Source organism: Hominilimicola fabiformis, from assembly GCF_020687385.1.
Taxonomy (GTDB): Bacteria; Bacillota; Clostridia; order UBA1381; family UBA1381; genus Hominilimicola; species Hominilimicola fabiformis.
This window is the reverse complement of record NZ_JAJEQM010000005.1, coordinates 1-115,343: the sequence shown is the minus strand read 5'-3', so window position 1 is coordinate 115,343 and position 115,343 is coordinate 1. Positions and strand designations below refer to the sequence as shown.

At 36.2% G+C, this 115,343-nt stretch carries 116 protein-coding genes, 1 tRNA gene and 1 pseudogene (1 of these 118 running past the window's edge); 6 read left to right on the top strand and 112 right to left on the bottom strand.

Annotated features, from left to right (window positions below):
• The 22 genes from uvrC to LKE05_RS04865 form a co-directional block, all read right to left on the bottom strand.
• Window positions 1-1,853, bottom strand: the 5' portion of a protein-coding gene (uvrC, locus tag LKE05_RS04970; RefSeq protein WP_117967866.1) for an excinuclease ABC subunit UvrC. It extends 16 nt beyond the left edge of the window; only the first 1,853 of its 1,869 coding nucleotides appear in the window; it begins with the start codon at window positions 1,851-1,853; the stop codon falls past the left edge of the window.
• A gap of 72 nt (window positions 1,854-1,925) precedes the next feature.
• Window positions 1,926-2,189 (bottom strand): HPr family phosphocarrier protein, encoded by a 264-nt coding sequence (locus LKE05_RS04965; RefSeq protein ID WP_022230813.1) that lies wholly within the window; start codon window positions 2,187-2,189, stop codon window positions 1,926-1,928.
• Window positions 2,190-2,365: 176 nt separating this feature from the next.
• Window positions 2,366-3,493 carry a recombinase RecA gene (gene recA / locus LKE05_RS04960; RefSeq protein WP_117967864.1) on the bottom strand — a complete coding sequence of 376 codons (1,128 nt, stop codon included), beginning with the start codon at window positions 3,491-3,493 and terminating at the stop codon, window positions 2,366-2,368.
• Between the two features lie 104 nt (window positions 3,494-3,597).
• Window positions 3,598-4,098, bottom strand: a complete 501-nt coding sequence (locus LKE05_RS04955; protein ID WP_147514833.1) for a CinA family protein — start codon at window positions 4,096-4,098, stop codon at window positions 3,598-3,600.
• Between the two features lie 19 nt (window positions 4,099-4,117).
• Window positions 4,118-5,296: a tRNA uracil 4-sulfurtransferase ThiI gene (gene thiI, locus LKE05_RS04950; protein ID WP_308456137.1), complete on the bottom strand. Its 1,179-nt coding sequence runs from the start codon at window positions 5,294-5,296 to the stop codon at window positions 4,118-4,120.
• Window positions 5,297-6,424 (bottom strand): cysteine desulfurase family protein, encoded by a 1,128-nt coding sequence (locus tag LKE05_RS04945; protein ID WP_308456136.1) that lies wholly within the window; start codon window positions 6,422-6,424, stop codon window positions 5,297-5,299.
• On the bottom strand, window positions 6,421-7,029 hold the full coding sequence (locus LKE05_RS04940) for a thiamine diphosphokinase (RefSeq protein WP_117967858.1): 609 nt from the start codon (window positions 7,027-7,029) through the stop codon (window positions 6,421-6,423). Before LKE05_RS04940 ends, LKE05_RS04945 begins: the two co-directional genes overlap by 4 nt.
• A complete protein-coding gene (rpe, locus tag LKE05_RS04935) occupies window positions 7,029-7,670 on the bottom strand; it encodes a ribulose-phosphate 3-epimerase (RefSeq protein WP_147514830.1) in 642 nt (213 codons plus the stop codon). The genes LKE05_RS04940 and rpe overlap by 1 nt, the downstream gene beginning before the upstream one ends.
• Entirely contained in the window at window positions 7,655-8,518 is an 864-nt protein-coding gene (rsgA, locus tag LKE05_RS04930; RefSeq protein WP_147514829.1) for a ribosome small subunit-dependent GTPase A, read from the bottom strand. The genes rpe and rsgA overlap by 16 nt, the downstream gene beginning before the upstream one ends.
• Before the next feature lie 8 nt (window positions 8,519-8,526).
• Window positions 8,527-10,695 carry a Stk1 family PASTA domain-containing Ser/Thr kinase gene (pknB, locus tag LKE05_RS04925; protein WP_308456135.1) on the bottom strand — a complete coding sequence of 723 codons (2,169 nt, stop codon included), beginning with the start codon at window positions 10,693-10,695 and terminating at the stop codon, window positions 8,527-8,529.
• On the bottom strand, window positions 10,685-11,428 hold the full coding sequence (locus tag LKE05_RS04920) for a Stp1/IreP family PP2C-type Ser/Thr phosphatase (RefSeq protein ID WP_022230804.1): 744 nt from the start codon (window positions 11,426-11,428) through the stop codon (window positions 10,685-10,687). The genes pknB and LKE05_RS04920 overlap by 11 nt, the downstream gene beginning before the upstream one ends.
• Window positions 11,429-11,472: 44 nt before the next feature.
• Window positions 11,473-12,492, bottom strand: a complete 1,020-nt coding sequence (rlmN, locus tag LKE05_RS04915; RefSeq protein ID WP_308456134.1) for a dual-specificity RNA methyltransferase RlmN — start codon at window positions 12,490-12,492, stop codon at window positions 11,473-11,475.
• On the bottom strand, window positions 12,493-13,752 hold the full coding sequence (gene rsmB / locus LKE05_RS04910) for a 16S rRNA (cytosine(967)-C(5))-methyltransferase RsmB (protein ID WP_308456133.1): 1,260 nt from the start codon (window positions 13,750-13,752) through the stop codon (window positions 12,493-12,495).
• A complete protein-coding gene (locus LKE05_RS04905) occupies window positions 13,752-14,441 on the bottom strand; it encodes a zinc metallopeptidase (protein ID WP_308456132.1) in 690 nt (229 codons plus the stop codon). Before LKE05_RS04905 ends, rsmB begins: the two co-directional genes overlap by 1 nt.
• Window positions 14,442-14,443: 2 nt before the next feature.
• The gene (fmt, locus tag LKE05_RS04900; protein ID WP_308456131.1) at window positions 14,444-15,385 is read right to left on the bottom strand and encodes a methionyl-tRNA formyltransferase; all 942 of its coding nucleotides are present in this window, start codon (window positions 15,383-15,385) and stop codon (window positions 14,444-14,446) included.
• 13 nt (window positions 15,386-15,398) lie between these two features.
• Window positions 15,399-15,848, bottom strand: coding sequence for a peptide deformylase (gene def / locus LKE05_RS04895; RefSeq protein ID WP_022230799.1), 450 nt, complete (start codon window positions 15,846-15,848; stop codon window positions 15,399-15,401).
• 14 nt (window positions 15,849-15,862) lie between these two features.
• Window positions 15,863-18,298: a primosomal protein N' gene (priA, locus tag LKE05_RS04890; RefSeq protein ID WP_308456130.1), complete on the bottom strand. Its 2,436-nt coding sequence runs from the start codon at window positions 18,296-18,298 to the stop codon at window positions 15,863-15,865.
• 2 nt (window positions 18,299-18,300) lie between these two features.
• Entirely contained in the window at window positions 18,301-18,624 is a 324-nt protein-coding gene (rpoZ, locus tag LKE05_RS04885) for a DNA-directed RNA polymerase subunit omega (RefSeq protein WP_308456129.1), read from the bottom strand.
• Between the two features lie 19 nt (window positions 18,625-18,643).
• Window positions 18,644-19,246: a guanylate kinase gene (gene gmk, locus LKE05_RS04880; RefSeq protein WP_308456128.1), complete on the bottom strand. Its 603-nt coding sequence runs from the start codon at window positions 19,244-19,246 to the stop codon at window positions 18,644-18,646.
• On the bottom strand, window positions 19,239-19,505 hold the full coding sequence (locus LKE05_RS04875) for a DUF370 domain-containing protein (protein ID WP_022230795.1): 267 nt from the start codon (window positions 19,503-19,505) through the stop codon (window positions 19,239-19,241). Before LKE05_RS04875 ends, gmk begins: the two co-directional genes overlap by 8 nt.
• Before the next feature lie 11 nt (window positions 19,506-19,516).
• Window positions 19,517-20,395 (bottom strand): YicC/YloC family endoribonuclease, encoded by an 879-nt coding sequence (locus LKE05_RS04870; RefSeq protein WP_117967594.1) that lies wholly within the window; start codon window positions 20,393-20,395, stop codon window positions 19,517-19,519.
• 202 nt (window positions 20,396-20,597) lie between these two features.
• Window positions 20,598-21,983 carry a copper amine oxidase N-terminal domain-containing protein gene (locus tag LKE05_RS04865; RefSeq protein WP_308456127.1) on the bottom strand — a complete coding sequence of 462 codons (1,386 nt, stop codon included), beginning with the start codon at window positions 21,981-21,983 and terminating at the stop codon, window positions 20,598-20,600.
• Window positions 21,984-22,121: 138 nt separating this feature from the next.
• Here LKE05_RS04865 and LKE05_RS04860 point away from each other — a divergent pair, with 138 nt between their 5' ends.
• Entirely contained in the window at window positions 22,122-23,867 is a 1,746-nt protein-coding gene (locus LKE05_RS04860) for an Rqc2 family fibronectin-binding protein (RefSeq protein ID WP_308456126.1), read from the top strand.
• A 63-nt stretch (window positions 23,868-23,930) separates the two neighbouring features.
• Here the strand turns inward: LKE05_RS04860 and recQ are convergent, their stop codons facing one another.
• The 5 genes from recQ to LKE05_RS04835 form a co-directional block, all read right to left on the bottom strand.
• Window positions 23,931-25,754, bottom strand: a complete 1,824-nt coding sequence (gene recQ / locus LKE05_RS04855; RefSeq protein ID WP_308456125.1) for a DNA helicase RecQ — start codon at window positions 25,752-25,754, stop codon at window positions 23,931-23,933.
• Window positions 25,755-25,891: 137 nt separating this feature from the next.
• A complete protein-coding gene (locus LKE05_RS04850; protein WP_308456124.1) occupies window positions 25,892-27,124 on the bottom strand; it encodes an ammonium transporter in 1,233 nt (410 codons plus the stop codon).
• A 13-nt stretch (window positions 27,125-27,137) separates the two neighbouring features.
• Window positions 27,138-27,488 (bottom strand): P-II family nitrogen regulator, encoded by a 351-nt coding sequence (locus tag LKE05_RS04845; RefSeq protein ID WP_022230789.1) that lies wholly within the window; start codon window positions 27,486-27,488, stop codon window positions 27,138-27,140.
• Between the two features lie 324 nt (window positions 27,489-27,812).
• Window positions 27,813-29,096 carry an ammonium transporter gene (locus LKE05_RS04840; RefSeq protein WP_308456123.1) on the bottom strand — a complete coding sequence of 428 codons (1,284 nt, stop codon included), beginning with the start codon at window positions 29,094-29,096 and terminating at the stop codon, window positions 27,813-27,815.
• A 32-nt stretch (window positions 29,097-29,128) separates the two neighbouring features.
• Window positions 29,129-29,479, bottom strand: coding sequence for a P-II family nitrogen regulator (locus LKE05_RS04835; protein ID WP_022230787.1), 351 nt, complete (start codon window positions 29,477-29,479; stop codon window positions 29,129-29,131).
• 562 nt (window positions 29,480-30,041) lie between these two features.
• Here LKE05_RS04835 and carA point away from each other — a divergent pair.
• Both carA and carB read left to right on the top strand, forming a co-directional pair.
• Entirely contained in the window at window positions 30,042-31,094 is a 1,053-nt protein-coding gene (gene carA, locus LKE05_RS04830) for a glutamine-hydrolyzing carbamoyl-phosphate synthase small subunit (RefSeq protein ID WP_022230786.1), read from the top strand.
• 1 nt (window position 31,095) lies between these two features.
• Entirely contained in the window at window positions 31,096-34,308 is a 3,213-nt protein-coding gene (gene carB, locus LKE05_RS04825) for a carbamoyl-phosphate synthase large subunit (RefSeq protein WP_308456122.1), read from the top strand.
• 50 nt (window positions 34,309-34,358) lie between these two features.
• Here carB and LKE05_RS04820 read toward each other — a convergent pair whose 3' ends face one another.
• The 30 genes from LKE05_RS04820 to LKE05_RS04675 all read right to left on the bottom strand — a co-directional run bounded on the left by LKE05_RS04820 (window position 34,359) and on the right by LKE05_RS04675 (window position 66,606).
• The gene (locus LKE05_RS04820; protein ID WP_022230784.1) at window positions 34,359-35,474 is read right to left on the bottom strand and encodes a DHHW family protein; all 1,116 of its coding nucleotides are present in this window, start codon (window positions 35,472-35,474) and stop codon (window positions 34,359-34,361) included.
• An 11-nt stretch (window positions 35,475-35,485) separates the two neighbouring features.
• Window positions 35,486-36,880, bottom strand: a complete 1,395-nt coding sequence (locus LKE05_RS04815; RefSeq protein ID WP_308456121.1) for an MBOAT family O-acyltransferase — start codon at window positions 36,878-36,880, stop codon at window positions 35,486-35,488.
• 18 nt (window positions 36,881-36,898) lie between these two features.
• Window positions 36,899-37,345, bottom strand: coding sequence for a DUF4358 domain-containing protein (locus LKE05_RS04810; RefSeq protein ID WP_147364917.1), 447 nt, complete (start codon window positions 37,343-37,345; stop codon window positions 36,899-36,901).
• A gap of 22 nt (window positions 37,346-37,367) precedes the next feature.
• Complete coding sequence (locus LKE05_RS04805) at window positions 37,368-38,189, bottom strand: GDSL-type esterase/lipase family protein (protein WP_308456120.1); 822 nt, start codon at window positions 38,187-38,189, stop codon at window positions 37,368-37,370.
• 89 nt (window positions 38,190-38,278) lie between these two features.
• Entirely contained in the window at window positions 38,279-39,289 is a 1,011-nt protein-coding gene (locus tag LKE05_RS04800) for a glycosyltransferase family 2 protein (protein WP_308456119.1), read from the bottom strand.
• 2 nt (window positions 39,290-39,291) lie between these two features.
• Complete coding sequence (locus LKE05_RS04795) at window positions 39,292-40,476, bottom strand: CDP-glycerol glycerophosphotransferase family protein (protein WP_308456118.1); 1,185 nt, start codon at window positions 40,474-40,476, stop codon at window positions 39,292-39,294.
• A 25-nt stretch (window positions 40,477-40,501) separates the two neighbouring features.
• On the bottom strand, window positions 40,502-40,885 hold the full coding sequence (gene panD, locus LKE05_RS04790; RefSeq protein ID WP_022230778.1) for an aspartate 1-decarboxylase: 384 nt from the start codon (window positions 40,883-40,885) through the stop codon (window positions 40,502-40,504).
• A gap of 14 nt (window positions 40,886-40,899) precedes the next feature.
• On the bottom strand, window positions 40,900-41,739 hold the full coding sequence (panC, locus tag LKE05_RS04785) for a pantoate--beta-alanine ligase (RefSeq protein WP_022230777.1): 840 nt from the start codon (window positions 41,737-41,739) through the stop codon (window positions 40,900-40,902).
• Between the two features lies 1 nt (window position 41,740).
• Complete coding sequence (panB, locus tag LKE05_RS04780) at window positions 41,741-42,577, bottom strand: 3-methyl-2-oxobutanoate hydroxymethyltransferase (RefSeq protein ID WP_308456117.1); 837 nt, start codon at window positions 42,575-42,577, stop codon at window positions 41,741-41,743.
• A complete protein-coding gene (locus LKE05_RS04775; RefSeq protein ID WP_308456116.1) occupies window positions 42,574-43,383 on the bottom strand; it encodes a Rossmann-like and DUF2520 domain-containing protein in 810 nt (269 codons plus the stop codon). The genes panB and LKE05_RS04775 overlap by 4 nt, the downstream gene beginning before the upstream one ends.
• A gap of 143 nt (window positions 43,384-43,526) precedes the next feature.
• A tRNA-Leu gene (locus LKE05_RS04770) sits at window positions 43,527-43,615 on the bottom strand.
• Between the two features lie 119 nt (window positions 43,616-43,734).
• Window positions 43,735-44,730: a foldase protein PrsA gene (locus LKE05_RS04765; RefSeq protein ID WP_308456115.1), complete on the bottom strand. Its 996-nt coding sequence runs from the start codon at window positions 44,728-44,730 to the stop codon at window positions 43,735-43,737.
• Window positions 44,731-44,957: 227 nt separating this feature from the next.
• Window positions 44,958-45,962 (bottom strand): hypothetical protein, encoded by a 1,005-nt coding sequence (locus tag LKE05_RS04760; protein ID WP_117968889.1) that lies wholly within the window; start codon window positions 45,960-45,962, stop codon window positions 44,958-44,960.
• A gap of 4 nt (window positions 45,963-45,966) precedes the next feature.
• On the bottom strand, window positions 45,967-46,434 hold the full coding sequence (locus LKE05_RS04755; protein ID WP_117968888.1) for a zinc ribbon domain-containing protein: 468 nt from the start codon (window positions 46,432-46,434) through the stop codon (window positions 45,967-45,969).
• Window positions 46,435-46,682: 248 nt separating this feature from the next.
• The gene (adhE, locus tag LKE05_RS04750; protein WP_147513693.1) at window positions 46,683-49,268 is read right to left on the bottom strand and encodes a bifunctional acetaldehyde-CoA/alcohol dehydrogenase; all 2,586 of its coding nucleotides are present in this window, start codon (window positions 49,266-49,268) and stop codon (window positions 46,683-46,685) included.
• Window positions 49,269-49,603: 335 nt separating this feature from the next.
• Window positions 49,604-50,260: a potassium channel family protein gene (locus LKE05_RS04745; RefSeq protein ID WP_022230767.1), complete on the bottom strand. Its 657-nt coding sequence runs from the start codon at window positions 50,258-50,260 to the stop codon at window positions 49,604-49,606.
• 21 nt (window positions 50,261-50,281) lie between these two features.
• The gene (locus LKE05_RS04740) at window positions 50,282-51,634 is read right to left on the bottom strand and encodes a TrkH family potassium uptake protein (RefSeq protein ID WP_308456114.1); all 1,353 of its coding nucleotides are present in this window, start codon (window positions 51,632-51,634) and stop codon (window positions 50,282-50,284) included.
• Between the two features lie 76 nt (window positions 51,635-51,710).
• A complete protein-coding gene (locus LKE05_RS04735; protein ID WP_308456113.1) occupies window positions 51,711-53,153 on the bottom strand; it encodes a TrkH family potassium uptake protein in 1,443 nt (480 codons plus the stop codon).
• A 20-nt stretch (window positions 53,154-53,173) separates the two neighbouring features.
• The gene (gene trkA / locus LKE05_RS04730; RefSeq protein ID WP_308456112.1) at window positions 53,174-54,526 is read right to left on the bottom strand and encodes a Trk system potassium transporter TrkA; all 1,353 of its coding nucleotides are present in this window, start codon (window positions 54,524-54,526) and stop codon (window positions 53,174-53,176) included.
• A complete protein-coding gene (locus LKE05_RS04725) occupies window positions 54,523-55,512 on the bottom strand; it encodes an NAD(P)H-dependent glycerol-3-phosphate dehydrogenase (RefSeq protein ID WP_147513688.1) in 990 nt (329 codons plus the stop codon). Before LKE05_RS04725 ends, trkA begins: the two co-directional genes overlap by 4 nt.
• Window positions 55,509-56,156: a glycerol-3-phosphate 1-O-acyltransferase PlsY gene (gene plsY, locus LKE05_RS04720; RefSeq protein ID WP_308456111.1), complete on the bottom strand. Its 648-nt coding sequence runs from the start codon at window positions 56,154-56,156 to the stop codon at window positions 55,509-55,511. Before plsY ends, LKE05_RS04725 begins: the two co-directional genes overlap by 4 nt.
• A 12-nt stretch (window positions 56,157-56,168) precedes the next feature.
• Window positions 56,169-57,494, bottom strand: coding sequence for a ribosome biogenesis GTPase Der (gene der / locus LKE05_RS04715; RefSeq protein ID WP_022230761.1), 1,326 nt, complete (start codon window positions 57,492-57,494; stop codon window positions 56,169-56,171).
• 11 nt (window positions 57,495-57,505) lie between these two features.
• Entirely contained in the window at window positions 57,506-58,825 is a 1,320-nt protein-coding gene (locus LKE05_RS04710) for a DUF512 domain-containing protein (protein WP_308456110.1), read from the bottom strand.
• Window positions 58,826-58,952: 127 nt separating this feature from the next.
• Window positions 58,953-59,810 carry a DMT family transporter gene (locus LKE05_RS04705; protein ID WP_308456109.1) on the bottom strand — a complete coding sequence of 286 codons (858 nt, stop codon included), beginning with the start codon at window positions 59,808-59,810 and terminating at the stop codon, window positions 58,953-58,955.
• 25 nt (window positions 59,811-59,835) lie between these two features.
• On the bottom strand, window positions 59,836-61,746 hold the full coding sequence (locus LKE05_RS04700; RefSeq protein WP_308456108.1) for an NAD(+) synthase: 1,911 nt from the start codon (window positions 61,744-61,746) through the stop codon (window positions 59,836-59,838).
• 3 nt (window positions 61,747-61,749) lie between these two features.
• Window positions 61,750-63,027, bottom strand: coding sequence for a replication-associated recombination protein A (locus LKE05_RS04695; protein ID WP_308456107.1), 1,278 nt, complete (start codon window positions 63,025-63,027; stop codon window positions 61,750-61,752).
• A complete protein-coding gene (locus LKE05_RS04690; RefSeq protein WP_022230756.1) occupies window positions 63,008-63,832 on the bottom strand; it encodes a tetratricopeptide repeat protein in 825 nt (274 codons plus the stop codon). The genes LKE05_RS04695 and LKE05_RS04690 overlap by 20 nt, the downstream gene beginning before the upstream one ends.
• 86 nt (window positions 63,833-63,918) lie before the next feature.
• The gene (gene asnS / locus LKE05_RS04685; RefSeq protein WP_147513680.1) at window positions 63,919-65,322 is read right to left on the bottom strand and encodes an asparagine--tRNA ligase; all 1,404 of its coding nucleotides are present in this window, start codon (window positions 65,320-65,322) and stop codon (window positions 63,919-63,921) included.
• A 93-nt stretch (window positions 65,323-65,415) separates the two neighbouring features.
• Window positions 65,416-66,423 carry an aspartate--ammonia ligase gene (asnA, locus tag LKE05_RS04680; protein ID WP_147513679.1) on the bottom strand — a complete coding sequence of 336 codons (1,008 nt, stop codon included), beginning with the start codon at window positions 66,421-66,423 and terminating at the stop codon, window positions 65,416-65,418.
• A gap of 3 nt (window positions 66,424-66,426) precedes the next feature.
• Window positions 66,427-66,606, bottom strand: coding sequence for a DUF896 domain-containing protein (locus tag LKE05_RS04675; protein ID WP_022230753.1), 180 nt, complete (start codon window positions 66,604-66,606; stop codon window positions 66,427-66,429).
• 453 nt (window positions 66,607-67,059) lie between these two features.
• Here LKE05_RS04675 and LKE05_RS04670 point away from each other — a divergent pair, with 453 nt between their 5' ends.
• A complete protein-coding gene (locus tag LKE05_RS04670; protein WP_308456106.1) occupies window positions 67,060-69,189 on the top strand; it encodes a heavy metal translocating P-type ATPase in 2,130 nt (709 codons plus the stop codon).
• 227 nt (window positions 69,190-69,416) lie between these two features.
• Window positions 69,417-70,199 carry a sporulation transcription factor Spo0A gene (gene spo0A / locus LKE05_RS04665; protein WP_022230750.1) on the top strand — a complete coding sequence of 261 codons (783 nt, stop codon included), beginning with the start codon at window positions 69,417-69,419 and terminating at the stop codon, window positions 70,197-70,199.
• Between the two features lie 52 nt (window positions 70,200-70,251).
• Here spo0A and LKE05_RS04660 read toward each other — a convergent pair whose 3' ends face one another.
• The 7 genes from LKE05_RS04660 to LKE05_RS14070 all read right to left on the bottom strand — a co-directional run bounded on the left by LKE05_RS04660 (window position 70,252) and on the right by LKE05_RS14070 (window position 78,981).
• Entirely contained in the window at window positions 70,252-72,762 is a 2,511-nt protein-coding gene (locus LKE05_RS04660) for an S-layer homology domain-containing protein (protein ID WP_308456105.1), read from the bottom strand.
• Window positions 72,763-73,153: 391 nt separating this feature from the next.
• Window positions 73,154-73,786, bottom strand: a complete 633-nt coding sequence (gene yihA, locus LKE05_RS04655) for a ribosome biogenesis GTP-binding protein YihA/YsxC (RefSeq protein WP_308456104.1) — start codon at window positions 73,784-73,786, stop codon at window positions 73,154-73,156.
• A gap of 24 nt (window positions 73,787-73,810) precedes the next feature.
• Complete coding sequence (lon, locus tag LKE05_RS04650; protein ID WP_308456103.1) at window positions 73,811-76,123, bottom strand: endopeptidase La; 2,313 nt, start codon at window positions 76,121-76,123, stop codon at window positions 73,811-73,813.
• Between the two features lie 150 nt (window positions 76,124-76,273).
• Window positions 76,274-77,458 (bottom strand): tyrosine-type recombinase/integrase, encoded by a 1,185-nt coding sequence (locus LKE05_RS04645; RefSeq protein WP_308456102.1) that lies wholly within the window; start codon window positions 77,456-77,458, stop codon window positions 76,274-76,276.
• Between the two features lie 114 nt (window positions 77,459-77,572).
• Window positions 77,573-77,764: a helix-turn-helix domain-containing protein gene (locus LKE05_RS04640; protein ID WP_308456101.1), complete on the bottom strand. Its 192-nt coding sequence runs from the start codon at window positions 77,762-77,764 to the stop codon at window positions 77,573-77,575.
• Between the two features lie 69 nt (window positions 77,765-77,833).
• Complete coding sequence (locus LKE05_RS04635) at window positions 77,834-78,433, bottom strand: dCTP deaminase/dUTPase family protein (RefSeq protein WP_349164530.1); 600 nt, start codon at window positions 78,431-78,433, stop codon at window positions 77,834-77,836.
• A 26-nt stretch (window positions 78,434-78,459) separates the two neighbouring features.
• Window positions 78,460-78,981, bottom strand: coding sequence for a C40 family peptidase (locus tag LKE05_RS14070; RefSeq protein ID WP_349164528.1), 522 nt, complete (start codon window positions 78,979-78,981; stop codon window positions 78,460-78,462).
• Between the two features lie 246 nt (window positions 78,982-79,227).
• Here LKE05_RS14070 and LKE05_RS04625 point away from each other — a divergent pair, with 246 nt between their 5' ends.
• Entirely contained in the window at window positions 79,228-79,446 is a 219-nt protein-coding gene (locus tag LKE05_RS04625; RefSeq protein WP_117968664.1) for a hypothetical protein, read from the top strand.
• A gap of 29 nt (window positions 79,447-79,475) precedes the next feature.
• On the opposite strand, the gene LKE05_RS04620 is transcribed toward LKE05_RS04625, so the two are convergent.
• The 48 genes and pseudogenes from LKE05_RS04620 to LKE05_RS04380 form a co-directional block, all read right to left on the bottom strand.
• Entirely contained in the window at window positions 79,476-79,628 is a 153-nt protein-coding gene (locus LKE05_RS04620) for a hypothetical protein (protein ID WP_308456100.1), read from the bottom strand.
• Window position 79,629: 1 nt separating this feature from the next.
• Window positions 79,630-80,193 (bottom strand): 4Fe-4S cluster-binding domain-containing protein, encoded by a 564-nt coding sequence (locus LKE05_RS04615; RefSeq protein WP_308456099.1) that lies wholly within the window; start codon window positions 80,191-80,193, stop codon window positions 79,630-79,632.
• Entirely contained in the window at window positions 80,190-81,248 is a 1,059-nt protein-coding gene (gene nrdD / locus LKE05_RS04610) for an anaerobic ribonucleoside-triphosphate reductase (protein ID WP_349164578.1), read from the bottom strand. The genes LKE05_RS04615 and nrdD (LKE05_RS04610) overlap by 4 nt, the downstream gene beginning before the upstream one ends.
• A gap of 165 nt (window positions 81,249-81,413) precedes the next feature.
• Window positions 81,414-83,465 (bottom strand): annotated as a pseudogene (gene nrdD / locus LKE05_RS04605) (anaerobic ribonucleoside-triphosphate reductase); the annotation flags it as partial.
• Entirely contained in the window at window positions 83,465-84,028 is a 564-nt protein-coding gene (locus tag LKE05_RS04600; RefSeq protein WP_308456098.1) for an AAA family ATPase, read from the bottom strand. The pseudogene nrdD (LKE05_RS04605) and the gene LKE05_RS04600, both read right to left, overlap by 1 nt.
• A gap of 17 nt (window positions 84,029-84,045) precedes the next feature.
• Window positions 84,046-84,303: an HPr family phosphocarrier protein gene (locus tag LKE05_RS04595; protein WP_308456097.1), complete on the bottom strand. Its 258-nt coding sequence runs from the start codon at window positions 84,301-84,303 to the stop codon at window positions 84,046-84,048.
• Window positions 84,300-84,476: a hypothetical protein gene (locus LKE05_RS04590; protein ID WP_308456096.1), complete on the bottom strand. Its 177-nt coding sequence runs from the start codon at window positions 84,474-84,476 to the stop codon at window positions 84,300-84,302. Before LKE05_RS04590 ends, LKE05_RS04595 begins: the two co-directional genes overlap by 4 nt.
• Window positions 84,477-84,495: 19 nt before the next feature.
• On the bottom strand, window positions 84,496-85,122 hold the full coding sequence (locus LKE05_RS14065) for a 3D domain-containing protein (protein WP_373367870.1): 627 nt from the start codon (window positions 85,120-85,122) through the stop codon (window positions 84,496-84,498).
• A gap of 16 nt (window positions 85,123-85,138) precedes the next feature.
• Window positions 85,139-85,342 (bottom strand): hypothetical protein, encoded by a 204-nt coding sequence (locus LKE05_RS04575; protein ID WP_308456095.1) that lies wholly within the window; start codon window positions 85,340-85,342, stop codon window positions 85,139-85,141.
• Window positions 85,339-85,707 carry a hypothetical protein gene (locus tag LKE05_RS04570; RefSeq protein ID WP_308456094.1) on the bottom strand — a complete coding sequence of 123 codons (369 nt, stop codon included), beginning with the start codon at window positions 85,705-85,707 and terminating at the stop codon, window positions 85,339-85,341. Before LKE05_RS04570 ends, LKE05_RS04575 begins: the two co-directional genes overlap by 4 nt.
• 1 nt (window position 85,708) lies before the next feature.
• Window positions 85,709-87,682 carry an NAD-dependent DNA ligase LigA gene (gene ligA, locus LKE05_RS04565; RefSeq protein WP_308456093.1) on the bottom strand — a complete coding sequence of 658 codons (1,974 nt, stop codon included), beginning with the start codon at window positions 87,680-87,682 and terminating at the stop codon, window positions 85,709-85,711.
• 129 nt (window positions 87,683-87,811) lie between these two features.
• On the bottom strand, window positions 87,812-88,468 hold the full coding sequence (locus tag LKE05_RS04560) for a hypothetical protein (protein WP_308456092.1): 657 nt from the start codon (window positions 88,466-88,468) through the stop codon (window positions 87,812-87,814).
• Between the two features lie 18 nt (window positions 88,469-88,486).
• Window positions 88,487-88,663, bottom strand: coding sequence for a hypothetical protein (locus tag LKE05_RS04555; protein WP_308456091.1), 177 nt, complete (start codon window positions 88,661-88,663; stop codon window positions 88,487-88,489).
• Between the two features lie 30 nt (window positions 88,664-88,693).
• Window positions 88,694-88,954 (bottom strand): hypothetical protein, encoded by a 261-nt coding sequence (locus tag LKE05_RS04550; protein WP_308456090.1) that lies wholly within the window; start codon window positions 88,952-88,954, stop codon window positions 88,694-88,696.
• A gap of 34 nt (window positions 88,955-88,988) precedes the next feature.
• On the bottom strand, window positions 88,989-89,510 hold the full coding sequence (locus tag LKE05_RS04545) for a hypothetical protein (RefSeq protein ID WP_308456089.1): 522 nt from the start codon (window positions 89,508-89,510) through the stop codon (window positions 88,989-88,991).
• 20 nt (window positions 89,511-89,530) lie between these two features.
• A complete protein-coding gene (locus LKE05_RS04540; RefSeq protein ID WP_308456088.1) occupies window positions 89,531-89,857 on the bottom strand; it encodes a S24 family peptidase in 327 nt (108 codons plus the stop codon).
• Between the two features lie 42 nt (window positions 89,858-89,899).
• A complete protein-coding gene (locus LKE05_RS04535; RefSeq protein WP_308456087.1) occupies window positions 89,900-90,649 on the bottom strand; it encodes a DNA-methyltransferase in 750 nt (249 codons plus the stop codon).
• Between the two features lie 46 nt (window positions 90,650-90,695).
• Window positions 90,696-90,956 carry a hypothetical protein gene (locus LKE05_RS04530; protein WP_308456086.1) on the bottom strand — a complete coding sequence of 87 codons (261 nt, stop codon included), beginning with the start codon at window positions 90,954-90,956 and terminating at the stop codon, window positions 90,696-90,698.
• 21 nt (window positions 90,957-90,977) lie between these two features.
• A complete protein-coding gene (locus tag LKE05_RS04525; protein WP_308456085.1) occupies window positions 90,978-91,292 on the bottom strand; it encodes a DUF3848 domain-containing protein in 315 nt (104 codons plus the stop codon).
• Between the two features lie 27 nt (window positions 91,293-91,319).
• A complete protein-coding gene (locus LKE05_RS04520; RefSeq protein WP_308456084.1) occupies window positions 91,320-92,192 on the bottom strand; it encodes a DNA adenine methylase in 873 nt (290 codons plus the stop codon).
• Window positions 92,193-92,350: 158 nt separating this feature from the next.
• Window positions 92,351-92,620, bottom strand: a complete 270-nt coding sequence (locus LKE05_RS04515) for a hypothetical protein (protein WP_308456083.1) — start codon at window positions 92,618-92,620, stop codon at window positions 92,351-92,353.
• 188 nt (window positions 92,621-92,808) lie between these two features.
• On the bottom strand, window positions 92,809-92,994 hold the full coding sequence (locus tag LKE05_RS04510) for a hypothetical protein (protein ID WP_308456082.1): 186 nt from the start codon (window positions 92,992-92,994) through the stop codon (window positions 92,809-92,811).
• A 46-nt stretch (window positions 92,995-93,040) separates the two neighbouring features.
• Window positions 93,041-93,607, bottom strand: a complete 567-nt coding sequence (locus LKE05_RS04505; protein WP_308456081.1) for an ATP-dependent Clp protease proteolytic subunit — start codon at window positions 93,605-93,607, stop codon at window positions 93,041-93,043.
• Between the two features lie 57 nt (window positions 93,608-93,664).
• Window positions 93,665-94,816: an RNA-guided endonuclease InsQ/TnpB family protein gene (locus LKE05_RS04500; RefSeq protein WP_308456176.1), complete on the bottom strand. Its 1,152-nt coding sequence runs from the start codon at window positions 94,814-94,816 to the stop codon at window positions 93,665-93,667.
• A 99-nt stretch (window positions 94,817-94,915) separates the two neighbouring features.
• On the bottom strand, window positions 94,916-95,176 hold the full coding sequence (locus LKE05_RS04495) for a hypothetical protein (protein WP_308456080.1): 261 nt from the start codon (window positions 95,174-95,176) through the stop codon (window positions 94,916-94,918).
• Window positions 95,177-95,221: 45 nt separating this feature from the next.
• Window positions 95,222-95,458, bottom strand: coding sequence for a hypothetical protein (locus LKE05_RS04490; protein WP_308456079.1), 237 nt, complete (start codon window positions 95,456-95,458; stop codon window positions 95,222-95,224).
• Window positions 95,459-95,460: 2 nt separating this feature from the next.
• Window positions 95,461-95,772, bottom strand: coding sequence for a hypothetical protein (locus LKE05_RS04485; protein ID WP_308456078.1), 312 nt, complete (start codon window positions 95,770-95,772; stop codon window positions 95,461-95,463).
• A gap of 8 nt (window positions 95,773-95,780) precedes the next feature.
• The gene (locus LKE05_RS04480) at window positions 95,781-96,164 is read right to left on the bottom strand and encodes a hypothetical protein (RefSeq protein ID WP_308456077.1); all 384 of its coding nucleotides are present in this window, start codon (window positions 96,162-96,164) and stop codon (window positions 95,781-95,783) included.
• 432 nt (window positions 96,165-96,596) lie between these two features.
• Entirely contained in the window at window positions 96,597-96,911 is a 315-nt protein-coding gene (locus LKE05_RS04475) for a hypothetical protein (protein WP_308456076.1), read from the bottom strand.
• 4 nt (window positions 96,912-96,915) lie between these two features.
• On the bottom strand, window positions 96,916-97,302 hold the full coding sequence (locus LKE05_RS04470; protein WP_308456075.1) for a hypothetical protein: 387 nt from the start codon (window positions 97,300-97,302) through the stop codon (window positions 96,916-96,918).
• Complete coding sequence (locus LKE05_RS04465; protein ID WP_308456074.1) at window positions 97,257-97,616, bottom strand: hypothetical protein; 360 nt, start codon at window positions 97,614-97,616, stop codon at window positions 97,257-97,259. The genes LKE05_RS04470 and LKE05_RS04465 overlap by 46 nt, the downstream gene beginning before the upstream one ends.
• A gap of 19 nt (window positions 97,617-97,635) precedes the next feature.
• Window positions 97,636-98,037, bottom strand: coding sequence for a hypothetical protein (locus tag LKE05_RS04460; protein WP_308456073.1), 402 nt, complete (start codon window positions 98,035-98,037; stop codon window positions 97,636-97,638).
• Between the two features lie 17 nt (window positions 98,038-98,054).
• Window positions 98,055-98,402 (bottom strand): hypothetical protein, encoded by a 348-nt coding sequence (locus LKE05_RS04455; protein WP_308456072.1) that lies wholly within the window; start codon window positions 98,400-98,402, stop codon window positions 98,055-98,057.
• Between the two features lie 16 nt (window positions 98,403-98,418).
• Window positions 98,419-98,619 carry a hypothetical protein gene (locus tag LKE05_RS04450; RefSeq protein ID WP_308456071.1) on the bottom strand — a complete coding sequence of 67 codons (201 nt, stop codon included), beginning with the start codon at window positions 98,617-98,619 and terminating at the stop codon, window positions 98,419-98,421.
• Between the two features lie 221 nt (window positions 98,620-98,840).
• Complete coding sequence (locus tag LKE05_RS04445; protein WP_308456070.1) at window positions 98,841-99,581, bottom strand: HD domain-containing protein; 741 nt, start codon at window positions 99,579-99,581, stop codon at window positions 98,841-98,843.
• Window positions 99,574-101,919: an AAA family ATPase gene (locus tag LKE05_RS04440; protein WP_308456069.1), complete on the bottom strand. Its 2,346-nt coding sequence runs from the start codon at window positions 101,917-101,919 to the stop codon at window positions 99,574-99,576. The genes LKE05_RS04445 and LKE05_RS04440 overlap by 8 nt, the downstream gene beginning before the upstream one ends.
• A complete protein-coding gene (locus tag LKE05_RS04435) occupies window positions 101,916-105,239 on the bottom strand; it encodes a PHP domain-containing protein (RefSeq protein WP_308456068.1) in 3,324 nt (1,107 codons plus the stop codon). Before LKE05_RS04435 ends, LKE05_RS04440 begins: the two co-directional genes overlap by 4 nt.
• 6 nt (window positions 105,240-105,245) lie before the next feature.
• Entirely contained in the window at window positions 105,246-106,436 is a 1,191-nt protein-coding gene (locus LKE05_RS04430) for a PD-(D/E)XK nuclease family protein (RefSeq protein WP_308456067.1), read from the bottom strand.
• The gene (locus LKE05_RS04425) at window positions 106,436-107,527 is read right to left on the bottom strand and encodes a hypothetical protein (protein ID WP_308456066.1); all 1,092 of its coding nucleotides are present in this window, start codon (window positions 107,525-107,527) and stop codon (window positions 106,436-106,438) included. The genes LKE05_RS04430 and LKE05_RS04425 overlap by 1 nt, the downstream gene beginning before the upstream one ends.
• A gap of 15 nt (window positions 107,528-107,542) precedes the next feature.
• On the bottom strand, window positions 107,543-109,075 hold the full coding sequence (locus tag LKE05_RS04420; protein WP_308456065.1) for a DnaB-like helicase C-terminal domain-containing protein: 1,533 nt from the start codon (window positions 109,073-109,075) through the stop codon (window positions 107,543-107,545).
• Window positions 109,062-109,523, bottom strand: a complete 462-nt coding sequence (locus LKE05_RS04415) for a YorH family phage-derived protein (protein ID WP_308456064.1) — start codon at window positions 109,521-109,523, stop codon at window positions 109,062-109,064. Before LKE05_RS04415 ends, LKE05_RS04420 begins: the two co-directional genes overlap by 14 nt.
• A 63-nt stretch (window positions 109,524-109,586) precedes the next feature.
• On the bottom strand, window positions 109,587-110,726 hold the full coding sequence (locus LKE05_RS04410) for an AAA family ATPase (protein ID WP_308456063.1): 1,140 nt from the start codon (window positions 110,724-110,726) through the stop codon (window positions 109,587-109,589).
• Between the two features lie 83 nt (window positions 110,727-110,809).
• Entirely contained in the window at window positions 110,810-111,991 is a 1,182-nt protein-coding gene (locus LKE05_RS04405; RefSeq protein ID WP_308456062.1) for a YorF family protein, read from the bottom strand.
• 383 nt (window positions 111,992-112,374) lie between these two features.
• On the bottom strand, window positions 112,375-112,545 hold the full coding sequence (locus tag LKE05_RS04400; RefSeq protein WP_308456061.1) for a hypothetical protein: 171 nt from the start codon (window positions 112,543-112,545) through the stop codon (window positions 112,375-112,377).
• Window positions 112,546-112,624: 79 nt separating this feature from the next.
• Window positions 112,625-113,191 carry a metallophosphoesterase family protein gene (locus LKE05_RS04395; protein WP_308456060.1) on the bottom strand — a complete coding sequence of 189 codons (567 nt, stop codon included), beginning with the start codon at window positions 113,189-113,191 and terminating at the stop codon, window positions 112,625-112,627.
• 2 nt (window positions 113,192-113,193) lie between these two features.
• Window positions 113,194-113,601 (bottom strand): hypothetical protein, encoded by a 408-nt coding sequence (locus tag LKE05_RS04390; RefSeq protein WP_308456059.1) that lies wholly within the window; start codon window positions 113,599-113,601, stop codon window positions 113,194-113,196.
• A gap of 12 nt (window positions 113,602-113,613) precedes the next feature.
• Entirely contained in the window at window positions 113,614-114,498 is an 885-nt protein-coding gene (locus tag LKE05_RS04385; RefSeq protein ID WP_308456058.1) for an AAA family ATPase, read from the bottom strand.
• Window positions 114,491-115,087, bottom strand: a complete 597-nt coding sequence (locus LKE05_RS04380; RefSeq protein WP_308456057.1) for a hypothetical protein — start codon at window positions 115,085-115,087, stop codon at window positions 114,491-114,493. Before LKE05_RS04380 ends, LKE05_RS04385 begins: the two co-directional genes overlap by 8 nt.
• Between the last annotated feature and the right edge of the window lie 256 nt (window positions 115,088-115,343).

The following is a 115,343-nucleotide window of genomic DNA, read 5'->3' as shown; positions in this document are numbered from 1 at the left end:
CTCCGAAAATAATCATATACGCTTTGTGCCGATTTACTGTCCATTTCTTTGACGTTTAACAATTCGTCCAAAGTCGCCTCTTTTATTTTATCAATAGTTTTGAAAGTAGTCAATAGGGCTTTTCGCCTTTTTTCACCAATTCCGTTTATTTTATCAAGTTCGGAATTGATTTTACCTCTCAATTTTCTGTGATATGATATTGCGGTATCGTGAACTTCGTCTTGAATGTGAGTTATAAGTTTAAATACGGGACTTGTTGCACTGAGTTCGATTTCACCGTTTTTTGAAACAAGTCCTCTTGTTCTGTGCTTGTCATTCTTCACCATACCGAATGTTTCAATATCGACTTCAATCATATCCAGAAGTTCTGTTATCACGTTTAAATGCCCTTTACCGCCGTCAAGCAGTATAAGGTCAGGCAAAGGCAAAAACTTTGCGTTTCGTTTCAAAAGCGTACCCTTTTCAACCTGTTCTTCCTCCTCAAGCGCGTGCCTGAAACGTCTGTATATGACCTCACGCATAGCCGCATAATCGTCCGCACCCTCAAACGATTTTATCTTGAATATTCTGTATTTACGTTTCGCAGGCTTACCGTTTTCAAATACAACCATTGCACCGACATTATCCGTACCCTGAATATTTGAAATATCGTATGCCTCAATTCTGTAAGGACGTTTTTCAAGTCTTAGCTGTTCCTGCATCATATCAAGAACAGTATTCTTTTCACGTTCTTTCATCACCTTAATTTTATAATTACCAAGTGCAATATCGGCATTTTTACGCACCATTTCAACCAAATGAAGTTTTTCGCCGCGTTTTGGCATTGCAATAGTAACTTTGCGTTTTCTTATACCGCTGAGCCACTTCATTATCGCTTCACTGTCGTCAACTTCGTATTCGGTCAAGATTTCTTCGGGTATAAATTCACTGTTTTGATAAAACTGCTTTACAAAATCGGTAAGTATTTCTTCATTTGTACTGTGCTGTGTGTTGTCAATTTTATAGCTTTCTCTGCCGATAACTTTACCGTTTCTGATAAAGAATACCTCACAAAATGCAACGCTTTCTTCCCTTGCAAGTGCAATGACGTCTTTATCGTTCTGTTTATCGGTATTTATAATCTTCTGATGTTCTTCTATATCCTTTACGGCTTGAATTTTATCCCTTAAATCAGCCGCTTTCTCGTACTCCATATTCTGTGAAGCCTTCATCATTTGCTCTGTCAGTTCTGCTATAAGCTCCTTGTGGTTGCCGTCAAGGAAACGGCAAATATTAAAAAACACCTGTCTGTATTCCTCTTTTGAAACCTTTCCCGTACACGGTGCAAAGCAGTTATTGATGTGATAATTAAGACACGGTCTGCCTTTTCTTATATCGTCCGGAAATTTTCTGTGACAGGTCGGCGGTTTAAAAAGTTTCTGCACAAGCTCAAGAGTATTTTTTATTGTTATTCCCGACACATACGGTCCGTAATATTTCGCACCGTCCTTTAAAAGTCTGCGGACTTTCAAAACCTTTGGATACGGTTCGTTTATCGTGACTTTTATATACGGATAATGCTTGTCGTCCTTTAAAAGTATATTATACTTCGGTCTGTGCTTTTTTATAAGATTACATTCAAGCGCAAGCGCCTCTGTTTCGGAGTCTGTGACAATATATTCAAAATATGCCACGTTCGACACCATTGCAAGAACTTTAGGTGTGTGGTTTGAATTTTTCTGAAAATACTGTCTGACACGGTTTTTAAGTATCTTCGCCTTACCGACATATATTATTTTATCGTCCTTGTCGTGCATTATATACACACCCGGATCTTCGGGTAAATTCTTTAACTCCTGTTCCAAATCAAACATATTGCCACCTCCTTACACCAAAAATAACTCTACATAATAATGCAGAGTTATTTTCTTAAATATTATTTAAAATTATTCAGAGAAATTAGATTCAATCAATTCAACCAAAGTCTTAACTGCCTCTTCTTCATCACTACCGTCAGCAATGATTGATATTGATGTACCCTTAACGATACCCAATGAAAGAACTCCCAAAAGACTCTTTGCGTTTACACGTCTTTCGTCTTTCTCAACCCATATGCTTGACTTAAATTCATTTGCTCTTTGAATGAAAAATGTTGCAGGTCTTGCATGCAAGCCTACCGAATTTTGAACTGCCACTTCACTTGAAACCATGAATTGTGCCCCCTGTCTTAAATTTTAATCACATATTTTACCGATATAAATATTATAATTAGCATACTAAAAAATTTGTCCCACGTCAATCCTTTTTATCGTTTTGTAACAATTTTTAGTTATTATTTACTTATCTTTTTATTATTCGGATAATATTTTTGTGAAATAATACACGCTTATTCTTCAGTTGTTTCGGTTGTTTCCGTTTCCGTCGGCTGTTCGCCGTCAGTATTATCACTGTTGTCAGCCTCACTCGGCAAGTATCCGCTGTTATTTTTCAACAATTCTCTAACCTGTCTGTCGATTTCAGCAGTAAATTCTTTGTTCTCAACCATATATTTTCTTACATTGTCACGGCCTTGACCGATTTTTTCACCGTTATAGCTGAACCAAGCACCCGACTTCTTGATAATATTGTTTTCAACTGCAAAGTCAAGAATATTACCTTCTTTTGAAATACCCTCGCCGTACAAAATATCAAATTCGGCAGTTTTAAACGGCGGTGCAACCTTGTTTTTAACAACTTTAACCTTTGTCTTGTTACCGATAAGTTCCGTACCGTTCTTTATAACCTCGCCGCGTCTTACGTCCAATCTTACAGATGAGAAGAACTTTAGTGCACGACCACCCGGAGTTGTTTCGGGATTACCGTACATAACACCAACTTTTTCTCTTAGCTGATTGATAAAGATTACGACCGTACCCGATTTTGAGATAACGGCAGTAAGTTTTCTTAGAGCCTGTGACATAAGTCTTGCCAACAAGCCGACATGGCTGTCACCCATTTCACCGTCAATTTCCGCTTTCGGAACAAGTGCGGCAACAGAGTCGACAACGATTACGTCAAGCGCACCGCTTCGTACAAGTGCCTCGGCAATATCCAAAGCCTGTTCACCCGTATCCGGTTGTGCAACGATTAAATTGTCTATATCAACGCCCAATTTTTTTGCATATACAGGGTCTAAAGCGTGTTCCGCGTCAATAAATGCAGCCTCACCGCCCATTTTCTGTGCCTCTGCCACAACGTGAAGTGCAACGGTTGTCTTACCTGAAGATTCAGGGCCGTATATTTCTATAACTCTGCCTCTCGGAAGTCCGCCTACTCCAAGCGCCATATCAAGCGTCAATGAGCCTGTCGGAATAACTTCAACGTCAACCGAATTTGCGTCGCCGAGTTTCATAATACTTCCTGTACCGTATTCCTTTTCTATAACACTGAATACAGATTCAAGAGCCTTTTTCTTTTCCTCTGCGTCAGTCATTTTTACAACTTTAGGTTTACTCTTATCCTTTTCTTTTGCCATTTATTTTCTCCTTTAAAGTATCACTTATATTTTATACGTCAATTATATTACATAAACACTCTTTTTTCAAGCAGTTTTTAACTCAATGCCGTGCAAAGTACAATTTATTGTACTTTAGTGATATTTTCAATACGGTTTGCGATATTTTCAAACGTAATTTTGCAAGTACCCTCACGAATTTCTTCACGTGTACCGTTTAAATGAAGTTCTTTCACTTCCGTTTCACCCATAACGCATATGCCGACATATACAAGTCCTACCGGCTTTTCTTTCGTTCCGCCTGTCGGGCCTGCTATGCCTGTTATGCCGACAGTAACATCCGCACCTGTGTTTTTTCTGAGTCCATCTGCCATTTCAAAAGCGGTTTCATAACTCACTGCACCGTGTTTTTCCAGCGTTTCGCCCTTGACACCGAGATATTTCATCTTCGCCGAATTTGCGTAAGTCACAAAGCTTTCATTCAAAACCTCCGACGCACCCGAAACATTTGTTATAAGTGCCGCAAAAAGTCCTCCTGTACAGCTTTCAGCCGCCGAAACAGTCATTTTTCTTTCCGCAAGCATTTTTACAACTTTTTCGTTTAAACCGTTTACTTCCGCTTTCATATCAATCACCCAAGCCTTATTATTTAGGATATACTTCTATCTTTTCAACGCCTGCCAAAGCAGCCTCGATAAGTGTTTCAACGTCAAGTCTGCTTTCAGACTTTTCAATATTTACACGTTTCGGATTTGTTGTAGGGTGCTTTGGTGTAAACACTGTACAGCAGTCCTCATACGGTAAAATTGATGTTTCAAATGTACCGATTTCGTGTGCTCTGTCAACTATTTCAATCTTATCCATACCGATAAGCGGCTGCAATACCGGCATATCAACAGCCGAATTTGTAACGTCAAGTGCTGCAAGAGTTTGGCTTGCAACCTGTCCGACGCTCTCGCCTGTTACAAGTGCCAATGATTTATGCTTACGCGCCAATCTTTCCGCAATACGCATCATAAATCTACGCATAACAAGTGTCAAATGTTCTTCAGGGCACTTTTCTGCAATCTGCAACTGTATTTCCGTAAACGGCACGATATACAAATTGATTTTTGATGTATATTGTGCGATTATGCTTGCAAGCTCAATAACCTTTTCTTTTGCTCTCTCACTTGTGTATGGGAATGAGAAAAAGTTTACCGCATCAATTTCAACACCGCGTTTTGAAATCATATGACCTGCAACCGGGCTGTCAATACCGCCCGACAAAAGCAAGGTTGCCTTTGAGCCTGTGCCTATCGGCATACCGCCCTGTCCCTGCACTTTATTTTCATCTGCATAAACGTATGCACCGAAATCTCTGACTTCGACTTTAACCGTAACTTCGGGATTATGAACGTCAACGACTATATTCGGATATTCGTCGTCAAGATAACCGCCGACTTCCATACAAATTTGAGGTGAGTTAAGCGGGAACTGCTTATCCGAACGCTTTGCCTCAACCTTAAATTTAACGCCATCCTTAAAGTCTTTCTTCAAATATTCCTTAGCTTTTGCCTTTATATCCTCAATATCCTTTTCACAAACAACCGCTCTTGTAATTGAAACAATACCGAATATTTTCGACAATCTTTCCACTACAATATCCATTTTATCCTCATCGAAAACTTCGACATAAATTGTAGCCTGTGCAAGTCTTGCCTTTACCTCCGCCACATTTTTCAGTGAATTTCTGATGTTGTTCATCAATATATTTTCAAACTTCGGACGATTACCGCCCTTTAATATAATTTCTCCGTATTTTGCAAGAATAATCTCTTTCATTTACATAAATCTCCTTATTGTCGCAACCTCTTTTGCAATAATTTCTGCCGCTTTTATAACGTCCTCTTCTTCTGTCAATCTGTCAAAACTGATTCTCACCGCACCGTTAATTTCTTTTTTATCAAGACCCATAGCCGTAAGTACATGGCTCGGCTGCGGTTTGTGGCTTGAACAAGCCGAACCTGTTGAAACGTATATTTTATGTGCCTCAAGCGAATGAAGAAGTATTTCAGCCTTTATGCCGATAAACGATACGTTTAAAACACTGCCGGAATTATATTCGTCAGAGCCGTTTATTTTAATATTCGGTATTTCTTGAAGTTTTTCTTTCATTATATTTCTCAAATGTATAAGTTTTGATTGGTCGGTGTCACATTCAGCAGCCGCCGCGCCGAATGCAAGTATACTGCCTACATTTTCCGTACCCGGTCTTATTTCACCCTGTTGTTCACCGCCGAACAATATCGGACGTATCATTCTTGTATCTGCTACATACAATGCACCCGTACCTTTAAAGCCGTGAATTTTATGGCTGCTTATCGTAACAAGGTCCGCACCCATTTTTTTCGGTTTCACATCTATTTTACCAAACGACTGCACACAGTCAGTATGAAGATGTGCATAAGGTGCTTTTTCAAGCATAATTTCTCTTATTTCTTCAATCGGCTGAATAACGCCTGTTTCATTATTGACGTGCATAACGCTTATAAGTATCGTTTCATCATCAAGAACGTTTCTAAGCATATCAAGGTCTACTCTGCCTTCACTGTCAACGTCAAGATACTCAACATTAAATCCGTCAATTTCAAGTTTTCTAAATGCCTCAAGTACAGACGGATGTTCGATTTTGCTCGTAACAATTTTTGTACCGATTTTGTGACGTGCCGCCGCAACGCCGAAAACAGCCAAATTATTCGCCTCGGTACCGCCCGATGTAAACAAAATATTTTTACTTTCAACACCAAGCATATCGGCAATATTTTTTTTGCTTTCGTTTATGAGTTTTTCCGCCTCAATACCCAAACCGTGAAGCGACGACGGATTACCGAAACATTCCGCTGCCTTAATCATTGCATCAACTGCCGCTTTTGACGGTTTTGTTGTTGCCGCATTATCAAGATATATCATACTCTTTCCACCTTTATTACCAATGCCATTCCGCTTTTTATTGTAATATTGCATTTATCCGCAAGCATAATATTGCTTATGCCGCGGCTGCTGCCGAAATACAAAGTTTCGTCATTCAACGGATATTCAAGTCCGTCTGTCGTTATTCCGACCGCATTATCCTTTATCGGAATTATAGACAGAGTTTGTCCTGTTTTTCCGTTTAACGACAATTTATCTTTTAACAAATAAATTTCATTATTATCGTCTATAAGCACACCGTTTTTACACTTTTCAAGCAATAAAATATCCGCTATACTGTGGTCAAAACGGTCGCCTGTCATGGCGATAAGGACTATGTCTTCATATCCATTATCCACCGCGTAAGCTACCGCAAGTTCACCGTCTGTAAAATCCTTGCGTTTTGGATATTCAATTCTGTCCTTAACTTTTTCAAAATTCTTTGCCGAATCAAAATCACCTATAAGCACATCAGGCACTATCCCCATTTTTTCCGCATGGTTATAGCCACCGTCGGCACATATTATAAAATCATTGTCATTGATTTTGCTTTTTATATATTGATAGTCTTTTATATCACCGTTACCGATTATTACCGCACGCATTATCTCATAAGACTCCTTACAGAGCCCTCAATATCGTCATTAAACACAGCCGTTCCCGCAACAATTATATTTGCGCCTGCATTAATCGCATTGTCAATATTGTTTGCATTAATTCCGCCGTCAACTTCAATATCAAAGTCACTACCCATTTTTTCACGAATATACGCAATCTTTTCATTAACGCTTTCAATATATTTCTGACCGCCGTAACCCGGCTCAACGCTCATAACAAGCACCATATCGACTTTATCAAAGTACTTTTCAATCGCCGATACAGGTGTTTTCGGATTAATCGAAATCGCCGCTTTTTTACCTCTATTCTGTATCATTTCAATACATTCTTTCGGCTTATCGGTTGCCTCGATATGAAAAGTAACACCGTCCGCACCGGCATTGATAAATTCATCAATATATCTTTCCGGCTTATCTATCATAAGATGTACATCAAAAAACATATCTGTATACTTGCGTAATGACTTTATAACAGGCATTGCAAAAGTCATATTCGGAACAAAATGTCCGTCCATAACATCAATATGCAACCACTGTGCTCCCGCGTTCTCTGCCCTTTTTACCTGCTCGGCAAGTATACCGAAATCTGCCGACAATATAGACGGTGATAATATCATTTCTTTTTCCATTCCTTTACTGATTTTAGTTTATTGTATATTTGAGTATAGCTGTCGTATCGTGACTGAGCCATTTCTCCGTTTTCAAGCTTTTCTTTTATATAGCAATCAGGCTCGTTTATATGTGAGCATCCTCTGAAACGGCATTTATTTTGAGAGTCCGCCATTTCGGGAAAATACTGCCACAAATCGTCAGCCTTTATATTTTCAATTTCAAGTGAACTGAAACCGGGTGTATCAAGTACAAAACCTCCGCTTTCAAGTTCAAACAATTCAACGTGACGCGTCGTATGTTTTCCGCGGCTTATTTTTTCGGAAATACTTCCCGTTTCAAGCTCTCCGTTTGTGATAATACTCAAAAGACTCGACTTACCAACTCCCGAAAGTCCCGCAAATGCAGTCGTCTTATCCTTCAAATAACCCATAAGCAAATCCGTGCCGTCTTGTCTTTCGGCACTTACAGAAAATATTTTATATTTGGCTTTTGAATATATTTCTTCTATATCCTCACGTTTTTTTATATCTGTTTTATTAATGCAAATAACAGGAGTTATATTATTAATTTCCGCATTTATAAGCATTTTGTCTATCAAAAACAAATTCGGCTCCGGTGACGCCGCCGCAACGACAAGCATCATTGTATCAACATTTGCAACCGGCGGTCTTATAAGCGACGATTTTCTCGGCATTATTTCAATAATACTGCCTTTTTCGCCGTCCGTTTCAATATTCACCTTATCGCCAATCATAGGTGTTATCTTTTCCTTGCGAAAAATTCCCCTTGCTTTACATTCGTATATGCTATCAGAGGCCTTTACATAGTAAAAGCCTCCAATACCTTTCATTATAGTTCCAACCATAATTACCTCTAATTAAAGTTTATTGTTCTGTCACTTACCTTACTTCCGTCTATATAAGCCTGAACTTCCGCAGTTCCCGAGCCTGTAATTTCAACCGATACAGTGCCTTCGTCCTTTGAGTGAACTGCATTATGAACTGTTTTTCCGTTTGCTACAATTTCAACATCAACCGAATCATCTGCAGTGTCCGGAATTTTTACAGTGAAAGTTCTTGTTGATGTTTGGTTTGATGAACCCGAATCACTGTTTGAACTGTCAGATGTGTTTGAACTTGAATTGTCGTTGCTTGATGTGTTTGAATTGCTTGAACTGTTTTGGTTTGTGCTTGCATTGTTTTGTTCATTTTTTGTCTGTGATGAATTATTTTGTTCCGCTTGTTGATTTGATTGATCTGCCTGAGCTTCTTCACCCTTTGAAAGTACAATGCTTACATATGAGCCTTTATTCGCAGTCTTGCCAAGTTCAGGACTTTGCGAAATAACAGTTCCCTCTTGTGCCGAAGACGCTTTTCTTGAAACGTTACCGAGATTTAATCCGTTTGCTTTAAGTGTTGCCTCTGCCTGTTCTCTGCCCAAACCGATTATGCTCGGAACTGATACTCTTTCAGCTGCAGGAGTAGCTTGCGCACTGCTTTCTCCCTTACCTTTGCTGACGTGGATATTTATAATATCGTCTTTGTTAAGCTTTGTTCCGCCCAAAGGTGTCTGACGAATTACATATCCCGACGGTACATCATCAGATTCTTCCTCAACAACCGTATAGTTAAGCTCAAGTTCAAGAATTTCCGAAATAGCCTCATCAAACTGTTTTCCCGTAACATCAGGCGCTACAATATCACCGCCCGATGAACCTATTGAAACTATAAGTTTTACATCAGAATTTTTTGCCACAATCTTTTTGGCTGTAGGATCTTGCGAAATTACGCAGTTTTCCGCAACCGTATCCGAAAGCGAATATTCGATTTCATCAGCCAAATGAAGTCCTGCCTTTTCAATTTCCGCAGTTGCCGCTTCAACAGTCATATTTTTAAGATCAGGCACAATCGCCTCTTTACGCATATTTATAAAGAAAAATGTTCCGAGTACTATAAGCAAAATAACCGCTGCCGTTGAAATTGCAAGAACAACAGCAATCCTGTCCTCTTTCTTCTGCTTTTTATTCTTTTTCTTTACTGCTTTTTTACGTTTTGTACGACCTCTTGCAGGAAGTTCCTCTTCATAAGGTTCTTCCTCCTCTACCGTTTCCGGCACATCAAGATTATCGTCAAAATCACTTTCGTCGTCATACGCATAATCTTCCTGCGGTGTGACTTCTTCATATACATCATCGCGGCTCGGAAGCGGCTCATCTGCAAGTACAGCATGAAGATCGTCAACAAATTCCTGTACATTTTGGTATCTGTTACTTTGTTCTTTTGAAATTGCTTTCATTGTAACATATGCCAAATCAGTCGGTATATCAAGATTTACGCATTTAACGTTTACAGGTTCTTTTTCAAGGTGCATAAGTGCTACGCTCACAGGAGTATCACCGTCAAAAGGAACTTTTCCGGTAAGCATTTCGTAAAGCACAATACCAAGTGAATATATATCACTTCTTGCGTCCGTAAATCCGCCTCTTGCCTGTTCAGGCGAAATATAATGCACCGAACCCAAAGCACTTCCGCCGACAACGGTAGTTTCTCCCGCAACAGCTCTGGCAATACCGAAGTCCGTTACTTTCAAAGTTTTGTCCTTTGTCATAAGAATATTTTGAGGTTTAATATCGCGATGTATTATATTAATAGAATGTGCCTCGCTTATACCTTGTCCGATCTGAATAGCAAAGTCGCAGGCCTCCTGCCAAGGAAGTGCACCCTTTTGCTTTATGTATTCTTTAAGTGTAATGCCGTCAACGTATTCCATAACCATATAATTAAGCCCGTTTTCTTCGCCGACATCGTAAACAGACACAATGTTATTGTGTACCAAGCTCGCCGATGACTGAGCCTCTTTTATAAAGTTTGAAACAACCTGTTCTTCACCCTCAAGCGAATCACGAAGTATTTTTATCGCAACATATCGGTTTAAAAGCGTATCTTTCGCCTTATAAACTGTAGCCATACCGCCGGTACCGATTTTTTCAAGCATATCATATCTATTTCCAAGTGTTATTCCAACTAAATTATCACTGTTCATTATCACATTTCTCCCTTTCCAAAGCCACAATGGTAATATTATCTCCGCCGCCTCGTTCATTTGCAAGTGCTACAAGTTCTTCCGCACTTTTCTGAAGGTTGCTTTTATTTTTAATATATGTTCTGATTTCATCGTCCTCTACGAAATTTGTAAGGCCGTCAGAGCATAGCACAAGAGTTTCACCGTTATAAGGTTTAATCGAAATATCTACTTTTACGGTGTCCTCTGCACCCATAGCACGCGTTATGTAGTTCTTTTTAGGGTGATTTTTTGCCATTTCGGGACTTATTTCACCTCTTGATACAAGTTCCTGTACATAGGAATGGTCTTTTGTTATCTGTTTGATTTCGTCACCTATCATATAGGCTCGTGAATCTCCGACGTGTGCCGTAATAATTTTGTTTTGATAAATCATTGCAAGCGTCGCAGTTGTTCCCATTCCCATTACTTTATAATGATTCTTTGCATAATTATATATGATACTGTTCGCCGATATAAACGCCTGACGTATAACTTCTCCTGCCTCTACATAGTCGAGTTCGGTATCAAGATTTTTTTCTAAGTGGTTTTCTATAATATCGACAACCATCATACTTGCGACTTCACCGGCTTGATGACCGCCCATTCCGTCCGCAACAACTGCGTAAGGGAACGTGTCGCTTTCATTTACGTAATAATTGTCCTCATTAATTTTTCTGTGCATTCCTATATCGGTAACCGCACCAAACTGCATTTTGAAAATCACCTCATTTCACTAAAGAATTATAGTTTTTGATATTATATCACTTTTTTTCTCAGTTGTCCACAGGAAGCTGATATATCTGAGCCGAGTTCACGTCTTACTGTCGCATTTATACCAAGATGTGTCAATTTTTCTTGGAACGCTCTTATATCGTCATTACTTCCTTTTTCAAAATTTCTTTCTTCAACTTTATTTACAGGTATAAGATTTATATGCCCATGCAGGTCACGGACAAGATTTGCCAGTTCCTCTGCATTTGCCATACTGTCATTTACACCGTGAATAAGAGAATATTCAAAACTGATACGTCTGTTTGTCGTCTTTACATATTCTCTGCAAGCCGTCAATAATTCTTCAATATCGTATTTATGATTTACAGGCATTATACTGTCACGAATTTCATTGTTAGGCGCGTGCAGAGATATTGTCAGCGTTATAGGAAGTTTTTCCTTTGCCAACGCGTATATCCCCGGCACAACACCGCAGGTTGACAGTGAAATGTGTCTGTATCCTATGTTAAGTCCTTTTTCATGGTTTACATTGTGCAAAAACTTTATGACGTTATCGAAATTGTCAAGCGGCTCGCCTATACCCATCATAACAATATTGCTTATACGCTCGCCGACGTCTTTTTGTGCAAAAATAACTTGATTAAGTATTTCACCCGGCGTTAAACTTCTGTAAAGTCCGCCTATCGTTGACGCACAAAAACGACAACCCATTCTGCAGCCGACTTGACTTGATATACAAATCGTAAGTCCGTGATGATAACGCATAACAACGCTTTCTATACAATTTCCGTCCGGAAGTTCAAAGAGATATTTTACAGTACCGTCTATTTTCGATACATATTTTTCTCTGATTTTAAGCGTTGAAACATACGTTTCTTTTTCGAGTTTTTCCCTTGTTGCCTTTGACAGGTTCGTCATTTCATCATAGTTTTCCACGCCTTTATGAAGCCATGAAAAAATCTGCTCGGCTCTGAATTTCTTCTCGCCGACGGATGTAAGATATTCAATTAATTCATCATATTCAAAATCTTTTAAATCAATCATTTACTTAATCCTTTTCATCTTACAGATATAAAATCCGTCTGTGTTATCTATATGCGGATAAAATGTCTTTTCAAATACTTTTTCAAAATTTTCGTTATCCGCCGTAAAGCTGTCTGTAACAGCCTCATTTTCTTCTTTTTCAATCGTACACGTTGAATAAACAATCTCACCGTTTATTTTAAGATATTTTGACGCATTGTCAAGTATCTGTCTTTGAATTTTCGGTAAATCGTTATCCTCTGCCCTGTTCCACTTTATTTCGGGCTTTCGTCCGATTATTCCCAAACCCGAACACGGAACATCACAAAGTATTTTATCTGCCGTATTTATCATACTTTCGTCTATTTTACAGCCGTCCGAAAGTTTAGGTTCGATTATCGTTATTCCGAGCCTTTCGGCATTCTTTTTTATAAGCTCTATTTTATGTTCGTGTACGTCAAAGGCATATATTTTGCCTTTGTTGTTCATCAATTCCGCAATATGCGTTGTCTTTCCGCCCGGTGCGGCACACATATCAATCACTGTGTCACCCTCACACGGTGCAAGCACTTTTGCGGTCTGCATCGCGGCTGAATCCTGTATTGTGTAATATCCGTCATTATATAAACTGTCCGCCGAAATGTCAAATCCGTCCGACACTATATAACCGTCATAAACTTCGGCATTTATTCCGTTGTCGTTAAACTTCTTGCAAAGTTCATCTGCCGTTATCTTTAGTCTGTTCGGTCGAATATTAAGTCTTTTTTCCATGCCGAAACTTTCAATCAATTTTTCGGTAAAATCATATCCGAATTCATCAATCCACTTTTCACAAAGCCACATCGGGAACGAATATTTGACAGATAAATATTCTGTTTTATCGGACGGATATTCGATTTCTGTTTTCGACACATTTCTCAAAAGTCCGTTTACAAATCCTGCCGATGCACCGTGACCGTATCTTCTTGCCAGCTTTACACTTTCATTCACTGCGGCACTTGTCGGCACTTTATCCATAAACATTATCTGATATATTCCCATTCTCAAAATTATAAGAATGTACTTCGATATTTTTTTCAATTTTATCTTTGAAAACTTTCCTATAACATAATCAAGAGTCAATTTTCTGTCTGTGACGCCGTAAACAAGATTGGAAATAAACGCCTTATCCTGTTTTGGCATATCCGTTTTCAAAGCTTTTTTCAATGCCATATTTGAATATGCTCCGTTAAATTCAACGTCGTATATTACTTTCATTGCAATTTCTCTTGCGTTACTCATTAATCTCTCCTACGATTTGCCAATAAAACAAGTCTTAAAAATTGAAGTGCCGTTGACGCAACCGCCGCAACATATGTCATAGCCGCCGCCGTAAGTGTTTTTCTTGCACCTGTAAGCTCATCACCCTCAAGTAAGTACATACTTTCAAGAGTTTTCATTGCACGTCTTGACGCATTGATTTCAGTCGGCAATGTTACAAGCTGAAATACAAGCACCGCACCGAAAAGTATCGCACCGACCATTGCCAGTCTGCCAAGTCCAAGTATAAGTCCGATTATGAAAATCGGCATTGAAAGCATGTTGCAGACATTTACTATCGGCACAATTCCGTTACGAATTTTTATCGGAACGTATCCTACTTGATGCTGAACCGCGTGACCGCATTCATGTGCCGCAACACCTATTGCGGCTACCGATGTAGAATTATATGTTGAATCCGACAGTCTTATGACGTTTTCATTCGGGCTGTAGTGGTCTGTAAGGTCGCCCGAAACGTGTTCAATTCTTATATTCTGAAGTCCGTTTGCATCAAGAATTTGTCTTGCCGCACTTGCCGCGGTAATTCCTCTTGAACTTCTTACATCATTGTATTTACTGAAAGTCGATTTAACACCCATTGACGCAAACAATGTAAGTAAAAATGCAATTATTACAAGTACATACGTTGGGTCAAAATAATAGCTGAACATAATTACTCCTTTCCGAGTACAACTCCTAATTCAATTTCATGTCCTCTTGCATAATCTTCAACATTCATTTTTTTACTGTTTGGGAACTGTGCCGTTACAATGTACAATGTTCCCTCACCGCAAGAAATTTTAAGTCCTTTTCCCTTTTCAAGTGCAAGTATCTCTCCCGCCTCTTTATCCGAATTTTCATCACAAACTCTTGCGGAAACAATTTTTAAAATTCCGTCTTTATATTTTGTGCAAGCAAGCGGCCACGAATTCATACCACATATCAGTTTTGAAATTTCACGAGCCGATTTGCTCCAATCTATAACTCCCGTTTCTCTTGAAATCATAGGCGCATATGTATGCTCCTTATCATTTTGCGGAGTAGGTGTTATACTGCCTTTTTCAAGTCCGTCTATTGTTTTTAAAAGCAAGTCGCCGCCTATTACGGCTAAACGGTCAAATAATTCTTCTGCCGTTTCATATTCGCCGATTTTGGTTTCCGCTTTTAAAAGCATATCACCCGTGTCAAGTCCGCTGTCCATTTTCATCGTTGTAACGCCGGTAACCTTTTCGCCGTTTATAATCGCCCACTGAATAGGTCCCGCACCTCTGTACTTCGGCAAAAGTGACGCGTGTACATTAATACAGCCGTATTTCGGATAATCTATTATATAATCAGGCAAAATTTTGCCGTATGCAACAACGACAATAAGCTCCGGTTTCAGTTTGTCAAGAACAGGCTGAAGTTCACCGTTTCTCAGTTTTTCGGGCTGATATATATTTTCTATACCTGCCTCAAGTGCCGCCGCCTTAACATCAGTCGGTACAAGTTTATGTCCTCTGCCTTTCGGTCTGTCCGGCTGAGATACAACACCCACAACATCAAGACCTGCGTCTGTCATAGCTTTAAGGCTCGCCGCCGCAAAATCGGGTGTACCCATAAATAAAATTCTCATTCAACCATCTCCGTTAGTCAATAAATCTAATTACTCTGTCCAAGAACAATTTACCGTCAAGGTGTTCAATTTCGTGACAAAAAGCTCTTGCCAAGAGTTCCTTACCTGTGATTTTAAACCACTTGCCGTCCCTGTCCTGTGCTTTTACGGTTACGACATTCGGTCTTGTAACCTCGCCGAACACTCCGGGTACGCTAAGACAGCCTTCGCTGCCGGTCTGTTCTCCGCTTTCTTCTACTATTTCAGGGTTTATAAGTTCAATTTTACCGTCACCGACATCTATGACAACCGCACGTTTCAGTATTCCCACTTGCGGAGCTGCAAGTCCGACACCGTCACGGCTTTGCATTGTTTCATACATATCGTCAAGAAGTATATGAAGTTTTTCGTCAAACTTCACTACAGCTTTGCATTTCTTATAAAGGATTTCATCGCCTTTTTCCCTTATTTCTCTGATTGCCATTATGTTTCCCCTCTCTAATTTATCATACCGGGTGATTTGTCTATTATTATCGCCACATCCGAAAATTCCTTGTTTTTTCTGCATGTCATTTCAGCTTGTGAAAGTATCTCACCCAAGTTATCGTCATCTTCGCATTTAAAAATAATCTGCCATCTGTATTTGTTTTTTATTTTTGAAATATATGACGGCACAGGCCCTAAAATCTGTATTTTCTGTGATATATTCTGTGTTTTTTCGGCAGTGTTTAAAAAATATTTTGCCGTTTTCGCAACAATATTTTCAACATTGCCTTGAAAATGCACACTCACTATTTTACAAAACGGCGGATACCACATAAGCTTTCGTTTTGCAATTTCCTTATCGTAAAAAGTTCTGTAATTGTGACTTTTTACAAGGCTCACCGCCTCATGTTCGGGCGTATACGTCTGAATAACGGCTCTGCCCTCTTTACTTCCTCTGCCGGCACGTCCCGAAACTTGTTCAAGCATTGCAAAAGTTCTCTCACAGCTTCGGTAATCGTTAATATTGAGCATTGTATCTGCCGTTATAACTCCGACAAGCGTTACATTTTCAAAATCAAGTCCTTTTGCCACCATTTGCGTACCGATAAGAATATCGATTTTATCTTTTTCAAACTTCTGCAAAATCTTCTCGTGCGACTGCTTTTTACCCGTTGTATCCATATCCATTCTGACAGTTGTCGCATTTGGGAACAGACGGTTTAATTCGTCCTCCACCTTTTGCGTACCGCCGCCGAAATAACGTATATAATTACTTCCGCATTTCGGACAAAGCTTATAATTCGGTCGTTCATATCCGCAGTAGTGGCACTTTAATTTATCCTCAAATTTATGATATGTAAGCGATATGTTGCAATTCGGACAATGCGGTACATATCCGCAACTGCGACACGAAACAAATGTAGAAAATCCACGCCTGTTAAGAAACAAAATTGTCTGTTCACCGCGTTTTAAATTTTCTTCGATTTCGTTATACAATTTACCCGAAAGCATACTTTTATTGCCCTTTTCCAACTCGCTGCGCATATCAATAACCGATATTTCGGGCATTTTATTTTTATTGTATCTTGTATTCATTTCAAGCAACTTATATTCGCCTGTCTGTGCTTTGTAATAGCTTTCAACAGACGGCGTTGCCGACGCCAAGACAACCGCCGCACCAAACTGACTTGCTCTGAATATTGCCGTTTCGCGTGCATGGTATCTCGGTGACATATCCGACTTATAAGTATCGGAATGTTCCTCATCCATTATTATAACGCCGATATTTTTAAGCGGTGTAAAAATCGCACTTCTTGCACCGATTACAATATCAGCCTCACCGTCACGAATTTTCTTCCATTGGTCATATCTTTCACCGGCGGACAAACCGCTGTGAAAAATAGCAACTCTGCCGCCGAATCGCGACATAAATCTTGAAACCATCTGCGGTGTAAGCGATATTTCGGGTACAAGCATAATCGCACTTTTACCCATATTTATCACATTTTCAATCGTCTGCATAAAAACTTCGGTTTTACCGCTGCCTGTCACACCGTGCAGAAGATATATTCCTCCGTCACCCGATTTTACGGAATTTGTGATTTCATCTATCGCGTATTCCTGTTCCGGTGTCGGAACCATCTTTTCTGTTTTCTCAAAAACTCTGTTCCAATACGGATCACGTTCAACCGTCATATCAAACACATTGACAAGATTTTTCTTTTCAAGCGCTTTTACGGTACTGTGTGAGCCGTTTGTGAATTTCTGCAAATCGGCAAGAGAAACATACTCGTTTTCGCTTAGCACTTCAAGCATTTTTGCTTGAACAGGTGCTTTTCTGCGTAAATTTTCGGCACTTTCAAGTGCTGTTTCTCTGTCACATATAAGCTTTACACATTTAATTTTTTTATCCTTAATATCAACCGATTGTCTGTATTCCTTTTTTAAAGTACCCTCTTTAATCATTGCACGGACTTGATTTTGTATATCAACTCCGCACATTTCTTTAAGTTCTTTAAATTCCATACTCCCGCCGTTATCGGTAAGTATTTCCGTAATACGTCGGCGTATCTCCGACTTTTCCTCACTTTTATTTTCAAGAATAATCCATTCTTTCGTTTTAAGTGCCGTACCTGAAGGAACAATCGTATGAATTATATCAAGGTATGATGCAAGATATTTTTTATGCATCCACTCGATAAGTTCAAGCATATCTTCGTCAAAGCCTATCGAATCATTTGCCGTTCTTATTATGGATTTAAGACGTTTACTGTCACTTGTATCCGCAGTGCCGACACAAAATCCCTCAATTTCTCTGTTACCGGAAGAAAACGGAACAAGCACTCTGCTGCCTATTTTAATTTTGTCTTCAAGTTCTTTCGGGACAAGATAATCAAAAGGTTTATCAACTTGCTTTGACTTATTATCCACAATAATTTTTGCTATCATTATTATTCGTTATCTTCTGTATCGTCTTCTGCAACTTCGATTTCTTCCGGCTGTACGTCATCATTACTGTTTAGAGAAAGAATAGCCGCAGCCTTTTCGTCCTCCCAAGCCTTTGCACGCTTGATAGCCTCTGAGCGAACATAGCCTACTTTTCCCTCTACGATTTCCTCTGCCGCAACTGATACAGGTTTTTCATCGCCGTATGCGTCCATATCGTGCATACGTTCTTCACCAATCATTCTCGCACGTTTTGCCGCCATTGTAACAAGTGTATAACGGCTGTCCACACACTTTGAAAGATCCGAAATTCCAGGTTTAATCATCATAATAATATTCCTCCAGTAATCAATAATTTTCAGCTAATAATTTATCAACAAGGTTACGCTTTTGAACCTTATCACGCATTGTTTCTTCGACTTCACGAACACACTCGCCAAGTTCGTCGTTTACGAATATACAGTCATATTTCGTCGACTGAGATAATTCCCATTTTGCCGCCTCAAGTCGTTCTTCTATTTGTTCTGCCGTTTCACGGCCTCTGTCCTCAAGTCGCTGTTTTAAAACTTTCATTGACGGCGGTGCTATAAACATAAGTACTGCCTCTTCAAAAAGTTTCTTAACTTTAAGTGCGCCTTGCGGTTCGATTTCAAGCAAAACGTTTTTGCCGCCGTCAAGCATATCTTCAACAGTCTTTTTCGGAGTACCGTAATAATTGCCGCTGTACATAGCATATTCAAGCATTTCTCCGTTGTCTATCATCTTCTTAAAGTTTTCCACCGTTGTATAATTATATGTCACGCCGTCGGTTTCACCTTTGCGTTTTTCTCTCGTTGTTGACGATACGGACAAAAATACGTCGTTATTTTCATTTGCAAGAAGTTCATTACAAATCGTTCCTTTGCCCGTTCCCGACGGTCCGGACATTACAAAAAGTACACCTCTACTCATCGCCTTTAACGCTCTCCTCTCCTGTATCACCGCTAAGTCTGCCTGATACCGTTTCCGTCTGCAAAGCCGACAGAACAATATGGTCGGAATCGGTTACTATAACGGCTCTTGTTCTTCTGCCGTATGTTGCGTTTATAAGATTACCCTTATCCTCCGCCTCACGAATTATACGTTTAATCGGTGCGGACTCTGGACTTACAACTGCCACAACACGTTCGGCATTAACCATGTTTCCAAAGCCTATATTTATAAGTTTCATTATATCACCTGTTATTCAATATTTTGAATTTGCTCTCTTAATTTTTCAATTTCACCCTTTAGCGTTACAACGGTTTTGGCGATTTCAATATCACTTGCCTTTGAACCGATTGTATTTACTTCACGGTTAATTTCCTGAATTAAGAAATCAAGCTTTCTGCCTGCCGGCGAACCGCTGTTTATTATAGTGTCAAATTCTTCAAAGTGACTGCCAAGTCTTACCGTTTCCTCATTTACTGCCACTTTATCGGCATAAATTGCAACTTCGGTAAGTATTCTTGCTTCGTCTATTTCTTTACCGTCAAGAACTTCTTTAATCTTTTCGTAAAGTTTGTCACTGTATTCCTTAACAGTCTGCGGTGAACGCTCATCTACTTCCTTGACAAGTGTACGCATATAGTCAATTCGCTCGCACAAGTCCTTTTGTATTCTCTCACCCTCACGCTCACGCATTGCGATAAAGTCGCTAAGTGCGCCGTCAAGAACGGTTTTAACCGTATTCCACAGAGCCTCCTCATCTTCTTCAACTCTTTCGGTTGAGAAAATGTCCGGATTTGACGCAACGTTTGATACTGTTATATCGTCCTTTAATCCGAATTCATCTCTAAGTTGGTATAAAACATCTATGTAATTTTTTGCGATTTCCTTATTTAATGTAATCTGCTTGTCGGCAGTTTCGTAGTTCTCTACATTAAGGTATATATCAACCTTACCGCGAGTTATACTTGACGATACATACTTTCTGATTTTATCTTCCAAAAAGCCAAGATGTCTTTGCACTTTTATATTGTAATCCGAATATCTGTGATTTACCGATTTTATCTCCACAAGTATCTTTTTTCCTTCTGTTACGGCCTCTCGTCTGCCGTATCCGGTCATACTTTTCAGCATAGCACGTTCTCCCGTCTAATATATTATATAGGCATATTAACCCATTATTTTTTTATTATACCACAAGTTCTTGTATTTGAACAGTCTTATTTTAAATTTTTTTGAAAAATTCATTACAAAAATAACAGAAATGTATCCGTCAAGTTTGTTATTTCGACAAAAAAACAGACGAACTGTAAATTCAGCTCGTCTGTTTACCGACTTAATTATTTTTTGTTTTTATCGTACTTACAAATAAATCCGTTATATCAGCCGCACCTGTCGGAATTTCAGGTGTCACTATTGTATCGTCCTTTTCCGCATTTGACGATACTGTCATTTTAAGTGACATATCATCAGCATATCCGACTTCTATATTTGCGTCACTTGTTGATTTTGTTGCGTCCGTTTCGCTGTTTGCGGAAACATTAAACTTAAAATCATTTTTTAATTGATTATAGTCACTGTCCGATATATTGCTTATATTTTTCAAAATGTTAAGCATATCTTCTGATTTGATATTCATTTTTAGGCTGTAACCGCCGTTTTCAGTTTCTGTAACCGTTATATATTTATCCATCTGTTCATACATATCAAACATTGAAGCCAATGAAATAATAGTATCAATATCAGTATCGCCCTCTGTCTGATAAGCACTCTTTAATGTGTCCATAGCCTTTGCAGTATTTCCGCCGACAGCACTGTCCACTATATTTATTGTGGCAGTCGGCACACCGAGAGAAGTCAAGGCTTTGTTTAAATCAATACTGTACCATACATCACTCTTTACGATAAGTGCCAATGCCTTGATTTTTGCATTGTCCGAGCTTTGAGCAAGTTTTTCTATAACATCTGTTTTAAAGTAAACCTTATCATCCGCTACTACTGCGTTAAGTGTTGCGTCATTTACATTGCTTTCATTCAATGAGCCGTTAAACTTCACATCCGCACCCGCAACATTATCTTTATTTTTGCCGTCAATACTTCCGTTTGCCGCAACACTGTATTTACTGTTGCCGTTATTCAAATCAAAACTCACATCAAATGCAGTATATTCCTTATTATATTTCGGTGTTTCCTTATTTAAAAGTTTTGAAATATTCGGTGCCGAGTTTTCAAATTCGTTAAAATAATCGTCAGCATCAAGGATTACAACTGTTTCCGTATTTCCGTCCCAGCCTACCTGCATACCGAATGCGTTACTCATAAAACGAATAGGAACAAGAGTTCTGTCATCAACAATAATCATAGGTGTGTCCATTTTAACGGTTGATTCACTTCCGTTATTGTCTACATATATTGTATCGTCCATAAGTGTAAACTTAATTGTTGTGTCACCCTTTTTAGCCGTTACAAGTCTGCTTGAATCATCATAATCAACGCTTGCGCCCATATTTTCAAGTGCCGCTCTGAACGGTATCATAACTCTGCCGTCAGTATTTACAGGCTTAACGTCATCATATTTTACAACCTTATCATTATATACAATATGTATTTCCGATTTATCACCGTACACGCTCGAAACTTCTTTTACTCTTTCCGCCGCACTTACCGAAAAGCACGGTACAACCATTGACGCCACAACTGCCGCCGCAATAATTTTCTTCATATTATTTTTCCTCACTTTCGTATAAAGCATTGCTTTGAGGTTATTATACCACCGCAAAATCGTTTTGGCAATATTTTTATTGTTTTTTTATATAAATATGGTATAATAAAAAATAATACATTTACACAGGAGGACATTATGGCATTTGACGCAGTAGCGGTTCGTTGTCTTGTCAAAGACCTTAAAGACAAGCTTATAAACAGCCGTATAGATAAAATACATCAGCCTGAAAAAGACGAAATTACAATAAATTTGAGAACAATGACGGATAATTTTAAACTTGTGCTTTCTGCAAGTCCTGCACATCCGCGTGTTCATTTCACAAACGTTTCAAAGAAAAATCCTATCAGTGCGCCTATGTTTTGTATGCTTTTGAGAAAGCATATCGGCAGCGGTAAAATTACGGATATTGAACAGATTGGCTTTGAACGTATTATAAAATTTTCGATAGAAAGTTATGATGAACTCGGCGACCTTACGACAAAATATCTTATAGTCGAAATTATGGGCAGACATTCAAATATTATTCTTACCAATCAAGATATGCGTATTCTTGACTGTATCAAACACATTGATTTTACGGTAAGTTCGGTACGTCAGCTGCTTCCCGGACTTGACTATGTTTCACCGCCTGTACAGGATAAAACCGACCTTACGGAAATAAGCGAAACAGCAAACATAGATTTTTCATCACCGATACAGACCGCCGATAAAGCCATTCTTTCCGCAATAGCAGGTATCAGTCCGCTTACATCAAGAGAAATTGTATATCGTGCGTTCGGTCGCACAGACGTGAAGTGTTCCGAACTTACGGATAACGGCAGAAATAAACTTTTATACGAAACGGTTAAACTTGCCAAAGACGTTCAGCAAAACAATTTCAGCCCTTGTATGATTATAAATTCCGCCTCGGGCAAATTAATGGAATTCAGTGCCACGCCTATAACACAGTACGAATCACTTGCGGAAATTAAAGAATTTGACGACATAAGCGTACTTCTTGACACATTTTACAGAACTCGCGATATGCACGAGAGAATGCGTCAAAAGAGTGCCGACCTTGTGAAACTTCTTAACAATAATATAGAACGTGTTTCAAAAAAGCTCGGCATTTTAAATAAAACGCTTGCCGATTCGGAGAATAAAGATAAATATAAAATATACGGTGACTTGCTTATGGCAAATCTTTATAATATGAAAAACGGTCAGTCGAGCGTTGAAGTTATAGATTACTACAAAGAGGATTCGCCTACCGTAAAAATCCCGCTTTCGCCGCAGCTTTCACCGTCACAGAATGCACAGAAGTATTACAAGCGATATAACAAGGCGAAAAATGCTGAAATTGAGGCAGCAAAACAAATTGAAAACGCCAAAAATGACCTTGAATATCTAGAAAGCACACTTGCCGCTATCGAAACATCTGATACGGAATCAGACTTAAACGCAATTCGTGCGGAACTGATTGCCGAAGGCTATTTAAACAGAAAATTCAATCCGAAAAAGCAAAAACAAAATGCGTCAAAACCTATGCACTTTGTAAGTTCCGACGGTTTTGATATTTATGTGGGCAAGAATAATACCCAAAACGATTACCTTACATTAAAATTTGCAAATTCGTCTGATTTGTGGTTTCATACCAAAAATATTCACGGCTCGCATACAATCATAAAACTCGGACTTGATAAATACGTTCCGAAAACGACAATCACGGAGGCTGCCGAACTTGCGGCATACTATTCAAAAGGTCGTGATTCGTCACAAGTTCCCGTTGACTTTACGCAGATTAAAAATGTCAAAAAACCAAACGGTGCAAAACCCGGTATGGTGATATATGATTATTACAACACAATATATGTTACACCGAAAGAATTAAAGAACGAGTAATCAATAAACCGACCCCCAATTCGTTAGATTTTTGGTCTGACTTTTGGGGGGCGGTTCAAATGACTACTCGTTTTCGTTTATAAACTTTTGTATTTCTTCCATAAATTCTTTGCCGTATTTACGTTTTTTCATTTCGCCGACACCGGAGATATTCAAAAATTCGCTGTCCGTAACAGGACGTTTACGGCACATTTCACGAAGTGTAGAATCTTGAAATATAACATACGCAGGAACACTTGCCATAACGGCACGTCTGTTACGAAGTTTTTTAAGTCTTTCAAACAGTCTGTCTTCTTCAGACGTCAAAACGGTATCCTTCTTATGGGTATAAGAAACTTCCTTAATCAATTTCATCGAAAGTTCTTTACCGTTTAATATTTCCTTTGTTTTCAGTGTGGGCTGTACAGTCCTGTAATTCATTTCGTCAACTTCAAGATAGCCCTCTTGAATTAAATAATCAATAATATATCTTATCCTTTTAAGCGACATATCGCTCATAATTCCGTATGTAGAAATAGTATCAAGGTCAAGTCTTTTTATTTTGTCGAGCTTACTTCCGTAAAGTACCTCCGCCAAAAGCGTCTTACCGCAACTTCTCCCCTTTTTTCGTATTCTGTATACACATGACACTATTTTTTGTGCGTCAACGGTTATATCCGTTGTTTTAAAATTAGTATTGCAATTTCCGCAGTTGTCACAGTTAAGCGGCGGATTTTCGCCGAAATATTCGAGAATAAATGCTCTGAGGCACTCACTTGTAGTACAATAAAACGTCATCATTTTCAAGCGTTCAAAATCTTTCTCCATAATTTTGATACGCATTTGGTCTGATATTTCTGAGTTTTCATCCGGATTTTCGATAAAATATCTTGCAGTATTGACATCACGGGCACTGTAAAGCATAATACAGTCTGCATCACCGCCGTCACGTCCCGCTCTGCCCGCCTCTTGATAATAGCTTTCAATATTTTTCGGCATATTGTAATGCACAACAAGGTAAACGTTCGATTTATCTATACCCATACCGAATGCGTTCGTTGCAACCATTATTTCACATTGGTCGTATATAAAATCGTCTTGATTTTTCTGCCTTTCGTCATCATCAAGTCCTGCGTGATACCTTGTCGCATCATATCCGTTGTCATTAAGTCTTTCACACACTTCCTCAACCGTTTTTCTTGTCGAGCAATAAACTATCGCACTTTGATTTTTATGCCTGTCCAAAATATCACAAAGTGCCGTAAATTTATCTTTCGGTCTTTGCACTTCAAAATACAGATTTTCTCTGTTAAATCCCGTAACCTTAACATACGGATTGTTTAGTTTCAGAATACGAATTATATCTTCTCTCACATCGTCAGTCGCCGTTGCGGTAAAAGCGGCTATAATCGGTCTGTATGAAAGTTTTTTTATAAATTCTTCTATTTTCAAATATCCCGGTCTGAAATCGTGTCCCCACTGCGATACACAATGTGCTTCATCTATGGTTATCATAGAGATTTTCACTGTTTGCGCTACCCTTATAAATCCCTCAAGTTCAAGTCTTTCGGGTGCAACATATATTATTTTATACATACCCTTGTAAATATTGCTTACAACTTTATTTTGCTGTGCCAAAGTCAGCGAACTGTTTATGTATGCGGCGGCAACACCCGACTGAACAAGTGAATTTACTTGGTCAATCATAAGTGATATAAGCGGCGAAATTACAATCGTTATACCTTCCATCATCAGTGCCGGTACTTGGTAACACATTGATTTTCCCGCACCTGTCGGCATTATTCCGAGAATATCGTTTCCTTCTAATATATTATCTATAATCTCAGACTGTCCGTCACGAAACTTCTTGTGTCCGAAATATTTTTTAAGAACTTTTTCCTTTTTCATCAATATACTTCTTTCGTTTACATATGTTACTACTATTTTATCGAAAAAGATAATACATTGCAAGAGATATTTTTAAATAAAAAAATAGCAGACAAAACCATAATGATTTTGTCTGCCTTTTGTCATCTTTCTATGCTTTACTCCCATATTGCCGAATACGCGCGTTCACCGTGTTCACTGTCGTCAAGACCGACATTTTCACTGTTTTCATCAACACGAAGTTTTGTAAACAATCTTACAATACCCACACAAATCAATGTTCCGACAACCGCAACGGCTATTGTTACCAATATACTAAGCACCTGTGCCACGAACAAATGATAATCACCGAAAACAAGACCGTCCCATTTAGCTACCGGATTAATCGAAGTTTGTGCAAACAAGCCTGTTGCGATACCGCCCCATATACCGCCGATACCGTGACAGCCGAATGCGTCAAGTGCGTCATCATATCCGAATTTTGGTTTTAATACAGATAATGCAAAGTAACATATCGGGCTGACAAGTGCACCGATAATAAACGACGCCCATATCGGTACGAAACCTGCACCCGGTGTAATTGCCACCAAACCGATAACACCGCCTGTACAAGCTCCGACTACTGTCGGCTTTCCGCCTTTGATTATATCTATAATCATCCACGAAAGCATTGCACAAGCCGCAGAAGTGTTAGTTGTTGTAAATGCGTGAAGTGCAAGACCGTCTGCCGTAAGCGCACTTCCTGCATTAAATCCGAACCAACCAAACCACAAAAGTGACGCGCCGAGTACAACAAACGGAATATTATGCGGTACGACACTTCTTTTCTCAATGCCTTTTCTCTTACCGATTAATATTGCAAGCACAAGACCCGAAACACCGGAGCTTATATGTACAACGTTACCGCCGGCAAAGTCGATTGAGCCGATTTGAGCAAGAAATCCGCCGCCCCAAACCATATGAGCCATCGGATAATAAACCACAAACTGCCACAAGAATACAAATAAGAATATTGCTTTAAATTTCATTCTTCCCGCAACTGCACCTGTAATAAGCGACGGTGTTATAATGGCAAACATCATCTGAAACAACGCAAAACCCATATTAGGGATATTGTCACTGTAAGGACCTGCCTCCGCTCCGACACCGTTAAACGCAAACCACTTTAAGTTTCCTATAACTCCGCCCAAGTCACCGCTGAATGAAAGCGAATATCCGCAAAGTACCCACAATACCGACGAAAGTCCCATAAATGCTACTGACATCATCATTGTATTGAGCACATTTTTTCTTTGTGCAAGACCGCCATAGAAAAAAGCCAATCCCGGTGTCATCAAAAACACATACGTTGCCGCAATTATCATAAATCCTATATCGCCACTGTTTAACATATTTTTATACCCCCTATAATAAAGCCTCTCTGTCCTCTTCGCCTGTTCTTACTTTTATAACTCTCGATACAGGTGAAATAAAAATCTTACCGTCACCGATTTCACCTGTTCTCAAAACCGAAATTGCCGTATTAACAACATCATCAACAGGCACTGTACATACAACCATTTCAATTTTTATCTTCGGAAGTAAGTCAACGCTGTACTCAACACCTCTGTAACGGTGCTTTTGTCCCTTTTGCACACCGTAACCCAATACATTGGATACGGTCATTCCGTTAATTCCGATTTCATTTAAAGCCGTCTTTAAATCCTCAAGTTTGCTCTGTCTTGTGATAATTTCGATTTTTGTCATTTCTGCCATGACTATACTCCCCTTTCTCTTAAACATAAAAAGCGCGTCTATCGAAGTTTTCTGATACTTTCGATAAACACGCCTTTGTGTTTAATTTAACTCATTATTTTTTTATTCCGATTGAATCACAAAAACAAAAAAGACGCATTTGTAAGAATATCCTCTTACAAACACGTCCTTGTGTTCAATCACTGTAACATTATTATACAACACTAACTTTTTGTTGTCAACAGTTTTTTTGAAATTTTTCTGGAAAGAGAAAGCGAGCTAATAAATTAGCTCGCTGAGGGGGTATATATATTAATCTTTGAAAAAGAGATTAACCTTATTAAATTACATTGATCTTTTCTCGTTATACGATACAACAAAGTCAGGGTATGCTGATGCAAGACCATGTTCTGTTGAGTCAAGACCTTCAATTTCTTCTTGTGGCTTAGCACGAAGTAATCCAGCCTTCTTCAATACAACGAATAGAATTGAACCAATGATTGCTGCCCATGCAATTAGTGAAACAGCACCCAAAGCTTGAACACCCAAAGCCTTTAGACCGCCGCCATAGAACAGACCAAGTAATTCTGCACCGGCACTTGTATCTGAAGCAAACAAACCGACTGCGATTGTACCCCAAAGACCGCATATACCGTGAACACTGATTGCACCGACAGGGTCGTCAACCTTTAGCTTTGTATCGATAAACGGAATTGCAAGACACATCAAGATTGCACCGACAACACCGATAATAATTGACGCAAACGGAGTTACAAGGTCGCAAGGAGCTGTGATTGCAACAAGACCGCCAAGAACACCGTTTAGAGTCATTGAAACATCCGGCTTACCGTAACGAATCCATGTAAAGAACATTGTTGTGATTGCAGCTGCACAAGCGGCAAGGTTAGTTGTGATAAATACCTTAGCGGCTACTTGTACGCCACCGTCTGAAAGACCGCCTGTTGATGCAGGGTTAAATCCGAACCAACCTACCCAAAGAATAAGTACACCAAGTGCACCGATAAGAATATTGTGACCCGGAATAACGTTTACTTTTCCGTCCTTTGTGTACTTGCCGATTCTCGGACCAAGAATTGCAGCACCTACAAATGATAATGTACCGCCAAGCATATGTACGATTGCACTACCTGCAAAGTCATGGAAGCCTAACTCTGACAACCAGCCGCCGCCCCATACCCAGCGACCTGCGATTGGGTAAATAAACAATGAAATAGCCGCACTGTAGATACAATATGCTTTGAAGTTTGTTCTTTCAGCCATTGCACCTGAAACGATTGTTGCAGATGTTGCACAGAATACTGTTTGGAAGAACAATGCCGTATAATCCATATTTTCTGCACCTGCCATACCGTTCATAAACATATCTCCGAACGGAATACCGATAAATCCGTTACCTTCGCCGTACATAAGTCCGTAACCGATAAACCAATAAATAATTGAACCGAACATAAAGTCAACTATGTTCTTCATAATAATGTTACCTGTGTTTTTACTTCTTGTAAAGCCTGCTTCAACCATTGTGAAACCTGTTTGCATAAAGAACACCAATACACCGCCAAAGAATAACCAAAAACAGTCTACTGCTGTTGTTAATAGTTCTGTACTCATAATCAATCAATCCTCCTATTTAATGAAACTTTCTATAATAAAGCCTCTCTGTCTTCTTCACCGGTTCTTACCTTAATAACTCGTGATACCGGAGAAATGAAAATCTTACCGTCACCGATTTCGCCTGTTCTTAAAACCGAAATCGCTGTATTTACAACATCTTCAACCGGTACTGTACATACAACCATTTCAATCTTAATTTTCGGAAGTAAATCAACGTTATACTCAACACCTCTGTACTGATGTTTCTGACCTTTCTGTACACCATATCCAAGAACATTGGTAACTGTCATACCGTTGATTCCGATTTCATTCAAAGCCGCCTTTAAATCTTCAAGCTTGCTTTGTCTGGTGATAATTTCGACTTTTGTCATTTCTGCCATGACTAAACTCCCCTTTCTTTTAAACAAAAAAGCGTGTCTATCGAAATTTTCTGATACTTTCGATAAACACGCCTTTGTGCTTAATTATAATGTATAATATTAAGTTTTCCTAATTGAACTGAAAAAGCGCATTCGTAAGACCTTTTTTCAATCTTACGAACACGCCCTTGTGTTCAATCTCTTTAACTTTAATTGCATTATACGCCTATGGATTTAAAATGTCAATAGCTTTTTTTAATTTTGACTAACATTACAAAATAAAAGTTACTTTGCACTTATTTATTTAGAAAATATAAACAAACCTTGACACCAACCAACAAAATCCGTACTATATGTTGACAAACCACTCATTGCGTGGTACAATAATAAAAATGACATAAAGGAGATATAAAACAGTATGTACTGCGTAGGCAATTACAACTCAATAAAAGCAGACAAAGGGTATTCTGTTTCCCCTTTATTTCTATTTTCTTTTTTAAAAACCAACTGACAATGTTATTTATTCATTGTCTTTTTTTTTGGGCTATATAGCTTAATTCACTAACATGGAAGGAGAACAATTATGAAAGCACAGCTTATTTTGGAAAACGGTATGCGTTTTTCGGGAACGGTTTTCGGCGCTGAGAAAAACATCGTCGGAGAAGTAGTTTTCACAACCGGTATGACAGGCTATCAGGAAACTCTTACTGATCCGTCTTTTGCAGGTCAGATTGTCACTATGACTTTCCCTCTTATCGGTAACTACGGAATTAATCTTGAGGATATGGAGGCAAAGCACACTAATCTTAAAGCATTTGTAGTAAGAGAAAAGTGTGATTTTCCGTCTAACTTCAGAAATGAAATGAACCTTGATGATTTTCTTCGTCAACAGGGTGTTGTAGGTATTGAGGGTATCGATACAAGAGCACTTACAAGAGTTATCCGTGAAGCAGGTACAATGAAGGGTGTCATTATGCAGGGCGAGCCGAGTGATGAAGAAGTCAATGTACTTATGAACTCTCTTGACAACAGTCACGTTATTATGGACACAACTGCCGAACAGGTATATACATTAAATGAAACAGGCAGACCGCACGTTGCTTTCATAGATATGGGTGCAAAACAAGGTATTATCCGCGATTTATTGAAGAGAGGCTGTAAAATTACAGTATTTCCTGCCAACATTCCCGCTTCGGTTATCGAAGAAGCAAATCCGGACCTTGTATTCCTTTCAAACGGTCCCGGCGATCCGCTTGACGCTCCGGGTACAGTTGATACTGTTAAGCAATTAATAGGTAAATATCCAATCTGCGGTATCTGTATGGGACATCAAATTATAGGTCTTGCACTTGGCTGCGAAACTAAGAAATTAAAGTTCGGTCACCACGGCGGAAACCACCCTGTAAAAGACCTTACAACAGGCAATGTTTTCATTACAAGTCAAAATCACAACTATATAGTTGCAGATTTGCCGGACACTGTTGAAGAAACATTTATAAACGTAAATGACGGTACTTGCGAGGGTATCAGACATAAAACTCTACCAATCCAAAGCGTTCAGTTCCACCCTGAAGCATCACCGGGACCGCTTGATACAGGTTGGTTATTTGACAGATTTTTAAAGGGGGTAAACTAATATGCCTTTAGATAAAAGTATAAAGAAAGTTCTTGTTATAGGCTCAGGTCCTATCGTAATCGGACAGGCTGCCGAATTTGACTATTCGGGTACACAGGCTTGTCAGGCAATTAAAGACGAGGGTATTGACGTTGTACTTGTAAACTCAAACCCGGCTACAATTATGACTGACAGAGGTATGGCTACAAACACTTATATTGAGCCGCTTACTGCAGAATATGTAGAAAAGATTATTCAAAAAGAACGTCCGGACTCAATTATCGCCGGTATGGGCGGTCAGACAGGTCTTAACCTTGCTTGTGAGCTTTACGACAAGGGCGTTTTTGAAAAGTATAATATGAAGGTTATCGGTACTTCAATTCCGTCTATCAAAGAGGGTGAGGACCGTGACAGCTTTAAGCGTCTTATGGAACGCACAAATCAGCCGATTGCTCCGTCTGAAATCGTTACAGACGTTGAATCAGGTCTTGCATTTGCAAAGAAAATCGGCTACCCTGTTATCGTTCGTCCCGCTTACACACTTGGCGGTACAGGCGGCGGTATTGCTGAAGATCCCGAACAGCTTGAAACAATCCTTTCACAAGGTTTGCACCTTTCAAGAGTAGGTCAGGTTCTTCTTGAAAAGTCAATCAAGGGTTGGAAAGAAATCGAATTTGAAGTTATGCGTGACGGTGCAGGTAACTGTATCACGGTATGTTCAATGGAAAACATCGACCCTGTCGGTGTTCACACAGGTGACTCAATCGTTGTCGCTCCTGCACTTACTTTGGCTGATAAAGAATATCAAATGTTGCGTAAAGCGGCTATTGATATTATCAATTCAATCGAAATTAAAGGCGGTTGTAACGTACAGTTTGCACTTGATCCGGAAAGCTTTAACTATGCGGTTATCGAAATTAACCCTCGTGTGAGCCGTTCATCCGCACTTGCATCAAAGGCAACAGGCTACCCTATCGCTAAGATTGCCGCTAAGATTGCACTTGGTTACAACCTTGACGAAATTAAGAATGCCGTTACAGGTAAAACATACGCTTGCTTTGAACCTGCTATCGACTACGTTGTAACAAAAATTCCAAAATGGCCGTTTGATAAATTCTTCGGTGCGAAGCGTAATCTTGGTACAAAGATGATGGCTACAGGTGAAATTATGGCTATCGGCAATACTCTTGAATCATCACTTCTAAAGGGTATTCGTTCACTTGAAATAAAACAATACACACTTGAAAGAAAATCTTCAAAGAAACGTACCACCGTTGAATTAAAGCAACGCGTTATCGTTCCTGATGATGAAAGACTTTTCGACCTTGCAGAGCTTATCCGCAGAAATTACAATATGGAAAAGCTTGCCGAAATCACAGGTATGGACCCATTCTTCTTGCAGAAAATTAAAAATATCGTAGACGCAGAAGAAGAATTAAAGCAATACAAATTGGCCGATTTGAATTATGACATTCTAAAGAAATATAAGAAAATGGGCTTTAGTGATAAGGGCATTTCAGAACTTATCGGTTGTGACGCAGACGAGGTATATAATCTTAGAAAATCTTTGGGTATTATCCCTGTTTACAAAATGGTTGATACTTGTGCGGGTGAATTTGAGGCTGTTTCTCCGTATTATTACTCAACATATGACAAAACTACAGAGTCATTCCCTTCTGATAAGAAAAAAGTTATCGTTATCGGTTCGGGTCCTATCAGAATCGGTCAAGGTATCGAATTTGACTATTGCAGTGTTCATTCTGTTCTTTCTCTTGAAAAAGCAGGTATCGAAACAATTATTATAAACAACAACCCTGAAACAGTAAGTACAGACTTTGATACATCAGACAAACTATACTTCGAGCCGCTTACAGAAGAAGATGTTTACAACATTATCGAACTTGAAAAGCCTGACGGTGTTATTCTTCAATTCGGCGGTCAGACTGCTATCAAACTTGCAAACTTTCTTGACAGTATGCACGTTCCTGTACTTGGTACACAGCCTAAGTACATTGACGAGGCTGAAGACAGAGAAAAGTTTGACGAAATGCTTGAAAAACTTAACATAAAGCGTCCAAAGGGTAAGGCTGTTTGGAGTGTTAAGGAAGGTATTGAAGAAGCTAATAAGCTTGAATATCCGTTACTTGTACGTCCGTCATACGTTCTTGGCGGTCAAGGTATGGAAATTACAAGAAACGAAATCGACCTTGTAAGATACCTTACAGACGCATTTATTAAAGATACAAAAAATCCTGTTCTTATCGACCGTTATCTTGGCGGACGTGAACTTGAAGTTGACGCTATTTGTGACGGTACAGACGTTCTTATTCCGGGTATCATGGAACACCTTGAAAGAGCCGGTGTACACAGCGGTGACTCAATTTCAATTTATCCACCGCAGAATGTACCTCAGCATATTATTGATAAAATCGTTGACGTAACATACAGAATTGCACTTGAACTAAAGGTTATCGGTATGATTAACATTCAGTTTATCGAATTCAGAGATGAACTTTATATTATCGAAGTAAACCCACGTTCAAGCCGTACGGTACCTTATATCACAAAGGTTACAAACGTACCTGTTATTGATATTGCAACAAACATTATGCTTGGCAAATCACTAAAAGAAATGGGTTATTCAACAGGTATTGCACCGCAGACAAATACAGTCGCTATAAAAGTCCCTGTATTCTCAACCGAAAAATTACCGCAGGTTGAAGTAAGTCTTGGTCCTGAAATGCGTTCGACAGGTGAGGTTTTAGGCGTAGGTCAAAACTTCCACGAGGCTATGTACAAAGGATTTACTGCCGCCGGTACAACAATTCCAAAGGCAGGTTCAACAATTCTTGTTACGGTTCGTGAAATGGATAAAGAAAACTTCTTGCCTATCGCAAAGAAATTCCACGAACTTGGCTGCAAGTTTATTGCCACTGCCGGCACTGCAAAATTGCTTGAAGATAACGATATTCCGGTACAAGTTGCAAAGAAGATTTCAGAGGGTGTTCCGAATATCCTTGATGTTATCAGAAGCGGTATGATTGACCTTATCATCGACATTCCTAAGAAGGGTAATGATATTCATTCAGACGGATTTAAAATCAGACGTACAGCTATTGAGTGCGACGTTTCGATTATGACAAGTCTTGACACTGTTAAAGCACTTGTTGATGTTATGGAACATCGCTACACACCTGATACTGTTGAAGTTATTTCACTTTCGGATATTAAATAACATACAAAAAGCGGAGATTTTAAAAATCTCCGCTTTTTTAATGCTATTTATTATTGAAGTATCGCCAAATCGTTTGCTTCACACATATTGCTTATTCCGTAAAGCATAAGCACCTCGTCATAGCTGTTCTGCTCCGTCAATGCAGATACATTATTAAGATAATATCTCAAGTCCACCATATCAATCTGCAAACAATTTTCAGCCATAAACGGCACGAAACAATGTGCATAGCTGTCTTTTATCACAAGCACTTTCTTACCGTCCTCATTATCGTTATTCACAATCCTTTCAAAATTATGATTTCCGTCAAGGAACACCGGGTATTTATCAAGTTCTTCGAGATGTTCTTTAAAAAACATATTGTCACAAACCTCATCTTCAAAGCCGTCATTAATCGTCACCGTAACATTAATCGGATATTCCCACGTTTCTATACTGTCAGATTTTTCGTACCACAATGCACTTTTTGAATAAGTCGTGCCGAAAAATCCGTCTGTACTTTCAATATCATAATCACTGCGAACTTCAATATTTTCACTTTCCGCCCACTTTTTATATGCCAAATACGCACCGTAACTTGTCCAGTGGTGGTCGGTTTTATAATAAATCTGCTTGTCCTTGTTTTCGGTCAGAGTATCGCGTATATCAATAAATTCTGCGTTCTCTGCCCTGTTTTTTATATCGTCGATTATTTCGCCGTCATTATATTCGGTATGAACTTTCGGAAGTTCTTCCGACATTATATATCCCGTTGACGGTACAACAATAAGTTTTGTTTCGATACCCGTATTTTTCACGAAATTATTTATCGCTGTTATATTTGCATTTAATTTCTCTTCATCACACTTTACAGGTGTGTTAATAATATACCCGTCTTTTCCTTTATATACCCCATTTGAGCCGTTACGTCCCGAATAAAGCATATAATATGAATCGGTTGACGCAAAGAAATTTCTTGCGGGAAAGTGGTCTGAAATATATGTTTCAAAATCCTTTTCCCATTTTCCGTTAAACAATTTTTGTACACTGAATTCAGGGAATTTTGCAAGTGTTCGTTTTTCGTTCACCGAAACCTCTTGTTTCGGCAAAAACGCGGTAAGCGCCGCCATTGCACCTATAAATCCGCAAAACAATACTGTAAGCAATATATCTCTTTTTTTAGCCATTATATCACCCCTTAGAAACGGAAATACAGGAACGGATTATAGCTTTGATTTACCAGTGACGCCGTACAAAGCACAATCACAACCGCACAAAATGCAATTTCCAACACGCCCATATACTTTTTATCCTTTAATTTCAAATACGTGTTCTTCCATATCGGAAGTGACGCCATTGCCGTCACAATCAAAATCGGCAAATACATAAGTATTGTACTGAGCGTATCACCGCCGATAATACCGTTTTTCAACGTAAACATACTTGTCAAATACGTCGCAAATTGTCCGAAATCTTCAAAATAGAAAATTGTCCAACCGAGAAGTATTAAAAACAATGCGTATATGTGTTTTAGCAAAGACGGCAATTTTTCAAGATATTTGCCGTACACATATTTTTCAAGCACAAGGATAACAAAATAATAAATTCCCCACGCAATAAAATTAAAATTTGCACCATGCCATAATCCTGTCAATGCCCAAACCGCAAACAAATTAAAAATCACACGCGGTAATTTGCACCTGTTGCCGCCGAGCGGAATATAAACATAGTCGCGAAACCATGAACTAAGCGAAATATGCCATCTGCGCCAAAACTCAGTTATCGTCTTTGAAACATACGGATAATTAAAGTTTTTCATAAATTCAAAACCGAACATTTTACCCAGTCCGCAAGCCATATCGGAATATCCCGAAAAGTCAAAATATATCTGAAACGCATATGAAATTATGCCAATCCACGCACCGACTATGCCGTTTGACGATGTTCCTCTGATTGTATCCCAAAGTACACCCATTTGATTTGCGATAAGAACTTTCTTCGCCAACCCAACTGCAAACAACTTTATACCGTCAGCAAACTGCGATATGTTTTCACGTCTTTCATCAAGCATTTTCGCAATGTCTGTATATCTTACAATCGGTCCTGCTATTAGCTGTGGGAAAAATGAAACATACGTTCCGAAAGACACAAAGCTTTTTTGTGCTTTAGTGTCCCCTCTGTAAACATCAATCGTATACGATAACGTCTGAAATGTATAGAATGAAATTCCTATCGGCAACGGTAAATTGATTTTCGGCATAAAGCTAAACGGCGGAATTGCTCTCAATATATCAGTCACAAATCCCGTATATTTAAACACTGCCAAAAGTCCTAAACTAATTACAAGCGACAAAACCAAAAACGTTTTTTTACGTTTTTGGTTATCACAGTATTTTTCTATCAGCAGTCCGAATATATAATTCGACACGACAGAAACAATCATTATTAAAATAAAAACAGGCTCTCCCCAACCGTAAAATATAAGATTGGCCAAGAGTAAAAATGCATTTCTGAATTTTCTCGGCAGAATATAGTATACCGCCAAAACTATCGGCAGAAACACGAACAAAAATAATAAACTTGAAAAGTACACTACCTACACCCTTTCAAATTATTTTGTATATTGGTCAATTATGCTCTGTACGCTTGATGAGTCCTCGCTTACGCATACGATAACGTAATCGCCGACAGTTTCAACAACGCAGTCGTCAAGCTTTGACACTTCATTCGGTGCATAGCTTGTGTATGTTGTTTTTTGTGTTTCAATATGTTGTTCGGCTTTTTCTTTCACAGATTCCGTATCTGATGTTTTAAATATTGTAATTTCATCAACAACCGCCGGTGTACCTGTATATGACACACATTCTTCAACTTCGCCGTCTGAAATCATATATCTCTTTTCAGCAATATCCGATGAAACCTCCGTAAGCTGTTCCGCAAATTTACCGTCACTCGACAATGCCGACGCAAGCTCATTTATATCAACAGCCTTACCTCCGCAGCCTGCAAGCGATACGCACATCATAACTGCCGCCAAACCAAAAACTAATTTTTTCATCTCAATATATCCTCTCTTCTGATTATTGTATATTATTTTGTATATAAACCAAGCACTTTTTATAATAATCTTCTCCGAAATGAATACCGTCACTCGCCACTCCGTCAGGCAAATTGCCGTCCTCTCCTACAACGGCACTGTATACGTCCGCATAGACAACACCTTTGCTCTCGGCAAGTTTCTTTATCAATTCATTGTATTTAACTATCTGCTCGTTATTTGTATTATCCACGTTATTGTCCGATACCTCTTTGGTTACCGGGGTTATCGCAAGCAAATATATTTTTGCCGTACTCTGATATGACTTTGCTTTGTCAATAAGTGCACCGTACTGCTCTACAAATGTATCCGAATTAGCCCAACCAAGTTCGTTTTCACCGAATATCATAAATATTTTATTGTACTGCTTGCCGTTGTTAAGTTCTTCGATAACAGGCACTGTACCCGTTGACGTGGATTTCGTCATTGCGTCATTGACATTCAAACCGATTCTCGCAAAATAATCCACACCTTCTACAAGGCTGTAATTCATCATTCCGTCTACGAACGAATTACCGATGAACGCCGAATTTTGATAATAATTTTGGTCAATATCCGATGAATTTGATTTTTGTGCCGGTGCAGTTGTCGGCGTCTGCGTTGACATAGCCGCAAGCTCCTCCTGTCTTTTCTGCTCAGCCCTTTGCGATACGGACGACACGCACCCTTTAATTGCGAATATAACAAGAGCTGCAATTATAATTGCAACTGCAAATACAAACACTCTGCGAATTAAAATTTTACGTCTGCGTTGTTCACGCAAACGCTTTCTTCTGATCATTTCAAGACGTTCTTTCTGATTCAAAATTCTCTCCCCTTAATTTATACATCAATAAAGTGGCACTATAAAATAGTACCACTGTTTTATTCTTTAGTCAATAGCTTGTGTCAAATTCAGTCGAATTTATGTTTCCAAATATGAAGCACAATTCTTACATAAATCGCTCTGTAATTTTTCTTTTTCATACACTTAAAAATCGGATGGTTTATTTCTATACCGTCACAAGATATATCGTCCATAAAAATATCCGTTATTTCTTTTAACCTCGCATACCTTGCCTTGCGGTTTAATTTCAAGTTCGGATTAAACAAAAAGCAGAAACTTCCGAATGTTTTATGAAAATAATCGTCATAAATTCTCTGCAAAACATCTTTGTTATTTCTGTTCCAACTTAAAACAATGTCCTTAACGTACATTGTAGACTGTCTTGACGTATCAAAAATATCAAAGCGATACTTATCCCAAAATCTTTTATATGAGTTTACATAGTATCTGCAAAGCACATCGCCTGTCATATAAAAACTGTCTATACAGTTTACATACCTTGCGACAAAAACATCGTCCTCACTCTTTCTGAGCTTAGGAAACTCAATGCCGTTTTTTCTGATTATATCGGTCTTGTACAGCTTAAACCAAGCCGCCCCTTGAATACCGCGTTCGCCGTACATAAACATATGCTCATAATAATCTTTTCGTGCATCTCCGCCTGTACGTTTAAGTCCGTCAGCCTTTTTGACAGTGCGGAAAACCTTTTCACCGTCAAACATAGAAAAACTGCATACAACAAGGTCGGTATTTTCATTTTCCATATAATGAACAAATTTTTCTATCGCATTTTTTTCAAGATAATCGTCTATATCAAAAAAATATATATAATCGCCCGTTGCCTTTCTCAGTGCAAGATTTCTTGCCGCACCTGGTCCTTCGTTGTTTTTGCCGAATACCGCAATACGTCTGTCCTTATCCGCCTCGGCAAGGCATTTCATATAACTTCCGTCTTTTGAACCATCATCAATTATTATAATTTCAAGATTTTCATATGTCTGTTCCGTTATACACTTAATTCCGCTTTCAACCCAATCTTCCATATTGTATACGGGAATTATGATACTTACTTTTTTCATACTCAACCTCTGTCGCAAATTTCTTTTATAGCCTCAAAATTTCGCTGTGAATTATTTTCATCTCTAAGTGTAAAGAATTTATCAATTCTTTTTCTGTACTTATCATCAAGCACGCAACCGTTTTCAAGTATTCTGTCAAGTTCGTCTATAACGTCATTTTCATCATACAAAATTTCACCGAAACCGTCACGGTCATAGTCAAAATAACCTTCTTCGTAATGCTGTTGTCTGAATGACTCTTTGTCAAACTGATAGAAAATCATAGGTTTTTCCATATATCCGTAATCAAAAAACACGCTTGAAAAATCGGTTATAAGAACGTCCGATTTAATAAGTAAATTTTGCACCGTACTGTCATTGAACGTAACAATCTTAACTCGCTCGCCGCCTTTAAATGTATCAATAAATCTCTGAAACTCAATATGAGGATAGAAAAGCAATTCATAATTGTATTTTTCAAGAACGTTTTTCAATTTTTCATTTGCAAGAAAATTTGAATACACCTTGTAATATTCGCTTTTTACAAATTCTTTTTTGTCAGCCCCTTGAAGATTGTATCGCCAAGTCGGCATAAGCAAAACTTTTTTGGTCGGCTGTTCATTTTTATACAGTGCGTCATAACGGCACAAACCAAGCATTTGCACAACGTTATCCTTATATCCGTACAAACTATTGACATACTCGTATTCAGGCTTTGCCGAACACACAAACAAATCCAAATTCACATTATTGTTATACAAATATGTAAGGTTATCCTTGATGATACCGTGCTGTAAAAATATCTTTTTGCCCTTTATAATACCTTTTTTATCAGCCTTAACAAAAAAATCTATATACGGTGTGTAACCCATAATATGTGTACTGATTTTTACTTTTGACAGCACAAGCGAAATGTAATGTTCAAAACTGTTATGATTTATAATTCTGCCGAGTTTTTCCACACGTTCTCTGTCAGCGGAATCTTTCGTTATTGCGTAAGCAATATTGATTTCGGGATGATTTGCGGTAATGTACTTGAACAAATAATACGCATTATCCCTTGCGTCAATTCCACGCTCCGCTATAAGCCATAAATCCTTATACTTTTCTTTATTTTTCGCAAAAGGTGCGACAATTACCGCCGCACCGTATTTTACGAAACAGGAAATATAATCCTTTGACTTCTTTATAAATGTATGCAAATTCATATATATCCCTCCAATTATGCAAAGATTACTTTATTTCTCCGTGTTTTTCATACTGCGTGATTTGCGACACCTTATTGTTGTCGTCAACAAATACAACTGTCGGTCTGTGTTCTTTTGCCTCGTCCGCCGTCATATTGCAGTATGCCATAATAATAACTTTATCACCCTTTTGAACACACCTTGCCGCCGCACCGTTAAGGCATATAACGCCCGAATTTTCTTCTCCGGCTATTGTATACGTTTCAAAGCGCTGACCGTTGTTTACGTCAACTATCTGCACCTTTTCATATTCAAGTATACCGGACGCTTTCAAAAGTGCCGTATCAATCGTTATACTTCCGACATAATCAAGTTCTGCCTGTGTAACAGTTGCACGATGTATCTTACCTTTAAGCATTGTTAATTCCATTGCTTATTTTCTCCTTACTCCATTATAAAATTATCTATTAAACGTGTTTTTCCTATATATACCGCCATTGCACAAAGGAGCGGCTTTTGTACTTTTTCAAGTGTTTCAAGCTGATTGAAGTCAACCATTTCCACATAGTCAATCTTTGCAAGAGGTTCTTTTCCAATCTCCGCTTTGATTGCCAAAATAATTGTCTTTACGTCTGTTTCGCCGTCTGCAATCATCTTCTTGCCGATTTCAAGCGAACGTGAAAGGCATAGTGCCGCCTTGCGTTCGTCTGCGTTTAGATATGTGTTTCTTGAACTCTTTGCCAAGCCGTCATTTTCACGAATTATAGGACAACCGACTATTTCAATATCAAAGTTCAAGTCCTTAACCATCTTCTTTATTACGCACAACTGTTGCGCGTCCTTTTGACCGAAATACGCTCTGTCAGGCTGAACGATATTGAACAGCTTACTTACAACAGTACACACACCGGAAAAATGAATAGGTCTTGTTTTACCGCAAAGTACCTTTGTAATCTTGTTCATATCAACAAATGTAAGTGCATTGTCATACATTTCATCAGCTTCAGGATTAAATATAATTGACGCACCCGCACTTTCGCAAAGTTTCGCGTCCGCATTAATATCTCTCGGATAACTTTCAAAATCCTCGTTAGGACCGAACTGTGTAGGATTTACAAAATCGCTTACAACAACTCTGTCATTTTCCTTTACCGCGCGCTCTATAAGGCTTTTATGTCCTTCGTGAAGATAACCCATTGTAGGGACAAGACCAACCGTAAGCCCTTCTTTTTTCCATGCTTTAACTGTTTTCCTTACTTCATCTATTGTTTTTACTATCTGCATTTTATTCTTCCTCCGTTATTTGTTTCATAACTTCTTCACTCATTTTAAACGAATTTTCCTCTTTTGGGAATGTACCGTTTTTCACTTCGCTGCAATATTGCTTAAAGCAATTTTTCATACTCTCGCCCAATTCACCGTATTTCTTTACAAACTTCGGTGTAAAATCGGAATACATTCCAAGCATATCCTGATATACAAGCACTTGACCGTCACAGCCGTTGCCCGCACCGATTCCTATTGTAGGAATTGAAAGAATTTCCGTTATGTATGTTGCAAGCGGTGTCGGTACACATTCCAAAACAACCGCAAATGCGCCGGCTCTTTCAACCGCTTTTGCATCATCTATAATTCGTTTTGCGTCATCTATATTTTTGCCCTGAACCTTAAAGCCGCCGAACGAGTTGACCGATTGAGGCGTCATTCCGATATGACCGACAACAGGAATAGACGCGTCTACGATTTTTCTTATATGTTCCTCAAATTTAACTCCGCCCTCAAGTTTAACCGCATCGGCATGACCTTCTTTTATGAGTCTGCCTGCGTTCACAACTGCGTCATACACAGATGTTTGATACGACATAAACGGCATATCTGTTACGACAAGTGCATTTTTTGCACCTCTTGCAACGATTTTACTGTGATGTATCATATCTTCCATTGTCACAGACAATGTACTGTCATATCCCATAATAACCATACCAAGCGAATCGCCTACAAGTATTGAATCAACGCCTGCCTCGTCCTCAAGTTTTGCCGTTGTGTAATCATAAGCTGTAAGCATTGTAATTTTTTCACCGTCAGTTTTCTTATTTTTAAAGGTTACTGTTGTGTTTTTCATTCTATTCCTCCGTTTTTCATATCAAATATAACATTTGTCAGTTCTTTGTATAACTCTCTTGTTCTTTCATCAAGCACTTCAATATGTTTTTCAACAGTCGCCATGTCCCCTCTTGCCGCAGGTCCTGTGATTGCTTTTTCACAACCGACTTTAAGTATATTGTCCATATTGCACTTCATCAGTGTTGACAGTGCACTCTCGCTTTCCGACTTTGAAAAACCGCACTCCTGTAAAAGCTCCGTTGCCTTATAGCAAACCGATACGACAAAATTTGACGCAAAACACGCCGCCGCATGGTATTTGGCTTTATTTTCCGGTGTAATAATCTTAAATCTGTTACCGCATAATGAAAGAATTTCTGAAACAGTATCAACTGCTTTTCCGCCGCCTTCGACAGTAAAAAAAGCGTTTGATATTGCATTTAATGACGTATGCTTGCTGTTAAATGCCAGCATCGGATGAACACTGCAAACATTTTCACTGTCTGCACCTTTAAAAATTTCACTTGACACAGAGCCGCTGCAATGACATATAATTTTCTCTTTTAAATTCATATCCTTGATTTTGTTCCAAATCGTTTGGATATTATCATCATTTGTAGTTATAAAAATTATGTCACTATTATTTATAAGCTTTTCACGGCTGTAAAGCTCAAAATCTTCCGTATTGTTACTTCGTGACGAGAAACCGATTACATTTACGCCCTTGCTTCTGAAATAGTAAGCCAGACTCATACCGCATTTTCCCGCTCCGATAAATCCTATTGCGTTTATATTATCACCTCCGATAATATCACCGCAACGCACTAAATGTCAGGTGCAATTTTCTTCCGAAATACCGCCCATCAGTTTTATTTTATCATATTTTGTTTTGTATTACAATATTATTTCACTAATTAATATTATATTTTTTCAACAAAAAATGACTTAGAACAAAGTTCTAAGTCATTTGGTGCCGATGACCGGGGTCGAACCGGTACGGGAATTTCTTCCCACGGGATTTTAAGTCCCGGGCGTCTGCCAGTTCCGCCACATCGGCATACTTGTCAACAACATATGGAATTATACCATACTTTTTGACATTAGTCAAGACTTTTGTACGAAAAAAGATTAAAAAAGCAAGTCTGTTTTTATAACAGACTTGCTTGATTTGTCATTTTATTTAGCCTCTGTTGTAGGTTCCGCCTCTGTTGTAAGTTCCGGCGTATCCTTTGGCTGAATAACCATTTTATCAATCTTATCTTGGTTTACCTCTACCTTGATACCCAATTCTTCAGCTTTCTTTTCAAGAGCCTCTTCTTGTTTCTTTGAAGTAACTGCCGACTGAACTGCTGATTTATTGTTTTCCAAATACTCACCGAACTTTGAATCCGATTCGTCTATCGGTAATCTTTTTATGATGTGATAACCGTAATCTGATTTACACATTGTAATTTCGCCCGGCTCGATTGACTTTGTCGCATCTTCAAATTCAGAAACCATTTCACCGTCTGTAAAGAAGTATCCGTCTTGATTTGATTCCATACCCGGGTCTTCATTGTATTCCTTTATAAGTGCATCGAAATCTTCACCGTTCTTTGCTCTTTCAAGAATTTCGTTTGCTTTCTTTTCAGCCTCTGCAAGCTTGTCTTCATCAAGATCTGCACCTGTCGTCATATCCTTTGTTGAAATAAGAATATGCTTTGCTCTTAAATAATTATCTACGAAATACTGCTTAACTTCATCATCTGTCGGTTCTGCAACGTCAAGCTGATCCATTACCTGCTGTGAATATGTTGATGCCGAAATAATTGTTTCAATTATATCATCATCAACACCGTACTTTTTAAGCAACTTATCGCCGGCTTTTTTACCGCCCTGTTGAGCCTTAAAATTTGAAATAGTGCTTTTAACTTGTTTAGCCTCATCGTCGGTTAGAGTTATATCCATTGCCTTTGCAACTTCTTTTAGAAGATATTCTTTCTTTAGATTATCAACTGCGGCGTCTACGTCCTCTGTACCCATTCCGTAATTTGCAAAGAAATTAACCGCACCTTCCGTAATATTGGTATCGCCTATTTTCATAACAGTTTGACCGTTTCCCGAACAACCTGCAAGCAGCATTGCACCAATCAATGATACACTTGCTATTTTTCCAAATCTGCCAAAATTCATAATTATATTCCATAGCCTTTCTGCCCACAATTATTATATTCTAACGCTTATCAGCGGGCAGATAAGTCGTTATATTCGTTATATGTTTAACACATACAACACATATTAGTATATTCCTTATTGACGTTTATGTCAATAGATTTAAAAAATTGTTTACAAAAAGACCATAATTTTTCTATCAAAAAAGACCATAATTTACTTATGATCTTTTCAGGTATCATTCTATTTTATGAAAGCATTAATACAACTTCAAGCACAATCACAATCGCACTTAAAATGCTAAGCACGGTTACACCGAGAACGCATTTCTTTTTAAGTTTTACAAAACTCGATTCAAGTTCTGAAATTGTATTTTTTGTATTAAGTTGTGTATTCTTCAAATCGAACACACTGTCATTAAGTTTTGAAATCGAATTAAATGCTTGTTTAACTTCCGAAACACTTTTCGCTATTTCATCAACCGAATTTTTAATCTCGGAATAATTATCCTTATGTTCTTTCATTCTTTCGTTATCTTGAACATCAATAATATTCAACTTTTCCGAAATATCTTTAATCTTCGATTTCAAGCCGTCAATATCCTCTGACACATTTTGAATTTTGCTTTCAACATCATCAAATCTGTCTGACATTTCAGATACAGAAACAACGCTTTCGCGAATGTTATCAAGCTTATTGTCAATCTTTTCAACCGAATTTTTAACGGTATTCTTAACTTTTTCCTTTATACCGCTTTCGTCAACGGCATTTTTAATATCTTCCTTAATATCCTCTGCCGTTTTTACAACCTTTTCAAAAGAATTATCTTTCTTTTTTTCTTCTTTTTCGTTTTCAGCCTCAGTTGTATTTTCGGCTTCTTTTTTAGCTTTAAATTCATCAACCTTGCTTACAACCGTGTCTTTAAACTTTCTTGCACCGTTTTCAATGTCACCGGCTTTTTTCTTGAATTTATCGATAACACTTTGAATATTAATCGTTTCGTTCAAATTAATTCTTTGAGTGTTTTCAACAGGCTCTGCGTCGGCATCATTATCTGTTTTTACATCGACATTTTTCAAAAATTCTTCATATTCCTCGTCAGTGCCTGTGTAAAAAGCGTCCTGACCGTCATATGATTCTATGTTCATTCCCTTTTTATCCATCTTGTCACCCTTATTTCCGTGAAATTTCTTAGCAATATCTCTGCCCTTTTCATAGGCATAATCAAAAAACTTATCAAATCTACCGGACATATAATTAATCCTCTTCTGTTTCAGGTTTTTTAGCATTTATTATAACAACTTCATCATCGTCATAACTGTCTGTATCGTCTGAATTTACGTTGTAAATTCTTTCACCGCACTTTGAGCAGTACACATCATCAGAATGATTATACGCACCGCATTTCGGACACTTTACGTTTTCTTTAAGCTGATAAAGCTGTTCTTTAAGCTCGTTAACTTCCTCCGTCATAGCGTCGATTTTACCGAACTTTTCTTCCATATCGTCAATCACTTCGCCTGTTGATTTATAATTTTCATATACAGACTTACCGATTTCGGTATAGATGTCCTTAATTTTGCTTTTCGTTTCGCTTATTGAAAACTTTAATTTTGTTTGGTTTACTATGTTGTTTGTTTTCTCAATGACTGTTTTTGTCACCTGCACCGCGCTGTCCTTAGCTTTGTTTGCGTGTTCCTTTATTTTATCAAATACTTCTTCCATTTTAAAATCGCTCCTTCCTAATTTATTATATGCCGATTAAATTAATTATTTATATTATAACATAAAATGAGTGCTTTTATATGACATTTTCATTATTTTTTCGTTTCACAACAAATTCTGACATTACGTTATTTTGAGTAAAAAGGAAAAGGGGCTACCTTTCGGTAACCCCCCGTTGATTGATTATGGAATACAGAACTTTATATTCCGAAATCAATTATATACCTATTTCCGATAAATTTCAACAATTAGTTTACACCTTTATAAGCGTCTATCATAATCTGTTCAATTTCCTTAACAAGCGGCAACTTCGGATTTGCAGTTGTACACTGATCCTCAAAAGCCTTGTTTGCAATGTCAGGAACATTTCTCATATAAGTTTCTTCATCAATTCCGCATTCAGAGAATGACAACGGCTCATTAACTTCTTTCATAAGGTCTATAACCGCATTTATAAGGCTCTGTACGCCCTCCTCTGTTGTTTTTGCAGGAAGTCCCAAGAATGCTGCGATTTCAGCATACTTTTCATCTGCGATGAACTTCTTATACTTAGGGAATGACACAAACTTTGAAGGTATTGACGCATTATACTTAATTACGTGCGGCAACAATACTGCATTTGCTCTGCCGTGAGGAACGTGATACTCACCGCCGATTTTATGAGCGATTGAGTGATTTAGTCCCAAGAATGCGTTTGTAAATGCCATACCTGCCATACAACTTGCATTGTGCATTTTTTCTCTTGCCTCTGCGTCCTCAGCACCGTTCTTGTATGCTCTCGGAAGATACTTGAATACAAGCTGAATAGCTTTCATTGCAAGACCGTCTGTGTAATCCGACGCCATTACAGATACATATGCCTCAAGTGCGTGTGTAAGCACGTCAAGACCTGTGTCGGCAGTTGCTGATTTCGGAAGTGACATTACAAACTGCGGGTCGATAATCGCAATATTCGGTGTTAGTTCGTAGTCTGCAAGAGGATATTTCATATTATTCTTCTTATCCGAAATAACCGCAAAACTTGTTACTTCACTACCTGTACCGGAAGTTGTCGGAATAGCTACAAGTTGTGCCTTATTACCCATCTTAGGGAACTTAAACGCACGTTTTCTTATATCAAGGAAACGAAGTCTAAGTGAATTAAAGTCTACATCAGGGTGTTCATAGAACAGCCACATACCTTTTGCGGCGTCCATTGCACTGCCTCCGCCAAGTGCGATAATTACGTCTGGCTTAAATTCGTCCATCATCTGTGCACCGCGTTTTACTGTTTCGATTGACGGGTCAGGCTCTACATCTGAGAAAATTTCACAATGAACGTGCTCCGTTCTCTTTCTTAGGTAATACAAAATCTTATCCACATAACCAAGAGAAACCATACCCGGGTCTGTTACGATAAATGCACGAGTGATATTCGGCATTTTTTCAAGGTACTGAATTGAATTATGCTCAAAATAAATCTTATCCGGAACTTTAAACCACTGCATATTTACTCTCCTCTTAGCCACTCTCTTCTGATTTATAAGGTTCACCGTTGTAACGTTACCGCTGACACTGTTACCGCCGTAGCTACCGCAACCAAGTGTAAGTGACGGCATATTTGTATTATAAATGTCACCGATTGCACCGTGTGATGACGGTGAATTTACGATAAGACGGCTTGCTTTCATTGTTGCAGCATACTTTTGAATTACATCTTCATCATTTGCGTGAATAACAGCCGAGTGTCCCATACCGTGGAACATAACCATTTCTTCTGCTCTGTCGATTCCTTCTTCTGTTGAATCAACGATAAAGTATGCAAGTACCGGACTCAACTTTTCTCTTGAAAGTGGATATTCAGGACCTACGCCGTCAAGTTTTGCAAGAAGAATTTTCGTACCCTCAGGAACTTTCACTCCCGCTTGCTCCGCAATCCATGTTGCAGGCTTACCTACAATTACAGGGTTTACAGCACCCTTTTCACTGTCGATGCAGTAATCACTAAGCTTTTTAATTTCATCAGGCTTTGCAAAGTAGCAGCCGTATTTCTTCATAAGTTTTTCAAATTTTGGTGCGATTGCCTTATCTACGATTGCGGCTTGTTCAGACGCACAAATCATACCGTTGTCGAATGTTTTTGAAAGGATAAGGTCGTTAACCGCTTGTTCAAGGTCAGCACTCTTATGAATGTAGCAAGGTACGTTACCCGGACCGACGCCAAGTGCAGGCTTACCTGTTGAGTATGCCGCCTTAACCATTCCGCTGCCGCCTGTTGCAAGAACTGTTGCAACACCCGGATGATTCATAAGTGCGTTTGTTGCCTCGATTGATGGGTATTCAATCCACTGTATACAGTTTTCAGGCGCACCTGCCGCAACTGCCGCGTCAAGAACTATCTTGGCAGCCGCCGCACTGCATTTTTGAGCACCCGGGTGAAAACCGAAAATAATAGGGTTTCTTGACTTAACGGAAATCAAAGACTTAAACATTGTTGTCGATGTAGGGTTTGTAACAGGTGTAACACCACATACAACGCCTACAGGCTCTGCTATAATTTCGTAATCTTCAAGGTCGTTTTCAGCAATAACGCCGACTGTTTTTTCATTCTTGATTGAATGATAAACATATTCTGTTGCAAACATATTCTTTGTTATTTTGTCCTCATACACGCCTCTGCCTGTTTCCTCAACAGCCATCTTTGCAAGCTCCATATGCTTGTCAAGACCTGCAAGAGTCATTGCCTTTACGATTGCGTCAATCTGTTCTTGATTAAGTGCCATAAATTCGTTCAAAGCTTTTTGTGCTTTTGCAACGTAGCCGTCAATCATTTCATTTACGTTAATCTCTGCCATAATAATTCCATAGCCTTTCTGCCTACGGGTTGTTAGTTTTTCTTTACATCTTATTGTAGGCTGATAAGATGTTTTTACAGAAGACTCTGTTTTGACATAGTATGAAATCTTCCGAATTTTTATTATTGACTTTGTTTATTTAGATTGATAAATTTTTATCGTTATTTATTTATCAATCTTTACAACACTATTATACGAGATTGTTAAACTTTTGTCAATAGTTTTTTTGATATTTTTATTCTTTGTAAGTTTTTCATATATAATTCATTACTTTCTTATTTAAAACAAACAAAAAAAGTATTGCATTTTCAGCAATACTTTTTATATACAGTCTTTTATATACTTTCCAATCTGTTTATCGACTCGGTATCTCCTACAAGCACAACAATATCGGTATCTTTAAATTTGTATTCGGGTTCAGGTGAAATATTCACCTTACCGCCGTTATTACTCTTTATCGCAACAATATTTACGTTATATTTTTTACGAACAGACAATTCCATAATGCTCTTGCCTATCCATGTGTTCGGTACAACAGCGTCCACAATACTGTATTCGTCCGACAATTCGATTATATCAAACAATCTGTCCGAAACAAGTTCTATTGCGGCTTTAACGCCTGCCTCCTGTTCGGGAATTATAACATTATCCGCACCGACTTTTTTCAGTACGGTTTTGTGCATATTATCCTTTGCTTTACAGACAACCTGCTTAACTCCCATATCTTTTAGTGCAAGAGTTGTAAGTACGCTGTCCGTTATATCGTCACCGCCGATACACACGATTGCACAATCCGAGTTTTTCACTCCAAGTTGTTTTAACAAGCTTTCGTCTTTTGCATCGGTACAAGCCGCTCTTGTTACCAAATTTGCAATAGCGTTTATTTTATCCATATTTTTGTCTATCGCAAGCACTTCATAACCCATATTAAAAAGTTGAGTTGCAACAGATGTTCCGAATCTGCCCAATCCTATTACTGTAAAAGTTTTCATAACAAATCCTTAGCCTTTCTGCTATCCGACAATGAAATTACATTCCGGATACCTTATATCATTAGTTTTTCTGATGCGAGTCATAAACACAACGCTTATCGTCATAATGCCCACTCTGCCGAAGAACATATATACAATAAGCAAAATCTTTGTAAATGTGGACGCGCTCCCCGATACACCGACCGAAAGACCGACCGTACTGTATGCCGACGCCACTTCGTATATCGAATTTATCAAATCTTGATTATCAATATAACTTATAAGCACCGAACCGCCCACAACAAGCACAAGCCACAATACAAGCAATGCCATTGCTTGAAGAATAGTCGTGTGAGCAACTCTTCTGCCGTGAATAACAACATCAGATTTGCCACGCAATACGGAAATCAAAGTCATTATTACAAGTACAGCCGTTCCGAGCTTTACGCCGCCCGCAGTCGAGCCTGAAGCGCCGCCTATCATCATAAGCACCGTTCCCCAAGCCTTTGACAAGTCGGTTAAATTATTCTGTATAAGTGCGTCAAATCCGGCCGTTCTTGTTGTGACCGACTGAAAGAATGACGCCAATATTTTCTGACCGACACTTTCAGCACCGATTGTATTTATGTTGCCGTATTCAAGAATGAAATACACAAATGTACCCACGACAATAAAAAATATCTGTGCCAAAATTATTACTTTTGAATACACGTTAAGTTTTTTCCACGATTTTTTTGCGATAATATCCTCCCACACAATAAAACCCAATCCGCCTATGGCAACAAGTATCGCAAGCGTACAAAGTACAAGCGGATCGTGTCTGTATGAAAGCATACTTTTTCCGTCACCGATTATATCAAATCCCGCATTGCAAAATGCCGATACGGAATGAAATATACTAAACCACATTCCTTTAAAAAATCCGTATTTCGGTACAAAACGTATTGAAAGCACTATCGCGCCCAACAATTCTATAATTCCCGTTATATGCAAAACGTGCTTTGCAAGTTTGACTATTCCCTCAAGGCTTTCCGTACCCATTGTCTGTGCTATAAGCATTCTGTTTCTAAGTCCGATTTGTCGGTTTGAAACTATAAACACAATACAAAGTATCGTCATAAATCCCAAACCGCCGAGCTGAATTAAAAATAGTATCACAGCTTGTCCGAACAAGCTGAAATATGCACCGACATTTATAAGCGTAAGCCCTGTTACGCAAGTTGCGGACGTTGTTGTAAACAATGCCGACAAAAACGGCGTCACAACTCTTTCTTTAGATGAAATCGGCAACATTAAAAGCAATGCTCCTACAAGGATAATCAACGCAAATCCAAACGAAATACGCCTTGCCGTATTTATTCTTTTGTGAAATAAAATTTTTCTGATAATATTCATAATTTATTTGCTTTCTCCAAAAAATACTCAAAAATCACATCTTCCGATGTAATTTTCGGAGCTGTCGTCAGACTCTTTAAGTTCGTTTCCACGCATACGGCGAAAACAATATAAGTATCGGATAAAATTCAAGTCTGCCTACAAGCATACCTATTGACATCACTATTTTTGACAATGCCGAGAAATCGGCAAAACTTCCTGTCGGGCCTACCAATCCCAATCCCGGACCAATGTTGTTCATTGTCGCAATTACGGCAGTAACCGTTGTTGTAAAGTCCTTATTATCAAAGCTGATAAGAAGAATTGACACAGCCGCAAACAACATATATACAACGAAATATCCCAACACACCGTTTACGATATTCTTTTCAACCGTTTTGCCGTCAACCTTAACCGAAAATACACTTCGCGGACTTACCGCTTTTTTTATTGAGTGAGTGGCTGTTTTCATAAGTATAATAAATCTTGTAACTTTCATACCGCCGCTTGTTGAGCCTGCACACGCGCCGACTACCATCAATAATACAAGTATAATCTGCGAAAGCATAGGCCAACGCACAAAGTCGGCAGTTGAATATCCCGTCGTTGTCATAATTGACGACACTTGGAAGAATGAATATCTGAACGCTCTGCCAAATCCGTGATACATAGGCATAATATTAAGCGCAATAATTACCGCTGCACCTATCATCATTCCTATATACCACTTAACTTCATCATTACTCTTTATCTGTGAGAATTTTCTTGCAATTATCAAGAAATACACGTTAAAATTCAATCCGAACAACATCATAAATATACCGATAACATAATCGATATATGCACTGTTATAATACGCAACGGAACTATTCTTTATTCCGAAGCCTCCTGTACCGGCTGTGCCGAACGTATGGAGCAAGCTGTCAAATACAGGCATACCGCCGAACAGCAAAAGCACAAATTCAATGACCGTAAGCGCTATATATATTCCGTAAAGTATTCTAAGCGAAAACTGCCATCTGCTTGCAAGTTTGCCTACAACAGGTCCCGGCATTTCCGCTCTCATCATATGAGTTGTTCTTGTATCCTTTGACGAAAAAATCGCCATTGCAAACGCAAGTACACCCATACCGCCGAGCCAATGAGTAAAACTTCGCCAAAAAAGCAAGCTCTTGTCAAGTGCCTCGACATTTGTAAGTATAGATGAACCGGTTGTTGTAAAACCTGACACCGTTTCAAAAAAACTGTCCACAAAACTCGGTATCTGACCGCTGATATAAAACGGCAGACAACCGATTATTGATATTACAATCCATCCTATCGCAACGATAAACATTCCGTCACGTCCGTAAAGGCTTTTATTTTTCGGCGCTTTTGCAGATACACAAAGTCCGATTAATACGGATATTACTATCGGTATTACATACGCCAAAGCTATTGACTCACCGTAAAGCAAAGACAATCCCAAAGGTGCAAGCATTGTTGCCGCAACAGCTACAAGTATTCGTCCTACGGAATATGCTATCATCCTATAATTCATATCTTTTCCTTTCGTAACCGCTATGCAAGTATATCGCCGAGTGTGGTAATATGATGTGTTGTCACAATCACAACAGTATCACCGACTTCAAGTTTACTTTCACCGTCCGGCAGCATAATCTTGTTATTTCTGAGAATTGCTGCAATCAAAGCATTACGTTTCATCTTAATCTGTGAAAGTGACTTTGAAGTAAGCTCGGATTCTCTTGTAACTCTGAATTCCATAGCTTCAGCTTTATTGTTTACTATTCGGTAAAGAGTTCTCATTTCCGTATCCTTTGCCGATTTCATAGCTCTTGCATAACCGATTATAATATTCGCGGTTATATTTTTAGGCGTAACGATACTGTACACGCCTGTGTTTTCCATAAGCTCCGCAAATGAAAGACGGTTTACCTTTGTTACAATCTTATCGACAAATCTTGACTGCGAATACATTGATATAATCATATTTTCTTCGTCAATACCCGTCAGTGCAACAAGCGAATCAACTCTGTCAATGCCCTCTTGTGCAAGAACGTGCTTATCTGTTCCGTCGGCACACACAATATCCGCTTTCGGCAAATGCTCGGTCAATTCCTTGCATCTGTTCATATTGTGTTCTATAATTTTAACCCTTATGCCGCTTTCAAGAAGCTGTTTCGCAAGATAAAACGATATTCTTCCGCCGCCGATTATAATTGCGGTTTTAACCTTTGTGTTTATAACACCTATCTCATGCATAAATTTCGCAACATCTCTGTGAGATGCGGTTATGTGAAGTTTATCTCCGCTTTCGATAACAAAATCACCGTTCGGAATATACACCTCATTACCGCGTTGCACCGCACATATAAGAAGTTTTATCTTAAACTTTTTGTATATCTCAAAAATAGCTTTTCCGCAAAGTGCGTTATCCGAACTGATGTTAAATTCAATAAGTTCAATTCTGCCTTTTGCGAAAGTTTCTGTTTTGATTGCTGCAGGAAAACGAAGTATTCTCGATATTTCGCAAGCAGTTGCGTATTCGGGATTTACTATAAGATTTATTCCGAGAGCGTTACGCATAAAATCAAGCTGTTTAAAATATTCTCTGTTTCTCACTCTTGCAACACATCTGTCCGCACCGAGTTTTTTAGCCATAACGGTGCAAAGTGCGTTAAATTCGTCATTTTCCGTAACGGCAATAAATATGTCTGCCTTGTTAGCCTCCGCCTCGCGCAAAGTTTCAAGGTCAGTACCGCTCCCGCATACGCACCTTACATCATAATCATCTTGAATTCGGTCGCAGATTTCACTTTTAATATCAATAAGAACTACGTCATCGCCCTCATAATTAAAATCCTCTACAAGCTTTCTTCCGACCTTACCGCCGCCTACTACGATTACATTCATTTTTCTTCTCTTTTCTCCCGCGTCATAAGCAATAATACCGCTTCTCTTGCATTTCTGCCATTGTACAAAATATTATAAGCTTCTTCAACAATAGGCATTTCAACATTATATTTGTGTGCCATTTCATATGCCGCCGTTGCGGTGTTTACACCCTCAACAACCATATGAACGCTTTCCAAAGTTTCCTTTAAACTCTTGCCTTGACCCAAAAGTATTCCGGCACGTCTGTTTCTCGAATGCATACTTGTGCAAGTTACAATCAAATCACCTACACCGCTAAGTCCCATAAATGTCTTTTCATTTGCACCCATAGCCTTGCCGAGTCTTGCAATTTCAGCAAGACCTCTTGTCATAAGCGCCGCTTTTGTATTGTCGCCGTAACCAAGTCCGTCACTTATTCCCGCACAAAGTGCGATAACGTTTTTAAGTGCTCCGCCAAGTTCAACACCTATTATATCGGTTGAAGTGTACACTCTGAACATATCTCCCATAAACACGTCTTGAATAAATTTAGCCGTATCAATATGCTCCGACGCAACAACATTCGTTGTAGGAAGTCCTCTTGAAACCTCCTCTGCGTGTGACGGACCGCTCATAACAGATATATCCGCCTGCGGAATTTCTTCTTTATACACCTGTGAAAGACGTAAAAGTGTACCTTCTTCAAGTCCCTTTGATATATTTACTATTTTCTGTCCCTCTTTAACGTGCGGTGAAAGCTGTTTCGCCGTTGTTCTCGTTGCCGGTGACGGTGCGGCTGTTATAATAAGCTCCGCTCCGTCTGTACATTCAGCCATATCGTGACTGCAATAAATTGTATCCGGAAATTTCACTCCCGGCAAAAATTCTTTGTTTTCTCTGTCTTTTTTCAGTCTGTCCGTTTCTTCCTGTATCCACGACCATAAATATACATTATGTCCTCTTGAAGATAAAAGTATCGCTATGGCAGTTCCCCAACCGCCTGAGCCAATTACTGCAATTTTCATTTTACTTCTCCTTTTTTTGCTCCAAGTTTGTTTTCCGTACCGCTAAGTAATCTCTTTATATTTGCATGATGTCTTGCTATTAAAAGTCCGCCGATAATAACAACGCACACAAGCTGAATTACATCAACGTTCTTTGTAACAATCATTTTAACGATTTCTATAACTATGTACATTGCACCGCCCAAGATTGAACCGAGCGATACATACCTTGTTACTGCCATAACCGCTATTGCAACAACAGCCACAATAAGTCCGACTTTCCAGTCAAGCATTAACACAACGCCCAGCGAAGTCGCAACGCCTTTGCCGCCTTTAAATCCGAAGTAAAGCGGAAAATTATGACCGAGAATTACGCATACACCTGCGACATAGCTTATAACAGGATATATTTCATCTGTACCCGCAATATTTTTTACAAGTCTTGATAAAAGTATCACGACTATGCCTTTTAACACGTCAAGCAACAGTGTTATAACACCCATTTTCTTGCCGTATGTTCTTAACATATTCGTTGCACCCGCATTTCCCGAACCACTTTCACGGATGTCCTTACCGCTCAGCATTTTTGAAAGCAGTATAGAAAAATTAACCGAACCGATTAAATATGATATTATTGCCGTCAAGGCAATTATTAAATATGTCATAACTATCTCCCATTACATTTTCTTTTCATTTTTCTCTCTTACGATAAACTTTATAGGTGTTCCCTCAAAACCAAATGCCTCTCGCACTTGATTTTCGATAAATCTCAAATACGAATAGTGGAACAAATCCTTTGAATTTGCGAATAAAATAAATGTCGGCGGTGCTGTTGCAGCCTGTGTACCGTAGTAAACCTTTAAACGTCTGCCCTTGTCTGACGGCGGCTGTTGCTTTGCCATTGCTTCGTTTAAGACGTCGTTAAGCATACCGGTTGTAATTCTTCTCTTGTGCTGCTCATTTACTTTCTTGATAAGTTCCAAAAGCTTGTCAACTCTCTGACCTGTCTTTGCACTGATGAATATAATTTCCGCATAAGACATAAACGCAAATTCTTCACGCACACGCATTGTAAAGTTTTTCATAGTCTTTGTGTCTTTAGAAACAATATCCCACTTATTAACCGCAAAAATACAAGCCTTACCCTGCTCGTGAGCATAGCCGGCAACCTTTGTGTCCTGTTCTGTAATACCCTCGTTTGCGTCAATCATAATAACGCACACGTCACTTCTGTCAACCGCCGCAAGCGAACGTACAACACTGTAACGCTCTACGTTTTCGTCAATCTTACCGCGTTTTCTCATACCGGCGGTATCGATAAACAGATACTTGTCGCCGTTCTTTTCGTAATGTGAGTCGATTGCGTCACGCGTTGTTCCTGCGATGTTACTTACAATAACTCTGTCCTCACCTAAAATTTTATTTATAAGCGACGATTTACCTGCATTCGGTTTACCGATTACCGCAACTTTAATTTCATCCTCGTCATCTGACGTATCTGCGTCCTCAGGGAACAAGTGAGTAACTTCGTCAAGCAAATCACCTACACCCAAACCGTGAGTTGATGAAATAGCAATCGGATCGCCAAGTCCCAAATTATAAAATTCATAAAATTCAAACGGCGGATCGCCTGTATTGTCAACCTTGTTTACGGCAAGCACAATCTTTTTCTTCGCCTTTAAAAGCATTTGTGCAACGTCCTGGTCATTTGCCGTAACACCGTCTTTTACGTTTGTCATAAGCACAACAACGTCTGCCATTTCAATGGCAAGCTGTGCCTGACGGCGCATTTGTACAAGGATTTCGTCCTTTGACGCAGGCTCGATACCGCCTGTATCGATAAGCGTAAAGTGCTTGTCAAGCCACACTGCGTCAGAATAAATTCTGTCACGCGTTACACCCGGTGTGTCCTCTACTATACTTATTCTCTTTCCTGTTATCTTATTAAACAAAGTCGATTTTCCGACGTTCGGTCTGCCGACTATCGCTACCAATGGTTTCATATTCTTCTCCTTTAAAATTCAAGTTCTTCTCCCAAGATTTTCTCAATAAATTCATATCCGTCATTTATGACAGGCTCTATCTTCACATTCAACGCTTTTTCAACGTCTGATACAGTCAAATCATCAAGGAAAATCCCGTCTTCATCTCTCAGCATACTGTGCGGAATAAGCATTATATCCCCTATAGGCTTGTCTTTAAGCTGGTCGATTATATCTCCGCCCGTGACAAGTCCCGAAACGTTTACGCCTCCGCCGAAAAAGTTATTTTTTATCGCATAAACAGTTATCTTTACGTCTGTCTTTTCCATAAGACGTTCCGACAAACCCGTTATAAAAGATGCCGCCGCCTCACCTGTTACAAGAGTTACATTTCTGTCATACTTTTTGTTTTTCACAAGTTTAATTGCCGAATCAAATTCTTCTGCCATACTGGCAATCAATCCTACACCGTTTTCAAGCTGCGGAAAACCCTCATACACTTCTACGTCAGGTATAGGCAATTCCGCATTCAAATAAAATTCGTCAGAAAGATAAATTAGCCTTGTTCCAAGTTTATCATACAGTTTTTTCTGCCAAGTCTCAACTTGTTTTATTGTTTGTGCGGAAGTTTCCTTTGTAAACGGTTTCAGCGGATAAAGTCCGTCACGATAGCGTGTAAGACCGACAGGAACGATTGATACACTGTTTACATTTGGGAACAGTGCCGCCAGTTCGGATATTGACCTGTCAAGTTCCTTGCCGTCATTAATTTCGGGACAAAGCACTATCTGACAGTTCATATAAATATTATTAGCCGCAAACTTTTTCATTATGTCATAGCACTTACCCGCAAAACGATTATTCAGCATTTTACATCTAAGTTCGGGATTGGTTGCCTGAACCGATACGTTAATCGGCGAAACACGCATTTTTATAAGTCTGTCTATTTCTTCGTCTGACATATTCGTAAGCGTTACATAGTTTCCCTGCAAAAACGATAATCTCGTATCATCATCTTTAAAATAAACCGTTTCACGCATACCCTTAGGCAACTGATCTATAAAACAGAATATACACTTATTTCGACAACTTTGTGCCTCGTCAATAAGTCCCTCTTCAAATTCAATACCTATGTCGTCGTAATCATTTTCAACCGTTATAACTTCGGTAGTACCGTCCTTTTTCAGTATTTCAAGAGTAACTTCATATTCGGCTGTAAGATAGCGATATTCCAGTATATCGTGAAAATCGTGTCCGTTAATGCTTATCAGCTTATCCCCGACTTCAATTCCGGCATCTTCCGCGATTGAATACGGTTCTATATATTTAATTGTGGTATTAACTTTTCTCATATTTTTATCTCCGCATTATTATCCAATATGTATTATTACACAAACACAGAAAAAAATCAAGGCATTTGGCAAAAATAAAGACAACCAATGTAATCAGAGATTGTCTTATCTAATGTTTATTCATAAATTATCCATACTTTTCTGCCAATACCACACCCAAAATTATCAAACCACCGCCGATATACTGCACCAATCCCATTGTTTCGCCCAGGAATATCGCACCGAGTATTATTGAAGTAATCGGTTCAAATGCTGATACTATCCCCGCGGTTGACGCACCCTCACAGCGTACTCCCACTTGAAAAAGCGGCACTGCTCCAAGCGTTATAATAAGTGATATAGCCACCGACAGTATCCATGCTTTATAATCCATTTCCGCAAACACCAAGCTATCAGTTGTCAAACCGAAAATATATGTGCCGATACTCATAATAATCATAAGATAAAACGTAAGTTTTATATAGTCCATTTCGTCAAGTTTGGAACGATACATATAAACGACATAAAAGCTATAAAATATTCCCGACAAAATCGCAAGTATCACGCCGATTTTATCGGCTGTATTATTAAGGTCAACAAACATAAACATTCCGAGCGTAACAAGCATAACCGCAAGAAGTTTTATCTTCTTGATTTTTTCTTTGTACACTACCGCCGAAGTTATTACGATTATAAGCGGATATATAAAATGGAGCGTCGTTGCAAGTCCTGTTGAGATATAGTCATATGCGGCATAAAGTGAAATCATTGAAAATGAACCGCCAACCACACCAAGTAGAATTATATCTATAAGCTCTTTTTTTGTAAGTTTAAACGACACCTTTCTGAAAATCATTATAAAAAATAAAAGCGGCAGCATTAGGAATGTACGCAAAAAAGTAAGCGTAATTCCGTTTGCTCCGCTTTTGTATGCAAATTTAGCCAGTATCGGTGCAAATCCGTAAATAAATGCCGATAAAATCAAACAAACTTTACTCTTTGACACCGAAATCCCTCCATAGAATAGGGCGTTAAAGTGTTTCAAGCTCCTTCGCCCAAATTTGATATGAGGCGTCAGACGGCATTCGCCAATCGCCTCTCGGAGAAAGAGCAACACTTCCTACTTTCGGACCGTCAGGCAGGCACGAACGTTTGAATTGCTGTGCGAAAAATCTTCTGTAAAATACCTTTAACCATTCAAGTATAACTTCTCTGTCATATATCCCATCAAACGCAACTTCAGCCAATCTCAGTATCTTTGACGGCTTTGAACCAAAACGCATAAGATGATACAAAAAGAAATCGTGAAGTTCATACGGACCGACAATGTGTTCGGTCTTTTGGGATATTTTTCCGTCTTTCGGCGGAAGAAGTTCGGGACTTACAGGTGTATCCAATATGTCCTGTAATGTTTTCTTCAATATATCGTTATTTGTACGTTTAGCCTCATAATCGACAAGGTAGCGAATAAGTGTTTTCGGAACACCCGCATTAACGCCGTACATCGACATATGGTCGCCGTTATACGTTGCCCAGCCGAGTGCAAGCTCGGACATATCACCGGTACCGATTACCAAGCCGCCGCTTTTGTTTGCAACATCCATAAGAATTTGAGTTCTTTCTCTCGCCTGAGAATTTTCATATGTGACGTCATATACATTCGGATCGTGTTCTATATCCGCAAAATGCTGATTTACCGCCGCTTTGATATTTACTTCTTTTAATGTAACACCAAGCGAATTTGCAAAATTAACCGCATTGTTATACGTTCTGTCCGTTGTACCGAAACACGGCATTGTTACCGCAATTATATTTTTCCTGTCAATATTAAGACTGTCAAACGCACGCACGGTTACCAAAAGTGCAAGTGTAGAGTCAAGTCCTCCGCTTACACCCACAACAGCCGTTTTGGCATGTGTATGGTCAAGTCGCTTTTTAAGTCCCAGTGACTGAATTGAAAGGATTTCTTCACTGCGTTTTTCACGTTTTTTGTCGTCTGACGGAACGAACGGCTGTTTATCGACATAACGTGTTATTTTAGTGTCCCCGATATTCATATCAAGTTTTACACTCACATATTTTTCACTGCCGACTATATTATAGGTATTGCTCTTTTTTCTCTCACCTACAAGTCTTTCCAAATCAAGCTCGGTATATACACATTCGTTGTTAAATCTTTTACTTCTTGCCAAAATCGTGCCGTTTTCGGCAATCATATTATCACCTGCGAATACAAGGTCAGTCGTTGATTCGCCGTATCCCGCATCGGAATAAATATAACCGCAGTAAAGTTTTGCAGACTGACTTTTTACAAGCATTTCGCGGTATTCATCTTTTGCAATAACTTCGTTGCTCGCAGAAATATTTGCTATAATCGTTGCACCTGCAAGTGCGTGGTTGACCGACGGCGGCATAGCCGTCCACAAATCCTCGCAAATTTCAACCGCAAGAACAAAATCTTCACACGCATCTGTTTTAAATAATATATTCGCACCGAACGGCACTTCTTCACCGTTTATATTCACATATGTCACTTCATTTTTACCGGTCGTGAAGTGTCTTACCTCATAAAATTCAGCATAGTTAGGAATATTGAGTTTCGGAACAAGACCTTTTATGTGTCCCCCGTTTACCACTGCGGCACAATTATAAAGTGTCTGCTCCGCAACGTACGGAAGTCCGACAACGGCGGTTATATCAACATTTTCGGTTGCTTTTGCTATTTTGATTAAGCTGTCTTTTGCACTGTCAATCAATATTTTCTGCAAAAACAAATCACCGCAAGTATATCCCGTTATGCAAAGTTCCGGAAATACTATAAGCTTTATATCATTTTGAGCCGCGTCTTCGATTGCCTTTATTATATTTGATGTATTATAATCGGTGTCCGCAACCTTTATATCAACAGTTGCGCTTGCACATCTTACAAATCCGTCTTTCATAAATCAATTTCCTTTCTTTATTCTGTCCCAATAAACTTTTGCCGACTGTTCGGTTTTATTGTCCCCAAAATCGTAATATTTAGTGTCCCTAATGTTATTAGGCAAATATTGCTGTTTGACATAATGATTTTCATAACTGTGCGGATATTTGTACTCTGTTCCGTGACCGAGTTTTTTTGCTCCGCCGTAATGCGAATCTTTCAGATGTTCCGGTATATCGCCCGTATCCATACTCTCAATATCACTCAACGCACTGTCTATCGCCATTATTGCCGAATTTGATTTCGGTGCGGTTGCAAGTAAAATAACAGCCTCCGCAAGCGGTATTCTCGCCTCAGGGAAACCAAGCTGCAACGCACTGTCAACACAAGCTTTCACGACCGATATAGCCTGTGGATATGCAAGTCCTATATCCTCTGCCGAAATAACCAAAAGTCTGCGGCAAATGCTCGGCAAATCACCTGCCGAAACAAGTCTTGCAAGATAATGAACTGCCGCATCCGGATCTGAACCTCTTATTGATTTTTGAAACGCACTTAAAATATCATAATGGCTGTCACCGTCACGGTCGTAACGCATAGCTTTTTTTTGCGTTGCCTGTACCGCCGTGTCAAGCGATATGTGTATTTTTTTATCTTTGTTTGGCGGTGTTGCAATAAATGCAACTTCAAGCGAATTTAAAGCCTTTCTCACATCTCCGTTTGAAACGTGTGCCATATGCCGTATTGCGTCTTTGTCAACGGTTACGTCAAAGCCTTTATAATCCGACTCTTTTAATTCTTCAACCGCTCTTTCAAGTGCCTTTTCAATCTCGCTCGGCTCAATCTGTTTGAATTCAAATACAACACTTCTCGAAAGCACCGCATTATACACATAAAAATACGGATTTTCCGTTGTACTTGCGATAAGCGTTATCTTGCCGTTTTCCATAAATTCAAGCAAAGACTGTTGTTGTTTCTTATTAAAATGCTGTATTTCGTCAAGGTACAGCAGTACTCCGTCCATTGCCAAAAAGCTATCAAGCGTTGATACAATATTTTTTATATCCGCAACGGACGCAGTTGTCGCATTAAGTCTATGCAAAGTTTTACCCGTTTTTTGAGCGATTATGTTTGCAATGGTAGTTTTACCGACTCCGCTCGGACCGTAAAATATCATATTCGGTACTTCGTCATTTTCGATTATGTTTCTTAAAATTTTTCCTTCACCTATAAGGTGCTTTTGTCCGACAACTTCATCAAGCGTCTTTGGACGTATTCTATCAGCCAATGGTGTTTTCATTGTGATTCTTTACCTCTTGTATAAGCTTATTAACTTCTTCCTCCGTAACCGTTGTCATTCCCGAACGCTTACATTCTTTCAGCTTTTCGGCATATTCTGCGGCTTTATCGTACTTGTTAAGTTTCATTGCAATCTGTATGCCGTGATAAAAGCCCTCGACAAAGTTAGGTGCCGACCCGACAAGTTCATCAGATATTTTTTCTGCTTTTTCATATTCGCCTTTTCTGAAATAACAAATTGAAAGATTATCTTTTATGTCCCTGTCATCACTGTTGTAATCATAAGCTTCTTCACAAAGTTTTGTTGTTTCGTCAAGGTCATCGTTTCTAAGTAATTTAAAATAGCCAAGCATACCGTAAATACTTGAATTTCTGTAACCTTCGTTCATCATTGACTGTGCATCCTCAATCGCCTCGTCAAGTCTGCCTTGCTTATAGTAAACCATACATCTTTGTTGCTTTGCCAAATTCTTTTTTTCCGGTGCAAGCCCTTTTACTCTTATAATCGGATCAAGAACTTTTTCCGCTTCGTCGGCATAACCTGTACGTAAAAGCACATATGCGTAAGACGATTTCAACTTTACATTTGCTCTGCCCGTTTCACACGCCTTTTTATACCACTCTCTCGCACGGTCCTCGTCACCGATTTCAAATGCTTTGTTGCCGTTTATCGCATAATAGGTCGGCAAAAAATTATATATTCCCACACCTATAGCCACAATCGCAACGGCTATTCCAAGAAATACATTAAACTTAAACGCTACAATAATTATAGCAAGTGCAATAAGAACTGCAATTAAATTCATAAAAATCGTACCTTTCTTTATAAAAATCAAGAGGCTGCAAGCAGCCTCTTAAAATAGTAGTCAAAACCGCTATAGTTTTGTCTTGATTAATATTCGGCAGTACCGACTGTTCTTGGGAACGGAAGTACGTCACGAATGTTAGAAACACCTGTAATATACATAACAGCTCTTTCAAAGCCAAGACCGAAACCTGCGTGTTTGTTTGTTCCGTATCTGCGAAGGTCAAGATAGAAATTATAATCTTCTTCCTTAAGACCAAGTTCTTTCATTCTTTCAACAAGTACGTCGTAATTTTCTTCTCTCTGGCTTCCGCCGATGATTTCTCCGACGCCCGGAACAAGCAAGTCCATAGCCGCAACCGTCTTTTGGTCATCGTTAAGTTTCATATAGAAAGCCTTGATTTCCTTCGGATAATCTGTTACAAACAACGGACGCTTAAATACCTGTTCTGTAAGGTATCTTTCGTGTTCTGTCTGTAAATCGCAGCCCCATTCCACCTTATTGTCAAACTTAACCTTACCGGCTTTTGAATCTTCGATAAGTATATTTACAGCCTCTGTATATGTTACATGAGCAAACTCACTGTTTACAACGTGGTTTAGACGGTCAAGAAGTTCCTTGTCGATAAATTGATTGAAGAACTGCATTTCTTCGGGAGCATTTTCAAGACAATAGTTAATGATATACTTTAGCATATCCTCTGCAAGTTCCATATCGTCTTTTAGATCTGCGAATGCGATTTCAGGCTCAATCATCCAAAATTCAGCCGCATGACGTGTTGTATTTGAATTTTCGGCTCTGAATGTAGGACCGAATGTGTAAACATTTCTAAATGCCATACAGTATGTTTCAACATTAAGCTGACCGCTTACCGTAAGGTTTGCCTGTTTGCCGAAGAAGTCCTGTGAATAATCAACAGTTCCGTCATCATTCTTAGGGACGTTGTTCAAATCAAGTGTTGTAACTTGGAACATTTCGCCCGCACCCTCGCAGTCACTTGCAGTGATAATCGGAGTATGAACGTATACAAATCCTCTCTCCTGGAAGAATTGGTGAATTGCATACGCAATCATTGAACGCACTCTGAACACTGCCGAGAATGTATTTGTACGCGGTCTTAAATGAGCGACTGTACGCAAATATTCAAAGCTGTGTCTTTTCTTCTGTAACGGATAATCCGGTGTAGATTCACCGTCGATTACAACGTTTTCAGCCTTTAATTCAAACGGCTGTTTTGCGTCCGGTGTAAGTACAAGTGTACCTGTTGCCGTAATTGCAGCTGCAATGTTTAGCTTTGAAAGTTCCGCAAAGTTATCAAGTTTATCCGACTCAATTACTATCTGCAAATTCTTAAAAAATGTACCGTCATTTAATTCGATAAAACCGAAATTCTTTGAAATTCTTATGTTTCTTATCCAACCCGATACTGTTATTTCTTTTCCCCCAAACTCATCCTGTTTTCTGAACAAGTCTTTTACAACTGTTTTCATAATCTAAATAATGATCCTTTCAATAGTTATTAAATATAGTAGCTCTGTGCCACCGCTTCGCCTTTTAGGCACCTCCCCTTAAGGAGAGGCTTATTATAGTAGCTTTATTCCTTTTTCTTCGCAAGTCTTACGCATATCGTCCGGCCATACAGATGCCTGTACTTCGCCGATATGAGCCTTACCAAGCATATACATACACAATCTTGACTGACCGATACCGCCGCCGATTGTATAAGGAAGTTCCTTATTAAGAAGTTTCTTATGGAAATCAAGTTCAAGTCTGTCCTCACAGCCTGCAATCTTAATTTGCGAAAGAAGTGAATCTTCGTCAACTCTGATACCCATGCTTGAAAGTTCGTAAGCCATATCAAGAACAGGATAATAAACAAGAATATCACCGTTAAGCTCCCAATCGTCATAATCCGGAGCTCTGCCGTCGTGTCTTTGACCCGACTTCAATTCTTTACCGATTTGCATTAGGAATACCGCTTTCTTTTCGCGAAGAAGTTTATTTTCTCTTTCTTTCGGTTCAAGATCAGGGTACATATCCTCAAGTTCTTGCGTTGTTATAAATGTAATTTCCTCAGGGAAATTATTTTCAATACCGCTGAACTTTTGGCATACTCTGCTTTGAGTCGACTTCATAGCGGTATATATACGTTCTACAAAACTCTTTAAAGTTTCAACAGTTCTGTCTGACTTATTTATAACAGCCTCCCAGTCCCATTGGTCAACGTACATAGAGTGAAGATTGTCCACTTCCTCATCACGTCTTATGGCGTTCATATCTGTATACAAGCCCTCACCCGGATTAAAACCGTATCTGCCGAGAGTCATTCTCTTCCACTTTGCAAGTGAATGAACAATTTCAAGTGTAGCACCGCCGATACAAGGTGCATCAAAACTTACAGGACGTTCAACTCCGTTAAGATTATCGTTAAGACCTGTTTCGGGACGTACAAATAACGGTGCTGAAATTCTCTGCAAATTAAGTGCAGAAATTATTTCATGCTGAAATGTATCCTTTATAAATTTAATTGCTTTTTCCGTTTCGCGTCCGTTAAGATTTGATTTATAGTTTTCGGGAATTATTAGTGACATTTTTTATTCTCCTTTATCAATTATTTCAATATTGTCAAGCGTCTGTTTGAAATTCTGACGTATGGCATTAAGATATTCTTCACGGAGCTTTGCACGCTCCGTCATTTCCTCAGGCGTCAACCCATCGGAACTTCTTGCCTTTTTCGCAAGTTCATTTATTCTGTCAATTTTCTTCTTATCCAAAAGATTTACCTCCCCAAGAAAATATCACTACTACTATTCTAACCCATTTTGAAGAAAAATTCAAGTAAAATATGGGACAATGTGCAAAATTAATATATTAGTCATAATATATATTACAAAACATTGAAAGGAGGCACTCACAATGGGCGAATGTTGTGGAAACGGTTGTCAAAGAGGCGGTTGCGATTTTGATCTTGATATGATTATTTGGGTTCTTATTATTATCGTTATCGTTACTTGTATGTGCAACAACTAATCTTACATCAACTCCACTTTCAAAATATCAGTGGCAAACAGCGGTGCTTTTTCGGAAGCACCGCTGTTTTGCGGTATAAAAACATATTTTTAAGTATTATTTTTATTTTTTGAATAAAACTATTGACAAATGATATAGTATACCGTATAATGAATATATGAACAGTTATTCATATATTCAAGTATGGAGGTGCAGATATGAAAAAAAATAACGATAGTAATATTGCGGAAGATAATAAAGATGTCTGTTGTGAAAAACATGAACATCATCATGAACACGAGGACCATTGTGGTTGCGGTCACGATCATCATAAACACGAGCACGAGGCTCATTGTAGCTGCGGACATGAACATCATCATGAGCATGATGACCGCTGCGGTTGCGGTCACGACAATCATCACGAGCATGAAGACCATTGCGGTTGCGGTCACGATCATCACGAACATGGCTGTGGCTGCGGATGCGGTTGCGAACATGGAGAGGAAGATGAAAAAGTTCTTACTATAAGACTTATAGCCGGTGCAATACTTTTTGCGGCAGGTATCGTAACAGAAAACGTACTTTCTTCCCCATTGATATCAGATATTTTATTTGTAGTCGCTTATATTGTTCTTGGCTATGATATAGTTTGGAATGCGATTAAAAACATATTCAAAGGACACTTATTCAACGAAAACTTCTTAATGAGTATAGCAAGTATCGGTGCATTTGCTGTCGGTGAACACCCTGAAGCAGTTGCCGTAATGCTGTTCTATCAAGTCGGCGAGGCATTGCAGGAACGTGCGGCACAAAAGAGCCGTAATTCAATTACGGAACTTATGGATATTCGTCCCGACTATGCCAATACAGAAGTAAACGGCACGATTACAAAAGTTTCTCCGTCTGAAATTTCAATCGGAGATATTATAATTGTAAAACCGGGCGAAAAAATTCCTCTTGACGGTACAATAACTTCGGGCGAAACATATCTTGATACAAAAGCACTTACAGGCGAAAGCGTACCGCGTAAGGCTGTTACTGGTGATACTGTATTGAGCGGAAGTTTGAATACAGGCTCACCTATATATATTAAAGTAGAAAAAACATACGGCGAAAGTACCGTTTCAAAAATTCTTGATATGGTTGAACACGCTCAAAGCAAAAAAGCAAAATCGGAAAAATTTATTTCCGTATTTGCTAAATACTATACACCGATTGTCGTTGCACTTGCGGTAATAGTTATGTTCGTTCCTCCCATGTTTCTCGGAGATTTCAGAACTTGGATATATCGCGGACTTATGTTCCTTGTGGTTTCTTGCCCTTGTGCATTGGTTGTATCAATTCCGCTTGGTTTCTTTGCCGGTATCGGTTGTGCGTCAAAGAACGGTATTCTTGTTAAGGGCAGTAACTTCATCGAAAAGCTTGCTAAACTTGATACTGTCGTATTTGACAAAACAGGTACTCTTACAAAAGGTGTATTCGCCGTAAAAGACGTATATTCTGTTATCGACAAAGACGAACTTATAAAATATGCCGCTTATGCTGAATTTTACTCAACACACCCTATCGCAGTATCGGTTAAAAATGCTTACAAAAACACCGTTGACACTGCAAAAATCTCAAACTACACAGAAATTTCCGGTATGGGTATCAGTGCAGATATAGACGGTCATAAAGTTTTAGCCGGTAACGGCAGACTTCTTGAGAGCAACAATATCTCTCATGAAAAAGCAAAATCACACATCGGAAGTATTATATACATTGCAGTTGACGGAAAATTTGCCGGATATATCGTTATATCTGATGAAATCAAAGCTGACAGTAAAGCTGCAATTTCAGCATTGAAACAGCTTAATATCAAATCTGTTATGCTTACCGGCGACGTAAAGAAAAACGCCGATTATACCGCAGAGCAGATTGGTATTGATAAAGTTTATTCGCAGTTGTTGCCACAGGATAAGGTTTCAAAACTTGAAGAAATCCTTTCTTCTAAAAATCATAAAAAGAATGTTGCATTCGTCGGTGACGGAATTAACGACGCACCCGTACTTATGCGTTCGGACGTCGGTATTGCTATGGGCGGTATCGGTTCGGACAGTGCAATCGAGGCGGCTGACGTTGTTCTTATGACTGATGAACCTTCCAAAATTGCCAAAGCATCTAAAATCTCCGCAAAAACTATGTCGGTTATAATCCAAAACATTGTATTTGCTATCGGCGTTAAAGTTCTTGTTATGATTTTAAGCGTACTTGGCATAAGCACAATGTGGCTTGCAATTTTCGCTGATGTAGGTGTATCATTGCTTGCGATTTTAAACTCACTTCGAGCATTATATTACAAAGATTAATCACATATCCCCATATAGGAGATGTCAAAACAAAAAGTTTTGACATCTTTTTTTGTTGTATTTTACAGTATTTACGGCATTAAAAAAATATATTTTAAAATTTTTTGGAATTTTTTTGAAAAATCTCTTGATTTTATTAACATTTTATGGTAATATACTTTACGTAATGGAAAACATTTACAAATAGTAGACATCATATTAACTTTATACAATAGGAGGACTTACTTATGAACAACAATATCTCTGTACTAATAGCAGATGACAACGAAGATTTAGCAAAGGAATTATCATCATACATAGGTGCAAAGCCTAATATGACAGTAACGGCTATTGCAACAGACGGTGAAGAGGCTTACACTCTTATTTCTCAAACCAGACCCGACGTTATAATTCTTGACCTTGTAATGCCGAAACTTGACGGTATAGGAGTTTTAAAGCGTATGCAGACTTTGACATTTGATAAAAAGCCTAAAATCATAGTTTATTCCGTTTCATCAATAGCAATTAAAATGGCTGCGTCAGTAAGTCCTTTAATAGACTACTGTCTTTTAAAACCGCAAAGCAACGAACGTGTATACGAAGTTATTCAAGATTTAACATCTGTTCCTATGGTTAGCGCAATACCGCTTTCACACAATATAACAGCTCAAAAAGCCGAAGAAACAGACCTTGAAACTATCGTTACAGACTTCATTCACGAGCTTGGTGTTCCGGCACATATTAAGGGTTATCAATATATCCGAAGTGCAATAATGATGGTTGTTGAAAATATGGACCTGTTAAACTTCATCACTAAACAGCTTTATCCCGAAATTGCAAAGGCATATAATACCACCGCCAGCCGTGTAGAACGTGCAATCCGCCACTCAATAGAAGTCGCTTGGAGCAGAGGTAAGCCTGAGGTTATGAATGAAATTTTCGGCTACACAATCCACACAGGCAAAGGCAAGCCGACAAATTCAGAATTTATCGCAATGGTTGCCGACAGAATCAGACTTCAATTAAAATAATAAAATATATCTTCTCTCAAAAAAAGTATCCTCTGTTGAGGATACTTTTTTGTTAATTTTCTTGAACTGTTGTTTCTCCGCCGTCTGTTTCAGGAATGTCTGTTTCCTCTGTTGTCGGTACTTCTGTCGGCTCAGGTATCGGAGCTAAAGTTGGCGTTGGTGTTGATTTAGGTTTATTCTGCAAATCGTATAATCTCATAATAGTTGAGATTGACTGTTCATTTGTATAATTTGATTTAGGTGAGAACATATCATCGCCCATACCTGTCATTATCTCGGCTTTGTTCATCTGATAAACAGCCTCTTTTGCCCACTCGCCTATTTCTTCATCATCGGCATACTTATAATCCGACAATTTGTAATCCTCATAGAAATCGTTATACCCCATATACTGTGCTGTCTTATACAAAAGCATCGACGCCTCTTCACGCGTAATCGAATTATTAGGTTTAAATGTACCGTCCTCATAACCGCTTATAATTCCTGCCGTACCCAAAAGCGAAACTTCTTTTCTTGTTGTATCGCTGAATTTGACATTCTGCTCTGTCGGCAATTTATCCTTTGCCTTTAGCATATTTGCAAGAATTATGCAGAACTTTTCACGCGTCATATTGTCCGTATACACAAGTGTATCTTTGTATCTGTACGGTGCAACATCAAGCGAATACGCTCTCTTAACTTCTTTTTCTGCCCACTTTGACGGCTTTGATTTATTGAATGTTATATTTGCAAGCGGCATACGATGATTATAGTTCTCCCACTTCTGACCGTCTGCCGACTTAAATCTGTTTCCGTCTGCGTCCTCAACATAGTAATATCCGTCATAATAAACGGCAAGCTGAATAAGTTTATCAAATTCATACTTATCTTTTATTTTATAATTTTTGTCAAGATAGTAAATTGTCTTTACCTTGCCCCACTCTGAAGTGTAGTAATAAGGACAGCCGTCCCATTCAATCCATCTTAACATATATCCGGTATTTGTTTTCAAAAGTTCGTAACTGTCATAATTACCGTTTATAATATCCTTTACTTCCTGCGGCAATTCGTCCCTTACTTCCGATGCCAAGACACCTGTTGTAATCGGTCCTTGCTCTGCTCTCGGTTCATCGACATAATCTTCGTAATACTTATCAATATGACTTTCATTGCATACTCTGAATGAATTTCTTATACCGCCGACGTAATTTATAGGCAATACCATATTAATCGAAAATTCCTTTTCACTGTTTGCCGGAATTAATACACTTGCCATTGTATCTTTTTTAGCAGGACTTGACTCGTCTTTCAAAAGACCGCTGTGCTTGCCGTTTTCGTCCTCAACATACACCGCAATATTGGACGAAGTTTCGGCAACGTATTCAAAATACTTATCTTTATTCGTTACGTTCTTAACTTTTAAATTATATGCCTCTGTTACGCAATAGTTGCCCATACTGCAACCGTAGCCTTGATTACTGCGTTTAACGGAAAGTTCATAATTGGGAACATAGTCCTCTCTGTTGTACCAAGTTGACGCACCCGGATATTCCGCGGTATCACTGTGATACGGATCCCATATCCATAAATTATTTTTTTCTTTTTCCTTTACATTAGAGCCGTAATAATCAAGTTTTGAATCATCTTTGTATGTCAAAGTAAGCAAGTCCGACTGTACAGATATATCTTTCGACCAAATATCGTCCTGCGGATTAAGATTGGTGCACCACGCGTCCGTAACATAGCCGTCAGGCTGATATTGATTAAATACTTTGTTTTTTATATACTCACCGTCTTTGTATGTATTGTCAATAGTATATTCAAGGTCAACATTAACCTTTGGAAGTGAATCGGCAATACCTTTTTCCGTTCTTGTGTATGAATATTTTCCGAACTTTGCATTCGGGTCAAAACTGCTTCTGTCCTTTAGTTCATCACCCGTTTTGAATGCCGCAACATTAAAATTCATTTTGCCGTAATTAAGTGATAATTCTCCAAGTATCTGTGACGGCTTGTGATAGCCGATACTTGTGTAATCGTCCATATAGTCGCTGAGCCATATTGTTTCGCCTTTTTTCAGTTCAACAGTTACAGGCTCATATGGCTTTGCCTCGTATAACCAAGCACCGTTTAATTGTGACAGGTTTACACCAAGCATTGACGCAAGTCCGTTAATGCAACCGAATTTGTTTGTTTCTTTTGACCACGTTCCGTCACTGAATATAAACGACTCGTCCTCAACAGCCTCAAAAAAGGCTTTGTTTATAGTTATTTCACTGTCCTCAACAGCTGTAAGTTCAACATCAACTTCAATTTCATATCCTGCACCGTAACCGCCGTTACTGTCAGTGTAATTTATATGACAAATAAGAAAGTCATATAAATCCGGTTCAAGATTTTCGTTGTTCATAATATATGACGGCGGATTGTCGTCACTGTTCATTAAGTCTTGATTTCTGATTGCTTCGGGATTGTTGCAGTAAATCCACTTGCCTTCACCTTCAGGCGTAAATGTCATATCTGCCGCCGATGCACTTACCCCCAATGCACAAAGCAATACTATAATTGCTAATATTTTCTTCAATTCCTCGTCCTCCTTTTGTATATTTATATTTATTTAGACGTTAAATAATTCAATTTTGTTCCATTTGTTTCCGTAAAAAAACGGAACATCTCAGTTCCGTTTTTTGTGTGATGTGTATTTTGTGGGTTGTCAAGTGTGCCAATCGCAGTAAATTGCGACCTCGACGTCCCCTACTTTCCATCTGTTATCTTTTCTCTATTCCCTCTTATCTGATACTCCGTTTTGGGCGACCAATGATCGCCCCTACAAACTATAGTGAATACTGATAATCGACACCGCTCCGTCACTTCGTGACGCCTCTCCTCAAGGAGAGTCTTTTAGGCTCCCATCGAGGGGAGCTGTCAACGCAGTTGACTGAGGGGTGGCATTTCAATAGAATTATATCTCTATTTTATTCTTCTGTTTCTTCGCTTTCTTCATCATCACTGTAATAAAGCTCACCTGCACGCATCATTTCAATCATATCCCATACAGTATATTTGCCTTCATCATCTTGTGTTGAAAACGGTACAAGAATATCATCTTCGCCCATTTCAAGAGTTTCCCAAATTCTTTGAAGATTCGGCTCAATATCTCTCTTTTTAAGCTTATCCATTTTTGTTGCAACAACTATCAAATTCGTATGATAATGGCGAATCCAATTTGCCATTGTTATATCGTCCTTAGTCGGCTTATGACGGCTGTCAACAAGCAATATCGTCTGCACAAGCGGTTCACGGTTTGCAAGATAATCCTCCATCATCTTGCCCCACTTTTCAGTTTCGGACTTTGAACGCTGTGCATATCCGTAACCCGGCAAGTCAACAAGATAAATTGTATCGTCGATATTATAAAAATTAATCGTAATTGTTTTACCCGGTGTACCCGATACTCTCGCCAGCGATTTTCTGTTAAGCAATTTATTTATCATCGAAGATTTACCGACATTTGAACGTCCGGCAAATGCAAATTCCATATAACCTGTCGTTGGGTATTGGTTTGGACGTACTGCGGAAATTGTAAGGCTAACATTATGTATATTCATAATTTATATCATTCCTTTCTTCACTTATCTCAAAGCATTTTCAAGTACAGTATCCATACTCTTTACAGGTATGAAATTGATTTTGCTTCTTACTTCCTTAGGGACATCGTCTATATCGGCTTTGTTTTCGTTCGGAATAATAATATCGGTTATTCCTGCTCTGAATGCCGCAAGCGACTTTTCTTTCAAACCGCCTATCGGAAGAACTCTGCCTCTAAGCGTGATTTCACCGGTCATTGCAATATCGTTTCTTACAGGATTTTTTGTAAGCGCCGATACAACTGCCGTTGCCATTGTTATTCCGGCTGACGGACCGTCTTTCGGTACTGCGCCTTCCGGCACGTGAATATGTATATCCTTTGTTTTATGGAAATTTTCCGCAATACCGAGTTTTTGTGAATTTGCTCTTATGTAGCTGATTGCCGCCATTGCACTTTCTTTCATAACATCGCCGAGCTTACCTGTAAGTTCGACTTTTCCGCTTCCCGGCATAACGTTAACTTCTATCGACAGCGTGTCACCGCCTACCGACGTCCAAGCCAATCCTCTTGCAACACCTATTTCGTCCTGCTCATTCATTTTTTCAAAATGGAAACGTTCCTTACCGAGATATTCCTCAAGATTTTGCTTTGTAACCTCTATCGGTCTTTCGGTGTTTTCAAGAAGTTTCTTAACCGCCTTACGGCATATCTTACCTATTTGCTGTTCAAGTTTTCTGACGCCTGCCTCACGAGTGTAATATCCGATTACAGCCTCAATCGCGTCATCTGAAATTGTCAAATCATTGTCATCAAGTCCATTATTTTTCATAGATTTCTTCACAAGATAATCCTTTGCAATATGGAATTTTTCATTGCTTGTATAACCCGAAAGTTCAATGATTTCCATTCTGTCAAGCAACGGTCTTGAAACCGTATCAAGTGAATTTGCTGTTGTGATAAACAACACCTGTGACAAATCAAACGGTACTTCAATATAATGGTCGCGGAATGTTCCGTTTTGTTCATAGTCAAGCACTTCCAAAAGTGCGGCTGACGGATCACCTTTATAATCCGCACCCATTTTATCAATTTCGTCAAGCAAAATAAGCGGATTTTTTGTTTTTGCCTCTTTCATTGCCGCTATAATTCTGCCCTCCATAGCGCCTATGTAAGTCTTTCTGTGACCTCTTATATCTGATTCGTCGTGAATACCGCCGAGAGATATTCTGACATATTTTCTGCCGAGCGAACGTGCGATTGACTTTGCAACCGACGTTTTACCCACTCCCGGAGGTCCCGCAAAGCAAAGTATCGTACCGTTTTTGCCTTTTGTGTTCTGTCTTACCGCAAGATATTCAAGCACGCGTTCCTTGACCTTTTCAAGTCCGTAATGATCCTCATTTAATATCTTTTCAGCATTTTTAATATCAAAGCTTTCCTTTGACAGCTTGTTCCAAGGAAGGCTTAAAACAGTATCAAGATAATTTCTAATCACCGAACTTTCAGCCGACGACGGCGGCATCTTTGAAAACCTGTCAACTTCTTTCATAAGTTTTTCTTTCGTATCCTTAACGGTTTTCAATTTGTTTATTTTCTGCTTATATTCTTCTACTTCCGCCTTTATGCCGTCGGTATCGCCAAGTTCGTCCTGTATCACTTTTAATTGCTCGCGCAAAAAATATTCTCTTTGATTTTTGTCAATTCTTTCTTTGACTTTCTGTGCAAGCTGTTGCTCCAACTTCAATACTTCAAGCTGATTTTGTATTGTAATTATAAGTTTTTCCGCTCTGTCATATGAATCAAATTCAGATAAAATTTCCTGTTTTTCTTTTGTGTCAATTTCAAGACTTGCGGCAATCACATCACAAAGTTCGCCTATTTCCTCAATACCCATAACCGCCATAAAATTATCGGCTGTAAGTTTTGGATTTTGAGAGAAATATTCTTCGTAAGACTTTTTAAGCCGTCTTATATAAGCCTGTTTTAAAGGATGATTTTCTTCGTACAAATCGTCAAATTCCTGTACTTCCGCCTCAAAAAACGGTTTTTCGGAAATGAAATTTTCAATAATTCCACGTTCCAATCCCTTTACTATAACTCTTGTTATACCGCCGGGCATACGCATAACCTGTTTTATAACCGCAAACGTACCTATACTGTATATATCGTCAACAGTCGGTTGTTCTATTGTATAATCCTTTTGCGCCGCAAGGAATACTATTGAATCATTTTCAGCAGCACTTTCAAGTGCTTTTATGGACATTTCTCGTGCCGCGTCAAAATTAAGCGTCATATGAGGGAACAAAACCATTCCACGCATTGGCACTACCGACACACGTTTTAGTTCTTTTTCCAATCCGTTTTCACTCCTATAAGATTAATATTACTATTATATAATAATACTACTGTATTTTCAAGAAAAATTTTTAATATGCATATTTAAGCCATTTACCCTAATAATTTTATGTGATTATTTTTAATTTACCCTAATTATACCCTAACGATTTTAAAATGAGATGTTTAGTTTATTAATAGAATTTGTCATTAATTCTTCGTTACTATGAGCATACACCTTTGACAACATTGCTCCGTCAGTCCAACCTCCGATTTTCTGGATATCTATTGATGGTATATCTGAATGAATAGCCACAGTTGCAAATGTGTGGCGAAAATAGTGAGGTGTAAAACGTTCAAGTTTTATTCCATATTCTTTGTCAAGATAATTTCTTATACTATCAATAATTCGTTGAACTTTTTCTTGTGACATTCCTTTTTTTATTGGTTTTTGAAATACAAAATCTTCGTCCGTTAATGTCATTTTTCTTCCATGATATTTTTCCATTAGTATTGTTTTATGTTGTTTAAACAAACTTTGAACATCATCTTTAATGGGTATTTTCCTAATTCTATCTGTTTTAGGAGTGCAATACTCAACTATATATTCCTTTTTATCGTTATAATATTGAGTCAAAGTTGAATCAATAGTGATAAATTTAAAATCCTCATCAACATTTTTCCATCTCAAAGCGGATAATTCCCCGACCCTTATACCAGTTGTTAACATTAGTTGAAATAAAAACTTATCATGAATGCTATGTTCGGTTAATCCTCTGAAGAACCAATATAATTCATCATTAGTTAATGATCTTCTTATGTTAGCTGACTTTCCTAATCCATTTGTATTAATTGATTTTACTGGATTTTTTGTAATAATGTCCTCTTCTAATGCAGTTTCAAAACACGATTTTAATCTAGATATTGTATTTTTAATTACATAGTTAGATAGTTCTTTTTTATTTAATATATTAACAACGTCTGTAATATCGCCAACATTAATATCTCTTAATTTATTATCTCCTATATATGGTTTTATATGTACTCTATATTGAGATATCATTTGAGCATATGTCTGCGGTTTTACTCTTTCTTTTTTATATCTATTTACATAAATATCGAACCATTCATTCAATGTTATTTTATTGGGGTTAATTGCTCCGTTTCGATTGTATTCCTCCTCTTTTTTCACTTCATCAAGTTCACGTAATTTTTCTTTAAGTTTTTTCTGAACCTCTTGTTTTGTTTTACCATAAACACTTTGTTGCTTATTAGTAATAGGATTAGTATATCTTGCTTCCCAACTGCCATTGGTACGTTGTCTTATACTACCTTCGCCGTTGAATCGTTTTGCCATTTTATTTTCCTCCTTTTCTCTTTTTCACGTTGGCAAAACAAATCACTTTATTTGTATTACTATTTGATTACAATTATATCACACAATAATAACATCTTCAAGTGATTTGACCAATTAATACATATTTTCTTGTATGTATTTATTTAATTGTCCTTTATCTATAAACACTCTACGTCCAATATTAACTTTGCCGTAGAACTTTCTATCATTAATCAGCTTATCCAAAGTTGATAAGCATATATTCAAATACTGAGCTGCTTCTGCTCTCGATATCAATTCTATAGTTTCTTGCCCCTTATTATCCATTTAATTCCTTTCTTTATGTAGCACAATAAGTAGGATGCAAATTACACCCTACTCACTGTATAAAATAATTTACTTATTTGTACTTCCAAAACCACCGTTTCTCGCTTCAACGACATCATCATCAATTACAGTTCCATACTGCACGAAAATGCCCTGTGCAAATTTGTCACCACGATTGATTCTTACAATTTTATCTTCAAGCGAATTGTTTGTCACTTTGATAAATATATGACCTTCATTATCACTGTTTGAATAATCGCTGTCGATTATTCCTGTAAGGTTGTCCAACCATAGGCGATACTTAAATCCCAAACTACTTCTCGAATATATCTTCAACACCCAATTTTCATCTATTACTGCTCTGATACCTGTCGGTATTTTTATTGTTTCACCCGACTTTAATTCAAATGAAATTGGACTTTCAAAATCATAGCCAGCAGAGCCCTTTGTAGCCCTTGTAGGAGGCTTTAAAATGTCATAATAGTCTGAAAGCTGTTGATAGTCATACTTTGTACCAAAAGTGGCTTTCATATCGTTTATAAATTGGTCTTTGCTTACTTTCCCAAAAATAGCTATATCCCGATTATCTTCTGGTTTATCTAAAAAATAATGAACCAGTATCAACGCAATAGCTATAATAAGAAGAATTGAATTAAAAGTTGCTATCATATTTTTTATCATTCTTCCTTTCTGTCTTATTCAACTATTCTTCGTGCCGTAGCATAATCACTTCTTGCTGACAAGCTTGCAATTTTTACTACGTCACCTGTTTGAGGAGCGTGAATCATCATTCCGTCTCCTATGTACATTCCTACATGATGTGGAGATGAGCTATCACCGAAAAATACTAAATCGCCAGCAAGCAATTCATCTCGTGCCACATATCTTCCTTCATTGACTTGAGTGTAGGTTGTTCGGCTAATGTTTACACCTATTTGTCCATAGACATATTGAACAAGTCCACTACAATCAAACCCACTTGATGTTGTTCCTCCCCATACATATGGAACGCCTAAATATTGTTTTGCAGTTTCTACTGCTTTTTGATTTAAGGGTGTTGGCGTCGGTGTAGGACTTGGGGTTGGTTCAGGTATTGGTGACGGAGTTGGCTCTAATGCTTTCTCAATGACTTGTGTTGTATAGTGAACTGACCATACATCACTTATGTCATTCGTCACATTTTCGCTTATATTTGGCATTGCATATGAATTAATCATACTTGTCGCAAAAAATAAACTTCCTAAAACTAAACTTACGGTTCTTTTTCCTTTCGTTACTACCATTAAATTCCTTTCTCCCGTTCGGATATAGCAGGTATATATCCTTTACGTTGTTCTTTGAATGTTCCAACATTGACATCAATATCCAAATTTTGATATAATATATTTGTATACGCTACGAAACCACATCTTCGTTTCAGCATAATCCGTTTTGTAAGTGTATACAGAAAGAGAGGATACTGAATGTCAGATGTTTTGAACATTGCAGTGCAGTGTAACAGCCCTGAACAGCTTATTGCTTTAATAGCAATAATGATATTTGTTTTTGCCCTAACAGTCGTTGTACTCAAAGGCATTATCAGATTTACAGGGATGGTTCTCAGCACCATTTTGCATTATCATAATGCAACTGTGAAAATCAGTGGAGCTTCAGTTAACGCTGAGTTAGAGCTCCATAATTGATTGATAAGACCTCATTTTAATATGGGGTCTTATTTTCTATCTTCATAAAGTGAAGATAATTTATCTTGAACTTCCGTATCAAGATAATAATGTAGAAGCATTTCTTGATACGGAGTAAGATACACTTTAAATTGACTTTCTATGAAGTCTTTGATTCTGTTGTATGTTTTTATGTCTGTCATTTTAGTCACAATATAGAACAATCTTGTTTTGGGCGAGACTTTGTTTGACATCAATTACTCTTTGATTTGAACTTCCTCGCCATTTAAGAGTCAAATCTCTTTTCTCATCTATATATTCTCCGTCTACAACAATGTCACATAACGAAATAATCTTTTTTCGCATTTCATATAATCCATCAACATAACTTTCTTCTATATAATCAAAGTCATCTGATGAACAAGATTTATAATTCATAATACTTTCCCAAGAATATCCCGTATATAACCAAATTGTTTTATTTGGGAATAAGTTTCGGATTTCTTTAATGAGTTCATAGACTTCTTGAAGATTTTGGTCGGCTAAACATTCCCCGCCTAAAAAAGATATTCTGTTAATATATGCTCTATCAATCAATTGTATAAATCGTTCTTTTATTTGTGGCGTCCATTCCTTGCCGCCATTAAAATCCCAAGTATTAGAATTGAAACAATTATGACAATGGAATGGACAACCTTGAACAAAAAGAGACACTCCTACGTTTTCACCATTTGAAATATCAAGATTGCGGATAGAGGCATATCTCATTTTTCTTCCTCCTCAATATCATCTAAGTGAACATATCTTTCTTTTATTTCTTGGGTTCGTCCTCTTCCCCAAAAATTAGTTCCTATATAGCCACACGTTCTCCTTGCAACATTCATTTTATCTTTATTCCGATTATGACAGTTAGGGCACTCCCAAATTAGTTCTCCGTCTTTGTCAATAATTTGAATCTCTCCATCATATCCACATACTTGACAATAATCTGACTTAGTATTAAGTTCGGCATACATAATATGATCGTATATGAAATTCATAACTTCTAATACAGCATCAATATTGTTGGCTAACCCTGATGTTTCAATATAAGATATTGCTCCACCAAGAGATAAGGATTGAAACTCCGATTCTTTTGCGAGTTTATCAAATGCATTAATGGGTTCTCTTACAAATGTGTGGTAAGAGTTTGTTATGTAATTTTTATTTGTTATTCCATCAATGATACCAAATCGTTTTTCTAAACATTTTGCAAATTTATATGTTGTATTTTCAATCGGTGAGCCATAAATTGAAAATCCAATATTATGTTCTTTATTCCATTGAGTACATTTATCATTCATAAATTTCATAATTTGTATTCCCAAATCACGACCTTCTTTTGAATCAATATGGGATTTACCTGTCATATATTTAACACTTTCATATAATCCTGCATAGCCAAGAGAGATACTAGAATAACCATTATGAAGTAATTTATCTATTGTTTCACCCTTTCCCAAACGAGCAAATGCTCCATATTGCCATAAAATTGGAGCAACATCTGAAAGTGTTCCTTCTAATCGTTTATGCCTACATAATAAGGCTTTATGACACAATTCAGTTCTTTGTTCCATTAACTCCCAGAATTTATCATAATCACCTTCTGATGATAATGCCACATCTACAAGATTTAATGTAACTACTCCCTGATTAAATCTTCCATAGAATTTATATTGGTTATTTTCATTTTTGTACGGCGAAAGAAAACTTCGACAATTATGACTATATATTCCACTAACCTCAAAATGTTCACTTGATGTAGTAACATCATAACTGTACATAGTTTTATGGATAGGATTGATTTGTGTTACTTCAGATTCAAAATTATATCCTGATATCTCAGATTCGATATAATTGTCATATTTCTTCTTGCAAACAATATAATTTATTAATTCATCACACGGATAAAATTCAACTCTATATCTTATCGCATCAGGATTTTTCTTTGTATAATGGTTATGATAAATTTTTGCTGGCATTCCTAATGCCTGTGCCAAAGCCATTTGTCCTAATGCAAGCTCTTTGTTCGTAGAACCAATTTGTACGACTGAATATCCTTTTTCTTTTTTAAATGAATTAATATATCCATCCGCATCAATCATACCTGCCAAAAAGGCTAATTTTGCAGTATAATTCCAAGCGAAAACTTCATTTGGAATTCGCCTATTCGCTTTATTTATTCCTTCAAATTTTGATGTAAAATAATTTATTGCATATTGTAATCCGTTATTCTCATCAGCAATGGCACATAAGTCTTTATATGTACCCTTGATTCCTCGTTGTTGTAATATTGTTTTTGTAGACAAACCGAAATATTTTGTAAAGACCGTATTGAATTTTTCTTCAATTTCGTCTTCATCGCTTGCTGCAATAGAAGCAAATACATGATTATTTTGATAGCACCCATCACAAAGCATAAAACCTAATAACCATGCTTTATCCGTATTGAATAAGATTGTCTCTTCAGTGTATTGATTCGAATTAATTAGTAACTTGTCTCCTATTTTTAAATTAGAAGCTTGAACATTATTCCCACTTCTTAATGTCAATACATGATCGGTTGTACACAAAAGCCTTCTTCCGTTCGAAAAATTAATATCTAACCAATCATTTGATATATTTCGAATAATTCTTTTGGCTGTGACAAATCCTTTTTCTGTATCATAAATTTTAACATCATTTAAATCCATATATAGATTTGGGTTATCATTTGAAAACTGATGTTCAATGCGAAATGAATCTGATAATCTCCTCCACATTCTTTCAAATGATTCCACATATAAATTGTCTTTGATTTTATATGTAATAAGTTCCTTGCCGTCCACACACCCCATATTTGGGAAGCAATTTCCTTCTTTTAATTCTTTCATTTTCTTTTCGGAAATATAATCCGGCACCATTCTTTTGGCTGAACATCTAGCCGCAAGTTTTGTCAAATAATAATACGGAGAATCAGGACGAATATTATCTTCTTCAAGGACATAAAGTAGTTTCGGAAACGCTTGTGTGACATAAACGCCTACTTCATTTTTTAATCCCATCAATCTTTGTTTTAAAAATTCTTCAATTATCATTGCAAGTTCTTTTTTATACTCAGTAGTTTCTCCTAAATACATAAATACTGACAAAAAGGGACTCTGTCCATTTGAGTTTGACATGCTATTGCATTGATAGTTAAAGGTTTGTACTCCGTCAGACACTTCCTTTTTAGTATCTCTTTCAGCGAACATTTTACAATCTTCTTCTTTAAATCCCCAAGATTTATATTTATCATAGTATTTCTCATAACTATCTCTTACAAATGGGGCTAAATGTGTCAAAGTAATTGTTGCACCACCATATTGCATTGAAGTCACTCCAAGAATAATTTGTGTTGCTATTGTGCAAGCCGTTATAAATCTGTGCGGTTTTTCAATCATTACTTTATTGATACACGTTCCGTTTTGAAGCATATCTGCAAGATTAATTAATGAGCAATTTGTCATTGCATTCATACCAAAATAATCAATGTCGTGAAAATGAATTATCCCTTCGTCATGAGCTTGTACTATTTCTGGCGGAAGTAAAAACCTACGAGAAATATCCTTGCTGACTATACCCGCCATATAATCACGTTGTGTGTTTAAAACTTTTGAATTTTTGTTTGAATTTTCTGTATTCCAATATTCACTTTTCCCGTTTAATAGTTCCGTAATTTCTTCATCTGTTGTATTTTCATTTTCTCTTTGAAATTCTCGAATACTTCTATAACCTTCATATGCCTTTGCTGTGAGTCTTTGCTTTTTGGTGATTAGCTTATCATATACCATTGATTCTATATCAGATATACTTACTTCTTGTTTGTTTCTACATTCATCTTCAATTTCTGATGCTATGCTTTCGGCAATTTTAGGTTTAACAATACCTGAACCATTTTTCATTGCCTTTAATATCGCATCTGAAATTTTTGATTTATCAAAATTGACCTGTTCGCAATTACGTTTAATAACTTGCAACATCATTCCTCCTTTGACTCAAAGCTTTTAATCACATCATTTAACTTCATTGCAATCACACTCAAATCAGAATGTCTTGAATTCCTTATGATACAATCCCAATGTTGGTAATCAACATCGACAAAAGCTTCTTTGTCGTTTTTAATTCTTTCTTCAATCTTTTCTTCGCTATCCCCACGTTCTTCCATGCGAAGTTTACGTGTGGCTTCATTTGTTTCCACATATATAGCGAAGATCATTTTGTCCCTATATGTATCTTGTAGATGTTTTAACCCTTTTATATCTATAATATAAAAATCAGAATTATCGACTTGTGTTTTTGTCGCCCAATAATAATTATCATTAAAAAAGGTTTCTGCTACTACTTCATTATTCCCTTTATCTTTCTGATATTGTTCAACATTCGAGAATATATGATTTAACTTATCATTTTCATCATTTGTTCTCATTGGACGAGTGGTATTAGATATAACTTTTGTATAACCATACCTATTACACATATAATTTACAATTGTATCTTTGCCACTTCCACTTTCGCCAACTACACAATACAAGTTTTTTGTCATACGCATTTCTCCTTAAATTAAGCTATCATTTCGTTAATAACTGATTTTAGTTCTTCATCTATATCACCTTCTATCTCAACCTTAACCGGAGTAGACAAATCAAGACTATACAAACCAAGTATTGACTTACCATCAATTCTATACTTATATAATTCTTTGCCGTCCGCAATATTTCTACCACTACAAACCGTAACATCACCTATATGATGTTGGCATGCTACATTGAACTTCTTAATTTTTTCCATTGTATCTATTAAAACAATCGTTTCTATCATAGTAATTTTAATCCCTTTCTTTTCCGTGTTATATTTGCTATTGCTCTGTATTTTTTCAATTCTTCAGGAGAAGCCTGTCGAATGACGACTTCTCCACTTCTACTTTCAAATGCCCTACACTCACGCTGCAAATCGGCTTGTGCAAGTTCTCTCAATCGTGCCTTAGTTGCCAATTATTAAAATTCCCCTTTCTTATTCTGCAAGATAAACATTATAATTTCCTGTAATTGCATTCGATTCGCTATTTGATGAGGTCAATACATCAATCTTGTTACCCTTAATTGCACCGCCTGTATCACGAGCAACTCTGTAACCAATACCTTCTATGTAAACTTTTGTTCCCAACGGAATAACTTTTGGATCTACTGCGATAGCCCATCCGACTGACGAGTATAGATTATCTCCCATACAAGTTACTGAATAACCCCCATTTTCAGATGGCGAAGCAGTATAACCAGTGACATAAAAGTTTCCAAGATATGAACCTTTTACACCATCACTTGCAACTTCTTGTTTGTCCAAATCTTCTTTATTATCAACAAAATATGTACCATAGCAATATCCTTGAGTTTCGCCGTCCCAAACTTCATACCACTTACCTGTTTCATCAACACCTATGACTTGAAGTTCTGTTCCCCTTGGGAATACCTTGATTATTTCACTATCTTCTGTGCTTGGCTTGATTCGACAGTTCAAACCGTTTTGAGCAGAAACATAATGTGTTTCCCACTTTGTTTCGTCTGCACTTACGCTCATCATTCCTGTTGCCATTGATACAACTGCCATTACTCCACATATTACTTTTCTTAAATTTCTCATTGTTCAAATTCCTTTCTCATTCGTTTTCATAAGTTTCTTTTATACATTCATTACATCCAACAATCTCATTATTGAATATATTCTTATATAATACTTCTGCCTCTTCGTTACAAATCGGACAAATTATCGGAGAATCATCATAATCATATTCCCCATAGTTACCTGTCCTTGTAATCTCCATAGCTGAAATTGCCATTGGATCATTGTTTGAATAAATCATTTTCTATTTTTCTCCATTGGTTTAAAGATTGTTATTTCAACCTCATCACCATTTTTCTTTGTATCCTCCCATACATTTACGTTGTATTCCTTTTTACTGTCTTTCCATGGTACTTTATAAGTTTCACCGTCAATAGTAATTGATATAATATCTTTAAGTTCTTCAAGTTTATATATACAATCTTCTCTGTCAATGCGTTCATCTTCGCACAATGCATTATCGGACGGCTTAATCTTCATATGAACTTTGTTGACGTATCTCTTTATTTCTTTACCGTTAAAGTAAAGATTAGTAGAGATATTAATACTGGCAAAATCTTTCTTTGGAATATCTATTCCCTCATTACTTTTCTGAATATGAATCATATTATTTTTCTCCTTCTCTCATTTGTTTGAATTTGACTTCGCTAATAATTGGAATACCCAAACTCTTAGCGGTTTTATTTTTTGACGACACACTTTCGGTATCATTGTTGATTAAATAATCTGTCTTTTTTGTAACAGAACTTACAACTTTGCCACCATGGCTTTCAATCTCTTTAACTAATTCGGCACGATTAGAGTAGCTGATTAACTTTCCGGTAATACAAAAACTTTTACCTTGAAGTGTATCTACTGTACTATTCTCTTTTTCTTTTTCAAAAATGAACTCATTTGCTAAATCTAAAATATCTAAATTGTATTTTTTCCAATAGTCAGTCATAGACATAGCTAACTCAATCCCAATACCATCAATATGCGTAAATGCTTTTCTCTCCTTGTTTGACAATACATTAACAAATATATTAAAATCATTTTCACATACTTTTGAAATATCTTTGCTTGCGTTTTTCCCCAACAACGGAATGCTTAATGAATACAGAAATTGAGCCAATGTTGTATTTCTACTTTTCTGAATTGCTGATAATAGCTTTTCGACAGACTTTTGACCAAAGCCTTCAAGAGATTGAATTTGTTCTTTAAAATCTTCAAGATGATAAATATCTTTGATGGACTTTACATATCCAAGTTGAATAAATCTTTTTAGAGATGCTTCTGATAAGTTTTCAATATTAAGAGCATTTTTTGAAACTGCATGAGATAGTCTTTTTAATAACTTTCCCTCACAATATTCATTTGTACAAATCAAAACTTCTGAGTCATTGTCCTTCTTGATTATTGCCGGTTGATGACATATAGGACAATGTGTTGGGATTGGTATGTATTGTCTTTCTGTGGTGTGGTTATCTATTTCACCCCAACGAATAGCAGGAACGATGAGATTTGCTTTAAATACTCCGATTTTCTGACCAATCCAAGGATTTCCTAATAATTCTTTCATTATTGATATATTATGTAGAGTTGCTCTTTCAACAGTAGTACCTTCAATTTCTACTGGCTCAAATACCGCCGTTGGAGTTAATACTCCTGTTTTACCGATTGTATATTCAATATTCTTCAATGTGGTTTCTACTGAATCATTCTTAACCTTAAAGGCGATACCATTTCTGAAATGGTGGCTTGTGTTGCCAAGAGATTTACCATATTGCACATCATCAAATTTAAAAACAACTCCATCTTGTGGAAGGCATTCTTGTTCCGCAATGTCCAACATTTTATCTATTACTACCTGATAGTCCATATGTACGTTTTCAAACGAAACAACATCAAAAAATGGAACTACATCAAACCCTAATTCGCTTGCTTCTGCGAGTTGATTATGGAATGAAAGGTTCGTTTCATCGGCACTATCATTTTCGATAACTTCCCACGCAAACCAACTCAATCGTCTATCTTTTACAACTGACGTATCAAGACTTGATAATGTACCGGCAGAAAGATTACGACTATTTTTAAATTGTCCGTCTTTATTTATCTTGGCGAAATCATCAAGTGTTATCAATGCCTCACCATCAATAACATAAGTTCCTTCCTTATTAATATGTAACGGAACATTTTGAAATTGTTTTACTGCCTGAGTAATATCATTACCTTCTATACCATTGCCCCTTGACTCAGCTCTTACCAAGTCACCATTCTCATAAATCAATCTACACGACAAACCGTCTAATTTTATAGAAGCAACAAGAGGACGATAATTTGCAAACTTCTCAATTTCTTCGACTGAGTGGCATTTATTAAGTGATAGCATTGGTGTCTTATGCACTACTTTAGCGATACTATCCAATACTTCCGTTCCAACTTTTTGTGTTGGGCTATTTGCCATTGTTATATTTGTTTCTTCTTCCAATGAACGTAAATCTTCAAGTTTTGAATCAAATTCCGCATCGCTCATTATCGGCTTTGCCGTATTATAATAAGCATTTGCCGCATTATTTAATTCAGCAATTAATTCTTTCATTCGTGTTATTTTATTCATTTAACCCACCTTATCTATCCATGTTATCCCTAAATTTTCGCAAAAAATTAAAGCCTCCTCTTTGGTCTGGAAGATTTTATAGCTTCCACAACCATAGAATACAACATACATTTATATATTCTCCACCTCATCAGGAAATATCAATTCCTGTGCATACGGAAGTGTTCTCGCCCAATCGATGAATGACTTTGACCATTCTGTCAATTTGTGAAATCTTCTCTGACCTTTTGAACACATTGCCAAAAGATTTTCGTATGTCATTGTAACGGTTCTTGTCTGCTGCCACGCTGACGGCAACCATCTGATAAGTTCTTTCCAATATGCCTTATCCTTTGTTTCAAGATACTTTACACGCATACTCTCCAAAAATTCTATATGCTTGTCTATCACATCACCAAGTTTTGTGCCGTCATAATCAAGATCTGAATTGTAATCGTCAATTTCAAAACACTCGGCAGTAATAGGTGTTGACGCAAGTTTGTGCATTGTCGATGTGCTGTTTGCAGTTGTTCCTACTTTATATGTATCAAACTCCTTCCACCAGTAAAGCGGAGCAGTAATATCAACTGATACAAAAATCTGCCGCATAAATTTACGATGCTCACTGCCTGCTTTTATAAGTCTTTGTGCAAGATTCAAATCGTTTTCGCCGATTATAACTTCGCCGTTTTCTTCAACCGTATCGTTTTTATGCCATGATTCAAGAGCGTTTCTCATACCTTTAAGTGCCCGTTTAAAGCCGTAAACCTCTGTATTTTCAAATTTCATTTTATGTATTCTCCTTATTTATATATTTTTAAAAATGCTACTTATAATAGCCAAAATACCTATTATCCATATTGGACTAAATACCCATAACCATGACCACTGTATTAATCCAAGCACTTTTAATGCAACAAAAATAATTGTTAATATCTTTATTGTGTCTATTCCTGATTTTATGAAATTGTCTTCTGAACTCATATAATATATTCTCCTTTCTTTAACATACAATTAATCTTCATGAATAATAATTTCATAAATATCTTCTGATTTCATATATTCTTTTGTTTGTCGCTCTTGAATTTTTCGAAGTAACTCATCTACCAACGCCATATTTACACTATTTTCATATTCTTTCATAGAAGAATAACGCCAGACGCCAAATCCATTTATATAATTTCCAAGTTCATCTGTATCTTGCATTGGCATATATACATTACACGAACCGTCTTCATTTTCTCTTATGTATTCCGCTGGAAATAAATTCAACATATTTCTCCTTCCTTTAAAACGAAAGTTTCATTATTTAATCTTCAATTTTCACATTAAACTTTTCAGCAATGATCTTCTCCAATTTGGACACAATTAAATCAGAGATTCTAATCATTTGCCCAAACCCATCTAACGGAATTCCTTTTAGTTCTACCTTACTTGTATTTATAACATCTTGTAATATTTGTGCATATTTTATTTTTTCTATTTCTTCATTATAATTATCAGGAAGTATTTTGTTTATTTGAAATTTAAAGCAAGGGGCTCCCCATATATGAAAAACACATACAAATTCCTCGCCTTTATAACCAGCATCTTCTTTTGTCAGATGCTCAAATGTACAATCAGGAAGTGATTGTGCATTAATTTCGCCTTCTATAATCACCCTCTCAAGAGGTGTATAAGTTTTATCATCACTGTAACTATATTCTTTAATGCTACAATTAATATGACGAAAACAATATTCTTCAGCTTTCTTCTTCTCTTTGAATACGGCTTTTATTTCACTCATTGCATGGCTCGGATGAAGCCCCATAACAACATAAACTTTTTTCATATTTAGATGTTCTCCTTCTGTCATAATATTTCTACCACAATTCCAAAGATATTGTTTTTATTAATTGTTCCATTCACATGTCCATGATTGTTAGATATTTGATAACTAACACCATTTTTGATAGCAGAAATTTTATGTAAATAATAATTGCCCTTGACCTTACATAATACAATATCATTTTTCTTTAGTGGTGTATCTTTTGTCACTGGTTTGCAAATTACAGGTTGACCAGATTTAAGAATAGGGGTCATAGATTGTCCATATCCAACAACTTTGCAAATTTCACCATTCTTTAAATGTTCTGCCGTAATTGCATTTTCTTTTCCCTCAAAATCATAATTGATCATTTTAATAAAAATTTTTCCTCTCTTTGAAACCGAACTTTCATTTTAGCATCCTAATATTCTTTCTTTTGCCACTTCAAAATAATTATCATCTAATTCAATACCAATAAACTTTCTATTTAGGTTTTTACATGCAATACCAGTAGTCCCCGAACCCATACAAGAATCAAGTATTATGTCGCCTTCGTTACTGTATGTTTTTACTAACCATTCTAATAATTCTACACTTTTCTGGGTTGGGTGGCACGTGATACTTGGATGTGGCTTAGCAAATTCTAAAACAGATGTCGGAAATTTCAAATCTCCTTCTGTTTCGACACATTTAAAATTGCCATAATTATTATTTTTCAATTGAGAATCGTTCGTTTTCCCAACGACCTTACCCTTTTTATGACAAGGACTTCCTTTTACTTTTTGAGGATTATATGTAGGTAATTTTTTATAAAACACCATTATATCTTCATGTTCTCTTAATGGCATCCTATTTGCATTTAAAAATCCCGTAGGTAACACTTTCTTCCAAATAAGATTATATCTATGCATCTTTTCATTAGACAGCATACATTTTGCTGTGAATTTATCTTGTCCAAATAAAATAATAGCTGTATTGTCTTTTGAAATTCGCTTATATTGTTGCCATAACGGCTCGAAAGGAATTATAGTATCCCATTTATTCTTGGCAGTAACGCCATATGGTAAATCTGTTATAATACAATCAACTGATTTATCAGGAATATTTTTCATTAATTCAAGACAATCGCCATGCCATAATTCATATTTTTCTGTTTCAAACATAATGCGTTATTATTCCTCCTCGTTTATTACATCTTTTTCATTTGTTTTACAACCAACTGATACTACAGATTTTAGGAACTAACGATATCATGTCGATTTTATAGCCAAGTTCTTTTAATTTTTTGTATGTTTTATCATCTAAATGGTCTTTATATTCAATAGCAAAATCCCCATCAGTAATTGCATTTGTAATCTTTTGTGAAATATCTGATAGTTGTTGACTATTGAAATTCTTAATACTTTCTTTCGTCATCTGCTTTGCTTCTTGTGCCGATGGCATAATATCTGATGATATTAAATTATCCATATTAATATTCTCCTTCTATTTTTATTTTACAAATTCATAATATCCCTTATCAAAATACATAAAATCAATAATGACATCTTGTATATGAGCTGTGTCACATTCCATATATTCTCCGTATAGATATTCCAATGTGTTGTCTTTTTGAAGTAAGTCATTATAATAATCATTCCATTCTTCATCATTACAACCATCGAAAAAATCAATGATCTCGTCCTTAATACAATATTCATATGCATAAGCTGATAATAATTCACGTTTTGGCAAGTCGGAGTCAGTGACCAAATCACTGACCCAACTCTCCATTTCTTTGTATAGTTTGTTTCTTAATTTATCCATTTCAATACACTCTTTCTTTGATAACCTTTAATAATTTGTAATTAATACTTCGCAATCTTTACTTCTGTCAATCTTATGATAGTTACAATTACTGTAATCGCCATTCAAATAATGTACATTATATTTATCTTTCCATTCATCTAAATACGGGTTATCATATTTAAGATTATTGCTGAGAGCAAATTTCCCGTTTTTATCAACACTATCTAACATATCCAATAAATCTTTTTCATCTTGTTCTGACCAAGCTCCATTTTCATTATAAGTTGCTGTTGAATTATAATATGGAGGATCGGCGTATATAAAATTATCTACTTTAAAATTGTAATCTCTAAAATCTTTATTCAAAAACAATATCTCTTTCTTTCCCATTTCTTCAACAAATACTTTAAGCTTTTTCTGTAAAGAAATATTATAATCACGCTTTCCATATGGCATATTAAATTCGCCCTTTGAATTAAAACGTATTTGATTGCTAAATGAACATGTTATAAGTGTATAAAATTTAATCCAATCAGGATTGGCATTATAAGCCTTTCGCAGTTCAAAATATTTAGGTTTATTATATTCGCCCAGTCCCTTACTCGATTCACATCCATACATTGCATATCCATTGATATCTGATCGACTAAGTTCAAAATCCGTTATAGTTTTTATTATTTGACTATGAATATATTCTGAGTCATGAGCATAAAAATGTTTAAGTAGATCAACTACTTGTGCACAAGTGTCGTTATAAATAATACGATTGGCATTTACATTTATTCCGACATTAAAACCACCTCCAAACAAATCAACAAATGTGTCAATCTTATCTGGGAATAACGGAATAATCTGTGGAAGTAATTTGTATTTGCCGCCCACATAATTAAGTGGACTTTTTATGTATGTATTTTTCAAATTTGTTCACCTTTAATTAGTACCTGCGCAGGTTTACTCACTGTGAACATTCTTATCCTTTCTAAATATTGTTTTGTAGCTACGATAATATATTCTCTATTTGTTCCGGAAATTTTGAGCAGAATTGCTCTATTGAATTAAAAGTTAAATTTTTGTATTTACTCTATATAATCATCATAAATTGTTATATCATATTTGATATTATGTTTTTTTATCAACCAGCCATAGGAAATATCCTTCTTTCTTGCTCGGTCTATTATAAGTGGAAATTTCAAATTATCAATTAACTGTTGTAAATTTTCAACTTCAATCATAATAAGACGCCAGCTTTCGCTTACGACAATAGGATTAAAGTTTTTTAGCTTATAATATATTCTTAACACTTCTTCTGGACTATGTCCATGAGCGGTACTTATCAAACACTTCATATTTTTATTTCTCCATTTCATGTATCAATGTAACCCATTGAAAAACATAATTCGTTAGTTGTTTTTAGCTTTTGTATTTTCAAACTTCTCAATAACTCTATTTGCTTTACATGTTTCAGGATATTCGTTTAAGTAACATGCATCGCAACTTGCTGGAGTGTCTCTTATACAATCACACAATGTCTCAATTACATCAATTCCTGCATATCTTCATCTGAAATCTCTTTGTAGTCTACTTCATGTCCAAGATATCTTAGTAGTTCTACCCATTCTTCTTTAGAAATTTGATGATTGCATGTTTTAAAATCTCCGCATTGAAGAATTGACCAATCATCAGACTCATTTGTTATAAATTTTATTTTGTTATCTTCCATAATGTTATTCTCCTTTATTTTATCTAAGTTCAATTTCAGCATCTATTTACATTAAAATCTTATCTACAACACCATATTCTATTGCCTTAGAAGAATGGATATAGAAATCTTTCTTTGTCTCACGAACATTCCTAATAACATCTTCAGGAATTTTTGTTCTTTTTATTACGTATTCTTCGTTTTGCTTATTAATGTTGTCCATTTCGACCCTGTTTTCAACAAAGTCTTGGTGTTTCCCGTCTCTCCAATAAGACATCTGATGATACATAAACACTGAATGTTCAAGACAAAATCTTTTATGTCCTGCTAAGAAAATGTTAAATGCTGCACTTTGCGCATATCCAAGACAATATGTATAAATTGGAGTTTTGCTTGCAAGAATTATATCAATTAAACCCCACATATCATCTATTGAACCTCCATAAGAATTAATATATAATTTGATTGGCTCACGGTTATAGCATAATATTTTTTTATCTTGCTCTTTATCTTCTCTAATTAAGTATAAAATATCCCACATAAGTTTACCGGCGGATTCATTATCTATATTATCCGCCAAAAAAAATGTTCTTTTATTAATATCAATGTATATATTATCTCTTGTTGAACCCATATATTCCTCCTCTTGAAACTCACAATTCATCGTGTTTCTATCACACGTTTACATTACTCACTTAACACAAGCCAAGTTTATAATCGTTGGGTGTAAACCTGCACCCTTTATTCCATTGATAAAAATCTTTGGAAATACCTTCTTCATAATTTGATATGCCCCATTTACATCTGCATTTATTTTCTTTCCACAATTCGCAATAAATAATCCTCTATATACTCTACGTTCTTTTCTATAATTCTCTTTTATGGGATCTTCATTGTCTAAAAACGATGTCCCAGAAGTATATGATTCTTCATTCTCTATAAACTTAATTCCATTATTCGCACACTTATATGAAAGCATTTTTATAAACAGTTCATAAGGAATATATGTGAAATTTTGCAGACCCTGTTTCTTTTGTTTCCATTCATTGTTATACCCTACAACTAAAGTGTCAATTCCATATAGAACACACCAATCAACTACATATTTGCTAATACAATGCATCTGATATTTAATCATTTCGTACCGTTTATTAGTAAATTTTTGTAATTTCTTTGACCATTCCTTATCATTTACCTTCTTCAATTCTGATTGAATATTTGCCTTTTGTTTATTATAAAACTGATTAATTGACTTAATAATTCCACCTTTAACAGCTATCGGATTTTCACCAATGTTGTTTACCATAGTTATAAAATTATTAACTCCCATGTCAATAGCAGCTATCCTATCAGAATTTTTTGAAATATCAGGTGTTTCAATTTCGTATACAATTTCCATTATATATTCCCTACATCTTGGAATAAATCGACATTGTAGTATTCTATCTTTCGCATTAGTTCTAAATAAGTTATTAAATTTTTTGAATGGTTTCCATGCAAAATATACATAACCATTCTTTAATTTTACTTTATTACTATCTAAAGAAAGAACAAATCTTCCACCTTTTGCTTTATATTTAGGAATTTTAGGTCTTCCTAAATATTTATTTGGATATCTTGCCCAATCTTTAATAGCAACAAAAAATGATTTCCACATTTTATCAAGAATTCTCAATGTTCCTTGACCTACATTACTTCCAATATTCTTATATGGATTGGATTCTTTTACTAACCGAAATAATTCATTATAATGAATCCATTTTCCATTGTTTATAAATTCTTGACGTATTATATAATTTGCATAATTATATAGATTCTTAGATTTAAAACAATATTCATCTATGAATTTATAAAAATCTGACCCATACTTAATATTGTGTTGTTCTGTTCTTTTTATTTATTATGCCATATCCTTTCTTTTTCATTTTTTATGGTTTGCCACTTAACCAAAATAAACATAATCGCAACTATCCGGTTCAATTAAATGCAAATCAATAATCATTTCTCCGTTAATATCTTCTCCATCAACTTCGATATTTTTGATTGTAATAGTGTTCTCTGTTATTTCGGTTATTTCACCTATGTAGTGATCATGATAATTTGATTTTTCATCATATAACATAAATGCAATATCCTGACCGACAGAGAATTTCAGACCATTATCTGTCGTTAAAGTCTTTGTTGTTTTAATGCTATATTTCATATATTTGCATTTTCTCCTCTCTAAACAATAGTTTTATTTGCAATCTTATTCGTCATCTTGCTCCATTGGATAAATATTGCCGTCTTCCGTAACATAATACATTTTAAAGTAAACACCACAATCTTTATCAACAGAGGTAAGAATTATCTTTACCGGTTTTTCGCCCTCAAAGTCATCAGAAACTTTCACACCCACTTGATTAAGGCTTAAAGTTGTAACCGATACATTATTCGGATTTTCACATGCCACTGGCAGAACAACCTTGTTTTTATTTTTCTTCATATTTAATATTCTCCTAACACCAATTCAATATTATTAATAAAATTTTCATCGCCAGTTTCTTTCGTCCAGCAAAAATTTGTACCTCGATATTTCACTTTTCCGTCAGACGGAAGAATACCTATATTAATAAGAAGCTTTTTGATTATTTTTGCTTGGTCATCAATGTTTTTGATGCAACCTTGTCCATGGATATATGAATTTTTGGGAAGAGAAATATAAACAGTATTCTCATCTACATTTATTCTCTCAACACATATTCCACATTTCAAAAATGCTCCCAATAAGGCTCTAAATGTTATTTCGTATGGGTTCATAACTCCACCTACTTTTCACTTACAAGTTTGATTTTGTAACCGAGTTTTTCTTCTATCTCTGATAAGGTCATGTCTTTTCTTTTATCTCCTACAATCTCCAAATCAAATTTTCCATCTTCAACTTCTAAATACCCAAATCCCAAATTCATCATCATAGTAGGCTGTTCTTTTTGTAAAAATGAAAGACTATCTCGACAACCTGATGTTAGAGAACTGTGTTTTATATCCATTGGTAGTTTCAATGTAGCAATACTTTTGACAAAATGAGTATCCGTCTCTCCCAACAATGTTACTTCCAAACAATAGCCTCCATCTTTTCTTACTACTTTCAACTCATCTATGTCTGTAAATCGAACAAAGTCGAGTATCGCGTTTACATTTTTATTCTTCATAAGCACCTCCGTCATGTTTTACTCATTTTTAACCACTATATATTGTATCTATATTTAAAATATTATCTATATATAGTATTAAAATCTCTTTGAAATCTCAGATTCAACCGCTAGTCATTTTTTTCGACTTCTAAATTCTTCAAATTTGTCTTGTTACCAGTCCATAAACTCATCTTTTGACATTCTTATCATTTGAAATATTATGATAACGCCCGATATGTTTAAAATAGGAACAAACATTAGTAGGATAAGAGAAATAAATGATCGAATACACCTAAGATAATATCGAATATTTTCTTACCTTCAATCTCGTCTACATATCCATTCCGTTTTAAAACATCTTTCGAAAACATCATAACTCCAAAAAATGTAATCAAACACAATATTGAAAATGCAAAATGCAACTTTAATAACCACATGTATTTATTCTCCTTATAAAAATTCTTCTATACTTTTGTTTATCGCTTCTTTGACTGCTTTTGTTCTAGATAATTTTTCAGACAATTTATCGGCTGCAATCTTGATGATTTCATCTTTATTCTCGGCTAGAAAATTTTGAATATTATCATCAACCATTTCTTTTAACTTCTGAGTATAATCACAATTTGTAATACTTTTCTTACCAACAAGTGCCTTCATACAATCGCTGTTTATCTTCCTGGTCACTTGCCTTTCTACGCTATTTTCAATGTTTCTTTTTATTGTGTCATCATCTATACTGATTGCAAATTGAACAATATGTTCCATATAATCACCCTTCCTCTATATACTTGTCCCAATTCACCACGACATACTCTTTATAGCAAGGATAATATGTCGTAGTTGCCGTCTGTTCCTCACACCAATCATCCAACAACTTTTGCAAAGAATCATTATCGCAAACATATTCGGTATCTTCTCCTAATACGGAACAAGCGTCCAGAACAATTTCATCTGCATCAATATGAATTTTTTCTTCTGATGCAACCCATAATCTTGTTGGTCTTATGCCAAGGGCATCAAACAGCTCACTATGGTTATACATAAAATCTTCCGCAAAATCATCGACTGTAGAATAATATTCCTCATTTTCTTCGCAATAGAGCATCGTTGTTACATCCCTTTCGTCAACTTCTTTTGCTTTAGGTATAGTTTCCACTTCTGTTCTTGTATTTTTAAGTCTTCTGCCAGTTGCCCTTCACAATCACAATGACCTTTATAAGGTTGACCGCAATACTTACATATTTTTTGCACACCATTAAAACAATGTGGACACAATGCAAGAGCTTCAGTTCTGTAAGGGTGGCTTTCCAAACTATCTCCAGTTCCGAAAACACGTGTGTTAATCTTCACTCCAAGACCATGACAATCTGGACAAATTCGTTCATTTTCATTAAGGTCTTTTATGAGGATTTTAGGAAATATCTTTTTTATCGTTTTATATAAATTAATTTTTTCTCTATGTACCGCCATTAATACATTCTCCTTCCTATTAATCATAATGCAATTCTTTATTACTTGTTCGTATCTGCACGTAAAGTTCCGGCGAATACATGAACCCTAAGTAATTTGCTCCGTCACGCTCATAAGTAAGAACATTACAATCATTTTTAATGTTATCTATGTAAAACATTGCTTTTTGTATTACCGCTTTACGTTGTAAAAATTTAAAATGCCTTCTAATCTTATTGGCACACCATAACCAACCATAACCCATTCCTTCAACATCAATACATGTATATTCGTATGGAAATTCTTCATTGTCATAGTAAAATGCATAAACATCTATATACTTTGCTTTAAAGACTTTTGAAAAATCAATATTTTTCTTGGGTTGCATTCCATAACCGACTTTATCTATCTTGTACTTTCTCATAATATCTACCAAAGTCATATAATTGTCCTCCTAAGTCATTGTTCTATATCAGTTCTTATCTTATTAACTTCTACCAAATTAGAATATCCCATCTTAAAACTTTCTTTGACCTTTTCTTGAATTTTAGTATCAAGTGTATCTTGTACCTGCTTATATATTTCTGCTGATTTTTTATCCGAAAATGCTACACAAGGTGATGTAAATATAGGATAAAGAAACATCTCTTTTATTTGTCCTTTATTCGACATTTTCCTAATCGTACTATCAAAAATGTTATATACATATATCGGTGATTGCTTATCCCACATATCGTACCGAAGTTTTCTTGAATAAGCTTGTTTGATTAGTTCTTTTGATGGAAATAATTTCTCCAAAGAATTCATATTTATCATTTTCCTCCTACCAGCCAAATTCATCTGATATCATTGTATAATTGAGATATATATTCAACCCATTTAATATAATGAGTAATATATCAACCAACACCCATAGCCAATCATTCTGCAAAATTGACAAGAATGCACCGATTGCTGCCAAAATTATGCCAATACCACATATGATTAACGCTGTAATACATAGACCTATTTCAAATTTCTTCATTCCAAGTCCTCCATATTATAATTTTTTCTTATATATTCACATAAATCTTCCATTGTTCTTTTAATATACCAATCATTCTTGAATAGCTTATTAACTCGACAAGTACAAGAATATTTCGCTCCATATTTTTTGAAGAATTTTAGATTAACACTAATACTCAACAACGGTACTTTAGTAAATCCATCTGTTAGCCACTTCTTAAACCATTCCATAATTACCACCTATATTTTTGTCAAAAGAGTTCTAAGTGGTTCTTTTGTTATATTCTCTTTCGCCCACGAGATATAACTTGGGTCAGTGTGAGCAACATCTGTCAATTTTTCACCGTTATGTTTGCCAAAGGTCAATATGTATGTATCAAGCGATGGTGTTGTATTGGATGTCTCATATCCATTAAACAGAACTTCAATATCTTTTCTACTCGCCAAATAGTCTACCAAATGAAGAATTTTTTGAAATTCATTCGTTGGTAAAGGCAAGACAGTTGAACTTCTCTTATCAGTATTCCATTCACCCATATGACTTTCGATGGTTGTAGCGATCATTTCGACCTCATTATCAGGCAACTCATGACCTTTTAAATTTCGAATAACATCTCCTGCAAGTAATGGATGATTAAATTTTGTGTATTTATTCTTCTGAAAATCTTCATTACTTCCACTCTTTCGTGAATCGTGCATCATTCCGGCTACTCTCATTAAATCTTTCTCTCTTTGTGTAAAATTCTCGCCGAAACATTTAACTGCAAAGATGTGATTTAAGAATCTGACCAATGCACATGTATGTCTTGCCAATCCTAAATCTCCAAGAGCATATTGAGGATGGTATCTTCCCGTACTTGATGCTCCTACATCCCAGAAATAATCTGGGATTGTTTGGATACATCTTTCTGCGAACTTTCTAATGTCTTCTGACTCAATCGTATCTAAAATTGAATTAAATATACTTGACTTACTATTCATTTGTTTGAACTGTTTCCTTTCTTATTTTGTTGTTTTCAGCATTTGTCAATGATTCGCCAATCTTTTTGCATATATCTTTCAGCAATTTTTGCATAAATGTATTCCTAGCAAAATTCGCCTTCTTCTTAACAGCCAAATTCACCGTATCTACATTACCTAAATGGAAACATTTTTCTTTCATTCTTGTCAATCCAACATATATTAGATTCGAATTGAGCATAAATGTATGAGCTTGAGGAGTAAGTAAGATTACAACTTTAATAGAACTGCCTTGTGATTTATGAATTGTGATACAATATCCAAGCCCAACCATTTGCATATCATTTCTAAAATATTTAACTATTACGCCGTCAAAATCAATCAACAAATATTCTTTTTTGATTGCTATAACAACTCCCGTCTCACCATTTGCAATAAAAGTTTCGTCCATATCTTCATCTAAGCAGAATTCATCATCTACATATAATTGTGCGTGATAATTATTGACATTTTGAATTACAAGATCACCTTTATAATAAACCGTATCTCCAATTTTCATATATTCATCGCAGCCATAATTCTTATTGGCAACTTTCTGAATGGCATTATTAATCGAGATTGACCCAATGTCACCTTTTTTGTATGCAGTTAATACTTGAATTTCTTCTGCTTTGTAACCTTGAGAAAGTAACTTGCTATATAATGCAACTGCATTTTTGACCATAATATCACTACCAATGTTCACAAATGCATAATCTTTATTGTCGCCAAACCATGTAAATCGTTCACATACATTATTAAGATACGGTTTACAAAAACGGACATCTGTTGCTACTTTCATTAACCCGCCTTCGCCATAACGAAACACCTTTGTTAATGTAACAGTTGGAATAATATGTGATTCCATAAAATCATGTAATAAGTTTCCACATGATACTGATGGTAATTGGGCATTGTCTCCAATCAATAATAATTTTGTTCTACTAAAATCAATTGCATCTAATATTCTTTTAAACAAGAAAATATCTGTCATAGAAAACTCATCAATAATAAGTACATCACAATCAAGTTTATGTTCTTCATTATAACTCCAAGTGTTAGGTGGCATATACCCCAAACCTCTATGTATTGTTGTGGCATTTTCTTGCGTGTAATCTGACAGCACTTTTGCAGCTTTGCCAGTTGGTGAAAATAATTTAAATGATTTATTATTGTCTTTAAGCATATTAATGACTGCTTGTGTACAAAATGATTTTCCTGTACCGCCTGCACCATTAAGAATGCATATGTTATATCTACAAATATTTTTTACAATCTCTAATTGTTCATCTGACAATTCACAACCATTTACAATATAATATTTTGCACAATTAAAGTCCCATTGATGATGTAGATTAATCAATCCTAACATTATATTCTCTGCTATATATTTTTCTATTTCATATGTAGACTTCAATGATACAGCCATGGAATCTTTATTGTAATAAATACTTTCATGTTTCATACATTCAACAAAATGATTAGAGCATGCCGGAACCATTTTCATACATTGATTTCTTAAATCATTAATTGACATCAATGTATGTCCTTCTTCTTCATTTTTTTCTAAAAGATACAACATACACGACAAACATCTATGCTTGCTGGTTTTTAAATCTGTATCAAATTCAATAATAATATCTTTATTATTTTTTTTATTCTCTTTTGATATTTTTTCAAGTTCTAATAGAATTCCGTCGGCAGTTGTAAACCCAACCTTTGCCAATCCACACAAACATTTATATGGGTCTTCACGAAGTTTTTTCTTTATCATATTAACAGAAGTATATTTCTCATATAATTTCTTTAACATGGAAAGACTTAATAAGCCTTGAAACTCAATTACTAACTCAGCCAAGCAAAAATTCTCAATAATTTTTTCTTTAATAATATTGAATGTGTACTCTTTAATACCAGGCAATTTATTTAAGTCTATATCTTCAAGGCGGTCGTTCATTACCCTGTCAACAATATCAGGGTAAATTTCATATAATGTGTTTGTCTGTTTCAAAGTGAGTATCTCCTCTAAAAATATATACATATCTGAAGCTGATTTTGGCTTGTCTCTTCTTATATTAAGAACTTTATAACTATATCCATATTTTGTATTCTGTTCGATTGCTTTGATTTCATATTCTATACCAATTCCTAATTCATGCATTTCTCCTGTTATTGTTGCGTTTCCGTACTTTGTAAATTTAATTTCTGGGTAAATTTCTTTATCAACATCTAGTGCATAAATTTTATAGTCGCCACCATCATAGGTTTGTCTTATAACTCTTCCTTTGAAAATAATTTCCTTGTCTTCTTTTTCTTTCAACTTTTTATCACCTCATACTCCGTTAAGACATCTTCGGTTTCATCTGTTACACTCCATTTACCATCAGTAAACTTCTTTTTAAATTCTGGCATAAATTCTTTTATTTTTAATACCGAATATAAGCCAAATGGATTTTCCTTAAATATTTTACTTTGTTTAATCCTAGAATGAACTTCTTTACCGGTCTTTATTTTTCGAGCCGTAAAATATGGTTTAGTCGTATCTTTGTAGGTTTTATAATCTACAATAATATAATAGTCATTTCCAACTTGTTTATTTGTATAAACGACCATCTCAAGATGTTCCTTTTCAAACTTAACCATTTCAATAATACCCATTTCTATATTTTCTAAATTCTTGCACAATTCTGTAATCAATCCTATATTATCAATACCTTTGAATAAAGAAGGTGTTTCTTTTTCAGAATATTTTTTTGCAATAAATTCTGAAATTCCCAAAGATTCTAATTTTGATCTGTTAATTTGTTTACATGATGAGAATTTATTATAGATATTTATAACATTAAGAAGATATTTGTTTTTGCCAAACTCAGAGAAGAAATTAAGACCTGTTAATATTTCTAATTGTCTAGTATTTACAGATGTTTTACTTTTAATATCCGCAATCAATTCAATAAATGAATTATATTTATTGTTTCTTAATGAATATAATTCATCAGCTATAATACTGTTACAAAATTTGATAGAAGCGATTCCTTGATATATTTTATTATTCTCTTTATCAAATTCATATTCCGCTCTTGATTTTCTGAATTTAATTGGCTCAATTACATATCCTTTTGATATCGCATATTCTTTTATATTCAATGATTTTTCTTTGTCTGATACATAGATGTTTAAAGCAGATGTTATAGTTTCTAAAGTATAATAATGTCTAAGATAGGCACAAGCAAAGCCAAGAAATGTGTATGGATCAGCATGGTTTTTTGAGAACAAATAATCCGATGCATCAATAATAACTTGCAAGAAATTTCCGATAAGTTTTTCAGCCTCGCCCTTTTCTACTCCATATTCTTCTTTCATTGTTTGCACAAAGCCTTTAATGTAATGTGTTTTGTTACTAGTTAAATATCCTCCATCTTTTATAATAGGGATATCAGTCTCTGTTCCTGTTTTCTTACTAAAATGTCTTCTAACGACATCGGCTTCGCCCATTGTAAATCCACAAAACTTATGTAAAAATTCAATAATCTGTTCTTGATATACCAAATAACCTAATGTTGGAGCAAGGAAATCATTTAATGCAGGATGTCCATTATCTCTATAAATTCCTTGTGATAATTCTGTTCGATACGATTCGCCTGCCGGTCTAATAGCACCATTTGCCATGCTCATCAAGTCAATATATGAGAAATTTGGATTCTTCTTTTTTATGTTTTTAATTGTAGATTCTCGAAGAATATCTCTAAGGTACGAACCTGCAAAATCTGACTCAAATTGAAAAATAAGAGTCGTGTCTTTCGAAATATCATCCCATACAGCCTTGTCATTAAAATCAAGATTGTCAGGTGTTAAAAATGGAATATTTGCTGCCTTGCAAGTCCTATCTATAAGTCCCACACAGTCCAAACCCAACACGTCTAATTTAACATAATTAAGCGAATCAATTTCTTTCATATTTATTTGTGAAATAGGTTTATCGTCAGAAGAAATATATAATGTTCCAAATGCCTTGTCCACTTCATGTGGAGAAACCACAAGTCCCGCTGCATGTCTACCCAAAGAAGTGATAGTTCCAGTGACTATATCAACATATTCGAATAACTGCTTATGTTTTTCTCTAATCTTATCTTCAACAAATTCCTTTTTGTTTTCATCTTCTTGTACTAAATTACACAATTCTTGCGTTTCTTGGAGTGTCATTCCTAAAGCTCTGCCAACGTCTTTAATTGCGCCACGCATTTTAATTGTATTAAATGTCACAATATTGCAACAATATAAGCCATCTTTTTCAAAAAGATATTTTCTAACTTTCCATCGATCTTCGCTAAACCAATCAGAATCAACGTCAGCAAGACTTATACGTTCTTTATTCATAAAACGCTCAAAATTCAAGTTATATTTAATACTATCTACATCAGTAATTCCCAAAAGGTATGCTATAATACTTCCCGAAACTGAACCTCTTGAATATCCATAATGAACACCTTGTTTTCTAAGTTCTCGCTTGTAATCTTCTTCTAATAGCATAAAGTCAATAGCATCATTATGTTTATACGTTTCAAGTTCATATATAATTTTATCTTTATATTGCTGAAAATTTTTATATTTATCAACCCCACGTTGCTTTATGCCTTCTAAAATTTTTTGCTTAAATACTGCCATTGAATCGTTGTATAATTTAGGATATTTTTTAGAATAATCTAATGAAAATTCTTCAATACTATCAGCCATAACATTTGTATTTTCAATTGCTGTTAGATAGACATTTTTTGATAGTGCATCTTGTTTTTCATATGCAGACACTAATTCATCATAGGTTTTAAAAGTCAAATCCCAATTACTTTCCGAATCAAAATTAACACCTTTAGACTTCTGCATAATTGCTCTACCTCGTAAATGATTATCATTTAAAGCATGTGTATCTGTGCCTGCAATTAGTGGAATGTCGTATTTTTGAGAAATCACATTTAAAAATTGATTATATTTTATTTGCATATCATCATTGTGATGCTGTATTTCAAGATAGCATCTATCCTTATTTTCAATAAGAAACTTCAAAAATGCCTCTTTAATTTTAGGTGTGCCACTAGCCAAGATGCCTCCGATACAAGCAGTACATATAATAATATTATTAGAAGTAGACACTAACTCATCAAATGAAATTCGTGGATTGTAATAAAAATGTCCATCTCTTTGAAAGGCTTTTGATGATAGGTGATTTAATTCAATTACACCATCATAATTTTTAGCAATCAAAACCACATGATAATTATCTCTCTTTTGAGTTCTATTATCTTCAATATATTTTTTAATTTTGACTTGCATTTCTTTCTCATCAGTATCTACCGTAGATTCATACATTTCATTTGGTATTTCTGGTTCAAAATACAATTTTTCAGTTACATAAAATTCTTCTGCATGAATATATTTCATTCCGTTTTCTTCTATTTTGTTTTTTTTATGTACCCATTCAAGTATTGAACCGTGTTCAGCAAACCCCATTGCTTTCATACCACATTTTTTTGCTGCTTCGATATATTCATAATATTTAGTTACGCTATCAATATTTGTTACACCATTTGACAAATCGCTATGTAAATGATATATTGTGTAATTCTTATTCGATATTGTTCTCATCTCCTTCTACAGTTGCTCCAACCAAGACAAATCTTCTTTTTCAACTGTATTATTCTCTATTGACAACTTTTCTCTTTTTACATCTGTTCCTAAACCATCGAAAAAACTTCCCCCATTTTTCTTAGATTCTAGTTTATCTAAATATAATTTATATGGCTTATGGAGTTTTGGCGAATATGCACATAATGTTGAAAAATAATAACTTTGCTTTGCTACCTGCTCAGGAGAGTCGTAAAAAATCATTTCATCATGACTTTCATAATATTTATTCTCCATATTTTCAATCTTATCAATTGTATTTATTATATCTGCCGTCCACCTATCAATTAAGTCTTGTGTTAAATCAACATAAACTATACAATCATGAAATACAAAATTTGCTTGTACATCTTGAGGCAAACAGTTAATATCATTTGTCTGTGCCAACATATCAAGATATTCTATAAGTTTATCTTCATAACCACATTTTTTTAACCACATTTTTGCACTTGATTGTAATTTTGAACCAATCTCACATCTTTCGATTTCTCTTGTTGTCCATTTGCCATTAGCCTGTTTACAATCTACTTTTACATATTTTAAAAAGTCCCAACAGATTTTTATTTTCTCAAACGGCACACCCATTTGATGTAATCCAATAGCATATACAACCAATTGCCCACATTCATTAAGTGCCTTTTCGCCTTTATAAATACTACTAGTTTTCCAATCTAAAATATTGTAATTGCCGTCTTTATCTTTATAACATGCATCTATATATCCTTGAAAGACATTTTTGCCAACTAATGCAGTAATAAATTGCTCAATTTGCATTTTGTGAGGAATCATAATATGATGATTAAAGAAGTGTTTAAGATTTTTATAATACTTATCAGATATTTTCTTATTTTTTCCAGAGTCATTTCTATCGAACTTTAATTCTGCAATATTAGCAGTAATCCATGCATCTTCAAAATCTGAATCCATATTTTCATATTCAATTTTACCCGTGTATAAACTCTCCATAATGTCATGAGCCATACCACCGGTTGTTGTATAAATACAATCTTGTCTATCTTCTGGTTTCTTGATTATATATTTTAAATAATACTCATATGGACTATTATGATAAGTATTAAATTTACTCCAACTCCACAAACGATTTACATTATATTTCTTTGTTATTTCTTTTAATTCTTCTTTCGTCTTTCTTCCCATCAAGCACCAACCTTTTTTAAATTTTTTATATGTTTTTTATGTTCATATTCGTCATAAAGAATTCTATATTCAAATAAATACTCATATATTTTATTGATAGCATCCGCAGGACTATCCTTCTTGTCTAACAAATCATATTTGTCCCATATATAAGATACTTTTCTTATCCCATAAAACTTTTCACAACAATATCGAATATGTTCAATACTTATATCCTTATCGAATGCTATTATAATTTCGCAATTCAATCCAATAAGTATTTTGGCTTGTTCATCTGATATCTCATGACCACTAACTGCAACACCGGTCGGATCATTTAAGCTATCTCTTTTTAAAACTGATTTTTCCGCTTCGAAAACGACCACATGCCCTTTTTCTTGGATACTATCTTTGTTCTCCCATAAGCCAAAAAGGTTCATTTGTTTTGGATATCCTGGTGTTATATAATATTTTTTTATATCAAATAATTCGTAATTCTCAATTGATGTCCTCATATTAAATCCAAGCAACTCACCAGTTAACCAATATCTTAATGGAATTACATTTCGTTTATATCTATAACTATATGCAAGCCCGAATTTTTTGATAGTCCATGGCATTATTCCTTCTCTAAATAAATCAATATGAATATACGGAACAAAATCATGCAATTTGCTTTCGTTTAATATATTGAAATCAAGCACATTTTGTCTTTTTTTTCGTAGTTTAACCTTTTTAAATATATATAGGGGATCATTTTTTTTCTCTTCTTTATTTTCTTTTTTTAAAGTTAATGGAAGTCCTAATATTTTATGCAAATATTTAATCGTATCAAAAAAAGAAAATTTTTTATCTTTTAGGCTTTTATTATACTGTACAAGAGTGAGCAAATCCGAATTATCGTCAAAATACTTTTCTCTTGTATAATTTTTGCAGCCTAAATATTCATTATTTTTTATATTGATAGCCGTTTTATTATCGCCATCACAATTTGAACAACTATAATATTCTTTGGCTGGGTGGTATAATATATGACCGCACCCAATCTCATTTAAAATAAATTCAATTTTACCTTTTTGGAAAATATATTTTTTTAACTCCAAAACGGTCATATAATACTCACCACCTTAAAAATCAACAGGCACATTTGTGATACCAATTTCATGCATAATATTTCTTGACATATCATGCGAAAATACTACTTGATATCTATTAGCAGAGCCTTCTCTATTTTTAATAATAAAAGCAATTTGATAATGTTTGTCCTTGTCTAACTTAACTGGAATTTTCGTTTTGCCGTTTTTCCCTTCAAGCCTATATACTTTTAATTCTCTTTTTTCGCCAGTATATTCATCATCATATAAATCACGAATCATAATACAAGTCGAAGCGGGATCGATAATATTCTTTGACATTCCAATATTATCTTGAGTATAGTATCTTTGTTTTACACTTCCTTTTGCTAATTGGAATGTAATAAGAATATGTAAATTCTTCGATTCGGGTTTAATTACATCATTAATTTCAACCATGTTCTGTTGCATTTCAAGCCAAGATTTGTCGCTTACATCACCAGCATCCATTTTAAATGTATCAAGAATAAAGTATTTTACACCCATACTCGAATATTTTTTTATAATTTTAATTGCATTCTTTGTCTTATATTGTTTAAAAGGAACAATTGTAAGTATATGATTTTGTGTTTGTTCTTTAATCCAATCAGCGGCTTTATAGAGCAATTCCTTTGTGTCGTCTTGATAATGTCCATCTCTGACGATATGCTTTTGTAAATCCTCTTTAATTATGTTATTTGCAACAAATATAAGAAGTTCTCTTTGCCACTTTTTTAAGTTATCTTCGTTAATCATTGCAACAACACGTTCTTTTTCTTTTATTGCAGTTGGGACTGTAGCGTTTCTAGCAAATGTAGACTTTCCTACATTGCTTAATCCCCCAACTAATGTAATAGAACCTAAGTACTGCCCACCTGTTTCTTTTGTAATCATATCCATATTATGATATGGAAGCCCGATCGCCAGCCCCTCATCAAGTTCTTCGATTAAATCATAAATACCATCGCATATATCATAACTTTTTACATCGCAATCTATATTTACAAATATATCATTAATAAAAGCCTCCCATTCATTATAGATTTCCTCAGCCGCCATATCACAATAATCACTTAATCTATCTCTCACAGGGCAGCCACGTTTTGCTAATTTTATAACACTATTCCACTTGCGTAATTCCTGAATATATCCATATAGATTTTCTGTATTTACATAAGCACTTGCACTTACAATGGTGTCATATCCACCATATTCTTCATATTTGCTTCTTAATTTGGGATGTTTTTCGAGATACAAACCAACTGTAATATCATCAAGTGCATTTTTCTTTTCAATTTTTACTATATCATTTGCAATAGTCCAATACACACGCCAAATATTATTATGAAATTCTTCCAATGTTAAATTGGTTTCAAATATTGAATCTGGCTTTTTATATAAAATACTTACCACATTAGCTTCGCAAGCTTCTTTATATTCATTTATCTTCTTTACTGTCTCAATTAGCTCCTGTTCAAATGGAGTTATCTTGTTGCCTTTTGTAACATTTTTCGTTGCTATTGTCCTCGCCGCCTTACCATAACTCATTTAATCGTTCATTCTTTAGGTCTTCTGTTTTTTTCTGATATGTACCACCGTTATGAGAAAGAATATCCGTGTCCATATTCTGAATGCTTTCTTGCGTCTTTTCTGCGTTCTTTAATTTCATATATATATTGGGAATATCATTTTCAATAATTTTACATATATATCTCATTTGAGAAATCTCATTAGTAAAATTTTTCCCTTGTATGCTATTTAATATTTTATTTTTGTTTATTTGAAATGCAATGAGGACAGATTTAATTGGATACTTACTTTCTCCGTTATATTCTCTATGTCCAAAATCTTTGCCATTTACAAGACCTCTTAGTTGCAAACAGGATGCTTGTTTTAATTTTTGATTTTCATCATATTTGAAAATTTCTCTTTCTATATATTTACATAAATCAAAAAATTCTTGATTTTTATTTTCCTTTTTTCTTATTTCTCTCATAAAAATCCACCTCCTATTTCATGGGGACAACATATATCGTGCATGTTGTCCCCATATAGAATTTTACGAAATAAGTTCTAATACTATTTCAGCATCTTCAACCTTACTAATTGTTGTCGGATTTTCATATCCAAGTTCTTTTGTCTTGGCAATAATAGGCTTAATCTTGTCCATATCGGACTTATTATTTTTAATATAATCTGTAATTTGTGTAACTACATCTTCAAGTTTTTTGGTTTCTTTTTTTACCTGCTCTGCTTTCGCTACTTCTTTCAACTTTTTTGCTGTTTCTAATTCTTGCTCAGCCTTTGATTGTTCAAAAGTTTTGCCTGACTTAGATTGTTCTGCTTTAATTGCATCGGTAATCGCTTTTATAAGTGCGTCTGGAGTAAATTCAATTTCAGGAACAATATCTGCGAAGCGACTTTTGCTATCAATACAATAAGAATCATCTCTAAAAGTAATCTTTCTGCTTTCTTTAGCAACTACGCCTTTCATCTTTTCATTGCCTTTATTGTCTTTTTTGCCTGTTTTTTGCTGAACAATTTCTCTATCAATGGAAGCCACTCCCAAAAAATGAAGCTTTGTTTTTATTGCATTAAAATCTCTTATTGACATGTTTGTTGTCAACAAACGATACTTTTGGTCAGTAAACATATCTTCTTGGTCACGTCGTTTAACATGTCCAATAATGATAAATGAAACACCAACTCTTTTTAAATTCCATAACTTTTCTAAAACCATATCTACAGCTTTGTCTTCGCCAGCCATATAGCCACCAAAAGCAGCCTTAATTGATTTGACTGGTTTGTCGGGATTTTCACGGTTATGCATTTCAATAACCTCTGCTTTTGCGATATTAATCAATTGGTCATATGTATCAATGACAACCGTTCTCAACAATGGATATTCTGTAGTTTTATTATCAATGATATCATCAACCACATCTTCGAAACCAATAGAATGTTCTATCTCATCATAGTCGGCAGACCATTCACGGCAATTAATATAATTAATACCTTGAATTGCGTCTGCACCATCTTCCTTGCCGCATTCCAAAAACAAATAACCATCATTTGAACCCGTAAGTTTTTCACACATTTCCTTAATAATTGTCGTTTTACCAATTCCACTTTCTCCAATCAAGCCAATATTATAAGCCAATGGATCAATTTTAACTACATTTTTTATTCCGTATGCCATATAAAAATCTCCTTTGTTTAATTTATTTTGAGGTCGCATTTTACGACCTCATTTATATTTTTTATTCGTACTTATATTTATATTTACAGTCTATTTAACCAATCGTTGTCATCGTTAGATGTACTTTCATTTTCATCTGAATCTGTATCATCATCTATCTCATCTTCATAATCCTCATCTTCTGTGCTATACATAAAATTAGGAATTAAGTCTTCTTCTTCGTATTTTCTTTCAAACTTCTGAATAACAGGAGTTTTGTTGCCCTCTTTATCTTCGACTAGTTTAATAACTGGCTTTCGAATAACCATTCTTTTTTCTCGTCCAGAATTTGCAGTACACTTTGCAAGCGCCTCTTCAAGCGTAAATACATTGATTGCAATAAGTGCTTTAATATCATCGGGAAGATCGTCTTCTGTTGCTGTGACTAAAGCACCACCCTCAATAAGATCTCCTTCAAAAGTCACTTCTGTAACATCTTTTCTAACCTTAAATATCTTATCTATGACTTTTTGTGCAATGTCAGGTGTTGATAAATCAAGCTCGAATTCAAATGTCTTATTATACGGAATATTAGCTCTTACTTCCTTACCTTTGTATTCCTTAATATAGTCCAACACCTTTGCATAGATTGGAAGAATGCCGGTTGTCTTATCTACCTTGCCGAGACTATCTTTTGTTAATAGCATTGTCTGTGTGAATTTAGCACAATACTTACTTGAGTCATTAACTTTAGAAAGAACAACGCTATTTATCTCCTTTTTAACTTGCAATTCATCATTATACATAGAATATTTCAAGTTGCCCTTTACATTAACAACCATTCCATCTTCAAGATTTTCATTAATATACGCAATCATGTCATATGGTGCTAGAAATTTCTTATAGTAAACCTTGCCACCCTTATCTCTCTCAATGCCTACAGTTAAGTAACAAAGATCACCCACAGATTCTAGAATTGTTTCATCAAATCTGTCTTCCCAATCAATAGTAAATTTATTACTAAAATCATCTTTGCCGTTTTCGTCCTTGCCATGAACATAAATAACATTATCTCTTTCTGCACCGTAACCACCCATAAGTTCTGCATATACAGTTCCACAAGTTTCACCACAGTACACACCAAGATTCAAACTGTTATAAATCCAATCGGATTGCCCAGCTTTTGCGTCTAACTTATATGTATAATCATTAATTTTTGCTTCTCCAATAAGCATAAACGAGTTAGACCAATTTTTTTTCTCTAGTATTTTCTTTGTTTTCGCCATTAAAATAAAATCCTCCTTGAAATAAAAATTAACGTAATAAAATCTATCTGAACGCCCAAATGGACGGAACATAGAATTAAATTTATGTGAACTATATGAACAGTGGTTTATGGACACAGATTGTCCAAGGGTATGCTAATTCCCACCCAAACAAAATGATAAAAATAATACTTGATATTTCTGCAAAAATATGTTAAAATATAAAAATACAGAGTAATGGTATATCCCATTATGAAGTATCCTTTTATATAGACAATCAACGCCTCGACCAAAATTTGTTGATTGTCTATTTTTATATACCATATATAGTAGTCGACATTATCTTAAAACCACCATATATAGTTTTTCTTGCCGTTGAAATTTAATTTTCATTAGGTTACTAATTATTCGCATACTTTTGTAAAAAACAAATACATAACATCTATGTCACATTCATTCTTTGCAATAAGCGTTGAAACCAAATTAAACCCATAATCTGAATATTGATTTAACACTTCTTCTAATTCGCCAGTACAATAATTACTAACTTTACAACAAGTATTGTATACTTTCAATCTATCACCTCTATAATCTTATCCCTACTTATAGTTTTCCAATTAGACCTTACGAACATTTTCATCATGACGCCCTATCTTATGACTCTAATATCCATCCTGTTCTAATTTCTTCTAGTGTTCTCGGTGTATAATCCATATACTTCATCATCGCACCGACGTTGTACATATGACAAGGTTTATCATATAATGCTCCCATTTCATATCTAAAATGTTGTATCATATTTTCTTCAAAACTATTATGTACGTGCCCGTAAAGATGTATCCAATCATAGTAATGATTTTTGAAACATGGCATCGGATAGTGACATAAAACAACTGAAATTTCATTGTCAATTTTTAGTTCCTTGTAATCTACAACCTCGACAAATAAGTTGTATAATTCTTTGTTTTTTAATATTCTATTGTCATGATTTCCTTGAATTAAATGTATGCGACCTTTTAACTGTTTGAAAATTTCAATAGTTTTGGTGGCATTGTGCCAACTAATATCACCCAAGACATATACATCGTCATTATCATTAACTTTATTATTCCAATTATCAATAATTGTTTTGTCATGTTCTTCTATATTGATAAATGGACGATTATCAAACTTTAAAACATTCTTATGACCCAAATGTAAATCCGAAATAAAATAATTCATACTTACTTATTCTCCTTTAACAATCCACTCTTAACTAAATGCTGACGGACAATTTCTATAATTTGTTCTTCCAAGAATTCATCAACATTATCTTGATCTCTAACATAATCCAATTCATCATTGATAAAATCTTCTATTATAGAAGTAAAGTCCATATCCTCAATTGTTTTTACAATTTTCTTATGAATAAGTTCTTTATGTTCTTTTGTAAGAAATTCTTTAATATCATTCATATCAATATATTCTCCTTCTTGATAAACTCTTTTGAACAGTTCCGTCAATTTTCTCAAATCGTCCTTGTCTAAGAGAAGGTATTTCCCAGGTGGATGTTCTTTCCTTATAGCCTGATACAAAATATCCATATACTCATCCCGAAACTTTTGTTCTCTATTAGATAACTCTTTACTCATATATTTCCTTTATCACCTCTGTATATCGCATTCATGAAAATCCATAAGTATCTTATACTTATATTCTCCGAATCTTTTTCGCCAGCGTTGTTTCGTTTTTTCACTTTCCCAACTAAACGGCAACATATGATAATTGATAAGGAAACATACGTCTAATACTTCTAAATTTTGAGGTATTCGACTCAATACAAAATACGAACCGTATGCGTGATGGTCAAAGTAATGAGCTATGCCAAGATCATCAAATGTTTGAGTTGACAATTTACCTAAGTCATGCATCATCGCACCGCCCAGCCAAGGATTTTCATAACCCTTTTCTTTCATTAATTTCTTAGTATTTAAACAATGCTTGTACAAATCCATTGTGTGATGAGGATTCTTTTGGTCGAAATCTCCCATATAAGCTATTTCATTAACCAAATTTCTCACATGATTTTTAAATTCATCATGAATAATAATCTTGCTCCACCCTTCCTCAATGAATGGAATTTCAAATCTTCTAATTTGCTTTTCCAACACTTCATCAGGAACAGGATGTGGTCTATTTTTATTATCTTGTTGACACCACTCAAATGGTTTCGGCATTATGTAACAAATCTTTTCTATGTCTAGTCCATTGACTTTATTAAGAATTGCTCGACGAGACTTCATTGTGATATTTGTTGCATCGGCTATCACATTATATTTATTCTCCAAACGCTTTCGGATTAATGTATGAAAAAGTTCAAACACTTCATCATTTTGAGACTGGTCTCCGACTTCGCCGGTTAATTGTTCTCGTATCATATCAGTTGATATAACAACTGTATCAGGATTATCATTTACAATCTGTTTGGCAATGGTAGATTTACCACTTCCGGACAAACCACACATAACATATAGTTTTGGTTTACTCATTCCTACACACCTCATTTTTTATACTGAATGTAATTAAGTTTGTCATCACCTTTTCCATAACATCTTTTGCCTCAGTATTAATCTCCAATGGATTATTCTCCATATACTCTTGTTTATATTGTTTAATCCACTCACACGTTTCTTTTGCTAAATTTTTCGAATATTCTAATTCATAATGATAATTAGATTTAATATCGAGCAACATATCCTTATTTTTAGGGATTAGAATAGTACGGTAACTTTCGCCATTACAATATCTTTCGATAAAATCTTTCAAACGTAAAATATGATGTAATTGTTTGGGGTCACAACCATATTTCTCAATCTTATCTACGATACTTGGATACGGATATGTAAGAGCTTTGTACTTTTCAAATGCCATTCCGCACATACAATTAACACTTGCGTAATTGTTGTCCTTCCAATCTTTTCGAATATGAAGATATTTGCGTATGACATCTAATGTGTCATTAGGACAACCGCAACCGCACAATCTTAATACGTCATATGAATAATAGTCTATTAATGGGTCGATTAGAGATTCTTCATACCATTCTTCTCTATTACCAACTATAACCTCATTCTCCAAGGAAAGATTAGATTCTTTTTTTATAATCTTTTCTGCAATTTCACTCAATAACATATTTTGTTTTCACCCTTTCATATATTGCTTAATTTCTTCATTCGTTGCAATCTTCACTTCACTAAGCAAATATTCTCCACACCAACTTTCTTTATAACCCGAAACCATAACCACATCTTCTTCATCCGTTACTGAAAACTTATAAAAAGTTATAAACCTTTATGTTTCATTCCTACTTCATCGTATATGCTTTTGACATGAT

What these genes read in the sequence shown, in the direction of transcription:
- LKE05_RS04645 (WP_308456102.1), bottom strand. Translation starts at nt 77,458, where the DNA reads ATGGCAAAACGATTCAACGGCGAAGGTAGTATAAGACAACGTACCAAT.
- LKE05_RS04570 (WP_308456094.1), bottom strand. Translation starts at nt 85,707, where the DNA reads ATGATTCATATTCAGAAAAGTAATGAGGGAATAGATATTCCAAAGAAA.
- LKE05_RS04725 (WP_147513688.1), bottom strand. Translation starts at nt 55,512, where the DNA reads ATGAAAATTGCAGTAATTGGCTCAGGCGGTTGGGGAACTGCCATAGCG.
- der (WP_022230761.1), bottom strand. Translation starts at nt 57,494, where the DNA reads ATGAAACCATTGGTAGCGATAGTCGGCAGACCGAACGTCGGAAAATCG.
- LKE05_RS04480 (WP_308456077.1), bottom strand. Translation starts at nt 96,164, where the DNA reads ATGAAGAATAAAAATGTAAACGCGATACTCGACTTTGTTCGATTTACA.
- carA (WP_022230786.1), top strand. Translation starts at nt 30,042, where the DNA reads ATGAAAGCACAGCTTATTTTGGAAAACGGTATGCGTTTTTCGGGAACG.
- LKE05_RS04760 (WP_117968889.1), bottom strand. Translation starts at nt 45,962, where the DNA reads ATGTCCGGTAGATTTGATAAGTTTTTTGATTATGCCTATGAAAAGGGC.
- LKE05_RS04410 (WP_308456063.1), bottom strand. Translation starts at nt 110,726, where the DNA reads ATGGCATACGGAATAAAAAATGTAGTTAAAATTGATCCATTGGCTTAT.
- LKE05_RS04695 (WP_308456107.1), bottom strand. Translation starts at nt 63,027, where the DNA reads ATGAAAACACCATTGGCTGATAGAATACGTCCAAAGACGCTTGATGAA.
- LKE05_RS04420 (WP_308456065.1), bottom strand. Translation starts at nt 109,075, where the DNA reads ATGAGTTATGGTAAGGCGGCGAGGACAATAGCAACGAAAAATGTTACA.
- LKE05_RS04920 (WP_022230804.1), bottom strand. Translation starts at nt 11,428, where the DNA reads ATGCAGTTTGGTGCGGTTACCGATATAGGAATGCACAGAAAAATTAAT.
- LKE05_RS04820 (WP_022230784.1), bottom strand. Translation starts at nt 35,474, where the DNA reads ATGGCTAAAAAAAGAGATATATTGCTTACAGTATTGTTTTGCGGATTT.
- rsmB (WP_308456133.1), bottom strand. Translation starts at nt 13,752, where the DNA reads ATGAGTAACGCAAGAGAAATTGCAATGAAAGTAATATACGACGTTGAA.
- LKE05_RS04445 (WP_308456070.1), bottom strand. Translation starts at nt 99,581, where the DNA reads ATGAATAGTAAGTCAAGTATATTTAATTCAATTTTAGATACGATTGAG.
- LKE05_RS04635 (WP_349164530.1), bottom strand. Translation starts at nt 78,433, where the DNA reads ATGATAGCAACTTTTAATTCAATTCTTCTTATTATAGCTATTGCGTTG.
- LKE05_RS04415 (WP_308456064.1), bottom strand. Translation starts at nt 109,523, where the DNA reads ATGAGAGAAATAAGAAAAAAGGAAAATAAAAATCAAGAATTTTTTGAT.
- panB (WP_308456117.1), bottom strand. Translation starts at nt 42,577, where the DNA reads ATGAAAAACACAACAGTAACCTTTAAAAATAAGAAAACTGACGGTGAA.
- def (WP_022230799.1), bottom strand. Translation starts at nt 15,848, where the DNA reads ATGGCAATCAGAGAAATAAGGGAAAAAGGCGATGAAATCCTTTATAAG.
- fmt (WP_308456131.1), bottom strand. Translation starts at nt 15,385, where the DNA reads ATGAGAATTTTATTTATGGGTACACCCGATTTTGCGGCGGCGAGCCTT.
- LKE05_RS04465 (WP_308456074.1), bottom strand. Translation starts at nt 97,616, where the DNA reads ATGGCGGTACATAGAGAAAAAATTAATTTATATAAAACGATAAAAAAG.
- LKE05_RS04945 (WP_308456136.1), bottom strand. Translation starts at nt 6,424, where the DNA reads ATGATATATCTTGATAATGCGGCAACAACAAAACCGTCAAAAGCGGCA.
- LKE05_RS04700 (WP_308456108.1), bottom strand. Translation starts at nt 61,746, where the DNA reads ATGAAAGACGGATTTGTAAGATGTGCAAGCGCAACTGTTGATATAAAG.
- priA (WP_308456130.1), bottom strand. Translation starts at nt 18,298, where the DNA reads ATGATAGCAAAAATTATTGTGGATAATAAGTCAAAGCAAGTTGATAAA.
- LKE05_RS04545 (WP_308456089.1), bottom strand. Translation starts at nt 89,510, where the DNA reads ATGAAAAAAGTTTATGTTGTTATGGGGCTTCATCCGAGCCATGCAATG.
- LKE05_RS04485 (WP_308456078.1), bottom strand. Translation starts at nt 95,772, where the DNA reads ATGAACCCATACGAAATAACATTTAGAGCCTTATTGGGAGCATTTTTG.
- LKE05_RS04745 (WP_022230767.1), bottom strand. Translation starts at nt 50,260, where the DNA reads ATGAAAACTTTTACAGTAATAGGATTGGGCAGATTCGGAACATCTGTT.
- LKE05_RS04450 (WP_308456071.1), bottom strand. Translation starts at nt 98,619, where the DNA reads ATGAAGAAATTTGAAATAGGTCTATGTATTACAGCGTTAATCATATGT.
- LKE05_RS04460 (WP_308456073.1), bottom strand. Translation starts at nt 98,037, where the DNA reads ATGACTTTGGTAGATATTATGAGAAAGTACAAGATAGATAAAGTCGGT.
- LKE05_RS04640 (WP_308456101.1), bottom strand. Translation starts at nt 77,764, where the DNA reads ATGGATAATAAGGGGCAAGAAACTATAGAATTGATATCGAGAGCAGAA.
- LKE05_RS04940 (WP_117967858.1), bottom strand. Translation starts at nt 7,029, where the DNA reads ATGCGTGCGGTAATAATCGGTAACGGTGATATAAAAGACTATCAATAT.
- LKE05_RS04875 (WP_022230795.1), bottom strand. Translation starts at nt 19,505, where the DNA reads ATGAAACTTATAAATATAGGCTTTGGAAACATGGTTAATGCCGAACGT.
- LKE05_RS04620 (WP_308456100.1), bottom strand. Translation starts at nt 79,628, where the DNA reads ATGACAGACATAAAAACATACAACAGAATCAAAGACTTCATAGAAAGT.
- LKE05_RS04535 (WP_308456087.1), bottom strand. Translation starts at nt 90,649, where the DNA reads ATGTTTGAAACAGAAAAATATGAATTATGGCATGGCGATTGTCTTGAA.
- recQ (WP_308456125.1), bottom strand. Translation starts at nt 25,754, where the DNA reads ATGAAAAAGGAAAAAGTTCTTAAAAAATATTTCGGACACAAGAAGTTT.
- LKE05_RS04495 (WP_308456080.1), bottom strand. Translation starts at nt 95,176, where the DNA reads ATGAAATATAGCATTAAAACAACAAAGACTTTAACGACAGATAATGGT.
- LKE05_RS04965 (WP_022230813.1), bottom strand. Translation starts at nt 2,189, where the DNA reads ATGGTTTCAAGTGAAGTGGCAGTTCAAAATTCGGTAGGCTTGCATGCA.
- asnA (WP_147513679.1), bottom strand. Translation starts at nt 66,423, where the DNA reads ATGTCACTAATAATTCCCGAAAACTATAAATCAAATCTTAACGGACGC.
- LKE05_RS04600 (WP_308456098.1), bottom strand. Translation starts at nt 84,028, where the DNA reads ATGACAAAAAACTTGTATTGTGTAGTTGGCGAAAGTGGAAGTGGCAAA.
- LKE05_RS04540 (WP_308456088.1), bottom strand. Translation starts at nt 89,857, where the DNA reads ATGATCAATTATGATTTTGAGGGAAAAGAAAATGCAATTACGGCAGAA.
- LKE05_RS04435 (WP_308456068.1), bottom strand. Translation starts at nt 105,239, where the DNA reads ATGAGAACAATATCGAATAAGAATTACACAATATATCATTTACATAGC.
- LKE05_RS04800 (WP_308456119.1), bottom strand. Translation starts at nt 39,289, where the DNA reads ATGAAAAAAGTAAGTATCATAATTCCCGTATACAATATGGAAGATTGG.
- spo0A (WP_022230750.1), top strand. Translation starts at nt 69,417, where the DNA reads ATGAACAACAATATCTCTGTACTAATAGCAGATGACAACGAAGATTTA.
- LKE05_RS04405 (WP_308456062.1), bottom strand. Translation starts at nt 111,991, where the DNA reads ATGGCGAAAACAAAGAAAATACTAGAGAAAAAAAATTGGTCTAACTCG.
- LKE05_RS04425 (WP_308456066.1), bottom strand. Translation starts at nt 107,527, where the DNA reads ATGACCGTTTTGGAGTTAAAAAAATATATTTTCCAAAAAGGTAAAATT.
- LKE05_RS04390 (WP_308456059.1), bottom strand. Translation starts at nt 113,601, where the DNA reads ATGAGTAAAGAGTTATCTAATAGAGAACAAAAGTTTCGGGATGAGTAT.
- thiI (WP_308456137.1), bottom strand. Translation starts at nt 5,296, where the DNA reads ATGAAAGAGATTATTCTTGCAAAATACGGAGAAATTATATTAAAGGGC.
- rpe (WP_147514830.1), bottom strand. Translation starts at nt 7,670, where the DNA reads ATGGAAAAAGAAATGATATTATCACCGTCTATATTGTCGGCAGATTTC.
- LKE05_RS04905 (WP_308456132.1), bottom strand. Translation starts at nt 14,441, where the DNA reads ATGTTCAGCTATTATTTTGACCCAACGTATGTACTTGTAATAATTGCA.
- LKE05_RS14065 (WP_373367870.1), bottom strand. Translation starts at nt 85,122, where the DNA reads ATGAGAAATTTAAGAAAAGTAATATGTGGAGTAATGGCAGTTGTATCA.
- LKE05_RS04840 (WP_308456123.1), bottom strand. Translation starts at nt 29,096, where the DNA reads ATGAGTACAGAACTATTAACAACAGCAGTAGACTGTTTTTGGTTATTC.
- LKE05_RS04740 (WP_308456114.1), bottom strand. Translation starts at nt 51,634, where the DNA reads ATGAATATTATCAGAAAAATTTTATTTCACAAAAGAATAAATACGGCA.
- LKE05_RS04690 (WP_022230756.1), bottom strand. Translation starts at nt 63,832, where the DNA reads ATGAATTTAATTGCAGTTCTTATTGCACTTGCTATAATTATTGTAGCG.
- LKE05_RS04870 (WP_117967594.1), bottom strand. Translation starts at nt 20,395, where the DNA reads ATGCTGAAAAGTATGACCGGATACGGCAGACGAGAGGCCGTAACAGAA.
- panC (WP_022230777.1), bottom strand. Translation starts at nt 41,739, where the DNA reads ATGCAGATAGTAAAAACAATAGATGAAGTAAGGAAAACAGTTAAAGCA.
- rlmN (WP_308456134.1), bottom strand. Translation starts at nt 12,492, where the DNA reads ATGATTGATTTAAAAGATTTTGAATATGATGAATTAATTGAATATCTT.
- LKE05_RS04670 (WP_308456106.1), top strand. Translation starts at nt 67,060, where the DNA reads ATGAAAAAAAATAACGATAGTAATATTGCGGAAGATAATAAAGATGTC.
- LKE05_RS04510 (WP_308456082.1), bottom strand. Translation starts at nt 92,994, where the DNA reads ATGGAAGATAACAAAATAAAATTTATAACAAATGAGTCTGATGATTGG.
- trkA (WP_308456112.1), bottom strand. Translation starts at nt 54,526, where the DNA reads ATGAATGTAATCGTAGTAGGCGGCGGTAAGGTCGGAAGAAAGCTTGTA.
- panD (WP_022230778.1), bottom strand. Translation starts at nt 40,885, where the DNA reads ATGGAATTAACAATGCTTAAAGGTAAGATACATCGTGCAACTGTTACA.
- LKE05_RS04615 (WP_308456099.1), bottom strand. Translation starts at nt 80,193, where the DNA reads ATGAGATATGCCTCTATCCGCAATCTTGATATTTCAAATGGTGAAAAC.
- LKE05_RS04860 (WP_308456126.1), top strand. Translation starts at nt 22,122, where the DNA reads ATGGCATTTGACGCAGTAGCGGTTCGTTGTCTTGTCAAAGACCTTAAA.
- gmk (WP_308456128.1), bottom strand. Translation starts at nt 19,246, where the DNA reads ATGAGTAGAGGTGTACTTTTTGTAATGTCCGGACCGTCGGGAACGGGC.
- yihA (WP_308456104.1), bottom strand. Translation starts at nt 73,786, where the DNA reads ATGAATATACATAATGTTAGCCTTACAATTTCCGCAGTACGTCCAAAC.
- LKE05_RS04560 (WP_308456092.1), bottom strand. Translation starts at nt 88,468, where the DNA reads ATGAAATTTGAAAATACAGAGGTTTACGGCTTTAAACGGGCACTTAAA.
- LKE05_RS04395 (WP_308456060.1), bottom strand. Translation starts at nt 113,191, where the DNA reads ATGAATTATTTTATTTCGGATTTACATTTGGGTCATAAGAATGTTTTA.
- LKE05_RS04515 (WP_308456083.1), bottom strand. Translation starts at nt 92,620, where the DNA reads ATGAAGTGTTTGATAAGTACCGCTCATGGACATAGTCCAGAAGAAGTG.
- LKE05_RS04430 (WP_308456067.1), bottom strand. Translation starts at nt 106,436, where the DNA reads ATGGGAAGAAAGACGAAAGAAGAATTAAAAGAAATAACAAAGAAATAT.
- LKE05_RS04555 (WP_308456091.1), bottom strand. Translation starts at nt 88,663, where the DNA reads ATGAGTTCAGAAGACAATTTCATAAAATCAGGAATAGACACAATAAAG.
- adhE (WP_147513693.1), bottom strand. Translation starts at nt 49,268, where the DNA reads ATGGCAGAGATTAACGTAAATGAAATGATTGACGGCTACGTTGCAAAA.
- LKE05_RS04490 (WP_308456079.1), bottom strand. Translation starts at nt 95,458, where the DNA reads ATGAAGAAAAATAAAAACAAGGTTGTTCTGCCAGTGGCATGTGAAAAT.
- plsY (WP_308456111.1), bottom strand. Translation starts at nt 56,156, where the DNA reads ATGACATATTTAATAATTGCCTTGACGGCAATAATATCATATTTAATC.
- LKE05_RS04505 (WP_308456081.1), bottom strand. Translation starts at nt 93,607, where the DNA reads ATGGGTTCAACAAGAGATAATATATACATTGATATTAATAAAAGAACA.
- asnS (WP_147513680.1), bottom strand. Translation starts at nt 65,322, where the DNA reads ATGAAAACAGTTGTAAAAGACTTGTTCAGAAAACAGGATGAGTTTGGG.
- LKE05_RS04550 (WP_308456090.1), bottom strand. Translation starts at nt 88,954, where the DNA reads ATGTTGAATTTATTTCCAGCGGAATACATAAGAGAAAATGAAGACGGT.
- nrdD (WP_349164578.1), bottom strand. Translation starts at nt 81,248, where the DNA reads ATGTACAGTTATGATGTTACTACATCAAGTGAACATTTTGAGGTTAGT.
- LKE05_RS04755 (WP_117968888.1), bottom strand. Translation starts at nt 46,434, where the DNA reads ATGGAAGAAGTATTTGATAAAATAAAGGAACACGCAAACAAAGCTAAG.
- LKE05_RS04595 (WP_308456097.1), bottom strand. Translation starts at nt 84,303, where the DNA reads ATGATAGAAACGATTGTTTTAATAGATACAATGGAAAAAATTAAGAAG.
- ligA (WP_308456093.1), bottom strand. Translation starts at nt 87,682, where the DNA reads ATGAAAGAATTAATTGCTGAATTAAATAATGCGGCAAATGCTTATTAT.
- LKE05_RS04850 (WP_308456124.1), bottom strand. Translation starts at nt 27,124, where the DNA reads ATGTTAAACAGTGGCGATATAGGATTTATGATAATTGCGGCAACGTAT.
- recA (WP_117967864.1), bottom strand. Translation starts at nt 3,493, where the DNA reads ATGGCAAAAGAAAAGGATAAGAGTAAACCTAAAGTTGTAAAAATGACT.
- LKE05_RS04625 (WP_117968664.1), top strand. Translation starts at nt 79,228, where the DNA reads ATGTCAGATGTTTTGAACATTGCAGTGCAGTGTAACAGCCCTGAACAG.
- rsgA (WP_147514829.1), bottom strand. Translation starts at nt 8,518, where the DNA reads ATGGTTGGAACTATAATGAAAGGTATTGGAGGCTTTTACTATGTAAAG.
- LKE05_RS04795 (WP_308456118.1), bottom strand. Translation starts at nt 40,476, where the DNA reads ATGAATTTGCATACATTTATAAAGAAGTCAAAGGATTATATTTCCTGT.
- LKE05_RS04530 (WP_308456086.1), bottom strand. Translation starts at nt 90,956, where the DNA reads ATGGATAATTTAATATCATCAGATATTATGCCATCGGCACAAGAAGCA.
- pknB (WP_308456135.1), bottom strand. Translation starts at nt 10,695, where the DNA reads ATGAACAGTGATAATTTAGTTGGAATAACACTTGGAAATAGATATGAT.
- LKE05_RS04845 (WP_022230789.1), bottom strand. Translation starts at nt 27,488, where the DNA reads ATGGCAGAAATGACAAAAATCGAAATTATCACAAGACAGAGCAAACTT.
- rpoZ (WP_308456129.1), bottom strand. Translation starts at nt 18,624, where the DNA reads ATGATGATTAAACCTGGAATTTCGGATCTTTCAAAGTGTGTGGACAGC.
- LKE05_RS04865 (WP_308456127.1), bottom strand. Translation starts at nt 21,983, where the DNA reads ATGAAGAAAATTATTGCGGCGGCAGTTGTGGCGTCAATGGTTGTACCG.
- LKE05_RS14070 (WP_349164528.1), bottom strand. Translation starts at nt 78,981, where the DNA reads ATGATTAATTCATATGCAATGCCAAATATAAGCGAAAATGTGACGAAT.
- LKE05_RS04455 (WP_308456072.1), bottom strand. Translation starts at nt 98,402, where the DNA reads ATGAATTCTTTGGAGAAATTATTTCCATCAAAAGAACTAATCAAACAA.
- LKE05_RS04955 (WP_147514833.1), bottom strand. Translation starts at nt 4,098, where the DNA reads ATGAAAGCGGAAGTAAACGGTTTAAACGAAAAAGTTGTAAAAATGCTT.
- LKE05_RS04835 (WP_022230787.1), bottom strand. Translation starts at nt 29,479, where the DNA reads ATGGCAGAAATGACAAAAGTCGAAATTATCACCAGACAAAGCAAGCTT.
- LKE05_RS04765 (WP_308456115.1), bottom strand. Translation starts at nt 44,730, where the DNA reads ATGAATTTTGGCAGATTTGGAAAAATAGCAAGTGTATCATTGATTGGT.
- carB (WP_308456122.1), top strand. Translation starts at nt 31,096, where the DNA reads ATGCCTTTAGATAAAAGTATAAAGAAAGTTCTTGTTATAGGCTCAGGT.
- LKE05_RS04710 (WP_308456110.1), bottom strand. Translation starts at nt 58,825, where the DNA reads ATGAGAAAAGTTAATACCACAATTAAATATATAGAACCGTATTCAATC.
- LKE05_RS04575 (WP_308456095.1), bottom strand. Translation starts at nt 85,342, where the DNA reads ATGATTTATTCAAACAATGATCCAATGGCAATTTCAGCTATGGAGATT.
- LKE05_RS04735 (WP_308456113.1), bottom strand. Translation starts at nt 53,153, where the DNA reads ATGAATTATAGGATGATAGCATATTCCGTAGGACGAATACTTGTAGCT.
- LKE05_RS04810 (WP_147364917.1), bottom strand. Translation starts at nt 37,345, where the DNA reads ATGAAAAAATTAGTTTTTGGTTTGGCGGCAGTTATGATGTGCGTATCG.
- LKE05_RS04475 (WP_308456076.1), bottom strand. Translation starts at nt 96,911, where the DNA reads ATGGAACATATTGTTCAATTTGCAATCAGTATAGATGATGACACAATA.
- LKE05_RS04385 (WP_308456058.1), bottom strand. Translation starts at nt 114,498, where the DNA reads ATGAGTAAACCAAAACTATATGTTATGTGTGGTTTGTCCGGAAGTGGT.
- LKE05_RS04525 (WP_308456085.1), bottom strand. Translation starts at nt 91,292, where the DNA reads ATGGATAAATTAAGAAACAAACTATACAAAGAAATGGAGAGTTGGGTC.